The organism is Pseudodesulfovibrio aespoeensis Aspo-2, from assembly GCF_000176915.2.
GTDB lineage: Bacteria > Desulfobacterota > Desulfovibrionia > Desulfovibrionales > Desulfovibrionaceae > Pseudodesulfovibrio > Pseudodesulfovibrio aespoeensis.
The window spans coordinates 57,672-171,558 of sequence record NC_014844.1; the positions used below are offsets into that span (position 1 = coordinate 57,672).

The 113,887-nt window shown below is 62.2% G+C and carries 104 protein-coding genes and 2 pseudogenes (1 of these 106 running past the window's edge); 65 read left to right on the forward strand and 41 right to left on the reverse strand.

Annotated features, from left to right (window positions below; genetic code table 11):
* The 5 genes from DAES_RS00250 to DAES_RS00270 all read right to left on the reverse strand — a co-directional run.
* Window positions 1–141, reverse strand: the 5' portion of a protein-coding gene (locus DAES_RS00250; RefSeq protein ID WP_041271288.1) for a TPM domain-containing protein. 648 nt of this gene lie to the left of the window's left edge; 141 of the gene's 789 nt are visible here — the first part of the coding sequence; the start codon lies at window positions 139–141; its stop codon lies beyond the left edge, outside the window.
* Between the two features lie 7 nt (window positions 142–148).
* Window positions 149–748 carry a LemA family protein gene (locus DAES_RS00255; protein WP_013513017.1) on the reverse strand — a complete coding sequence of 200 codons (600 nt, stop codon included), beginning with the start codon at window positions 746–748 and terminating at the stop codon, window positions 149–151.
* Window positions 749–830: 82 nt separating this feature from the next.
* Complete coding sequence (locus tag DAES_RS00260) at window positions 831–1,283, reverse strand: hypothetical protein (RefSeq protein WP_013513018.1); 453 nt, start codon at window positions 1,281–1,283, stop codon at window positions 831–833.
* A 113-nt stretch (window positions 1,284–1,396) separates the two neighbouring features.
* Window positions 1,397–1,858 (reverse strand): cereblon family protein, encoded by a 462-nt coding sequence (locus tag DAES_RS00265; RefSeq protein WP_013513019.1) that lies wholly within the window; start codon window positions 1,856–1,858, stop codon window positions 1,397–1,399.
* 177 nt (window positions 1,859–2,035) lie between these two features.
* Window positions 2,036–2,644, reverse strand: a complete 609-nt coding sequence (locus DAES_RS00270) for a LysE/ArgO family amino acid transporter (protein WP_013513020.1) — start codon at window positions 2,642–2,644, stop codon at window positions 2,036–2,038.
* A 100-nt stretch (window positions 2,645–2,744) separates the two neighbouring features.
* On the opposite strand from DAES_RS00270, the gene DAES_RS00275 reads away from it, so the two are divergent.
* Window positions 2,745–3,674, forward strand: a complete 930-nt coding sequence (locus DAES_RS00275) for a LysR family transcriptional regulator ArgP (protein WP_013513021.1) — start codon at window positions 2,745–2,747, stop codon at window positions 3,672–3,674.
* Window positions 3,675–3,759: 85 nt separating this feature from the next.
* On the opposite strand, the gene DAES_RS00280 is transcribed toward DAES_RS00275, so the two are convergent.
* Window positions 3,760–5,124, reverse strand: a complete 1,365-nt coding sequence (locus DAES_RS00280; protein ID WP_013513022.1) for an aminotransferase-like domain-containing protein — start codon at window positions 5,122–5,124, stop codon at window positions 3,760–3,762.
* A gap of 114 nt (window positions 5,125–5,238) precedes the next feature.
* Here DAES_RS00280 and DAES_RS00285 point away from each other — a divergent pair, with 114 nt between their 5' ends.
* Complete coding sequence (locus DAES_RS00285) at window positions 5,239–5,832, forward strand: LysE family translocator (RefSeq protein WP_013513023.1); 594 nt, start codon at window positions 5,239–5,241, stop codon at window positions 5,830–5,832.
* Here DAES_RS00285 and DAES_RS00290 read toward each other — a convergent pair.
* The 12 genes from DAES_RS00290 to DAES_RS00335 form a co-directional block, all read right to left on the reverse strand.
* Window positions 5,829–7,226: a class II fumarate hydratase gene (locus DAES_RS00290; protein ID WP_013513024.1), complete on the reverse strand. Its 1,398-nt coding sequence runs from the start codon at window positions 7,224–7,226 to the stop codon at window positions 5,829–5,831. The two genes, DAES_RS00285 and DAES_RS00290, sit on opposite strands and share 4 nt — an antisense overlap.
* Before the next feature lie 53 nt (window positions 7,227–7,279).
* Window positions 7,280–7,765 carry an RHS repeat-associated core domain-containing protein gene (locus DAES_RS17865; RefSeq protein ID WP_236608433.1) on the reverse strand — a complete coding sequence of 162 codons (486 nt, stop codon included), beginning with the start codon at window positions 7,763–7,765 and terminating at the stop codon, window positions 7,280–7,282.
* Window positions 7,734–8,147 (reverse strand): RHS repeat domain-containing protein, encoded by a 414-nt coding sequence (locus DAES_RS17870; RefSeq protein ID WP_013513025.1) that lies wholly within the window; start codon window positions 8,145–8,147, stop codon window positions 7,734–7,736. Before DAES_RS17870 ends, DAES_RS17865 begins: the two co-directional genes overlap by 32 nt.
* 54 nt (window positions 8,148–8,201) lie before the next feature.
* Entirely contained in the window at window positions 8,202–8,738 is a 537-nt protein-coding gene (locus DAES_RS17130) for a hypothetical protein (RefSeq protein WP_013513026.1), read from the reverse strand.
* Between the two features lie 55 nt (window positions 8,739–8,793).
* Window positions 8,794–10,056, reverse strand: a complete 1,263-nt coding sequence (locus tag DAES_RS00300; RefSeq protein WP_013513027.1) for an RHS repeat domain-containing protein — start codon at window positions 10,054–10,056, stop codon at window positions 8,794–8,796.
* Between the two features lie 320 nt (window positions 10,057–10,376).
* Complete coding sequence (locus tag DAES_RS00305) at window positions 10,377–10,805, reverse strand: response regulator (RefSeq protein WP_013513028.1); 429 nt, start codon at window positions 10,803–10,805, stop codon at window positions 10,377–10,379.
* A gap of 53 nt (window positions 10,806–10,858) precedes the next feature.
* Complete coding sequence (locus tag DAES_RS00310; RefSeq protein WP_013513029.1) at window positions 10,859–11,509, reverse strand: ATP-binding protein; 651 nt, start codon at window positions 11,507–11,509, stop codon at window positions 10,859–10,861.
* Window positions 11,506–11,871, reverse strand: coding sequence for a response regulator transcription factor (locus DAES_RS00315; protein ID WP_013513030.1), 366 nt, complete (start codon window positions 11,869–11,871; stop codon window positions 11,506–11,508). Before DAES_RS00315 ends, DAES_RS00310 begins: the two co-directional genes overlap by 4 nt.
* Window positions 11,868–13,622, reverse strand: coding sequence for a sensor histidine kinase (locus DAES_RS00320; RefSeq protein ID WP_013513031.1), 1,755 nt, complete (start codon window positions 13,620–13,622; stop codon window positions 11,868–11,870). Before DAES_RS00320 ends, DAES_RS00315 begins: the two co-directional genes overlap by 4 nt.
* Window positions 13,623–13,626: 4 nt before the next feature.
* Window positions 13,627–14,844, reverse strand: a complete 1,218-nt coding sequence (locus DAES_RS00325) for a response regulator (RefSeq protein WP_013513032.1) — start codon at window positions 14,842–14,844, stop codon at window positions 13,627–13,629.
* Between the two features lie 25 nt (window positions 14,845–14,869).
* Window positions 14,870–16,993: a SulP family inorganic anion transporter gene (locus DAES_RS00330; protein WP_013513033.1), complete on the reverse strand. Its 2,124-nt coding sequence runs from the start codon at window positions 16,991–16,993 to the stop codon at window positions 14,870–14,872.
* A gap of 13 nt (window positions 16,994–17,006) precedes the next feature.
* Window positions 17,007–17,591: a TetR/AcrR family transcriptional regulator gene (locus DAES_RS00335; RefSeq protein ID WP_013513034.1), complete on the reverse strand. Its 585-nt coding sequence runs from the start codon at window positions 17,589–17,591 to the stop codon at window positions 17,007–17,009.
* Between the two features lie 310 nt (window positions 17,592–17,901).
* Here DAES_RS00335 and DAES_RS00340 point away from each other — a divergent pair, with 310 nt between their 5' ends.
* The 15 genes from DAES_RS00340 to DAES_RS00410 all read left to right on the forward strand — a co-directional run bounded on the left by DAES_RS00340 (window position 17,902) and on the right by DAES_RS00410 (window position 33,101).
* Entirely contained in the window at window positions 17,902–19,305 is a 1,404-nt protein-coding gene (locus DAES_RS00340) for a KAP family P-loop NTPase fold protein (protein ID WP_013513035.1), read from the forward strand.
* 142 nt (window positions 19,306–19,447) lie between these two features.
* Window positions 19,448–19,936, forward strand: coding sequence for a hypothetical protein (locus DAES_RS00345; RefSeq protein ID WP_013513036.1), 489 nt, complete (start codon window positions 19,448–19,450; stop codon window positions 19,934–19,936).
* A 57-nt stretch (window positions 19,937–19,993) separates the two neighbouring features.
* Entirely contained in the window at window positions 19,994–21,346 is a 1,353-nt protein-coding gene (locus DAES_RS00350) for a deoxyribodipyrimidine photo-lyase (RefSeq protein WP_013513037.1), read from the forward strand.
* The gene (locus DAES_RS00355; protein ID WP_013513038.1) at window positions 21,343–21,732 is read left to right on the forward strand and encodes a DUF2784 domain-containing protein; all 390 of its coding nucleotides are present in this window, start codon (window positions 21,343–21,345) and stop codon (window positions 21,730–21,732) included. The genes DAES_RS00350 and DAES_RS00355 overlap by 4 nt, the downstream gene beginning before the upstream one ends.
* A 310-nt stretch (window positions 21,733–22,042) precedes the next feature.
* On the forward strand, window positions 22,043–22,981 hold the full coding sequence (locus tag DAES_RS00360) for an NAD-dependent epimerase/dehydratase family protein (protein ID WP_013513039.1): 939 nt from the start codon (window positions 22,043–22,045) through the stop codon (window positions 22,979–22,981).
* A gap of 1 nt (window position 22,982) precedes the next feature.
* On the forward strand, window positions 22,983–23,720 hold the full coding sequence (locus DAES_RS00365) for a sugar phosphate nucleotidyltransferase (protein ID WP_013513040.1): 738 nt from the start codon (window positions 22,983–22,985) through the stop codon (window positions 23,718–23,720).
* Window positions 23,717–24,781 carry a GHMP family kinase ATP-binding protein gene (locus DAES_RS00370; RefSeq protein WP_013513041.1) on the forward strand — a complete coding sequence of 355 codons (1,065 nt, stop codon included), beginning with the start codon at window positions 23,717–23,719 and terminating at the stop codon, window positions 24,779–24,781. The genes DAES_RS00365 and DAES_RS00370 overlap by 4 nt, the downstream gene beginning before the upstream one ends.
* A gap of 10 nt (window positions 24,782–24,791) precedes the next feature.
* Window positions 24,792–25,613, forward strand: a complete 822-nt coding sequence (locus tag DAES_RS00375; RefSeq protein ID WP_013513042.1) for a transketolase — start codon at window positions 24,792–24,794, stop codon at window positions 25,611–25,613.
* Complete coding sequence (locus tag DAES_RS00380; RefSeq protein ID WP_013513043.1) at window positions 25,610–26,548, forward strand: transketolase family protein; 939 nt, start codon at window positions 25,610–25,612, stop codon at window positions 26,546–26,548. The genes DAES_RS00375 and DAES_RS00380 overlap by 4 nt, the downstream gene beginning before the upstream one ends.
* Window positions 26,549–26,550: 2 nt before the next feature.
* Window positions 26,551–27,477 carry a GDP-L-fucose synthase family protein gene (locus DAES_RS00385; protein ID WP_013513044.1) on the forward strand — a complete coding sequence of 309 codons (927 nt, stop codon included), beginning with the start codon at window positions 26,551–26,553 and terminating at the stop codon, window positions 27,475–27,477.
* Window positions 27,478–27,483: 6 nt separating this feature from the next.
* Window positions 27,484–28,656 (forward strand): DegT/DnrJ/EryC1/StrS family aminotransferase, encoded by a 1,173-nt coding sequence (locus tag DAES_RS00390; RefSeq protein WP_013513045.1) that lies wholly within the window; start codon window positions 27,484–27,486, stop codon window positions 28,654–28,656.
* A 5-nt stretch (window positions 28,657–28,661) separates the two neighbouring features.
* Window positions 28,662–30,140 (forward strand): B12-binding domain-containing radical SAM protein, encoded by a 1,479-nt coding sequence (locus DAES_RS00395; protein WP_013513046.1) that lies wholly within the window; start codon window positions 28,662–28,664, stop codon window positions 30,138–30,140.
* 28 nt (window positions 30,141–30,168) lie between these two features.
* On the forward strand, window positions 30,169–30,876 hold the full coding sequence (locus DAES_RS00400) for a glycosyltransferase family 2 protein (protein ID WP_013513047.1): 708 nt from the start codon (window positions 30,169–30,171) through the stop codon (window positions 30,874–30,876).
* Window positions 30,877–30,894: 18 nt separating this feature from the next.
* Window positions 30,895–31,638, forward strand: coding sequence for a TVP38/TMEM64 family protein (locus DAES_RS00405; RefSeq protein ID WP_013513048.1), 744 nt, complete (start codon window positions 30,895–30,897; stop codon window positions 31,636–31,638).
* Between the two features lie 8 nt (window positions 31,639–31,646).
* Window positions 31,647–33,101, forward strand: coding sequence for a hypothetical protein (locus tag DAES_RS00410; protein WP_013513049.1), 1,455 nt, complete (start codon window positions 31,647–31,649; stop codon window positions 33,099–33,101).
* 156 nt (window positions 33,102–33,257) lie between these two features.
* Here DAES_RS00410 and DAES_RS17135 read toward each other — a convergent pair whose 3' ends face one another.
* The gene (locus tag DAES_RS17135; RefSeq protein ID WP_013513050.1) at window positions 33,258–33,755 is read right to left on the reverse strand and encodes a DUF1643 domain-containing protein; all 498 of its coding nucleotides are present in this window, start codon (window positions 33,753–33,755) and stop codon (window positions 33,258–33,260) included.
* 25 nt (window positions 33,756–33,780) lie between these two features.
* The gene (locus DAES_RS00420; protein ID WP_013513051.1) at window positions 33,781–34,197 is read right to left on the reverse strand and encodes a bacteriohemerythrin; all 417 of its coding nucleotides are present in this window, start codon (window positions 34,195–34,197) and stop codon (window positions 33,781–33,783) included.
* A gap of 279 nt (window positions 34,198–34,476) precedes the next feature.
* Here DAES_RS00420 and DAES_RS00425 point away from each other — a divergent pair.
* From DAES_RS00425 to DAES_RS00450, 7 genes and pseudogenes are all read left to right on the forward strand, one after another.
* Window positions 34,477–35,594, forward strand: a pseudogene (locus DAES_RS00425) (ISAs1 family transposase).
* A gap of 133 nt (window positions 35,595–35,727) precedes the next feature.
* The gene (locus DAES_RS00430) at window positions 35,728–37,509 is read left to right on the forward strand and encodes a 6-hydroxymethylpterin diphosphokinase MptE-like protein (RefSeq protein ID WP_013513052.1); all 1,782 of its coding nucleotides are present in this window, start codon (window positions 35,728–35,730) and stop codon (window positions 37,507–37,509) included.
* Between the two features lie 420 nt (window positions 37,510–37,929).
* Window positions 37,930–38,790, forward strand: coding sequence for a class I SAM-dependent methyltransferase (locus DAES_RS00435; RefSeq protein ID WP_013513053.1), 861 nt, complete (start codon window positions 37,930–37,932; stop codon window positions 38,788–38,790).
* 140 nt (window positions 38,791–38,930) lie between these two features.
* Complete coding sequence (locus DAES_RS00440; protein WP_157864771.1) at window positions 38,931–39,872, forward strand: glycosyltransferase family 2 protein; 942 nt, start codon at window positions 38,931–38,933, stop codon at window positions 39,870–39,872.
* Between the two features lie 4 nt (window positions 39,873–39,876).
* A pseudogene (locus DAES_RS18080) lies at window positions 39,877–40,302 on the forward strand (glycosyltransferase family 2 protein); the annotation flags it as partial.
* Window positions 40,303–40,887: 585 nt separating this feature from the next.
* On the forward strand, window positions 40,888–42,078 hold the full coding sequence (locus tag DAES_RS17880; protein ID WP_236608435.1) for an SPASM domain-containing protein: 1,191 nt from the start codon (window positions 40,888–40,890) through the stop codon (window positions 42,076–42,078).
* A gap of 19 nt (window positions 42,079–42,097) precedes the next feature.
* Window positions 42,098–43,426, forward strand: a complete 1,329-nt coding sequence (locus DAES_RS00450; protein ID WP_041271290.1) for a tetratricopeptide repeat protein — start codon at window positions 42,098–42,100, stop codon at window positions 43,424–43,426.
* On the opposite strand, the gene DAES_RS00455 is transcribed toward DAES_RS00450, so the two are convergent.
* The 7 genes from DAES_RS00455 to DAES_RS16775 form a co-directional block, all read right to left on the reverse strand.
* Window positions 43,401–44,858 (reverse strand): TIGR04372 family glycosyltransferase, encoded by a 1,458-nt coding sequence (locus DAES_RS00455; protein WP_157864772.1) that lies wholly within the window; start codon window positions 44,856–44,858, stop codon window positions 43,401–43,403. The two genes, DAES_RS00450 and DAES_RS00455, sit on opposite strands and share 26 nt — an antisense overlap.
* A 163-nt stretch (window positions 44,859–45,021) precedes the next feature.
* Window positions 45,022–46,803, reverse strand: coding sequence for a hypothetical protein (locus tag DAES_RS00460; protein ID WP_013513058.1), 1,782 nt, complete (start codon window positions 46,801–46,803; stop codon window positions 45,022–45,024).
* Entirely contained in the window at window positions 46,800–48,515 is a 1,716-nt protein-coding gene (locus DAES_RS00465) for a hypothetical protein (RefSeq protein WP_013513059.1), read from the reverse strand. Before DAES_RS00465 ends, DAES_RS00460 begins: the two co-directional genes overlap by 4 nt.
* 46 nt (window positions 48,516–48,561) lie before the next feature.
* A complete protein-coding gene (locus DAES_RS00470) occupies window positions 48,562–49,092 on the reverse strand; it encodes a class I SAM-dependent methyltransferase (protein WP_041271292.1) in 531 nt (176 codons plus the stop codon).
* Window positions 49,093–49,258: 166 nt separating this feature from the next.
* Complete coding sequence (locus DAES_RS00475) at window positions 49,259–49,948, reverse strand: 6-hydroxymethylpterin diphosphokinase MptE-like protein (RefSeq protein WP_013513061.1); 690 nt, start codon at window positions 49,946–49,948, stop codon at window positions 49,259–49,261.
* A complete protein-coding gene (locus DAES_RS00480) occupies window positions 49,942–52,062 on the reverse strand; it encodes a hypothetical protein (protein ID WP_013513062.1) in 2,121 nt (706 codons plus the stop codon). The genes DAES_RS00475 and DAES_RS00480 overlap by 7 nt, the downstream gene beginning before the upstream one ends.
* 7 nt (window positions 52,063–52,069) lie before the next feature.
* The gene (locus DAES_RS16775; protein ID WP_013513063.1) at window positions 52,070–52,789 is read right to left on the reverse strand and encodes an acylneuraminate cytidylyltransferase family protein; all 720 of its coding nucleotides are present in this window, start codon (window positions 52,787–52,789) and stop codon (window positions 52,070–52,072) included.
* 651 nt (window positions 52,790–53,440) lie between these two features.
* Between DAES_RS16775 and DAES_RS00490 the strand changes: the two genes are divergently transcribed.
* Genes DAES_RS00490 through DAES_RS00535 form a run of 10 tightly spaced genes read left to right on the forward strand, consistent with a single transcriptional unit; the run spans window position 53,441 to window position 62,422 of the window.
* Window positions 53,441–54,460, forward strand: coding sequence for a methyltransferase domain-containing protein (locus DAES_RS00490; RefSeq protein ID WP_013513064.1), 1,020 nt, complete (start codon window positions 53,441–53,443; stop codon window positions 54,458–54,460).
* Window positions 54,461–54,474: 14 nt separating this feature from the next.
* Entirely contained in the window at window positions 54,475–55,545 is a 1,071-nt protein-coding gene (locus DAES_RS16780; RefSeq protein WP_013513065.1) for a glycosyltransferase family 2 protein, read from the forward strand.
* Window positions 55,546–55,575: 30 nt separating this feature from the next.
* Window positions 55,576–56,370 (forward strand): HpcH/HpaI aldolase family protein, encoded by a 795-nt coding sequence (locus tag DAES_RS00500; protein WP_013513066.1) that lies wholly within the window; start codon window positions 55,576–55,578, stop codon window positions 56,368–56,370.
* Window positions 56,370–57,296 carry a phosphoglycerate dehydrogenase gene (locus DAES_RS00505; protein WP_013513067.1) on the forward strand — a complete coding sequence of 309 codons (927 nt, stop codon included), beginning with the start codon at window positions 56,370–56,372 and terminating at the stop codon, window positions 57,294–57,296. The genes DAES_RS00500 and DAES_RS00505 overlap by 1 nt, the downstream gene beginning before the upstream one ends.
* 26 nt (window positions 57,297–57,322) lie before the next feature.
* Entirely contained in the window at window positions 57,323–58,219 is an 897-nt protein-coding gene (locus DAES_RS00510; protein WP_013513068.1) for an NAD-dependent epimerase/dehydratase family protein, read from the forward strand.
* 3 nt (window positions 58,220–58,222) lie between these two features.
* Window positions 58,223–58,876, forward strand: coding sequence for an HAD family hydrolase (locus DAES_RS00515; RefSeq protein WP_013513069.1), 654 nt, complete (start codon window positions 58,223–58,225; stop codon window positions 58,874–58,876).
* Entirely contained in the window at window positions 58,873–59,565 is a 693-nt protein-coding gene (locus tag DAES_RS00520) for an acylneuraminate cytidylyltransferase family protein (RefSeq protein WP_013513070.1), read from the forward strand. Before DAES_RS00515 ends, DAES_RS00520 begins: the two co-directional genes overlap by 4 nt.
* Window positions 59,562–60,374 (forward strand): glycosyltransferase family 2 protein, encoded by an 813-nt coding sequence (locus DAES_RS00525; RefSeq protein ID WP_013513071.1) that lies wholly within the window; start codon window positions 59,562–59,564, stop codon window positions 60,372–60,374. Before DAES_RS00520 ends, DAES_RS00525 begins: the two co-directional genes overlap by 4 nt.
* Window positions 60,375–60,400: 26 nt before the next feature.
* Complete coding sequence (galE, locus tag DAES_RS00530; protein WP_013513072.1) at window positions 60,401–61,372, forward strand: UDP-glucose 4-epimerase GalE; 972 nt, start codon at window positions 60,401–60,403, stop codon at window positions 61,370–61,372.
* Between the two features lie 6 nt (window positions 61,373–61,378).
* Window positions 61,379–62,422, forward strand: coding sequence for an elongator complex protein 3 (locus DAES_RS00535; protein ID WP_013513073.1), 1,044 nt, complete (start codon window positions 61,379–61,381; stop codon window positions 62,420–62,422).
* Window positions 62,423–62,963: 541 nt separating this feature from the next.
* Here DAES_RS00535 and DAES_RS00540 read toward each other — a convergent pair.
* Window positions 62,964–63,833 (reverse strand): radical SAM protein, encoded by an 870-nt coding sequence (locus DAES_RS00540; protein ID WP_013513074.1) that lies wholly within the window; start codon window positions 63,831–63,833, stop codon window positions 62,964–62,966.
* 208 nt (window positions 63,834–64,041) lie between these two features.
* Between DAES_RS00540 and DAES_RS00545 the strand changes: the two genes are divergently transcribed.
* Window positions 64,042–65,643, forward strand: a complete 1,602-nt coding sequence (locus DAES_RS00545) for a PAS domain-containing hybrid sensor histidine kinase/response regulator (RefSeq protein WP_013513075.1) — start codon at window positions 64,042–64,044, stop codon at window positions 65,641–65,643.
* Here the strand turns inward: DAES_RS00545 and DAES_RS00550 are convergent.
* A complete protein-coding gene (locus tag DAES_RS00550; RefSeq protein ID WP_013513076.1) occupies window positions 65,640–66,290 on the reverse strand; it encodes an IS1595 family transposase in 651 nt (216 codons plus the stop codon). The two genes, DAES_RS00545 and DAES_RS00550, sit on opposite strands and share 4 nt — an antisense overlap.
* Between DAES_RS00550 and DAES_RS00555 the strand changes: the two genes are divergently transcribed.
* The gene (locus DAES_RS00555; RefSeq protein WP_236608436.1) at window positions 66,268–67,380 is read left to right on the forward strand and encodes an ISAs1 family transposase; all 1,113 of its coding nucleotides are present in this window, start codon (window positions 66,268–66,270) and stop codon (window positions 67,378–67,380) included. The genes DAES_RS00550 and DAES_RS00555 overlap by 23 nt on opposite strands.
* Window positions 67,381–67,410: 30 nt before the next feature.
* Here the strand turns inward: DAES_RS00555 and DAES_RS00560 are convergent, their stop codons facing one another.
* Window positions 67,411–69,300 carry a HAMP domain-containing methyl-accepting chemotaxis protein gene (locus DAES_RS00560; protein WP_013513077.1) on the reverse strand — a complete coding sequence of 630 codons (1,890 nt, stop codon included), beginning with the start codon at window positions 69,298–69,300 and terminating at the stop codon, window positions 67,411–67,413.
* Window positions 69,301–69,622: 322 nt separating this feature from the next.
* Here DAES_RS00560 and DAES_RS00565 point away from each other — a divergent pair, with 322 nt between their 5' ends.
* The 5 genes from DAES_RS00565 (at window position 69,623) to DAES_RS00585 (ending at window position 74,851) form a co-directional block, all read left to right on the forward strand.
* Window positions 69,623–71,173, forward strand: coding sequence for a PAS domain-containing sensor histidine kinase (locus tag DAES_RS00565; RefSeq protein ID WP_013513078.1), 1,551 nt, complete (start codon window positions 69,623–69,625; stop codon window positions 71,171–71,173).
* A 194-nt stretch (window positions 71,174–71,367) separates the two neighbouring features.
* A complete protein-coding gene (locus DAES_RS00570) occupies window positions 71,368–73,023 on the forward strand; it encodes a sensor histidine kinase (protein ID WP_013513079.1) in 1,656 nt (551 codons plus the stop codon).
* Window positions 73,024–73,040: 17 nt separating this feature from the next.
* Entirely contained in the window at window positions 73,041–73,445 is a 405-nt protein-coding gene (locus DAES_RS00575) for a response regulator (protein WP_013513080.1), read from the forward strand.
* Window positions 73,442–74,443: a sensor histidine kinase gene (locus DAES_RS00580; protein WP_013513081.1), complete on the forward strand. Its 1,002-nt coding sequence runs from the start codon at window positions 73,442–73,444 to the stop codon at window positions 74,441–74,443. Before DAES_RS00575 ends, DAES_RS00580 begins: the two co-directional genes overlap by 4 nt.
* A 12-nt stretch (window positions 74,444–74,455) precedes the next feature.
* Window positions 74,456–74,851 carry a response regulator gene (locus tag DAES_RS00585; RefSeq protein ID WP_013513082.1) on the forward strand — a complete coding sequence of 132 codons (396 nt, stop codon included), beginning with the start codon at window positions 74,456–74,458 and terminating at the stop codon, window positions 74,849–74,851.
* Between the two features lie 13 nt (window positions 74,852–74,864).
* Here DAES_RS00585 and DAES_RS00590 read toward each other — a convergent pair whose 3' ends face one another.
* Window positions 74,865–77,447 (reverse strand): PEP/pyruvate-binding domain-containing protein, encoded by a 2,583-nt coding sequence (locus tag DAES_RS00590; protein ID WP_013513083.1) that lies wholly within the window; start codon window positions 77,445–77,447, stop codon window positions 74,865–74,867.
* A 15-nt stretch (window positions 77,448–77,462) separates the two neighbouring features.
* A complete protein-coding gene (locus DAES_RS00595) occupies window positions 77,463–79,817 on the reverse strand; it encodes a sigma 54-interacting transcriptional regulator (protein ID WP_157864775.1) in 2,355 nt (784 codons plus the stop codon).
* Between the two features lie 406 nt (window positions 79,818–80,223).
* On the opposite strand from DAES_RS00595, the gene DAES_RS00600 reads away from it, so the two are divergent.
* From DAES_RS00600 to DAES_RS00680, 17 genes are all read left to right on the forward strand, one after another.
* Window positions 80,224–80,634, forward strand: a complete 411-nt coding sequence (locus tag DAES_RS00600; RefSeq protein ID WP_013513085.1) for a universal stress protein — start codon at window positions 80,224–80,226, stop codon at window positions 80,632–80,634.
* Between the two features lie 18 nt (window positions 80,635–80,652).
* A complete protein-coding gene (locus DAES_RS00605; protein WP_013513086.1) occupies window positions 80,653–80,949 on the forward strand; it encodes a DVU0150 family protein in 297 nt (98 codons plus the stop codon).
* Window positions 80,950–80,961: 12 nt separating this feature from the next.
* Window positions 80,962–82,005, forward strand: a complete 1,044-nt coding sequence (locus DAES_RS00610; RefSeq protein ID WP_013513087.1) for a sulfite exporter TauE/SafE family protein — start codon at window positions 80,962–80,964, stop codon at window positions 82,003–82,005.
* 30 nt (window positions 82,006–82,035) lie between these two features.
* On the forward strand, window positions 82,036–82,371 hold the full coding sequence (locus DAES_RS00615; protein ID WP_013513088.1) for a hypothetical protein: 336 nt from the start codon (window positions 82,036–82,038) through the stop codon (window positions 82,369–82,371).
* Between the two features lie 81 nt (window positions 82,372–82,452).
* Window positions 82,453–82,692, forward strand: coding sequence for a hypothetical protein (locus DAES_RS00620; RefSeq protein ID WP_013513089.1), 240 nt, complete (start codon window positions 82,453–82,455; stop codon window positions 82,690–82,692).
* 131 nt (window positions 82,693–82,823) lie between these two features.
* Window positions 82,824–83,633 carry a hypothetical protein gene (locus DAES_RS00625; protein WP_013513090.1) on the forward strand — a complete coding sequence of 270 codons (810 nt, stop codon included), beginning with the start codon at window positions 82,824–82,826 and terminating at the stop codon, window positions 83,631–83,633.
* A gap of 19 nt (window positions 83,634–83,652) precedes the next feature.
* Window positions 83,653–84,072, forward strand: a complete 420-nt coding sequence (locus DAES_RS00630; protein ID WP_013513091.1) for a response regulator — start codon at window positions 83,653–83,655, stop codon at window positions 84,070–84,072.
* A 30-nt stretch (window positions 84,073–84,102) separates the two neighbouring features.
* On the forward strand, window positions 84,103–86,709 hold the full coding sequence (locus DAES_RS00635) for a PEP/pyruvate-binding domain-containing protein (RefSeq protein ID WP_013513092.1): 2,607 nt from the start codon (window positions 84,103–84,105) through the stop codon (window positions 86,707–86,709).
* 773 nt (window positions 86,710–87,482) lie between these two features.
* Window positions 87,483–88,133 carry an IS1595 family transposase gene (locus tag DAES_RS00640; protein WP_013513093.1) on the forward strand — a complete coding sequence of 217 codons (651 nt, stop codon included), beginning with the start codon at window positions 87,483–87,485 and terminating at the stop codon, window positions 88,131–88,133.
* A gap of 339 nt (window positions 88,134–88,472) precedes the next feature.
* Window positions 88,473–89,291, forward strand: coding sequence for a bifunctional DNA-formamidopyrimidine glycosylase/DNA-(apurinic or apyrimidinic site) lyase (mutM, locus tag DAES_RS00645; RefSeq protein WP_013513094.1), 819 nt, complete (start codon window positions 88,473–88,475; stop codon window positions 89,289–89,291).
* 347 nt (window positions 89,292–89,638) lie between these two features.
* Window positions 89,639–91,186: a murein biosynthesis integral membrane protein MurJ gene (murJ, locus tag DAES_RS00650; RefSeq protein ID WP_013513095.1), complete on the forward strand. Its 1,548-nt coding sequence runs from the start codon at window positions 89,639–89,641 to the stop codon at window positions 91,184–91,186.
* Window positions 91,183–91,989, forward strand: coding sequence for a tRNA1(Val) (adenine(37)-N6)-methyltransferase (locus DAES_RS00655; RefSeq protein WP_013513096.1), 807 nt, complete (start codon window positions 91,183–91,185; stop codon window positions 91,987–91,989). Before murJ ends, DAES_RS00655 begins: the two co-directional genes overlap by 4 nt.
* Entirely contained in the window at window positions 91,982–92,884 is a 903-nt protein-coding gene (locus tag DAES_RS17140) for a C-GCAxxG-C-C family (seleno)protein (protein ID WP_013513097.1), read from the forward strand. Before DAES_RS00655 ends, DAES_RS17140 begins: the two co-directional genes overlap by 8 nt.
* Before the next feature lie 280 nt (window positions 92,885–93,164).
* Entirely contained in the window at window positions 93,165–94,511 is a 1,347-nt protein-coding gene (locus DAES_RS00665) for an AAA family ATPase (RefSeq protein WP_013513098.1), read from the forward strand.
* A complete protein-coding gene (locus DAES_RS00670) occupies window positions 94,501–95,460 on the forward strand; it encodes a metallophosphoesterase family protein (protein ID WP_013513099.1) in 960 nt (319 codons plus the stop codon). Before DAES_RS00665 ends, DAES_RS00670 begins: the two co-directional genes overlap by 11 nt.
* Window positions 95,450–95,776, forward strand: a complete 327-nt coding sequence (locus tag DAES_RS00675) for a hypothetical protein (protein WP_013513100.1) — start codon at window positions 95,450–95,452, stop codon at window positions 95,774–95,776. Before DAES_RS00670 ends, DAES_RS00675 begins: the two co-directional genes overlap by 11 nt.
* Complete coding sequence (locus DAES_RS00680; protein WP_013513101.1) at window positions 95,776–96,432, forward strand: hypothetical protein; 657 nt, start codon at window positions 95,776–95,778, stop codon at window positions 96,430–96,432. Before DAES_RS00675 ends, DAES_RS00680 begins: the two co-directional genes overlap by 1 nt.
* On the opposite strand, the gene DAES_RS00685 is transcribed toward DAES_RS00680, so the two are convergent.
* The 4 genes from DAES_RS00685 to ftsE form a co-directional block, all read right to left on the reverse strand.
* Entirely contained in the window at window positions 96,420–96,782 is a 363-nt protein-coding gene (locus DAES_RS00685; protein ID WP_013513102.1) for an RHS repeat-associated core domain-containing protein, read from the reverse strand. The two genes, DAES_RS00680 and DAES_RS00685, sit on opposite strands and share 13 nt — an antisense overlap.
* A 266-nt stretch (window positions 96,783–97,048) precedes the next feature.
* On the reverse strand, window positions 97,049–98,359 hold the full coding sequence (locus DAES_RS00690; protein ID WP_013513103.1) for an RHS repeat domain-containing protein: 1,311 nt from the start codon (window positions 98,357–98,359) through the stop codon (window positions 97,049–97,051).
* 150 nt (window positions 98,360–98,509) lie between these two features.
* Window positions 98,510–99,385: a cell division protein FtsX gene (locus DAES_RS00695; RefSeq protein WP_013513104.1), complete on the reverse strand. Its 876-nt coding sequence runs from the start codon at window positions 99,383–99,385 to the stop codon at window positions 98,510–98,512.
* Window positions 99,382–100,143 (reverse strand): cell division ATP-binding protein FtsE, encoded by a 762-nt coding sequence (gene ftsE / locus DAES_RS00700; RefSeq protein ID WP_049776431.1) that lies wholly within the window; start codon window positions 100,141–100,143, stop codon window positions 99,382–99,384. The genes DAES_RS00695 and ftsE overlap by 4 nt, the downstream gene beginning before the upstream one ends.
* Before the next feature lie 150 nt (window positions 100,144–100,293).
* Here ftsE and DAES_RS00705 point away from each other — a divergent pair, with 150 nt between their 5' ends.
* From DAES_RS00705 to DAES_RS00735, 7 genes are all read left to right on the forward strand, one after another.
* Window positions 100,294–102,492: a Tex family protein gene (locus DAES_RS00705; RefSeq protein ID WP_013513106.1), complete on the forward strand. Its 2,199-nt coding sequence runs from the start codon at window positions 100,294–100,296 to the stop codon at window positions 102,490–102,492.
* A 114-nt stretch (window positions 102,493–102,606) separates the two neighbouring features.
* Window positions 102,607–103,071 carry a hypothetical protein gene (locus tag DAES_RS00710; RefSeq protein ID WP_013513107.1) on the forward strand — a complete coding sequence of 155 codons (465 nt, stop codon included), beginning with the start codon at window positions 102,607–102,609 and terminating at the stop codon, window positions 103,069–103,071.
* A gap of 137 nt (window positions 103,072–103,208) precedes the next feature.
* Complete coding sequence (locus DAES_RS00715; RefSeq protein ID WP_013513108.1) at window positions 103,209–103,811, forward strand: DUF4390 domain-containing protein; 603 nt, start codon at window positions 103,209–103,211, stop codon at window positions 103,809–103,811.
* 7 nt (window positions 103,812–103,818) lie between these two features.
* Window positions 103,819–106,011 (forward strand): sensor histidine kinase, encoded by a 2,193-nt coding sequence (locus DAES_RS00720; RefSeq protein WP_013513109.1) that lies wholly within the window; start codon window positions 103,819–103,821, stop codon window positions 106,009–106,011.
* 567 nt (window positions 106,012–106,578) lie between these two features.
* Window positions 106,579–107,481, forward strand: coding sequence for a TIGR01777 family oxidoreductase (locus DAES_RS00725; RefSeq protein ID WP_013513110.1), 903 nt, complete (start codon window positions 106,579–106,581; stop codon window positions 107,479–107,481).
* Window positions 107,482–107,593: 112 nt separating this feature from the next.
* Entirely contained in the window at window positions 107,594–109,021 is a 1,428-nt protein-coding gene (locus DAES_RS00730; RefSeq protein ID WP_013513111.1) for a sigma-54-dependent transcriptional regulator, read from the forward strand.
* 118 nt (window positions 109,022–109,139) lie between these two features.
* Complete coding sequence (locus DAES_RS00735; RefSeq protein WP_013513112.1) at window positions 109,140–109,856, forward strand: class I SAM-dependent methyltransferase; 717 nt, start codon at window positions 109,140–109,142, stop codon at window positions 109,854–109,856.
* 544 nt (window positions 109,857–110,400) lie between these two features.
* Here DAES_RS00735 and DAES_RS00740 read toward each other — a convergent pair.
* From DAES_RS00740 to DAES_RS00760, 5 genes are all read right to left on the reverse strand, one after another.
* Window positions 110,401–111,150 carry an SIR2 family NAD-dependent protein deacylase gene (locus tag DAES_RS00740; RefSeq protein ID WP_013513113.1) on the reverse strand — a complete coding sequence of 250 codons (750 nt, stop codon included), beginning with the start codon at window positions 111,148–111,150 and terminating at the stop codon, window positions 110,401–110,403.
* 82 nt (window positions 111,151–111,232) lie between these two features.
* Entirely contained in the window at window positions 111,233–111,667 is a 435-nt protein-coding gene (locus DAES_RS00745) for a thioredoxin family protein (protein WP_013513114.1), read from the reverse strand.
* A gap of 83 nt (window positions 111,668–111,750) precedes the next feature.
* The gene (locus tag DAES_RS00750; RefSeq protein WP_013513115.1) at window positions 111,751–112,188 is read right to left on the reverse strand and encodes a PaaI family thioesterase; all 438 of its coding nucleotides are present in this window, start codon (window positions 112,186–112,188) and stop codon (window positions 111,751–111,753) included.
* 4 nt (window positions 112,189–112,192) lie between these two features.
* On the reverse strand, window positions 112,193–113,005 hold the full coding sequence (locus DAES_RS00755; protein WP_013513116.1) for a sugar phosphate isomerase/epimerase family protein: 813 nt from the start codon (window positions 113,003–113,005) through the stop codon (window positions 112,193–112,195).
* A gap of 228 nt (window positions 113,006–113,233) precedes the next feature.
* Window positions 113,234–113,629, reverse strand: a complete 396-nt coding sequence (locus tag DAES_RS00760) for a hypothetical protein (protein WP_013513117.1) — start codon at window positions 113,627–113,629, stop codon at window positions 113,234–113,236.
* Window positions 113,630–113,887 lie beyond the last annotated feature (258 nt).

Consider the following 113,887-nt stretch of genomic DNA (forward strand, 5'->3'; position numbering starts at 1 on the left):
CTGCCGGGTGGCCGGGGCCATCATGTTGGCCGTGTCCGTGATCCGCCCGGCAAAGGGCGGCACGTCAAGGGCCGAGGCCCCGGACGCGCAGAGCGTCAGCCATGCCGCGCACAGAATGGTTGCGAGCAGTGAGCGCACCATGCCTCCGTCAGGACTGCGTGCCAAAGCTGACAGCGGGCGCGGCCTTGGCTCCGGGATCGGCCTGGAAGAATTCCTTGCGCTCCAGGTGGAGCAGCAGGGAGTTGGTCAGCGAGTTGGGGAAGCTGCGGATGGAGCCGTTGAAGGCCCGGACTGCGTCGTTGTACCGCTGGCGAGCCACGTTGATGCGGTTTTCCGTGCCTTCGAGCTGGTGCTGGAGGGCGAGATAGTTCTGGTTCGCCTTGAGGTCGGGATACCGCTCCACCACCACCATCAGCCGCGACAGGGCAGAGGATATCTCGCCCTGGGCCGCCTGGAAGTTGGCAAGGGCCTGCTTGTCGGTCAGCATCTCGGGCGAGAGCGTCATCTGGGTGGCCTTGGCCCGGGCGTCGATGACCGCCTGGAGGGTCTCGCGCTCATGGGCAGCGGCTCCCTTGACCGTCTCCACGAGGTTGGGGATCAGGTCGGCGCGGCGTTGCAGGGTGGCCTCCAGGTCGCCCCAGGCGGCAAAGACCGTTTCCTCCTGCTGCTGCAGGGCGTTGTAGCCGCACCCGGCCAGGGACATGACAACAACAAGGGCCGCGAGGGCCGAGAAAAAGCGTTTGAACATGGATGATTCCGTTGTTTTGGGGTTCTCGGGACAGCACAGAGATGCGTACCCGTGCGGAAAAGTCAAGGCCGGGCGGTGTTGTTCACGCCTGCTTCTTCTTTTTTGCCGTCCGTTTGAGGCGTTTGCCCGCAGCCAGAAGCCTGCGCAGCTCGGCAGCGGCCTCGACCGCGTCGTCCGCATGGAGCAGGAGCCGCTCGGCAGAAGTCTGGAAATGCCAGCCCACTGGCCGGGTCAAGAGCTTGGCCCCGCGAGATTCGAGGTATTCCAGGGCCTCGGTCTCGGCAGCCACGCATTCCATCTCGGCCAGGATGGCGCGCCGCTCCCGCATGTCGCGCATGCGCTGGGAAATCTCGTAGGCAGAGCGCAGGATGTCGTCCGGCTGCACGTCGGTGGTCTTCTTGCGACCCGAAAGATGCCGTTGCAGTTCGTTGAGGTCTTCCTTCAGCTCCTTGATTTCGAACAGGGCCTTTTCATTTGAGTCGTCAATCTTGTCGGCAAGTTGCTTGTATATGGCGCGGAGTTTGTGCGTGGACATGTCACCTGCTTTCGAGTTGCGGTTGGGCTCGTGCCTGGCCTGTTCCCGCCAAAACTAGCGCATTTTTGCAGGCCAGCGCAACCGCCTTGGCCCAGGAATTTCCCTTCAGGCCGTCAGGAATGGTCCTCGTCCGCCTCGATCAGCGCGGGCAGGATCAGGCCGAAAAAGGCGTGGCCCTGGCCGGTGTAGCGCCAGCCGAGCAGTCCGGCGCACCCGGCGCAGACCACGGCCTGCCATGCGTATCCGGCGAACCAAGTGAACTCGTCGGTCTTTGGCCCTGTGGGCAGCACATTGCGGGCCGAGGCAAAGCAACCCAGGTCAAAGACAAGACCGTGAGGGTTGAAAAAGACATGGCGATGGGAGCCGTCCACCTCCACAGACAGCTCCGGGCGGGTCACCATGGTGCGGCAGGTGCGGCACACAAGCACAGGACGCGCCGTGCCAGGGTTTGACCCCGGATCAGGCGCGTTGTCGGGAGTGGCCTGGTTAGGATCGCGGTCCTTGCCGGGCGCGTTCTTGAAAATGGACGGGGGATGGGTCGCAGTCCGGGCTGTGTGGTGATGGGGTGCGCGCATGGCGGATTCCTCTCAGGTCTGCGGACGAGCATACGCCAGCCGGGAGGGAAAATGAAGGGTCGCCCGCAACAGGGGCAGCGAGCAAGGCAGAATTTGAATCAGTCGAACAAATTCATTATGTTGCAAATCAAATAGTCGGCTATTCAGGGCCAAAGTGCTGGGCACATAGCCGACTGTTCATGCCAGGGTGGACCGGATGAGCGAGGCGGCGATGGTCCACATGGTCAGGCAGACCAGGGAGTCGAGGACGCGCCAGGTGACCGGGCGGCGGAAGAGCGGGGCGAGCAGTCCTCCGCCCAGGCTCAAGGCCATGAACCAGACCGTGGAGGCTGCCACCGCGCCCAGGCCGAAGACGTACCGGCCCAGGCCCTCGAACCGGCCTGAGAGCGAGCCCATGAGGACCACGGTGTCAAGGTAGACATGAGGGTTGAGCAGGGTCACGGCCAGGGTCAGGGCCAGGGTGCGCTCAAGGCTCATGCCCGACTCCGTGTCCGCAGCCAGGGTGTTGCCCCGGATGGCTGCGCGCAGTGCGCCCAGACCGTACCACGCCAGGAAGGCGGCCCCGGCCCAGGCCGCTGCCGCGCCCAAGGACGGACTGGCCGCCACCAGCGCGCCCACGCCGGACACGCCCAGGCCGATGAGCAGTCCGTCGCAGACAATGCACACCCCGGCCACGGCCAGATGGTGGTTGCGCCGTACCCCCTGGGTGAGCACAAAGGCGTTTTGCGCGCCAATGGCCACGATGAGCCCGCCGCCCATGGCAAATCCCTGAAAAAACGGTGTCATGCGATCATTCCCCCTGCTGATTTCCTCTCCTCTATGCCGCATTGGCGCGTAAGGGAAACTCATTGTTTTCATCATGCATGAATTTTGCTAATGATCGGGCATGCTGGACTACAAACTTGTGGAAGCCCTGGCCGTGGTGGTGGCTGAAGGCGGGTTCGAGAAGGCGGGGCGCGTCCTGGGGCTGACCCAGTCCGCCGTGTCCCAGCGCATCCGCCTGCTGGAGGAGCTGGCCGGGTGCGTCCTGCTGGTGCGCGCGTCGCCGCCCAGGCCGACCGATGCCGGGCGCGGGATGCTCACCCTGTACCGGCAGGTGCACCACCTGGAGGAGGGCTTGTCCGCCCGGCTGGGGCTGGAATCCTCCGGGTTCGCCACCCTGGCCGTGGGCATCAATGCAGACAGTCTGGCCACCTGGTTTTTCCCGGTGGTGGACGGATTCCTGGATTCCGAGCCAGTGCTGCTGGACCTGCGCGTTGACGATCAGGCCCAGACCCACGCCCTGCTGCGCAACGGCGAGGTGCTGGGCTGCATCAGCGACCGGGCCGAGCCCATGCAGGGGTGCTCGGTCCATGTGTTGGGCGAGATGCACTACAGATTGTATGGCACTCCGGCTTACCAATCGCGCTGGTTCGCGTCCGGCGTGACCCGCGAGGGTGTGGAGCGCGCGCCCATGCTCATCTTCAACCGCAAGGACGTGATGCACGCCGCCCTGCTGGCCCAGGCCCTGGGGAGCGAGCCGTCCGGCTACACGCCCTTTTACCTGCCCTCGTCCGAGCAATTTGCCCCGGCCATCGGGTCGGGCCGGGTCTGCGGCATGCTGCCGGACGAGCAGGCACACGGGCCGGTGGGGCGCGGCGAACTGGTGGACCTCCTGCCCGGTCACGCCTTCACCGTGTCCTTGCACTGGCATTGCTGGAACCTGGAAACATCCGTCCTGACCCGGTTCACCCGCGCCCTGGTGGCCGGGGCGCGCCGTGTCCTGGCTGAGCCGCACCGCGTTCTGGTCGGGTCGAAGGCGCAGGCTTCAGGCTGATCCCGGTCGCGCGTCCCGATTCCCCTGACAGGGTGTTCCAAAAAAAGAATGATTGAAGACAGGCTATTGCAGATTGAATAGCTCGCTATGCGTCCGGCAGGAGCAAATCTCTGATCACGGTCAGGCCGTGGGTCAGGTCGGCCATGCGCTCGGTGCCGGTCAGGGAGATGCGGGCCGCTGCCGGGGGTGCGCTCTCGCCCACCACGAAGCGCTGGGCGCCGAACACGCTGACCCCGGCCTTGGCGGCCTCGGCCTCGAACCGGGCGCCGGTCCAGGGCGCGGGCAGGTCGAGCCAGAGGTAGAAGCCGCTCGGCTTGCCCCGGAAGCGCAGCCCCTCCAGCAGGTCGCACGCCTCCATGTAGCGGCGCGCGGCCTCGGCGCGCTTGGCGGCCAGGACCGCGTCCGCCGTGCCGTCGCCGATCCACATGGCGGCCAGTTCCACATTCAGGGGCGGGGTCATCCAGACAGTGTTGAGCACGGCCTGGGCCAGGGGCTTGAGCAGCTTTCTGGGGGCCACGATGAAGGCCACGCGCAGCCCGGCGGCCAGGGCCTTGGACATGCCCGCCACATAGACCGACCGCTCGCGGTCGCGGCTGCCCACCGGGGCGGCTTCGCCCGGATGGGTCAGGTCATAGGCGTCGTCCTCGATGATGAGCAGGTCGTGGGCCGCAGCCACGGCGGCAATGGCGTCGCGCCGCGCATTGGACATGCTGGCCGTGGTCGGGTTGTGCACGCCGGGCATGAGGTACACGGCCCGGATGGCGTCGCGCCGACAGGCCGTGTCCAGCCCGGCAGGGGTCATGCCTTCCTCGTCCATGGGGATGGGCACTAGCCGGATGCCGAGCATGGCGGCCAGGGTCTTGAGACCGGGATAGGTCAGCGCGTCCGTGGCGATTCGGTCGCCGCTGCGCAAGAGCCCGGCCAGGATGCAGGTCAGGGCGTGCTGCGCCCCGGCGCAGACGATGATCTCTTCGGGTCCGGCCTCCATGCCGTAGCGGGCGGCCCAGCGCGCACCTGCTGCCCGGTGCTCGGGCAGGCCGCGCGGCTCGGAGTAGCGCATGAACGCGCGCGGGTCCATGCGCCGGGCAATGCGCCGGAATCCCTCGCTCACGTCCGGGTCAAGAAAGTGCAGCGGGGTGATCAGCCCCATTTCGAGCATGCCGGGCGCGCTTGGCTCAAAGGCGACCATGGACGTGGCCGTGGCCGCGTCCGAGGCCACAAAGGTGCCCCGGCCCACCGTGGCCGAGAGCAGCCCGCGCCGCTCGGCCTCGCGGTAGCCGCGCGTCACCGTGGAGACATTGATGCCCAGCGCGTCGGCCAGCTCGCGGTGGGGCGGCAGCCGTTGGCCCGGACGCAGGACGCCGCCGGTCACGTCGCGCTCGATGGCGTCTGCCAGCTCAAGGAAGAGCGACCCGGTGTCGCGGGCCAGGGCAGGGGTCCAGGTTGTCATGCATACAATGTATTCATTGACGCCATACAATGTCAACCATACAAGCGTGAGTCAGTCCCTTCACCGATAGCAGGGGGATGGCGCGCCCGCGCCCGTCCCCACGGAGCGTACGCCATGACCCTTGAGACCTATGCCGCCTTTGTCCTGTTCGTGATCGTGATGACCGGCACTCCCGGCATCGGCAACCTGACCATGATGGCCATCGGTCAGGCCACCGGATTCCGCTCCGCGCTGCCATTTCTGGCAGGCACCACCGTGGGCATGCTCTGCCTGAACACGCTGGTGGGATTCGGCCTGGGCGGGCTGTTCATGGCCTCGCCAAGGGCGGCCTGGGCCATGAAGATCGTGGGTCTGGCCTACATCTTCTACCTGGCCTGGAAGCTCCTGCGCATGCAACTGGCCGAGGGCAGGGAGGCGCGCCGGTTCACCTTTGTGGAAGGGGTGTTCATCCACCCGCTCAACCCCAAGAGCTGGGCCATGTCCGTGGTCGGCTTCAGCCAGTTGGCCGACCCGTCCGTGGGGCTGCTCTCCCAACTGGCGGTGTTCATCCCCACCTTTTTCGTCTTCCAGGTGTCGTTTCACAGCCTGTGGGGCTGGGCCGGGTCCGTGCTCATGCGCACCCTGCGCTCCGGCTCCATGCTCGTCTGCGTCAACATCGCCCTGGTGGCCGTCATGGTCGGGGCCACGGTCTTTGCCCTTTTTGCCTAGTCGGCCTGGGGCGCGATCATGCGGGCCGGGTCAATGAGGCGGTCGAAATCCGCCTCGTCGATCAGTTTGAGGGCCAGGGCGGCCTCGCGCAGGGTGATGTTCTCGGCATGAGCGTGATGGGCGATGCGGGCCGCGTTCTCGTAGCCGATCTGCGGGCTGAGGGCCGTGACCAGCATCAGGGAGCGCTCCACATGTTCGGCGATGCGCGTATGGTCAGCCGTGAGCCCGTCGAGCAGGTGGGTGCGAAAGCTCTCCATGGCGTCGGCCAGCAACCGGATGGAGGTCATGATGTTGTGGATGATCAGGGGCTTGCTGGCGTTCATCTCCAGGGTTCCGGCCATGCCGCCCAGAGTCACGGCAGCGTCGTTGGCCACCACCTGCATGCAGACCATGGTCAGGGCCTCGCACTGGGTGGGGTTGACCTTGCCGGGCATGATGGACGAGCCGGGCTCGTTGGCCGGGAGGATCAGCTCGCCCAGCCCGGCGCGCGGGCCCGATCCGAGCAGCCGGATGTCGCAGGCGATCTTGTGCAGCGATCCGGCCAGGGCCTTGAACGCGCCCGAGAGGTGGACCAGCGCGTCGTGGCTGCCCTGGGCCGCGAACTTGTTGGGCGCGGGTGTGAAGGCCAGACCGGTCAGTCCGGCCAGGAGAGCCGTGGTCTCGACGTCAAAGCCGGGATGGGCGTTGACGCCCGTGCCCACGGCAGTGCCGCCCAGGGGCAGGCGCAGCACCTCTGCCAGGGCCGTCTCGATGCGGGCCGCGCCCTGATCGATCATGGCCGCGTAGCCGGAGAATTCCTGGCCCAGGGTCAGGGGGGTGGCGTCCTGCATATGGGTGCGCCCGATCTTGACCACCTGCGTCCACTCCCGCGCCCTGGCGGCCAAGGTGTCGCGGAAACGGCGGGCAACGGGCAGCAGGGAGCGGGTCGCGGCCAGGGCCGAGGCCACATGCATGGCCGTTGGAAACACGTCGTTGGTGGACTGGCTCATGTTGGCGTGGTCGTTGGGGTGGACCGGATCGTTTGAGCCGAGCGGCCTGTCCGAGAGTTGCGAAGCGCGGTTGGCGATGACCTCGTTGACGTTCATGTTGTACTGGGTGCCGCTCCCAGAGATCCAGACTGGCAGAGGGAACATGTCCCGGTGCTTGCCGTCCAGGATCTCGTCGCAGACCCGGACAATGAGCGCGGCAAGGTCCGGGGCAAGGTGGCCAGCCAGCGCATTGGCCTGGGCGCACACCTTCTTGACCAGGGCAAAGGATTCGACCATCTCCGGGGGCATGGGCTCGCGGCCAATGGCGAAGAGGATTAGGGCGCGCTGGGTCTGCGCCCCCCAGAGGCGGTCTGCCGGCACTTCGACCGGGCCGAGGCTGTCCGATTCCATTCTGATGTCGCTCATGGTCGGCTCCGTGGCTGCGGGTTGCCTGACAGGGTCAGTCTGCCTTTTCTGGTTCAAGCGGCAAGGGATGTCAATGAACTCCCAGGGCTGACGCATCTGATTCCCAGGCATCCCCTTGATCGGGAGGGAATGTGGGCCCGGACAAGGCTGTGACCGCTTGTAGCGGTGGACATGCAACCCCAGTCACCTATGCGGAGGCAAGGGGATAGCCACGTATTATCATCAAACCGCAAAACATCCTCAAAGAGCCCCACAGTGTCGCCAAACGCGCCTTCATGGAAACCGCGCCCAGGCTTTAGTTTGTAGTTCCCCTTATCGGTTGTCGAGCCATCCGTCCTGATCCAGTGCCAGCTATCCGGCAGAAAATTCAATGGCCTTTTTCCAAATCGGAACAGACCCAGCGGATCAACCCCGTTCACCGGGTCATCCAGACAATACCCGTACAAGTCCGGGTCGCCGCCTGCATCGCCCAAAGGATCGGGTGCGGTCCACCTGCCAGTGAAGGTATCATAGTGATTCGGGCCGTCCCTGGCCCTCACCCCTTCGGGGCGTTGCGGAAGACCGCAACGTCCAAATCCGCTGTCCTGCGGATTTGTCCCTCCACCCGAAGCGGACAAAGCCCAAGTCCCGGTCGTGCAAGGCGCCCGCGAAGCCCAGCGGGATGCGCAGGGCCGGATTGGTGGACTCGATGATGCCGCCAAAGGGGTCGTACAGGGTTTCCTGTATCACGTTGCCGCGATGGTCGGCAACCGCGCGCAGGGAGGCGATCTGGTCGTAGTGGAGAGTGAAGACCTGGCCGTCGTCGTGGTGGGCGAACTCGAAGACCGTGCCGTCCCATTCGCGGGTGGCCCGGAGCAGGCGGTGGTCCGGGGTGTACTCATAGCGCTTGTAGTTGCCGCCGCTGTTCCAGAGGATGCGCATCCCCTGCTTGTCGTGGGTGTAGCTGTTGTTTCCGGCGGCCTGGAGGCGGTTGTTCTAATGCACTATTCGTGTCGATTCACCGTGGCATTTGCCAAGTTTGGCGTCATAGCTCGGGCTGACTTTACAGTGTATCTTGCCGGAAAATGGCTCCAAGAACCTCATGGGTTCAATGACTTCAAGATCCAAGGTTAAACTATCGCCTTCACTATTAAATGGGAGATCGAAAACCAAGATTATTATAGATGTAATTCCACGATACAGTGCCATGTGAAGACTGTTTGGAGGATAAGTCAGTCCTTCGGCAATCACCCGGCCATTGGATACAAAGCTGTATTTCAAAAGGCCGTTGCCAGGCTCACTGTTGTGAAACAAGTCTTTATCTGGAACGGCTATCTCAAGTGCATAACATGTTTTATACTTGTATTTCAATGGGATTGAAATGGACTCTCCATTTTTTGTCACATCGAATGGTGCGTTGAAAATGTCCTTATAAAAACGCTCTGGCAGAAAAATGGATTGAAACCAATTCGAGTTATAAAACAGCATCCCTCCAAGAACCAATAACAAAAGAAAAATCTTCAAATTCCGCATAGAGTTGCCTTTCATCCGGGGGGGGGTAGTCTACTCCCCCGGCTGTAGTCTACAATCAGTGTTTATCCGCTGTTCGCAAGAAACGGTATCGCTCTCGTAACCGGTCTGCGTAATCCTGGCAATTGTTCGACTTTCCGCCCCCCTTGCATGCTTTGTATTCTCCAGGATCGAGGCTTTCCTGAGCCCGTCGCATGCCCTCGTCGTCAAAGCGAGTCTCATCCAATTTGAACTTTGTGATATCTTCATCCTTCGTCATGCCTTTGCTGGAAAACCCGACATTATGCCCGCTTCCGTCTTCATAAAACCCTTGCTCGTGTTTTAACTCGTAGTTGCCCTTGTCGGCGGTGGAGCCATCGGTTCCAATCCAGTGCCAGTTGTCAGGCAGAAAATTCAATGGCCTTTTTCCAAATCGGAACAGACCCAGCGGATCAACCCCGTTCACCGGGTCATCCAGACAATACCCATACCAATCCGGGTCGCCGCCCGCATCGCCAAGGGGGTCGGGCGCGGTCCAGCGACTCGTGAAGGTATCAAAATCCCTCCACCCGAAGCGGACAAAGCCCAGGTCGCGGTCGTGCAGGCCGCCTGCAAAGCCGAGGGGGATTCTCAAGCCGGGGTTGGTGTCCTCAATGATTCCCCCGAACGGATCATACAGAATCTCCTGTATCACGTTGCCGCGATGGTCGGCAACCGCGCGCAGGGAGCCGATCTGATCGTAGTGGAGAGTGAAGACCTGGCCGTCGTCGCGGCGCATGGCGTGGGGGGTGCGCTCATCGCTGCGATAGGTGAAGACGAACTCGTGTGTGCCATCGTGGAAGGCGGCCAGGCGGATGAAATCGAGCCAGTGGTAAGCCTCGATCAGCTTGCCGTTTTTAAACTTGGCCGCGCGCTGGCCGTTGTCATGGTGGGCGAACTCGAAGACCGTGTCGTCCCATTCGCGGGTGGCCCGGAGCAGGCGGTGGTCCGGGGCGTACTCGTAGCGCGTGTACTTGCCGCCGCTGTTCCAGAGGATGCGCATCCCCTGCCTGTCGTGGGTGTAGCCGTTGTTTCCGGCGGCCTGGAGGCGGTTTTCCATGGTGTAGCGGAAGGCGCGGATCTGGTTGCCGTGGGTGCGTGGAAACCAGTCAAAGCTGCGCCGCCCATGCTTGTCATACCGGCACTGGCAGACGAGTCGGCCATCGAGTTTGGCCTCGGCCAAACGCCCGGCGTGGTCGTAGGCATAGGCCCAGCGGATGGGAGTGCCTTTGACGGTCTCGATCTTCTCGGTGATGCGTCCCTGCGTATCGTGCTGCAACGTGCAGCAATAGATGGAATGCATGCTTGCTCCTTGGTTTTGTTCCCGAAAGTCGTATCCGGGAATCCTGGGAAGCGTAGCATGGGGTTTTCGGCCTGATGGAAAGCGGGCGAAACGGGGTGGAAAAGAGGTCTTGCAGGGGCAAAAGGGAGGGTTGACAGGGGGCGGGGCGGGTTTGGATGCCAAAGGAGATTTCTTCTCTCACTGGGCATGAACGCTCGGTGCTGCGGCAGGGCAGACGCGATCCCAAGATGCGCTTGCCCCGAAAGAACCCCCGGCCCGCCGACGCAAAAGGGCTCCGACCAAAGCCGGAGCCCTTTGGAGCGTGGCGGTTTGTAGGCGGATTACCAGCTCTTGCCGGAGAGGATGTCCTTGACCCGGCTCTCGGCCTTTTTCTCCACCAGGAGCATCTTCTTGGCCTGGGCCTTCTTGATCTTCTCGGTCAGGGAGTTGATGTCCGCAGGCTTTTCCATGAAGTCCATGGCGCCGAGCTTCATGGCCTCGATGCCCGCCTCCAGGGTGGCCTGGCCGGTGAGCAGGATGACCTGCATGTCCGGGTGGCGCTCCTTGATCACCTTGAGCATTTCGATGCCGTTCATGCCGGGCATCTGGAGATCAAGGACAATGGCGTCGTATTCGGCTTCCTCGACCGCGTTGATGGCGTTGTCCGTGGTCTGGGCCGTGCTCACGTCCATGCCGCGAACGCGCATCCTCTCGGACAGGTTTTCCAGGAACTCCACTTCGTCGTCGATGAGCAGCACTTTTTCAGTCATTGGTTTTCTCCTTGGCGTGTCGGGCGTTGAAAATACGTGTATGGACATCTGGATCAGCGCCTGATGGCGAGGACCAGGGAACCTGTGTCGTCCAGGGCCGCCACGGTGTCGAGCCGGGCGGCCAGGGCGTTGAAGCCGGGATCGTCGGGCAGGGCCAGGGGCGCGCCAGACGGGGACAGGACAAGGCGCGTGCCCTCGGAGGCCGGGGCCAGGGACACGGTCAGGGTGTCGCCCCGGCCCATGGTGCCAAAGGCGGCGAGCATGGCGCTGTGCAAGAGCCGGATCAGGTCAAAGGGGTTGGCTTGCGACATGGCCGGGGCGCAGTCGCCCAGGCGCAGGGAGACCTGACGCATGTCGGCCATGCGGGTGAACAGGCTTGCGGCCAGATTCAGGATGGCGGCCAGGTCGGTCCCGGCATGGGTCGCGTCTTCCGGCTCATCGGGCAGGTGGGCAAAGCCGTTCATGGCCCGGACAATGGTGTCGCCCCGGCGGACCTGGCCCAGGATGGTCGTGGCCGCGCGCGCCAGCCGCTCCGGGTCGAGCGGGGTGCCGCGTCCGGCCATGAGGGCGAGATCCTCAAGCAGGCCTGCCGCCTCGTTGATCACGGCCAGGACGTTCTTGAGCTCGTGGGAGACCGAGGCGCTGACCGTGCCGAAAAAGCGCAGGTCTTCCCTTGATTCCTGCCGGGAGTCCTGGGGGGTCATTGGTCACCTCCATGGGTTGCGTCCTCTTCGATCCTGGCCACGAGGTCTTCTATCCTGATGGGCTTGATCAGGTAGCATACGCCCCCGGCGCATCCCTCCTTGAAATCCGACTCCGAGCCCTGGCCCGAAAGGAAGATGAACTTCATGGAGGGGCACAGCTCGAAAAGCCGCCGCTTCAGCTCAAGGCCGCTGATTTTCGGCATCCGGATGTCGAGCACGGCCAGATCATAGGAACAGGTCCGGGCCATGACCAGGGCGTCGTCGCCGCTGTCGGTCCAGTCGGCATCATAGCCGCGCAACTGGAGCCTCTCGGCCATGGCCGAGACCAGCTCCACCTCGTCGTCTACCAGAAGAATCTTCATTTTTTACGGGCCTCTGTCACAGGAGCCTTGAGCGGCAGGGTGATGGTGAAGGCAGTGCCCTTGCCCACCTCGCTCTCCACGGCCATGGACCCGCCCAGCTCCTGGACCAGCCCGTAGGTGATGGAGAGGCCAAGCCCGGTGCCCCCGGTTTTTTTCTTTGTCGAGAAGAAGGGTTCGAATATCCGTTTGCGGTCCGCCTCTGGAATGCCGCAGCCGTTGTCGCGCACGGTGAAGTCCAGGGTGTCGCCCTCGCCCCTGGCGGCGCTGATGGACAGGCGGCCCCCGTCGTTCATGGCCTGGAAGGCGTTGTTGACCAGATTGAGGAAGATCTGCTGGAGTTTGCCCCGGTCCGAGACGAATTCGGGCATGTTCTCCGGGATGCTCATGACAATGGCGATGTTGCGGTATTCCGCCTCCTTGTGCAGGAAGCTCAGGACCTCTTCGGCCACGTCCTTGAAGCGCAGGACCTCCACGTTCACGTCTATGTGCCGGGCAAAGCTGAGAAGCCTCTTGGTGATCCTGCCGCACCGCTCCACCGAGGCGAGGATGGAATCGATGTTGGCCAGCAGCCGCCTGTCGTGGGCGTACTGCTCCTTGAAGCTGAAGAGATCCTTGATCAGGCCCGCCTTCTCGTTGATGATGGCCAGGGGGTTGTTGATCTCGTGGGCCACGCCCGCGGCCAGCCGTCCGATGGACGCCATGCGGTTGGTGTGCTCCATCTGGTGCAGGGCGTTGGCCCTGGTCTGGTCGGCTACGTAGATCTTGTCCACCATGTAGGTGGACACGCCGACGATGACCACAAGGATCACGACCACGCTGGTCACCAGCAGCCAGAGCAGGTCCATGCGCACGGTTTCCCAAGGCTTCATCAGCTCCGCGGTCTTCTTGACCACCAGCAGGATGAAGGGCGTATCCTCGATGTAGGCGAAGCCCACGGTGTAGTCGGTGCCGTCCTTGCCCATGACCGGGAGCACGCTCGTGGTCTCGGAATAGGGCGGGATGGGAAGGTCTATCACCGAGAAGAGGGAGCCCATATACCGGGACGGGGTCTGCATGACCCCCCTGGAGTTGATGATGAAGGCATCGCCCTGGCCGGGCAGGTCGAGGGAGGAGAGAGCGGCGTTGAACTGCTCGGTGTCCAGAGTGGCGCGCAGCACATAGTCCTCGCCCGTGGCCGGGTCCTTGGTGTGGCGGGCGATGATCAGGTGCGGCACGTCGCGGTAGCCCAGGAACACGTCGCTGGTGTATTTGCCCAGCGACAGGGCGCTGGCAAACCATTCCTGTGTGCTGTAGTCGCGGCCCAGCAGGCTGTAGGGGCCGTTGTAGGCCACCTGACGGCCCGTGTTGTCGATCAGGCCGAGATCCACGAACCCGCCGAAGCTCTGCTTGAGCGATCCGAGAATGCCCGCAAGCAGTTCCGGTTCGCGCAGGCTCTCCACCCCGTAGCGCGTGGCCACGAATTCCAGGGCCTTGTGCCGGGCGTCCAGGAAGTAGGCCAGGGTGCGCCGGGTGTTGGAGGTGGTCCGGGCCGTGCGCAGGAGGTTCTCGGATTCGAGCGAGTGCCGGGTGACGTTGTAGTCGATGACCGTCAGCACCAGCAGCGGGGCCAGCGTCACCACCGTCAGCAGGAGGATGGCCAGCCGCCAGATGCGGGTGTAGTTGAACAGCCCCCTGCCCGGACCAGCGGGACTGCCCGCCGTCCAGAACTGCGGCTTGAACCTGTCGGTCATTTCCATGTCGTCACCCAGCATCCCGTTACTTTCCGGCGCGGATCTTTTCGTTGGCGGCCTTGAGGGTGCGGCTCAATATCTCGATGTCCACGGGCTTGTGCAGGTAGGCGAAGGCGCCCAGCTCCATGCAGGTTTCGCGGTCCTTCTCCGAGCCGTGGCCGGTGAGGATGATGACCTCGACCATGGGATGCTCCTTCTTGACCCGGCGCAGCACCTCGATGCCGTCGATGCCGGGCATCTTGAGGTCCAGGATCATGACCTCGGGCTCGTCCTCGCGGACCATGTCGAGGGCCGACTCGCCGTCGTAGACTACGGCAGAGCCCATGTCGCGCATCATCAGCCGCTCGGACAGGGTCTGGACGAACTCGCGCTCGTCATCCACCAGCAGCACCTTGGACGGGATCTCGAAGTCCACCCGGCGGTAGATGTCCGTCTGATGATATCCCTTGCCCACGGCAGTGGTCACGGACTTGACGCCGTCCACGGGCGAGACGATGTCGGCCAGTTCGTGCTCCAGGCGTTCGAGCATGAGCACGTGCTTGTTGATGGTCAGGGTGACCGCGCCCGCGTCGGCCAGCACCTGGACGTTGTGGCCCTCGGCGGCGAGCACGGTCTCGACCTTGGCCGCGAGCAGGAAGTCCGCGACCTTGGCGCGCGAGGCCGGGGTGGCCGCGATGGCGTCGTTGTTCAGATGCTCAAGGATCAGGCTGGCGCTCTGGTCCACGCCCGTGGCGCCCACGGGGATGACCATGTCGTAAAGGGCTTTGGCCCAGGGGTCGTCGGTGTCGGTCAGGAGCTTGACCCAGGCGGCCCGGTCCTCGTCATCCTTGCGGATGATCTTGGCGGCGTGCTTTTCGGCATAGCCCTCTTCGCGGGCGGCCACGGCCAGCCTGTCCTTGACCCCGGAGATGAGGCATATCCGCAGGATGTGCCCGATGTCGGCGGGCGGCAGCTGGGAGGCGAAGCCGGAGAAGAGCAGCCCATCGCCGTCCATGAGCTTGTTGGCCATGGCCAGGCGCAGCCAGGCCACGGCCCGCTCTTTTTCATGGTTGAAGGAGTTGAAGACCGAGGCCTTGGCCTGAAAGGCGCGGGCGATCTTGCTCTCGGCCATGCCGGACAGGTTGGCCGCGTCGGCCACGATCTCTTGGTCCGTGATCAGCCGGTAGCCTGAGCTGTCGAGCACGCGCTTGACCACCAGGCCGGCTTCGCTGAACATGCCGTTGAATACTGTAATCACTGACATTGTATACTCCCTGATTCTCGTCCCGCTAGGCGAGACGGCAGACGGTGGTAAGCGGGCAGGCCTTTTCTTCGGCACCCTGGTGCGCCTGCTCAAGGACTTCGTGCAGGGCGGCTTCCATGGTGGTGTAGAGGTGGTCTTTGCCGATTTTTTCGAGCAGGTGGGTGCGCACCAGTACGGCCATGACCGATTCGTTCACGCCGGACAGGGAGATGTCCACCCCTGCGCTGCGCACCCGGTCGATGAGCAGGGACAGGGCTTCCTCGCCCGAGGCGTCCATGTCGTTGATGCCGTTGGCCACGAGAATGATATGCCTGAGTTTGTCGTTTTTCGCCATCCTCTCGGTGATCTTGTCCTCAAGGAAACTGGCGTTGGCAAAGAAGAGCGGGCCGTCGAAACGGACCACGGCCACATGCTCGCACTCGGCCAGGCCATGCTCCTCGGCACAGCGCAGGGCCTCGTCCTCGCTGCGCGACAGGCTGGCCACGCGCGGACGCATGCTCTTGTAAAGGAACACGGCCAGGGACAGGCCCACGCCCACCATGATGCCCTTGTCCAGGTGCGGGGCAAAGGCCAGGGTGCAGGCAAAGGAGATGATGGAGATGGCGCCGTCGTACCACTGGGCCTTCCAGGCGTGGACAAAACCGGCGGCGTTGATCAGCCCGATGACGGCCATCATGATGACCGCGGCCAGCACGGCCTGGGGCAGGTGATAGAGCAGGGGGGTGAAGAAGAGCAGCACGATCACCACCATCAGCGAGGTGAACACGCTGGACAAACCGGTCATGGCCCCGGCCTGGAGGTTGACCGCCGAGCGGGAGAACGAGCCGGACGCCGGGTAGCTCTTGCCGCATGCGCCGAGCATGTTGGCCAGCCCCTGGCCGATGAGCTCCTGGTTGGGGTCGAGCCGCTGGCCGGTCTTGGCGGCCATGGCCTTGGCGATGGAGATGGCCTCCATGAAGCCCAGCAGCGAGATGATGGCCGCAAAGGGCAGCAGCTGGAGCATGACCTTGAGGTCGAGGGAGGGCGCGGAAATGGCCGGAATGCCCGAAGGCACGGAGCCGACCACCTCGCCGCCGCCCATCAAGGTCAGCCCGGCATCGTTGAGCCGGGAGTTGCCCACCTTGATGCGCCAGGTGCGGCCATCGGTGGTCGCGCCGTCCGGGGTCTGTCCCTGGAGATAGTAGACGAGGCCGTTGCCGGTCTCCACGCCGTCGAACAGGGCATTGCGCAGGCCGCTACGCAGGGTCTCGGCCTCGTGCTTGAGCCGGGCGATGCGGACGTTGATCACGTTCAGGTCGTGCTCCACGTCAAGGACGCCGATGGTGTTGCCTGCGGTCTTGGCCTCGTCCAGGGCGGTGTTCAGCCCGGCGCGTTCCACGTTCAGGGTTTCGATCTCGGCCAGCACGGTGTTGAACCGGGCCGCCTCCTGACGCACTTCAGGCGCCCTGACCGCGTCGATCGGGGTCTTGGCGTCGTGGTTGAAGCCAAGGCCCCAGGACAGGAGCGTGGTCACGGCCACGGCCACCAGCACGTTGGGAATCTTGGGGTTGATCCGCTTGAGCGAGATCATGATGCCAAAGGCGAGCGCGCCCATGAGCAGCGTGGGCCAGTGGGTGTAGTGGACCGCGCTCTCAACCACGCGGACGATGGTCTCGTAGTGGTGCTCGGCCTTGTCCACCGATACGCCGAACATCTTGGAGAGCTGCGACGAGGCGATGATGATGGCCGCTGCGTTGGTGAAGCCGTTGACCACCGGGTGGGACAGGAAGTTGACCACCAGGCCGAGCCGGAGCACGCCCAGCAGAAACTGGAACATGCCCACCATCAGGGCCAGCAGGATGGCGTAGGCGATGTAGCCCTCGCTGCCCGCCGTGGCCAGGGGTTCGAGCGAGGCCGCGGTCATCAGGGAGACCACGGCCACCGGCCCGGTGGCAAGCTGGCGGCTGGAGCCGAACAGGGCCGCCACCATGGGCGGCAGAAAAGCCGCGTACAGCCCGTAGTAGGCGGGCATGCCCGCCAACTGCGCATAGGCCATGGATTGGGGGATGAGCACCAGGGCGACCGTCAGTCCGGCGATGGCGTCCGCCCGGAGTGCTGTCACGCTGTAGCCTTTGAACCAGTCGATGAAAGGGAAAATTTTCGTTACCATGCAGCCTCTTCCTCTAGTGGACCTGCAGCATCCTGCGGCAAGAATTCAACAACTCGTTGAACAGCGCGCCGGCGTCGTACAGATTGTCGTTTTTGAACCGAACCAGGCCATCAACCATCGTGAACAAAATGAGCGCGGTTTTTCTGGGTTGGATGTCCGGGGCGATGGAGCCGTCGGCCTGCCCCGCCAGGATCGCCTTTTCGAAGAAGTGGAACAGGCAGTTGTAAATGGCCTCCAGGTGGCTCCTGAACTCCGGGTTGCTCTCCGAGAACCGGTACAGGAACCGCCTGTGCAGCAGGAGGAACTGGTCTTCCATCAGCCCGGCAAGGTAGAGATAAAAGGATATGGTCTCCTCGGCCATCTCCAGCCCCGACGCAAACGGCCTGTTCTCGAAAAACTGGTCGAACTGGGTCACGATGTCGTCGCGCGTCCGTTCGAGAATGGCCAGCAGCAGGTTTTCCTTGCTCTTGTAATGGTAGAAGATCGTCCCTTCGGCCGCCCCCGTGAGCCTGGACAACTCCTGCACCGACGTGTCCTTGAACCCGTGGTTCGCGAACAGCACCGTGGCAACCTTGAGTATGGCGTCCTTCTTCTTCATGCAGTTCCCATCGCTCCTTCCAAAAACCGAGTAGTCACTCAGTTCCTGATTGATATCTCCTAGTCACCTGCAATGTCAAAATAAACGACAAAACTGAGTGTACGCTCAGTTTTGTCCAAGATCAAGCGAAGATCATTGAATTTCTTTTGCGGCCAGTGTCACCCGGCGGAAACTTTTTTGAGAAATTTTTCACTTTCCGGGGTGGTGGGAACGGAAAGGGGGGAGATATCTCAGGGATTGGATTATTTCTTGCGCTGATTGCGTGGTATTTATATTGGTTGTCAGGATGCATAAGAAGAAGGAGAGCCAGATGATTAAGCGCAACGCCGAGCTTCAATTTTCACAGGACGATCTTGTTGTGAAAAAGGATGAAGAGAAGTGGTTTGACGCAGACCTTCTTGACAGGGGGCCGCATATCAAGGCTGTTTCCGAGCTGTTGCTGATGACACAAGGCAACTTTGTCATGACTGTGAGCTCTCCATGGGGAACGGGCAAGACGACATTTGTGCGGATGTGGAAGGCATATCTTGAAAGCAGGGGCTGCCCCTGTGTGCTATTCAATGCGTGGGAGCACGATTTTGCCGAAAACCCATTTTTGACGTTCGTCGCGGAAATGCACTCCCAGCTATGCACTCTCAAGAGCGCGGGCAAGGAGACATGCGATATGGCTTTCACCGCCTTGAAAGAGGCGGCGAAGAAGCTTTTTCCTCGCCTGATTTCCTTGGGAGCCAGAGGCTTGCTTGGCGTTTCGTTGGATGTTGAGGGGGTGTTGGGCAAGGATATTGGAAAGGGCTTGTGCGAGGCGCTGGGTGGTTCTTTGGAGGCGTATGCTTCCGATGTAATGGAAAAGCATGGCGATACCAAGAGATTGGTCGAGGATTTTAAGGCGGAACTGTCGAAGGTCGTTGCCAGCTTTAGCGACAGGCCGCTGTTCTTTTTTGTGGATGAACTGGACCGGTGCAAGCCGACCTATTCGGTGGAGTTGCTCGAAGCGGTCAAGCACCTCTTTGAGGTCGATGGGGTCATATTTATATTGGCCCTTGATCGTGAACAACTCGGACACTCGGTCAAGGCGGCATATGGGGAAGGCATTGATGCAGACGGCTATCTGCGCCGCTTCATCGACTTGGAGTACCGGATTCCTGAGCCGTCAAAAGAGGCGTTCATCCGGCATCTTTCCGAATTTTATGGGGTGAGCGGGTACCCACTCTTCAAGGCTGAAAATGCCCAAAGAGCCTGTGGTGAATTTGAAGATGAATTTATCAAAATCACTAAGAACTGGCCGCTACGAACGATAGAAAAAGCGTTTCTTCGTGGGACGATCCTGTTGCGTGGAATCAAGCCAATCGGATGGGCTGCGGCAAAAGGGTTTGCCCACTATATCTGCCTTCGAGAATTGGATCATGAAGCCTTGTCATTGATTTGTGGTGGCGAAGAGTCCAAGGCTGTGGTTACGTTGCGCGAGAAAGAACTGGCTGGTTCAATAGATATTGAATTTATTGTGTCCTGGACTTTTGCGAAAAACAATAGTGCGAGGTATAGTTCGGTAAACAGAACGACGAGTTTTCGTGAACCAAGAGAGAGGGATGAATACTCCCTGGCTGTCCGTTATGCACAGGCCTATCGAGAGAAGTATGGAACTCACCTTCATGACGAGGTAGTCAAGTTCCTCGAACTCTCGGAGTCTCTCGTCCAACAATCCACGGAGGAATAAGGGCGCGGAGTCAGGCGTCCGAACGCAACTTGATGTTGGCAGCGACCGGGGTTTGGGCTATGCGGTCTGATCTGGCGCGCCCGCCCTGAGGCGGGGGTGCGCCCATGGTTCGCAACCGTCATACCGCGAGGTCTATTGCGTCATGAAGCGTCTGCTAAGGTATCTGCTCTCCCGCCGTGGTCTGGTCTGCGTCAACTACGCCATCGTCGCCTTCATCGTCATCGTGGGCGTCGAGTCATGGGAGCTGCTGCGCGATGCCGTGCACAACGCGGGCGAGATCGGGGAGATCATCGACACCGTGGCCGTGGTTCTGGTGGCCTGGGGCGTGGCCCTGGAGGAGCGCGGCACCATGATGGACGCCTTTGGCGCCTATGCGGCAGGCTGTCCGGAGGTGGAGGCCAGGGCCGACCGCGAATGCCATATCTACGGCATGGCCGCCCTGCTGCTTGGCCTGTTCATGGAAGTGGCCGTGGAGGTGGTCAAGGTGCCGGACAGCGTGGTCAACACCGTGGGTATCGAATCCCTGCTCTTTGGCGTGGGCATCGTCCTCATGCTCGTGGCCGCCATCCTGTTGGTGCGCATGAATCTTGAACTTCGCCGGATTGCAAGGACTCCCTGCCCGGCAGCGTGAACCAGGCCCGGACGCGAAGGATTTCCGATAACTGTCCGGAAATCGAGATAGTGAATCATGCTGGTAAATAACAAGCGCCTCTATCGCCTTAACCAGGCCCCGCTGGCCGCTGGCCCGATCCTCTACTGGATGAGCCGCGAGCAGCGGGTGCGCGACAACTGGGGACTGCTCCACGCGCGGGAAATGGCCGGGCAGGAGCATGCGCTGGTGGTCGTCTTTTGTCTGGCCCCGGCCTTTCTCGGCGCAACCCTGCGCCAGTATGACTTCATGCTCTCCGGTCTGGCCCAGGTGGAGGGTGATCTCGCTGCGCTGGGCATCCCCTTTGTCCTGCTCCAGGGCGATCCGGGCCAGGAGATTCCCCGGCTGGCCGCCGAACTCGGGGCTGGCGGTGTGGTCACGGACTTCGACCCCTTGCGAGTCAAGCAGGGTTGGCAGGGGGCCGCGGCCCACGCCTTGCCCGTGTCGTTCATCGAGGTGGACGGCCACAACGTGGTTCCGGCCCGGCAGGTGTCGCCCAAGCAGGAATATGCGGCCCGGACCATCAGGCCGAAAATCCACCGGCTCATCGGCGAGTATCTGGAGGAGTTTCCGCCCCTTGAGCCGCAGGTTGCGCCAGCCCCGCCCTGTGCGGCCACGGCCAGGGCCGCCCATTGGGGCGAGGTGCGCGCCGGGCTGGCTGTGGACGGGGCGGTGGGGCCGGTGTCCCTTGTGCCGGGCGAGGATGCGGCGCACGACGCCCTGGACCGGTTCGTGGCTGACCGGCTGCATGTCTATGCCGGGCAACGCAACGATCCCAATGCGGACGGCACGTCCCGGCTCTCGGCCTATTTCCACTTTGGCCAGCTCGCGCCCCAGCGGGCGGCCCTGGCTGCGGCGGCCTCGGGCCGGGGCGAGGGGCAGGCGGCCTATCTGGAGGAGCTGGTGGTGCGGCGCGAGCTGGCTGACAACTTCTGCCTGCACAACCCGCAGTATGATTCCCTGGCCGGAGCTCCGGCCTGGGCGCTCAAAACCCTGGGCGAGCATCGGGCCGATCCGCGCGCCCATTGTTACACCCGCGAAACGTTCGAGCAGGCGCGGACCGGTTCGCGCCTCTGGAACGCGGCCCAGAACGAGCTGCGCCAGACCGGCTTCATGCACGGCTACATGCGCATGTTCTGGGCCAAGAAGATTCTGGAATGGTCGGCCACGCCCGAGGAGGCCCATGCCACGGCCCTGGCTCTCAACGACCGTTACCAGCTTGATGGCCGCGACCCCAACGGGTATGTCGGCATTCTCTGGTCTTTGGCCGGACTTCACGATCGCCCCTGGCAGACCCGTCCGGTCTTCGGCTCTGTCCGCTTCATGAACGAGAACGGTTGCCGCAGGAAATTCGACGTGGACAAATACATCGAGCGCTGGGGCGGGTCATGAGTCCGCTTTTGGCTGATCTGGTCCTGGCCGCGCATGTGCTCATTGCAGCCTACAATGTGCTCGGGCTGGCCGTGGTCTGGATCGGGGCCATGGCCCGCTGGCGGTTTGTGGGCAACCGCTGGTTCCGGGGCACGCACCTGGCGGGCATGGGCATCGTGGTCGTCGAGGCCCTGCTGGGCCTGACCTGCCCGCTGACAGTCTGGGAAAACCAGCTGCGGGTCGAGGCTGGCCAGGGGCCATACGCCGAATCCTTCCTCAGTCACTGGGCCGAGCGGTTCTTCTATTTCGACGGACCGCCAGAGCTTTTCACCGCCATCTATCTGACCTTCTTCGGGCTCATGGTACTGAGCGTCTGGCTGGTGCCCGTGCGCTGGCGGGAGCGCTGACACCCGCAGACCCGCGCGGTCTTCGGCTCTGTCCGTTTCATGAACGAGAACGGCAGCCCCCGCGAATTCGACGCGGGAAGGCATGCCAAGCGATGGGCGGAAAGATTGCTGGCGTCGTTTGGGGTGGCGGGGTCGGTTGTTCTTGAAAACCGAAACGCTTTGACAGGGCAGAGTTTGCCGCCGCGTCGGGCTGGCGAGCCGCCCAGATCAGGTTGGACAAATTCTTGCCGATGGGATAGAAGCGGGTGGTTTGACGGGTATGTATTCTCCCCCCTCCACATAATCGAAACTGCAAACAAAGAGTAGGGCCATGAGCAGCAAAGTTCTTGTCACCGGCGGCGCCGGTTATCTCGGTTCGACACTGGTTCCGCAACTCCTTGCCAATGGGTATGAAGTCACGGCGCTCGACAACCTGATGTTCAGTCAGGCCCCGCTTCTGGATTGTTGCCATTATCCGGGATTCGAGTTCGTCAAGGGCGACATCTGCGATTACGCCCTCATGGACAAGCTCATCGCCAAGCACGACATCATCATTCCCCTGGCCGCCATTGTCGGCGCGCCCGCCTGCAAGATGAACCCCACGCTGACGGACCTGGTCAACAAGCAGGCCCACATGCACATCGTCAAGCAGACCTCCAAGGACCAGATCGTCATCTTCCCCACCACCAACTCCGGCTATGGAATCGGTGAAAAAGACGCGTACTGCACCGAAGAGAGCCCGTTGCGCCCGATCTCCGAGTACGGCGTGTGCAAGGTGGCGGTGGAAAAGGCGTTTCTGGACAAGGGGTCCGCAGTCACCTTCCGGCTGGCCACTGTTTTCGGCATGAGCCCGCGCATGCGCATGGACCTGCTGGTGAACGACTTCACCTATCAGGCCTTCAAGACCCGGTCGGTCATCCTTTTCGAGGACCACTTCAGGCGCAACTACATCCATGTCAGGGACGTGACTAAGGCGTTCATCTGGGGCATCGAGCACTACGAGACGATGCAGGGCCAGGCGTTCAACGTCGGCCTGTCCACGGCCAACCTCACCAAGCGCCAGCTGGCCGAGAAGATCGGCGAGCATGTCGAGGGCTTTTACATCCACTCCGCCGCCATCGGCGAAGACCCGGACAAGCGGGACTATCTCGTGTCCAACGACAAGATCGAGGGGCTGGGCTGGCGTCCGGACCACGACCTTGATATGGGTATCAGGGAACTGCTCAAGGGCTACCGCATCCTCAAGCCGAACCTCTACGCGAACGTCTAGTGTGTTGATTACCGAGACACCGGCAATCATCCTGGCGGGCGGCAGGGGAACGCGCCTGCAAAGCGTGGTGTCGGACCGGCCCAAGGTGCTGGCCGATGTCGCGGGGCGTCCCTACCTCGCCCTTGTCCTGGACCGCCTCCAGCGGTTGGGCGTGCCGCTGGCCGTCCTCTCCACCGGCTACATGGCCGGGGCGGTGGAGGAGGCCATCGGGAGCAGCCATGCGGGCATGCCTGTGCGGTACGCCCGCGAGGACAGCCCGCTGGGCACGGGCGGCGGCGCGGCCCTGGCCGCATCCCTGGTCAGTGCGCCCTGGTATCTCGTGCTCAACGGCGATTCCTGGTGCGAGACCGACCTGGCCCGGTTCGTGGCCGCTGTTCCCGAGGACTGCGATGCGGGCATGCTGCTCACGCGGGTGCCTGATGTTTCCAGGTACGGGGCGGTGCAGGTCGGTCCGGGCAGCCGGATCGAGTCCTTCCGGGAGAAAGGGGCCGGCCCGGACTCCAAGGCCGGGCTCGACAGGGCCGGACTCATTAACGCCGGGGTCTACCTGCTCTCCAGGCGGTGCCTGGATGGCATGGGCGGCGCGGCGCCCCGCTCGCTTGAGCGGGACGTGTTCCCTTTTCTTGCCGTGCAGGGGCGGATTTACGGACACATGGTCGAGGCCCCTTTCATTGACATAGGCACCCCCGAATCCTATGCGCGGGTGCTCCCATTTTTCAAGGAAGCCCAGAACAGATGATCATTACCCGGACACCATTTCGTATCTCGTTCTTCGGCGGCGGAACCGACTATCCCGGCTGGTACCTGAAGCACGGCGGCGCGGTTCTGTCCACGTCCATCGACAAGTATTGCTATATCACGCTGCGCCACCTGCCGCCGTTTTTCGAGCACAACCTGCGGGTGGTCTATTCCGTGGTGGAGACCTGCCGGACCATCGACGAGATTCAGCACCCGGCTGTGCGTGAAGCCCTCAGGTTCCTGAAGTGCGACAAGAGCCTTGAGATTCATCATGACGGAGACCTGCCGGCCCGCAGCGGCATGGGGTCGAGCTCCTCGTTCACGGTCGGCCTGCTCAATGCCCTGTACGCCCTGCAGGGGCGCATGGTGTCCCAGCGCAGGCTGCTCGCCGAGAGCATCCACATAGAGCAGAACCTCATCGGCGAAACCGTGGGGTCGCAGGATCAGGCCGCCGCAGCCTATGGCGGGCTCAACCACATCCTCTTCAAGCAGGACGGGCATATCTCGGTGCGGCCCGTGATCATCTCGCCAGGCCGCAGGCAGCTGCTCTCCGACCATCTGATGCTCTTTTACACCGGTATCCGGCGCTATGCCTCCGAGGTGGCCTCCACCTATGTGCCGACCATCTGCGACAGGGAGAAACAGCTCTTCAGGATGGCGGAGATGGTCAACGAAGGGCTTGAAATCCTCGCGGACGGGGATCTCGACGACTTCGGTCACCTGCTGCATCAGGCGTGGGAGCAGAAGCGCGCCCTGTCGAAAAGCATCAGCAACACCACGGTGGATGCGCTCTACGACAAGGCCCGCAAGGCCGGTGCCCTTGGCGGCAAGCTGACCGGCGCGGGCGGGGGCGGGTTCCTCCTTCTTTTCGTGCTGCCTGACAGGCAGCTGGATGTCCGCAAGGCGCTGCAGAACCTGCTGCACATTCCTTTTTCTTTCGAGTCCGACGGCTCCCAGATAATCCTGTATGATCCGCGAATCTGCGATTACCGGGAGCTGGAGGCGGACAACAATCCCAGCGAAATAGCGTGTTTTCGCGAACTCAACCCCGGCGACAGCTGAGAGACCGCCCATGCAGATGACCAACGAGCAGATGGAACGCCAGGCCCGGCAGGTTTGGGAACAGACCCTGCGGGTGCACGCCCTGTGTCAGGAGACGCGGATCGCCTCGTCCATCTCCTGCATCGAAATATTTGTCGCCCTGTTCTACGGGGGGGAATTCCGCTTTGATCCCAAGGAGCCTCTGGCCGAGGGGCGGGACCGGCTGGTCATTTCCAAGGGGCACGGGTCCATCTCCTTGTATCCCATCCTGGCGGACCTGGGCTTCATCGACCCCCTTGAGCTTGAGAGGCCGGGACAGCCCGGCGCGTTGCTCAAGGCGATCCCGGACCCGCACATCCCCGGTTATGAGACCGTCAACGGCTCCCTCGGGCATGGCATCGGCGTGGGCGCGGGCATGGCCCTGGGCCTCCGGGCAAAGTGGTCCGGCAGCCGGGTCGTGGTCCTGTGCGGCGATGGCGAGCTGCACGAGGGCGCCATGTGGGAGGGGGTGATGCTGGCCGCCCGGCATCAACTCGCCAACCTGACCCTGATCGTGGACAACAACAGGCAGTGCATGCTCGACTTCAGCCAGGAAGTCCTTGGCCTCGCGCCCCTGGCCGACAAGTTTCGCGCCTTTGGCTGGGACACGGCAGAGGTGGACGGCCACGATGTCGCGGCGGTGCGCGCCGTGCTGCAACAGGCCCTGGTCCGGACCTCGGGCGGGCCCATGGCGGTGGTGGCCAACACCATCAAGGGGCGGGGCGTCAAGGGGCTTGAGGGCGAGCCCCTGTGCCATATCTTCAACGTCAAGCCTGAAAAGGTGGAAGCCATGCTTGGCGGGGAGCCGTCATGAACACCATGCGCGATGTCCTCATCTCCGCCCTGTGCGACAGGATGCGGGTGGACGATTCCATATTCTTCCTGTCCGCAGACCTCGGCGCGCCCGCGCTGGATCGTCTCCGGCGCGAGTTCCCGGCCCGCTTCATCAATGTCGGCATTGCCGAGCAGAGCTGCATCAACACGGCGGCAGGGCTGGCCCTCGAAGGCTTCAATGTTTTCGCCTACGGCATCGCCCCGTTCATCTCCATGCGCTGTTTCGAGCAGTGCCGGGTGAACCTCTCCCTGACAAACGTGGTCCGGCGGGTCAACCTGACCATACTGGGCCTTGGCGCGGGGCTGTCCTACGACATCTCCGGGCCGTCGCACCATTGTCTTGAGGATATCTCGATATTCCGCACCCTGCCGGGCATTGCCGTGTATTCGCCAAGTTCATTGGACCATGCCCGCAGCCTGGTGGATCAGGTCCTTGGCCACGGCGGGCCGGGCTATGTCCGTCTGGAGGGCAAGCCGGCCATCGAAAGCCACGGGGTGTCGCCCGATTTTGCCGCCGGGTTTTCCGTGGTCAGGCCGGGATCGGATGCGACCATCGTCGCCACCGGGTTCATGGTCAACAACGCCCTTGACGCGGCCAGGGAGCTGGAAAGTGTCCGCTCGGTGCAGGTCATCGACGCCCACCGGCTCGACCGGCTCGACCAGGAAACGTTTGGCGCCAGCGTTGCCGGGCACGCCTTTGTCCTGACCCTGGAGGAGGCGTTCATCGGCTGCGGCGGGCTCGACGCACTCGTTGCCTACACCCTGGAGCTTGCCGGGCAGGACATGCGGCTGCGCCGGATGGGCATGCCGCGCAGCTACAACTACTCCAATGGCGACCGGGCCTACCTGCACGCGGTCAACGGCATCGACGCGCAGTCCGTGGCCCGGGCCGCCCTGGGATTCTTCGGAGAGTGATGATGGGCAGGGAAACATCGGTTCTGGTGGCGGGTGCGTCCAAGGCGTTGGGCCGGGCCATTGTCGAGGCCCTGGAGGATCACGAGCGGTTCGCGCCCATGACGGCCCCGCAGCCGGAGTGGAGCGACCAGGGGGAAACCGAGCGGTTCTTCGCCGAACACGCCCCGGAGCATGTGATCATCGCCGCTGGCCGGTCCGGGGGCATCAGCTTCAACCGGCAAAGGCCCGCCACCCTGATCCGCGACAACCTCATGGTGGCCGCCAACATCATCCATGCTGCGCACAGGCACGGGGTGCAGCGGCTCCTCTTCCTTGCCAGCTCATGCATCTACCCCCGCATGAGCGAGCAGCCCATCCAGGAGCAGGCCCTGCTGACCGGTCCGCTTGAGCCGACCAATCAGGCCTATGCCGTGGCCAAGATCGCCGGGGTGGAGCTGTGCCGGGCCTACCGGACCGAGTACGGCCACGATTTCATCCCTGTGGCGCCTACCAACTATTTCGGCCCTGGCGACGACTTCAGCCCGGAAAACTCCCATGTGGTCGGGGCGCTCATCCGCCGGATGCACGAGGCCAGGGAGCAGGCGCTCCCGTTCATCGAGATATGGGGGACGGGCCAGGCGCGCCGGGAGTTCATGTACACCCGCGACCTGGGCCGGGCGTGCGTGTTCGTGCTCGACAAGTACCAGGGCCACGACCTGATCAACATCGGCACCGGGTTCTCCCTGTCCATCGGCGAGCTGGCAGAGATCATCCGCGACATTGTCGGATACCGGGGCGAGCTGCGCTACGATGCCTCCAAGCCGGACGGGATGCCGGTCAAGGAGCTTGACGGCAGCGTGCTGCGGGGGCTGGGGTTTGCCGAGGCGACGCCCTTTCGCGACGCCCTGGCCGCCACCTACCAATGGTTCATCCAAAACAAGGCAAAGTGACACACCATGGCATACGCATTTCCTCTCATGGACGATAACATCACCAAGCAGGACCTCGACACCCTGATCGAGTTCCTGCAAGGGCTTCCCCGCCTGACCCAGTCGGCCAACGTGGCCGCCTTTGAAGAGGAGTGGTCGCGCTGGGTCGGGGTGAAGCATTCGGTGTTCGTCAACTCCGGGGCTTCGGCCAACCTGGCCACCATCACGGCCCTCAAGCACCTATACGGCGACGGCGAGGTCATCGTCCCGTCCCTGACCTGGGTGTCGGACATCTCCTCGGTGCTCTGGAACAATCTGACGCCTGTGTTCGTGGACATCAATCCCCGCAACCTGTGCATGGACGAGGACCAGATCCTGGACAGGATCACGGACAGGACGCGGGCCGTGTTCATGACCTATGTGCAGGGATTCAACGGGTTGTCCGACCGCCTGCTGGACGGCCTTGCGGCCCGGAACATCCCCCTGATCGAGGATGTCTGCGAATCCCACGGGGCGACCTTCATGGGGCGTCGGCTGGGCTCCTTTGGTCTGGCGTCCAACTTCTCCTTTTATTTCGCCCACCACATGTCCACGGTCGAGGGCGGCATGATCTGCACCGACGACGAGGACATGTTCAACGCCGTCAGGATGCTGCGCTCCCACGGCATGGTGCGCGAGGCCCCGTCCGCAGCTGTCAGGAAGCGCTACGAGGAGGAGAATCCGGACCTGTCCCCGGACTTCATCTTTGCCTTCCCGGCCTTCAATATCCGCTCCACCGAGATCAACGCCGTGCTCGGCCGCAGCCAGCTGAAAAGGCTGGACGCCAACAACGCCGTGCGCACCCGCAACTTCAGGCTTTTCCTTGAGCGGCTCGACCCGGCGAAGTACAGGACGGAATTCGATCTGGAAGGCAGCTGCAACTACGCCTTCAACGTGGTCTTCCGCAAGCCGGACACCGAATTCCGCGCGCGCTTCGAGGCCGCCCTGCACGCGGCGGGCGTGGAGTTCCGGCGCGGCAGCGCGGGCGGCGGCAACCAGCTGCGGCAGCACTACCTCAAGGGCATCGTGCCCCAAGACGCCTGGAAGGACTTCCCGGAAGTGGAGCACATCCACCACTTCGGTTATTACATCGGCAACTATCCGATGCTGGAAGAGGCGCGCGTCGTCGAGCTGTGTGACATCCTCAACTCCATAGAGTAGGCCCCATGACCAGGCATGACATCGTTTTTTTGAAGCCGGGCAGTCAGAAGGCGCTCTACGGCGAGTTGTCGGATTTCAAGCTGACCGGGCTGGAGCCTCCCCTGTGGGGGGCCATCCTGGCCGGGTTCATGCGCGCCAAGGGCTATGCCACGGCCCTGTTCGACGCGGAGATAGAGGGCTGGTCCTGGCAGGAGGCCGCTGCCAGGGTGGTTGAGGCCGGGCCGACCCTGGCCGTCATCTCGGTCTCGGGCTCCAACCCCTCGGCCTCCACCATGAACATGGTCGGAGCCAGCGCCATCGCCCGGCACATCAAGGAGATCGCGCCGACCATGCCCGTGGCCATCTGCGGGTTGCACCCGAGCGCGCTGCCCGGACGGACCTGCGAGGAGGAGCATGTCGATTTCGTGGTCAGGGGCGAAGGGTTTGAAACCCTGCCGCAACTGGTCGAGGCGCTCAAGGCGGGTGCGGATCTCGCCGCCATCGCCGGCATTCAGGGCCTTGCCTTCCGGGATGGCGACCGGACAGTCGAGACCGCCATGCCCGCGCTCCTGGACGACCTCGACACCCTGCCCCGGCCCGCCTGGGACCTGCTGCCCATGGAGCGGTACCGGGCGCACAACTGGCACTGCTTTGACGACATCACCCGGCGGCAGCCCTATGCCGTGCTCTACACGAGCCTCGGCTGCCCCTTCAAATGCTCGTTCTGCTGCATCAACGCCCTGTTCGGCAGGAACACCATCCGCTACCGCGGGGTGGATTCGGTCATTGACGAAATCGACTATCTGGTGAACACCTACGGCATCCGCAACATCAAGATCATGGACGAGATGTTCGCCATGAACGAGAAGCGGGTGGCGGCCCTGTGCGACAGGATCATCGAGCGCGGGTACGACCTCAACTTCTGGGCCTATGCCAGGGTCAACACCGTCTCTCCGGGAATGCTCGCCAAGATGAAGCGGGCGGGCATCAACTGGGTTTCCTACGGGTTCGAGTCCGGCAGCAAGCGGGTCATCAACGACGTGACCAAGGGGTATGACACCAGCAAGGTCATGGAGGTTGTCCGCCAGACCTATGACGAGGGGCTGCACATCTGCGCCAACTACATCTTCGGGCTGCCCGAGGACGATTTCGAGTCCATGAACGAGACCCTGCAGATGATGTTCGAGATCAACGCCGAATGGGCGAACATCTATGCGGCCATGGCCCTGCCCGGCTCCCAGCTCTATACCCTGGCGCTGGAGAACCGCTGGCCCCTGCCGGAATCCTGGCAGGCGTACTCGCAATACGCGCCCAACTCGCTGCCGCTGCCGACCAAATACCTCTCCGGAGGACAGGTGCTGGCGTTTCGCGACTACGCCTTTGACGCCTATTACAAGAATCCCGGCTATCTGAACATGGTGCGCGAGAAGTTTGGCACGCAGACCATGGAATATGTCATCGCAATGTCGCACAAGAAACTGGAAAGACAGCACGCCGTCATCTAGACGCGGCTGTAAAATAGGCGGACCCACAATGAAGATCACCCTCGTGGTTCTCACGCTTAACGAGTACGAGAGCATGCAAGAGATAATGCCGCAGATCGACAGATCCTGCGTGGATCAGATCCTGGTGGTGGACGGCGGCTCCACGGACGGGACCATCGAGTATTGCCAGGAGCACGGATACGAATACTACATCCAGAAGAAGAAGGGGATTCGTCACGCCTACACCGAGGCCCTGGAGCACATCCGGGGCGACGCCATCCTGTCGTTCAGCCCGGACGGCAATTGCCGCGTGGAGGACATGGCCCCCCTGATCGCCAAATTCCGCGAGGGCGCCTATGATCTGGTCATTGCCTCCCGGTACTTCGACGGCGCGAAAAGCGAGGATGACGACTTGATCACCTCCTTTGGCAACTGGCTGTTCACCGGAACGGTCAATCTCCTGTTCGGCGCCCACTACACCGACGCCATGACCATCTACCGTCTCTACCGCAAGCAGATCGTGTACGACCTGGAGCTTGATCAGGACAAGCCCTACGAAACCTTCGAGAAATGGTACCGGACCACCCTGAGCTGGGAGCCGATGATGTCGGCGCGCGCGGCCAAACGCAAGCTCAGGATAGGCGAGACCCTGGGGTATGAGCCTGCCCGCATCGCGGGCGTGCGCAAGCTCCAGATCATCCGGTGGGGGCTTGGGTATTACAGCCAGTTCATCAGGGACTGGCTCTTCTGGAAATGATCCGGTGGAGGATGACAGTTGGCGTTTCTTGAAGGCAAGACCGGGGTCCGTCGCTGGATAGGACCCAAGCGGGTGATACTGCTTGCGCTGTTCGCGTCGCTGTGCTTTGCAGCGTGGCACTTCTGGCGGCAGGGGCTGCTTTCGCCCGCGACCGTGTTTGTCTATGTCGAGACCAACCCGGTCCTGGCTCCGATCATTTTCGTGCTGCTGTACTCCCTGTGCATCCTGTTCGTGGTGCCAAGCCTGCCCTTCAATCTGGCTGCCGGGTTCCTCTGGGGGCCGTATGTGGGCAGCGTGGTCGCCCTGGGCGGGAGCGTGCTGGGATCGGTCGCTGCCTTTGTCTTTGCGCGCACGGCACTGGGGCAACCCTTTGCCCGCAAGTTCGACAACCAGCTCGTCTCTTGGATGCAGAAGGAGCTGGAAGAGAAGGGGTGGGGGGTTGTCGGCTTCATTTGCGTCAACCCCGCGATCCCGCTGGGGCCGCAAAACTTCGTCTTTGGCCTGACTTCCATGCGGCTGTGGACCCTGACCTGGGCCACCACCGTCTTTCTCTATCCCCCCGTGCTGGCGGTCAGTTTTCTCGGCGAGGCGACAGGCTCCATGATCCTTGAGGGGGAGAGCCTCGACATTGTCCGCTGGGCCATGCTCGTGTCCGCCGCCACCGTTGTCCTCGTGGGCTTCCGGGTGCTGATGAAGTTCTATTTTTCGGTCAGGAGAAACCGCCGGGAGAAAGCTCCCTCGTCCTCGAAATCCGCCAAGTGAAGGATCGCATGAACAAGACCGCCACCCTGACCATTGCGTTTGTCGCCCTTGTGGCGCTTTTCCCCCTGCTGCTGCCCCAGTGGTACCTGTTCGACAGCGAGGGGCACGCGATGTTCTTCCACACTCAGGACAAGGATTACCTTGAGGACATCGTGCTCCACGGCTGGCACGTCATGTACGGGCTGTTCCTTGCCATCAACGAGTTGTGGGTCGCCACCGGCATCGCCCCGCAGATGTTCTTCAATGCCCTTGGCGTGATCTCTGTTCTCGGCATCTCGCGCGAGGCCTACGTCTACCTTCGCGAACGGTTCGATTTTTCGGAATCCTCGGCCATGATCGGGGCGCTTGGGGTGCTGGTCTTCCCAGTCTGGCATGTGCTCATGTCCGCGGTGTTCACCTCCCATGCCCTGTGCATCTGGCTGTTCATGATCGCCGTCAACCAGTGGCGAAAGCGGCCTCTCCTGGCCCTGCCTCTTTTCCTGGTCTCGCTCAACCTGTTTTCCCTGTTCGCCCTGGCGGTGGGCGTGGCCGGGGTCGAGTTCCTCATGACGGTGCGCAGAGAGACCTTTGCCCGCCAGGCCGTCCGGACCGTGGCCTTTTGCGCCGTCCTGGTGGCCCTCTATCTGGTCGCCACGTCCTTCATCAGCGTCCACGGCCACAGTGGGGACTACAACACCTTCAACACCGACCGGATCGTGTCCTTTGTCAACTTCGGCCTCATGGCCTGCGGCATGCTCGGCGCGTGGTATTTTCTCTTTGGCCGCGCGGGCGACAAGGCCCGGTCCGAGCGCATGCTGCGGCTCGTGCTGGCCTTCCTCTCCCTCTCGTTTTTTGCCGGGCTGGCCTACTGGGCCGTGGGCAGGCCCATGCGCTTTCTCGCCTTTGGCAGCTTCACCGGCAGGCATGCGATGCTCACGGTCATCCCCTTTGCCCTGCTCCTGGCCATGGGTGCGGAGTGCCTGCGCACACGCTGGGGTGCAACCATGATGCGGTACGCCATGGGGGTTGTTCTGGCAGTCTCGGTCGTGGTCCTGTACCAGGGATACGACCACAAGGCCGCTGCGCTGCTCTTCAAGGACATGCTGGTCCATTCGCTCAGGCAGGTGGAGACGCCCCCGTCCGGATACGTCTCCATCGCGGAGTCGGGCTACAAGGCTCCCCGCCATGTCCACCATTTTTCCATCAACATGTGCTTTTTCCGCGCCTATGGGCGCGGGGAGTGGATGGCTAACGGCTTTTGGGCCAGACGCGGCCATGTCTACAGCCATGAGGATCTCGTGAAGATATACGATGGGCCGCAGCGCAGCAAGAAGCTGTCCCTGGCCTTTGAGGCCACGGGCGACGCCTTCACCCGCTATGACTTTGTCCTCGACAACTACCACCAGGAGGGCCGCCCCTGGTATTGGTACAACTACCTGTTCAACGACTATGCGTCCTTCAATCCGAGGCTTGTCAGGCAGTAGTCGACCCTGCCCCGCCATGAACAGAACGGCTGCCCCCGCGAATTCGACGCGGGAAGGCATGCCGGAAGGTACGCCGGAAGCCGGGCCGGGGAGGAGGGATTATGAGCGAAGCATTATGGGCATACCTGTTGAGTAGAAAAGAAGACGAAAGCGTTGCTATTTGGGGAAAGGATACGGCGTGATGTCGCCTTTCAGATAGAGCGGGTGTTTCGGAGCATTGCGGCGAGTTAACCCTAAGACATGAGGGATGATTTCAGCGCGATGCAGAAGGTCCAGCACTGACGCATCGCGCGCATGCAAGGAGCCGTGATTGCCCCACCCCAGCACGACCTTATCGCATTCGCGAGCAGCTTGCAGGATGAAGCGATTGTTATCCGGGCCAACAGGGTCGCCGACTGCTCGGAGTTGTCCAGGGTCGGTGCTTCGGTAAGCAAAGAGGTTCACGACCTGCATGCCGGCATAACCCCAGCGTTGCGCAAAGCGAATACACCGTCTGATGGTCGGGTCATCAACTTGCGCGTCGGCAGTGCTGGGGTTCAAAAGAATCCAGCAAAGATGACCATTCCCAGATGACCATGATCGTTCAAGAAAATATCGGTATTTATTACACATTGAAAAGCAGGTGATTGTCATTGTTGCGTTAGGGGGGCGCATCAGATACCAGCCCTCCCGGGCGGCCTCAGCGAACGCCGCGCGAGGAGAGGAAGAGGGCGTATTCCTTGTCGGTCCTGGAGAGGTGGTCGTTCATCCAGTCGCGCAGGAAGTCGTAGACCTCAAGGTCGATGAGATCGTTGTCCAGGCGGGCCTTTTGAATGAAATCATGCACCTGGGCGGTCAGAGCCTGGTGTTCCGCGAGATGCTGCTTAAGCTTGTCACTGGGGAAGCCGTGTTCCTTCAGCAGGTTTTCCTCATACGCGAAGTGCTGCTCCGCGTACCGGGCCATCTCGTCAAGAATTTCAAAAATGGATTCAACGCCCGTGTCCCTGACGATTTCCCGGAACAGACGGTTGGCGATTTCCACAATCTGCTTGTGCTGCTCGTCGATGGACTCCACGCCCACCGAGCTGGTTTCGGTCCAAAGCAATTGCTCGGTCATCGTGTTGCCTCCCCCCGCTCACACATCCCGCCTTGGCGGACACGCGCCGTTCAGCGATGCTTCTGCTTGTACCTCTATGCATAAAGCCTCTTCGGGGCCGTGGCAACCATTGACGGCCAGAATGCAGGGCTGACGCATCTCAGGATCGCGTCTGACGCGTTTTTGTCGGTTAAGTGCCTCCTGACTTCATTTATTCGTTTGACTCAAATGCCATGTGTCAAAGCATTCATAATGATTTAGTCTGATATAGTGTATGGTGCACTCCAAAAGGGAGTGCAGATGCCAAATTGCGACAAGTCGTTGATCACCCATCTGTCCATTGTCAAAGACCCGCGAATTGACAGGACAAAAAAACATAACCTTATTGACATACTGGTCATTGCCGTTTGCGCAGTTATTGCCAATGCTGAGGGGTGGGAGGATATAGAATGCTTTGGAATAACGAGGGAAAAATGGCTGAAAACATTTCTTGAGCTTCCAAATGGCATTCCATCCCACGACACGTTTGCGCGCGTCTTTGCCAGACTGGAGCCCATCGAATTGCAACAAGCGCTGTCGAGTTGGCTTTCGGCCCTACAGATCGAAATGCGCGGCAAAGTTGTGGCGTTTGATGGAAAGACGGTGCGGCGATCGTTCGATAGGGCAACGCAAAAAAACTCTCTTCATTTGGTCAACGCATGGCTTTCACAGGACAACCTTATCCTTGGCCAAGTGAAAGTGGATGACAAGTCGAATGAAATTACTGCAATCCCCAAGCTGCTTGAAATGCTGCATCTTGAAGGTGCAATTGTCACCATTGATGCCATGGGGTGCCAAAAAGCCATAGCCAAGCAGATCGGATCAAAAAAAGCCGACTATGTGCTTGCCGTAAAACAGAACCAGCCAGAACTTTATGAATATATTGATCTTTTGTTTAACGAGTCCAAGGTCAATACATCTTTGCTACATCAGACGCGCCGGACAATCGATTCCGGCCATGGCCGAATCGAAACCCGTGAATACAGCACCATTGTGGGTGACGATCTTCTGGCAGGAATAACAGGGTGGGACAATCTCAATGCCATCGGCATGGTTGAATCAAAACGCGAAGTTGGCAACACCATATCGAATGAAAAAGATATTTCATCATGAGTATCAACGGGCACGCTCAACGTTTCGGCGATGCCGTCCGTGAGCACTGGGGGATAGAAAACACAGTCCATTGGGTGCTTGATGTCAGTTTCGGCGAGGACCAAAGTCGTATACGAAAGGATAATTCGCCGGAAAACCTCTCAATGTTGAGGAAAATAGCGCTCAATTGTGTGAAACAAGAGTCTACGAAAACCAGCATGAAGAGAAAGCGCAAAATGGCTGGCTGGGACAACTCGTTTCTTATCAAGGTGCTGACTGGAAATTAGATGCGGTTGCCCTGGGGTTCGGCAGGGTTCCTTGACAAGGGCGCGGCCCAAAGCCATGTAGTGACAGCGTCCGCAGCCGCGCGGCACCGGCCAGGGCGCGGACACCCCACTCACGTAAGCAACTGGCGGGAACATGACGAGCGGCAAGATTTCGGCCCTGATCAAACTGGGGGTTCTCTGCCTGGGAGAACCCAGCCCCGGCCCTGACGCCGCCCCGGACCCCGGCCCGCACGCGCTTTCAACCCGCGCCCCCCTGTCGCGGTTCGAGAACCCCGCCTACCAGTACCCCTTTGAAGATCCGTCCATCCCGGCCTTTGTCCGCTACCCGCCCGACGCATCCCTGGAAAGCCTGTTGGGCGCGACCCGCACCATGGTCTTCCTGGGCGCAGCCGACACGCCGCAGCTTCGGCTGTGCCTGTCCCGGCCCGATGTGGTGGCCCTGATTTTCGAGCCGGATCTGGCCGTGTTCGAGACGTTTGCCGATGCGGTCGGCCCGGCCCGGCTCCACGCGGGCGGGGCGTTTTGCTTTGTGGGCAGGGCGCGCACCTTTGATCCCGCGCTCCAGGACCAGCTGCCGGGCGCGCTCTTCCGGCAGGGCACGCCCGCCATCCTGTCCACCGGGCGTATCGAGCGCGACCATCCGGCCTGGGGGGCCGAGGTGGCGGACTCCCTGGAGACCCTGCACTACCGGCACTGCCTCTATCCGCTCTCAAGCCAGCACCGGGTCCGCTCCCACCCCCTGCGCCCCATCACCCGCGATCTGCTCTACGACCAGCAGCTCCACGCCTATCAGAATCTCGACGCCTTCCTGACCTGCCCGGACATCGCTCCCCTGGCGGGCGGGCTGTCGGGCCACACGGCCATTGTGGCGGCTGCCGGGCCCGACTTGGGCGAGCAACTCGACTTCCTGCGCCGCAACCGGGACCGGGCCGTGATCCTCTGCGTGAACAATGCCCTCAAGCCCCTGGCCGAGGCAACCATCTCCCCGCATTTCGTGGTCATCAACGACACCTCCATCGCCTCGGGCCGGGTGTTCAGCCACATCCCGGCCATGGCCGACACCGCCCTGGTGGCCCATTGCCTCTCGAACCTGGGCGGCGACCGCTTTGGCGCGACCTATCTGTTCGGCGAGTTCATGCCGGAGTTGTTCGGAACCAGGCCGGAGCTTGACGCGCACGGCTCGGTCATCACCGCCGCCTTTTCCCTGGCCGCGCACCTGGGGTGCGCCCGCTGTGTCTTTGTGGGCGGACAACTGGCCTCGCCCGACCCCTGGCGGCTGGGCTACGCCAAAGGCTCCCTCAACCACGGCCAGGCCGCTCCGGTCCGCCCCCTCATGGACCGCCACCCGCAGCTCTGCCCGGTCAAGATCCCCTCTGGCGACACCCTGTACACCACCCTCAACTTCAAGGACGCCGCCCTGTGGCTGGCCGAGACCATACGCCTGTCAGGCATGGAATGCGTCAACACCTCGCGCGCGAGCATCCTCTATGGCCAGGGCATCCGCCACGATCCGGACCCGGCCTTGCCCGATCTGCCCGCCGGGCGCAACGTGGCCAGCCTCATCCGGCGTACCCGGATACGGCCCGATGCGCTGCGGCCCGACCCGGCCAGGGTGCGTGAATTTGTCCATGGAGAGGTCGCCCGCTGGAGCGCGGTCCGCGACACGGCCCAGACCCTGCTGGCCCTGGACGGCCCCCCCCTGCTGGCCGCAGGCATGGCCGCCCTGGCCCGCTTCGACGCAGACAACACCACCTTTCTCGTGGAACGTTTCGAGGATTTCGACACCCGCCGCTTCCACGGGCTGGTGTTCGGCGCGGACCCAATCGGGCGGGCGGCAGGACTCAGGGATTATTTTGCCCACCTGCGCGACATGGCCGGGGAACTGCTGGCCGCGCTGGAACAGGCCGGAGGGTAGCTGGAGCGCCCCCGAGGCGTGCATTGACGCTCTGAAATCGTTCACTCATAAAGTAAACGGCTGAAGAGGCCGATAGTCATGGTATGGAACGGGAGCGTGTGTGTGGCTGCGGATCAAGGCGGGCAAGGCGTTGTATAGGCTCCGGGGGGGGAGTCATTCCTCTGGAAGAAGGCGCCTCTTTGTCAAAAGAAAGGGCTACATCCACGATTGCAAGTTGTTATGCGTAGAAGAGACCGGGGAGCTCCCTGCGAACGTTTGTTGGGTGAATGGTCTGGAAATTGCTTAAGTCTTGAACCAATGTCGAAAGGTTGACTTTTTCCCGTTTTCATGTGGGGGCCAGGGAGAGGAACATGAGTGAAGCTCATCTCCAGAGAGAACAGGTTGTCCAGGATGGTATAGCCAAAGGAGCATGGTGACCCAATGAGCATGTCCCGCACCGATCTCATTTCCATATTCAGGATGGAGTTGTTGTCTCGGCGATCGGATCTCAAGCAGGAGGTTTTGGACGCTGTCAGGCGTTTTGATGTCAGCATCGGGTGGCATTATATTCTCGATTTTATCTGGCTGCTCGAAGGGGTGGAAACCCTTCCCCCCGGCAGCACCATTCTGGACGCTGGCGCGGGGCACGGTTTGATGCAGATGCTGCTCGCAGCAAGAGGGCACAAGGTGCTTTCCATCGACTATTCGCCGCGAATCCCTTTTGATTCATATCGGGCGAAGGCCTCCATCCGGGTATTGTCCCGGTCGGGTTTTGACGAAGCCTACCTCGAGCGAGTGCGCGCCCGCGGCATGGATGCGGGCGTGTCGGACGAGCCGCTGGCCGTACTGGCTGAAAAAGGGGTGGATATCGTCTATTGGCGTGCTGACATCTCCGATTTGTCACCCTTGCCCAACGAGTGCGTCGATGCTGTGGTTTCAGTGTCAGCGCTGGAGCATAACTCGAAGGAAAAACTGTTGACCTGCTGCAGCGAACTGGAGCGGGTACTCAAGCCCGGTGGGACCATGCACGTGACTGTGTGTGGTTCTGACCGGGAGGAATGGTTTCATGAGCCGTCCAAAGGTTGGTGCTACCCGGAGAAGAGCCTCATCGAGTATTTTGGTTTGCGCAACCCTGAGTCGAATTTCAGCGAGGCGGAGGCTGCATTTGCCGAGCTCAAGCAGGGCGACGGCCTTAAAGAACATCTGTCGGAGTCCTACTTCGTCTCTGGCGACAATGGAATGCCCTGGGGCAAGTGGAACCCCGAGTACCTGGCCCTTGGCGTGAGAAAGAACAAAAACTGAGGGCTGTTCCGCGTGTTGAACAGGTCTTCTTCCCGCGCGACATAGGGCAGCCTGTGTGGCGTCAGGGATGATACAAGATGTTGTGGTGGGTTATGGTGAGTAAACAGGAGCCGCTCGAGTCCACAGTCCCCAGGATATCCGTGGTGGTTTGCACCTCGGGTATCCGCGCCACCATAGGGCATGCCTTGGAGGCCTTGCTCGGGCAGACGCTGCCCGCGCAGGACTATGAGGTGGTGCTGGTCGTCAACACGGCAGAGCTGTCGGACTATGCCCAGGCGAAGGCTCGCTTGAGCACGGGTCTCCGAAAGGAGCATGTTCAGGTTCGTTTTGCGCATGAGCCGTGCCTGGGGCTGTCTGTTGCCAGAAACACGGGCATCAGGGTGGCGGAAGGCAGATATGTGGCCTTCATAGACGACGATGGCCTAGCCGACCCCCGGTGGCTTGAGCAGATCGTTACCCGTTTTGAAGCGGACGAGCGGGTGGCCAGCGTGGGGGGCAATATCTTTCCGCTTTTTGAGGTGGAGCCGCCTTCTTGGGTCACCCCGCACTTGTATCCGTATTTTTCCTGCAAGACGTTCAGCAAGGATGAGGAGTATCTTGGGCCAGGGCTCTATTTTTTTGGAACCAACATGGCGTTCAGGAAAGACGTGCTGGTGGCCTCGGGCGGGTTCGATGCCTGTCTTGGCCGCAAAGGAAACAACCTGCTTTCCAACGAGGAATGGACGGTTTTTCATTACATTGATCAACAAGGGCTGCTGAAACTTTCCTCACCCCAGGTCAATGTCCGGCATATGATTCCCCCCTCTCGGCTCATGCGGTGGTTTTTTGTCCGCAGACTTTGGTGGCAGGGGGTTTCGGACACGGTGTTTCATCTATGTGTCTCGGGTCGCGGCAAGGGGTGGGTGTTGCGTAAGGCGTGGAATGATTTCATCGGATACTACGGAAACTTGAGTCAGAAAATTCGCTCCGGCGCTTCCACGCCGCACATGGCTTTTTTCAACTTCTTCAGATGGGGGGGCATCCTTTACGCCCTGTGCGCGACAGGCAAGGTCTCCCCGTGCGAAACGAACATCAAGGACTAGCATCATGACCAAGGTATCAGTGCTTGTGACGAATTACAATTACGAACGATTCATCGACGAGGCTGTCGAATCCGTGATGACCCAGACCGTGCAGCCTCAGGAAATCATCATCGTGGACGACGGCTCCACGGACGGTTCGCGTCGACGCATAGAAGCCCTGGCCCGCAAGTATCCCATCATTGAGGCCGTGTTTAACGAGAATCAGGGCCAGGGGGCGGCCCTGAATGCTGCATTTGTCCGGTGTTCCGGGGACATTGTCTATCTGTTGGACAGTGACGACACCTGGTTGCCCGACAAAATCGCCACCACTCTCCCGCTCTTTGACAAGGCAGGGTTCGTCCAGCACAATCTGCATCTGTTGCAGGGTGTCTACCGGTCATTCTTGGTCCAGGCGGAGCCTCTGCGTTACATGCAGGAATTGGGGTATGTCGATTTTTTTGCACCCACTTCTGCCCTAGGTTTTCGCCGGGAGGTGCTGGAGCAGGTCTTTCCGTTGCCGGACACGGAGTCGCTTCGCATTTGCGCCGACGCGGTCCTCACTCGGCTAGCCCTTCATTACGGCGAACTTGAAACCCTTGATGTGCCCTTGGGATGCTACCGTGTGCATGGAGATAACGGTTGGTATTCCAGCCGCTTTCAAGGTCAACATTATGTTATGAGTCTTATCGGTATATTGAACCGTTGCTTGGTGGAGCGGGGTTTTGCCCGTATTCCTGTTGAGCGCAACTGCCTTCTGCCCAGACCGCAGGGGCAGCCCGTTGAAGAGGTTGAACGGTCTCTGGCCGTGCTGCGGGAAATGCGGGAAGACCCCATACATCGGGCTGCGTGCCTGGTTCTTGAAGGGCAGTTGCTGCTGCACCAGGGGCGGGAAAAAGAGGCATTGGAAGCATTCAGTCGGGCAGCCGGGGAGGGTAGTTCTGTGCCTGAGGAAGTGCGGGTCTTTCTCAAGCTTGGAAACGGCCCTGCGCCGGGGGAGGCCGAAGCCGGAATGCTGTCAACGGAGGCTGCGGCAAATATGTTTTTCGAAATGGCCGTCTGCCTTGTGCGCCTGCGGCGATACGAGGAGGCGCTGGCGGCCTTCGTCTCGGTGCTGCATCATGCGCCGGACAGGCTTGAAATATATCTCAACCGTAGCGACAGTTTGCGCTATCTCGGACGTTTTGACGAGGCCCTGGCCGAAGTGGACGAGGCAGAGAAGAGGAATCCGGCCCTGCCTGGGCTGGCGGAGACCAGGGACAAGGTGTGCCGGGCTATGGAAGCCGCAGGGCTCTCCTGCCCGGCTCGCAACAAGGTTGACGCACAGAAGGGCATGAGCGTGCAGATTCAGACCACCTCGGTCTGCAATGGCAAATGCATCATGTGTCCATATCTCGACAGTTGGCACAAGGACAATCCTGGGGTCATGACGGACGATGTCTATGACCGGATTCTCCGCGAGTTGCAAACCGTCGATGTCGACAAGATATGCCTGTATCTTGAGAACGAGCCCCTGGTGGACCCGAAGCTGATCCCTCGAATGCAGCAATTCATCCGGGAGGTGCCTTTTCGACTCATGGAGATTTCCACCAATGCCGCGCTGCTTTCCGCCCAGAGGAGCGAGCAGCTCGCACAGACCCTGGCCAATGTTCCGCACCAGATATGGATCAGTTTCCACGGCCTTGACGAACGTACCTATAACGGCATCATGGGACTTGATTTCAACAAGAGTCTCTCCCAGGTCATCCGTTTGCTTCGGCTGGCCGAAACCGTGCCTCTCAACGTCATCATCCGCGGGTCTGGAGAGCCGCAGCATGAATCCCTGCGCCACGAGTTCGCCTTCTCGGAGTCCGACTACCGAGCTTTCTGGGCGGCCAAATTCGCTGAACACGGTATCACAAGGCCTCCCAAGATCAATTACTTCCGATACCATGATCGGTGCGGCACCATCAGGCGCAACTCCATCCGGCTTCATGAGAATGTCCGCGACACCCTGAAAGGGTTCCACTGCCCGCGGGTGGATTCGTGGCTCCACTTCCTCTATACGGGCGAATTGTGCATCTGCTGCATGGACTACCACAGGGAGCAGATTTTCGGCGACATCACCAAGCAGTCGCTTAAGGAAATCCGGGAGAGCGAGGCATATACGACGATGCGCGACAAGGCATTCGGGCGGAGGGAATCGCCCGCCGACTTCATTTGTAAGCGATGCGTGAGCCCCAACGGCTGAGGCGGGTCCGGGGCTGAGGATGAGCATGGAGACAAAAGCGAGGGAAATGGTCCACAGCGTGACCGTTGCGACCGAGACGGACAGGGATGTGCTTCTGTCGCGAGCCCAGGACGCCGTGCAGGCCGCACGCTGGGAGAAAGCCCTGGATTGCTACGGGCAGTTGCTCGCTGGATACCCTGGGGAGGTCGCGGCCTACCTGGGGTACGGGAACTGCCTGTTGCATCTGCACAGGAGTCTTGACGACGCGGAGCGCGTTTTTCGCGATGCCATGGAACGGTTCCCGGAGAATCGCCAGGCGACCGAACGCGTTGCCCATGTCGCCGTCCGCAAGGGAGAGCATGGGACCGCGTTGCAGCTGTATGACGCTTTGCGTCGGCGTTTTCCCGGATATTCGGGAGCTGTCCTGGGCTATTGTGACTCCATGATCGGGCTGGGACGTGCCCAGGAGGCGGAGCCTGCTCTGCGGGCGTTCCTGGAAACGCAGCCCGGATTCTATGGCGTGCATGCAAAGCTCATCCAAATTCTTTCCCTTCAGGGGCGGCACGAGGAGATGCTGGAAGCGGCTGTCAAGGCCCGCGAGTGTCTGCCCGACGACCCCTCGGCTCATGCCGCCGTTGCCCGAGCGCTGGTCTGCCTGTGGCGCTACGAGGAGGCCCACGATGTGTATGTCGGGATCAATGCCCGGTTTTCATCCTCGTCGGTGGGGCTGGCCGGTATGTTGTGGATTTCGTCGCTTCGTCAGATATTTCCGCTCATGGAGCGGTACTATGGAGAAATCAGACAGCGTTTTCCGACCAACCTCGACGGGCCGATGTTCGTGGCCAACAGACTCTACAAGTTGGAATTGCTTGAGCGGGCGGATGAGGTGCTCGCTGAGTTGGTCGAGGCCTTTCCCGACCAGGTCGAGCCGTTGCTGCTCCACGCCCAAGTCGCTGTGCGGGCAGATGATTTCGAAACGGCGCTCGCACGGTTTGAACGGATCACGTCGCGTTTTCCCGGAAACTACGAGGGGCAGTCAAACTATGGAAAGATGCTCTTGAGACTAGACAAAACCGAGCTGGCTGAGGTCCATTTCCGAGAGATGCTCGACCTGTTTCCCTCACGGCCCGGCCCAACGTTGCACTGCGCCCGTCTGGCCTGCAAGAACGGGCGTCATGAAGAGGGCCTCGCTCTGATGCAGGCATTGCAAACGCGCTTTGTTGGCGGATATCCCGGTCAGGTTCTATCTGGGCCGTTCTCTCCGACCCGCCTCGACTTCGATCATGAGGAGACGTTATTTACTGTCCTGGCCGACCAATTTCCGAACAGGGTGGATATTCACCTCAGTTATGCTCGAATGATGATGTAGTCATTGCGCCCGGCCCGAAGAGGGCCGGGTTGTCCTTGAGGAAACGGCTTCCGACGAGTGAGCGCATCGGGGTTCCGCTCTCCCAGAAGGGGATGCCGTTGGGGCTTTTTTTCCCTCTTACCGAGGATTCAAGCTGTTGCCTGACGCGTGTTTGGCGGAGCCTGTCCTCTTCGGTTTCGGTCCATACGCCGGACAGGCGGTCATCCATTTCCAGACAGGCGTGGAGCATTTCTTCGGGTGTGTTGGAGACAAAGGTTACTCCGTAGTTTTCCCAGCGGTCTCCAGGGGGCTGGTCCAGGAGGGCATACTCAGCAAGGCTTAGGTGGGTTTGGGTGTTCTTGTTGTAAAGGTGCGGGAGCAGGAACAGGATATTTTCCAGCCAGTGCTGGGTAAATTTTGTGTAGAAATAGTTGGAAAAAACAATGGGGCGCCTGAAGATGGATGCGATACTGGTCACACCTGATGGAGGTGCTGCAAAAAAACGGCAGGTGGCTCCGAGATACAGGTCCATGAACTCGGAGCGGTATTTGCTGGCGTAGTCGATTATCCGGGGATGGGAGGAACACAAATCCAAGTCCGAGGCGGCTCCCATCCTCAGAACAAAGTAGCCTCGATCAGCCAATGCCATGGCGGCGAGACTGAACTGGTCGAACCCCGCGTCCCTAGAGTTGCTTGTCTGTTTGAACTTGTTGGCGTTCAGGATCGTTTTCCTGTAGGCCGATGTCCTTTCCCCGATGCACACATATTCGCTCTCCGGCTGAATTCCCATGCGTTCAAGCTCACTGCGGGCATAGCGAAGCTCCTCTTCCGAGAAGCAGAGGTGCGGTTCGGTCTTTCTCCATATCTGGGCCGAGTCAGCTCCCTGGTTGGCGAAGACCTCCTTAGTGATCGAATGGGGACTGTCCCAAGGCATCATGGAGGCGAACACGGTCGCAGTCTGGGAGGTATTGAGCACCTCGTCCCATTTTCGTTTGAGTTGTCTGTTGATCACGAATTGTCCGTACCCAAAAATATCGTATGAATCCGTGAAACCTATGCCGACGTCGCGTCGGCTCAAGTAGTTTTCCGTATTCATTGACATGTGTCCGAAGTACGAGCTCTGCATTGCTCCGAAGCGCACGAGCAGCCAGGGGCGGAGTTCTAGGGCCAGGGCCATGAGCAGCGACAACTCGTCTTGGGCGCGAACATCCAGCCTCACGTCCTTCAGGTACTCGTTCATGGTCGAGTAGCAGTCGAACCGTGAATGTTTTCCTTCCTGACTGGCTGCGTGTTCCGGCCAGGGGGCTATGTGGCGCTCCAAAGAATCCATATACTTTTTGACCAGGGATTTCCCCAGCCTTTGTATGTCCGTCTTGCTTGGCTCCAGACTCTGGCCGCAACCGGCGCAGGCAGTCGTTTCCCCGGGTGCGAGTTCGTCGAGCGCAAGGGACATGGACGCGCCGCACTCGGAACAGAGGCCAGAGGCGTGCAAGGTGAGCTTGGCTCTGCCGAAATCCATGCTCGGCGTCAGCCACTGGACATGGAGCCGGGGCCGAGTTTCTTGCATTGATTGTGAGGGCATGACTATTTTATTCGTCTCTCTTTGCGGAGATGGTTTATTGAGGATGACCGGGTGTCATTGGCATGAGTTCAAGGACCTTTCCAGCTTCGGGCAACAGGAGGTTGTCCGACCTGTATGCTGCGCAGGTCGGGCATGCCAGTTTGCTGGCCACTTCGAAAAAGGGCGCGTATCCGGCAAGCTCCCCGTTGGTCGGGATGATGGCTAGGTCGTAGCGAGTGCGGAGGGATTCTGCCGAAAAAGTCGAAAAGAAACTCTCTGCCGAGAACCGGGCGGGTTCGACATAGAGCCTTTCGGCAAAAGGGAATCCGTGATCCAACGTGCTTCCCTTCTGGATGACGACATCTGCCTGGACGCCCGGCCAAGTGCGAAAGAGGTGTGCGAACAGGTCGATGCAGACCATGGGCGGGGCAGACCGAAACACGAGAACCCGGGCGGGTCGGGGCTGTTGAGCAAAGGGGGCTTCGGGCGGCAGCACCGTGTTTTCCCGGGCCGTATCCGTGCGCAGGGCGGGCGGGCAGTGGGCCAGATACAGGGCCAGGGTGTCCGGGTTTTGCAGTGCATGAGTCTGGAAAAGATGGTCGCGCAGTTCCTTCCGGTTTTCGACGTTGGGTATGCCCGCAAACAGGACCTTGGCCGCACTTGGTTTGCCCTGGGCCGACAAGCCCAAGGCGAGCAGAGCGGTTCCCGCGTCCCGCAAGGTGGCAGCATGGGCCTCGGCCTTGCGTATGGTTTCCTTGTCCCTGTTGGTTATTCTGCCGACATGGTTCCATTGTTCATTCCATATCTGACCGGTGATCTCCATGGCCTTTTCCACTGTCAAGTCCGGCAATTCGGCGCTGTTGTCGGCAGGAGCCGGATCCAGGAAAAGCCGACCATCCTGTCGGCCGAGGAATGTCCTGGCCACATAGGCATTGCTGGCTTCGAAGCGCTGAAGGAATTCCCTGGCTCCCCTGGTGGAGGTCTTATAGTGGGTGGTCGGCGGAATCGAGTTGTGCATCATCCTGCCCAGATGAAGAAATGCCGGATTCAACTCTCCGCGCACATGGCTGGGCAAATGGCGGAGCATGTGGCGCAGGAATTCCATCTGGAAGCGGTCGATGGATTTGTTTTTGTCGGGTATCGGGTCGAAGTCTTCTTTATCAAGTCCGAAAATCGAGAGAAAATCGGAAACGATATCGGCATTGACAAGTTGTTGTTTTTCAAAAGGGCGGACAAGGACGTTCTCGGCTCCGAAAACGTCCGCCCATGTTTTGGTCAGCCCTGCATAATCAAACCAGCGCATATTCGAGCCCGATTCGCCGAAGCCAAAAGCCCCTTCCGCGGATTCGTAGGAAAAGGGGGCGTCCGGATCGTTGAAAAAGCGGCCCTGGTAAATGAGTTCCCCGTAGAGGCTTGCGTAGAGGGAGTCCTGGCGCCGCAGATAGATGACAATCTGAATTTTATCGCAAACGGTGCCGAGCTGGTCGGCGAGGCGTTCCACATCTTCTTTTTCGGGGAAAAACAGGGGCAGCCCTTCCCAGGAAAGAATGCAGGCGTCTTCACGCAGATTGTTAAAGGTTTTCTGGAGCGCTTTCTGCGCCTCCTCCGCAGAGGGCAGCGTGGCTCCCTTTGCTATATGCGTTTGGGACTGTTTGTGGAATTCGACAACTTGGGGGTTGCCCACGGCGGTTGAGAACCTGATGGGCATGAGCGCGTTTCCCATGAGGGAGGGGATGGCGACCCCCCGCTCGGAGAGTTCTTTCGCATTGTGCAGCAAAAAATGCTGCAGGGTCGTGGATCCGGTCTTGAAAGTGCCAATATGCAAGTGCAGTTTCATGAATTTCCGCCTTCATGAGAGGAGGGTTCCATACCGTGCGCGTCTAGCATGTGCAGTCGTTTGTCACAGTGTGAGACCATGATGTTTGCCGAGGGGTAGAGGGAAATGCGCCGTGCGTCGAGCCGTTTTGCCGCATGGATGAATTCGATATACCCGGAGCGCTTGCCGTTGGTCGGGATCAGGGCGAGGTCATACTGTCCGGAGAGTTTTCTGTCTTGGTGGCGGGCCAGAAAAACTGTTGATGAAAATGGGCCCGGATTCATTTCGACGCGAGTCAAGGTGCGCCAACTGTATGAAACGGGGTAGTCTTTTTGAACGACCGCAACGAGTTCGCACCCCGGATTCAACTCGTAAAGCTGCGCCAGGAGGTCGTCGCAAACGGCTTTAGGCGCCGAACGGAAAAGCAGTATTCGCCGGGGGAGTTGAAGCCGGTCCACAGGCACGCTCACCGTCGCGGCACGAAGCCATCGGGACAGTGGGCGTCCATCCGTATGACCGAGGTAAAGCCTTGTGAAGGCTCTGGCGGCCTCTTGCCCGCCCGCCGCAAATTTGCATAAAAGATGCTCCCAGATATCATCGTTGTCGGCAAGGCTGCGCGGAATAGGCATAGCGTCATCCGTTCTGTGCAGGCTGACATGATATAAAAAATCGACAACCTGCTGGTTCAAAAGCGCTTCTTTTTGGAGTTCGGTGACGGTGGATCGCGCCGCATCAAGCTTGGCGGTCACCGCCTTGTTCTGTTCCATTTGGAGCATCCAGACGTCCTGTAACAGCCTTGATGACTGGGGCGTTGCGGCAGAGTCGAACGCGCTGGAGCCGTTCCCGTTGAGAGTGAGGTCGGGATGGATTTCGTCAACGCTTTCGTTTCTGTTGAATCGGTTCCAAGCGTCAATCCGTTTGCACTCCGCGTCCTGAATTGCCTCGGAGTGACGCGTGGTGATTTCAAGGGAGGCGAGCAGGCTCCGGTGGTACATGTATTGCGCCGCCGTATCCCTTATGCCCTCGATCTGCTCGTCAAAGTCCGACTCAGTGAGGGTTCCCGCACATGCCTGATCAAAGACACTAACGAGCAGGCCCAGGTTGTAGAGATGCATGGGCATTCCGTGTTTGACAAAAGGCACTCGCAGTCTCACGAGCCGTTCGTGTTTGATGCGGTCAACGTGCATTCTGTCCGGGCGATAATAGGGATCATAGGAAACATATATCCGCTTGGCGCTAGCCGATTCAACCGCTCCGTCGACGAATTCGCCTGTCCAGTCGAAACTTTTGCGCAAGGGAATTTCCCAGGGCGTGAGGGTGGGGCATGCCGTGGTCTGCGGGTTGTGAGCGATAATGACCGGACTCTCCGCCACAGAGGAAAAAGCCAAGGCGCCGTATCCGCCCATGGAACCGCCATAGAGAACCGTCTGTTTGAATTGCGAAAAGAATTTATCCTCGCGCAGTTGATTCATGAAATCATGAAAATCCTTGCCGCGGAAGTAGTCTGAAACCGCACACTTGACCCCAACGATGGTATACCCGCGACGGTGCAGGAAATTGAATCCCCAGGGCAGGGTTTGCTCAATGTTTATGTGCGGGTCGAAGTATTCCGAACTGCCGAAGCTGACTACGGCCGTTTCGTTGCCAGGAATCAAATCGCAGCAGTAGTTGCCGCCGATGCTTTCCTGGAAGAACACCGTCCCGTTGGAATAAACGCGTTTGTTTGAAAACATCCACCCTCTCTCGACACACATGTGCGGACACGCCAGTGGCGCATTCTTACGATTTGGCAACGACCTTCATTGAGTGGCAAGTGAAAAGTTCCCTGTATCCGTCGGTGGACGACATCATTTCGTCATAGAACTGGATCACGCCGGGCCATGACTGGCAGTAGTCGTGGAAGATGATGATGCCTCCCTGCTGCACGAAAGGAGACCACAGCGAAAAATCTGTTTTGACGCTGTTGTATTCGTGATGGCCGTCGATGAAGAGCAGGCGGATCTGACGGCCATCCCAGGCCTCGGCCGCCGACCGGGAGTCGGTAACTATGGGAGAGACGAAATCCTCCACTCCGAATGTACGGATATGTTCCTTGAAGAAGGGCAGGGTCGATCCGGCTTTGGCAATGGCCTGGTCCATGGGATCTTCGCTGGTAGCCATGAAGGTCATGGGCTTGAAGTAGTCTACCGCGGTGATCGCTTCCCGCCCAGCGGCCTTGGCGCCCAGCGCCAGCCAGCAGGTGGATTTGCCCAGGAAACTGCCGATTTCGACGACCGCGCCCTCGCCGGGGCCATATTCGGCGAGCAGCATGAAGCGCGACGCCTTTTTCGGGAGCCAAGTATCCGCGGATGGTGTCCGGGGTGTGCTGCATGGCCAGAAGCCGCTTGCAGCAGGCGGATGCGAACGAGATTTTGTCGGATAGGTCAGAGAGTTGTTTGTTTTCAAGTGCATGCATGGCTTGCTCCTACGTGTGTTTCTAGCGGACATCCAGATAATTGACTCGCTCGAAGATCGAGAGCTTGCCGCCAACGCCTGCGTTGTATATGCGCCGGCCCCGTCCTTCGATGAACCGCCGGGCCTCGATGTAGGCCTTTCCCACCAAGTCGAGTCGGGGATGGTGCCAGCGTTTGCCGGGGCCGAAATAGTCGGGATGGAAGTGGTTGGGGTCTGCTTCTTGAGAGGTGATCTCCGGGCCGGTGGCGTAGCCGGGCACGGCGTAGTCGAAGTCCACGCCGATGAGGTAGATGGGGTCGCATCCCATGTAGTATGCTAACTGGATGGCGAGATAGGTGACGGTCGAGCCCCAGTAAACCAGTTCTTCGGCATCAGGGGAGAACCGGGGAAATGTCTCGTAACGCCGCAAGAAATCGACCCAGCAGACATTTTCGCCGCCGCCCAGGCAATAGTTCAAATCTTTTGGCAGGAATTTGCAGTAGGGCAGGGCGTTGATTTCTTCCGGCGTGTCCTCGGCGACGAAGTTGTCCTCGACGGTGTAATATTTCGGTGTAAACCCGAACTGGTCGATACCGAGGTAAATTCTGTTCATGCAGAAGTTCACCTTGCCGTCGAGGAACCGGAGGTCCATCTGGTTCAGGCTCGGTCCGTTGCCGACTATCCAGGCGGCCTCGCCAAGGTGGGTGTCTTTGAAGTCTGTGATATTCAGCATGAAAGCTCTCCCGGAATGATGTTGTGTGGCTGAGCCGCCTCATGGCTGAGCGGCAGGATTTGCGAGTCGTGCTCTGTGTCCAGAGTGAGTGTATGCGTGGCTAGGCGGCCTTTGTCCGTGCTTATGAATAGGCGATAGCTGTCGCCGTCCCGTAATACCTGGAAGGTTCTCGCATGGATGGGCAGTTTGCCCACCACATCGGGTATGTGGAGCGAGTGTCCCATGTGATCGGCCGCGAGATCGTAGACGAAGAGGTTTGGCGGGTAGTTGAGAAAAAGCAGGTCGCCGCAGATGGAAAAGCCCCTGATGTTTGAGTTACAGATGGGCAGTTGGACCTGCCCCCACGAGCCGTCCGCCAGGGAATACTTGTTCAGGATCGCGGTTTTGCTAGATGGAAATATCAGTTGATTTCGCCAAAGCGCCCAACCCTCGAAAGGAAAGATGCCGTGGTCCAGATGGAAGAGAGTGTAGGGAAGCCCCTCGGGAGGGATCTGGATGACGACTGTGGCGTCATTTTCGCGAGTCTGGCAGGCGAGAAGGATATGGTCGCCGAGAAGGAGGAAATCGCTTGGCTCAAGGGTGTCGCCATTGGCAATGGCGGAAAGATCAAGGTCGGTTTTTTCGACAAGATCGCCAGCGGTGGAGAGGCGGAACAAGGATTTGGCCGCAGGGTCGAGCAGCCGGATGCCGTCGTCATCGGACCGCATTCGCCCTATGGATTGACAGGAGCTGCTGATTTTCCGCTGCACGAGCCAATCCTTGAGGATGAAGAGCGTGTTGGTTTCGGGCTCGCTGATGCAGTGTCCGCCATCCTGCAAAGAGGCGATGTCACCGGTTCCCTGTAACGGGCCGAAACCGAAAACCGTGCTGCGACTGATGACCAGGCGCGGGCGTCCACTTGTCCTGATGGCCGGAATGCGACGGAAGCGTATGTCCTGCAACAGGTTCCACGCCTGCCGTGTCTCGTTGACAAATGTGGCAAGCACGCTGTCCAGCGGAGTCTGCCTAGGCCCGACAGCTTCCACGAGTTTCTCGCGCAAGAGGATCTGGCCTTCCATGAGTCTTGGCCGCAAGCGTTCTTCGGCGAGTTCCAGACGTTCCTGCAGGACTTCAACTGTTGTGTCAGTGACGGTGTCTGGCGAATGCTCAACCAGGAAAACGGCGCTGTCCACCTCGCGGACGAAATCGCACAACGGCGGATTCTGGGTGGAGTTTTTATTTTTTTCAAACTGCTTGCAAAGCAAAGCGTAGAGCTCTTTGGAAGAATGCTCCCGGGGAGTGTGGCCCGAGTGCACGAACACGGGGGGCTGAGCCTGCCTGCCGTGGCACGAATCGTTTTCAACTCGACCGAAAATAGTTTTTGTATCGCATCCTTCTGATATGTCGTGGCATTCAAACGATACCTGATGGACCCAGCTGGCCGCCCCTGTGCAGGTTTTTTGCAGTAGGATGGCGCCCAGATATGCATTGTCGCAGTCTGGCGCGAGGCCGACAGGGCAGTCTGGATCCATGTGGGCAGGGATGTTGTAGAAGAACTCGTCGCAGGCCCCCGGTGCCGCCAGAGAGGCGCGGTACAGGCAGAGTATGCCCGGCATCGGCGGAGGTTGTATGCGGAGGAATATCTCACCCCGGCCTCGAGCGTTTCTGCGGAATGAGAGAAAGGCCTTGCTCGCCGACTCGTACAGCGGGATGGCCCAGGGTTCTCCCCGAGGGGTATTGTGGAAGTCGTCCGGCTGCAAAAGGCGGCGAGCCGTGTTGTTGGTGGGAGCGTCGTAGCGCAAGGAGCCTATGGCGTACGTCAGGTGCGGGTGCAGGGGGTCAGTGGCCTTTTCGGCAAACGCGCAGTAGCCTTGATAGAACGATTTGCTGAAACCGATGAGGCCGCAGTTGACCACCGGCAACGCCTGAAATTTCCAGTGCTGGGGGAACGGACAGGAAAAAAGAGGATCGTCATCCTTACGCGGGTCGGGCATAGGGGTAAAGAATGCGGCCTGAGTGATGGCAAAGCCCACGTGGATGGAGAGTGGATGCGGGACGCTGAGGGAGCTTCTCTCAAGAGAGTAAAGGGTTCCCTCTTGCCGCTTGGCGCGTTTGAGTGCTGTCGTATGCTGCATGGCTTGTTCAGGATGCAAGAGGGTAAAGATTGTTTTCCAGAATGTACCGGGCAAGCTCAAAGTCGAGTTTCGTATCAATATCCACCCGTTCCGCCGGGTCGTTGATACCGTGGACATAAGTACCCCATGTTGGGCGCAGGGGCGAGATCCAATAGCCGTTGAATACTCCGAGGAAAAAGAGCGAGCCGTGCAGGGAGTTCGGCCAAACCGGTGTCAACGGGCGTTCGTCCTGTCCGTCGCAGATGTAGTAGCGTGTTGCATTGCCTGAGCTGGTGTGGGCTGTTCGTACGCTCTTGTATCCGGCGTCGAGCTTGGAGAGCAGCATTCGCAGCAGATCGGGTGTTCTGAACGGGCTGGTTGGATAGAGTTCCGCGCAGAGGTGAAAGGATTCCCCGCGGTTCTCGAACTCCTTGAAGGCGTGATTGATGGCCCCCGCCAAAAGGGAGTCGTCCCGGGCATGCTCCTTTGGGCGCAGAAACGGCACATCGGCACCAAAGCTGCGGCTCACCTCGGCAATCTCTTCGTCATCCGTAGATACGAACACGCGGTCAAACCCCCCGCAGGCCAAGGCGGCCTGGATGGTGTGGGCAATGAGAGGTTGGCCGCAAAGATCAAGGACATTTTTACGGCGCAAGCCCTTGGAGCCCCCCCGTGCGGGAATGAACGCCAGGCGTTTGACCCGGGGAAACAGGACGGGAGGATCGCTGTTCTTGAGCGTTGCGTTCATCTTTACAGTCCAGGGATGTTCAATTCTAAAAGCATACAGAGCAGGGCTGCTCGAAGCTCATGCTGCCGTGGTCCTCTTCAAACAGTAATGGGAAAGAGCCGCCATGACAGGTCTTGGGAGCGGGTTCCCGCGTTGAGAGAAGCAACATGCATGCCACATGAGTTCCGTTCTTCAGGGGAACTCATCATGACTTGCGATTGGTTCAGGTGTCGATTCTCACGAAACCTCCCGTCGATGGATAGAGAAAGGCAATGAAAACGAGTTGTTGGTCATGACGACTTGGGCTTGCCAAGCCTTGTTCACTTGGTGAATAAACGAAAGATGGAACTTTTTGCAAGCGGCATCGGTTTCGTCCGGTGGTGACAGGAGACGTTGGGTGTGGGAAAAAAGTGCCATTATTCAGTCTTCTCTTTGGAGAAAGCCCGGATGCCCGGTCATCTCGTTCCTTGGCATGGTTCTTTCAAAGGGAGATGCGGGGAGTCAGATTATTGCCTCCGTATTAAGTAATTGAACGAATTATCCGAAGAAACGATGCAGGTAAGAAGGTTGGCACAAACCCACGCGCCTTTGTCGCGCCTCGACAGGCATTGAGCTTGCTGACCGGTTCATGAAGCCAGAAAATTTTTGACGAAGGGGGAGAACGTGAGCATCATGAGAGTATCTGATGAAGAGTGCGAGCTCTGCGAATACGCGACGTTGTTGGCGTCCAAGGGGTTGTTTCTTGAGGCCCGCGCGATTCTGGACGGGCTGCGGCTAGAATATGGGGTGTTGTCTCCCGAGGCGCAAACACTGCGCGCTCAGATTCTGCCCGAGGCCGGGGAGGGGGGGCTGGAGGCATCTGTTGCCCCTCGTCCAGGGGCGGAAGAGTCTGACGTCCCTTGTCCGGCTTGCGGCCTGCCCATGGTCGAGCATGAGCAGGCTTTTGAAAAAGACTGGCTGCTCTGTCCAGCCTGCTCCCTGTTGATGGCCAGGACTCCGCCAGGTTTGGTGCGCGCCCTTGACCGGGGAGAGGCGGCCGGGGCCATGCAGCCCGGCCATGCCCTGGTGCATCGGCGCGAGTACACTTTTTGTCGTCGATTTATTGACGGTATGGGCCTGCGCGAGGTGTTGAACTACGGGGTTGGGTGGAGTCTCGTTCCTGAAGCGTTGCGGGCCCAGGGTGTTGACGCTGTTGGCTGTGATCTTTGGCGGCCGCTCATCGAGCAGCGCAAGCGGGAGCTTGGAGAGGAGTGCTTCTTTCACCGGGATGAATTGCCGGATCGTCGTTTTGCCCTGATTTCCGCCTTTGAAGTGTTCGAACATTTTACCGATCCCATGAAGGACGTTGGTGTGCTTGTCAGACATCTGGCCGAGAGTGGCGCCATCGTCGGCAGCACGGATTTCTGGCATGGCGGGTTGTTGAGCGCTCACCCGAGCCGCGAACCCTGGTATTGGAAGCACGGTGTCCATGTGACGGCCTGGACGTGGCAAAGCATGCGGAACATCGCCGACAGGTTCAACCTTGGGGTGCGTTTTTTCAGAGGCGATTTCGACGAACACAGCTCCAAGTGCTTCTTTGTCTTGTTCAGGGGAGACGCCTTTGCGGCTTATCTGGATGCGTTGCCCAAGGTACTGCCGGAAGTCTACGGGATGAGCCTGCCCCTGTCTGTGGGTGTGGCGCAAGGGAGTTGAAGAGTGCGCGCGTCATGAAAAAGAAAAGCGTCTCCGTCGTCATCCCGACCTACAATTATGCCCGGTATCTGCGCGGTGCCCTGGACAGCGTCCTGGCCCAGGAGGCGGACGTTGCACTGGACATCATCGTGGTGGATGACGGGTCCACCGACGACACCGCGAAGGTGCTGGGTGCCTACCGGGACAGGGTGCGGGTGGTCAGCCAGGCCAATCGCGGGCTTTCGGCGGCCCGCAACCGTGGGATTGCCGAGGCCGGGGGCGATTTTTTCGTGTTTCTCGATTCCGACGACTTGCTGGCTCCAGGCGCCGTGGCCGGGCAGATGGCGTTTCTTGATCGCAACCCGGACTGCGACGTTGCGGTCAGCCCAAGCGCGTTCTTTTCCGAAACCAGGGAGGGCCGCCCGGTGGAGGCGGGTCGGTGGAACCTGTTTGCCGACGACCTGGATATCCATCTCTGTCATTTTAACATCGCGCCGCCCCATGCTTTCATGATCCGGCGCAAGGCCATGGGCGGGCTTTGTTTCGACGAGACGCTGGGGGCGTGTGAGGACCACTGGTTTTGGCTCGGCCTGCTTGCTTCGGGTGCGGTTTTTCGGGCCAACCCCAATGCCCTGGTCCATTACCGCCGTCATGCGCAGAGCATGTCTGCGGACACCCTTCGGCAGCACCGGCATGACGCCCTCATGCATCGCCGGATATTCGACCTGCTCGAACAGCGGCCCGTGGGGTTGCGATCCCGCCTGGGGCTGCGGTATCTGGCCTGTTGCACCGGTGCCTTGTGGACATTGCGCCGCATTTGCTGTCAATGTCCGCAGGAAGCTGGCGATCTGGCGCTTGTGGCGACGGGTTGTCTCGACCGGATGGACGTTCCGGCCAAGCCCTCGGAACTGTCCTGCTGGCTGACCCTGCGGGCCTGGGACGTGCTCAAGGGAATGGACGGCGAACCGCTCGTGCGCGGATTGGGGGACAGCCTCGCCAGGAGAGCGGGACAGGCTCCGCCCCACGGCGATTCCGGCGAGATGGCGCGGCAGAAGCAGATCGGGCTGCATCTGGCGGCAACGGCTGCAACCAGTGTTTCAGACTGAGACGATACGAAAAAAAAAGCGGATGCCATCATGAAAAACACCTTTCGCGCCCGGCTCAAGGCGGGCGAGACCCTGTACGGCTCGTGGCTGACCATCGGCTCCACCACCACGGCGGAGATCGTGGCCGGGGCCGGGTTCGACTGGCTGACCATCGACATGGAGCACAGCGCTATCGGCCTGACCCTGGCCCAGGAGATGATCCGGGCCGTGGAGCATCAGGGCGTCGTGCCCCTGGTGCGCGTGGGCCACAACCAGCCCAACCTCATCAAGCGGGTCATGGATGCCGGGGCCGCGGGCGTCATCGTGCCCATGGTCAACACCGCGGACGAGGCCGAGCAGGCCGTGCAGTCTGTCAAGTATCCGCCGCGCGGGTTCCGGGGCGTGGGGCTGGCCCGCGCCCAGCAGTACGGCTTCGGCTTTGACGAATATCAGGCCTGGAACCGCGACAACAGCGTGGTCATCGTCCAGGTGGAGCATATCAGGGCGGTGGAAAACCTGGAGGCGATCCTGGCCGTGGACGGCGTGGACGGCTTCATGGTCGGCCCCTACGACCTGTCCGGGTCGCTGGGCATGCCGGGGCGGTTCGATCACCCGGACGTGGTGGCTGCCCTGGACCGGGTCGAGGCCGTGGCCGCCACCACGGATGCCGCGCCGGGCTTTCATGTGGTCCGCCCTGATCCGGACGTGCTCGAAGCCAAGCGGGCCAAGGGGTATCGGTTTCTCTCCTACGGCCTGGACACCTTCTTTCTCGGCTCTGCCGCGCGCCGGGCCGTGGCCGAGGCCAGGGGGGCTGCCACCGGTCCGGACAACGGGGACAACGCCTGATGGACACCATCCTGATCACCACCTCATCCTTTGGCGTGATGGACGCCGCACCGCTCGCCGCCCTGCGCCGGGCCGGGTATGAGCCTGTGCTCAATCCCCATGGCCGCAAGCTGACCGAGGCCGAGGGCATGGCTCTGCACCAGGAGCACAGCCCGGTGGGCCTCCTGGCCGGGGTCGAGCCCCTGACGCGCGAGGTCATGCTGGCCGGGGGCAGGCTCAGGGCCATTGCCCGCTGCGGCATAGGCATGGACAGCGTGGACGCCGGGGCGGCCCGCGACCTGGGCATTGCCCTGACCAACACCCCGGACGCGCCCACCCAGGCCGTGGCCGAGATCACCCTGGGCGCGATCCTGTGCATGCTCCGGGGCATCCACAACTCCTGCGCCGGAATCCGGTCCGGCAATTGGGAGCGGCCCATGGGCGTCCTTCTTGCATATCGGACAGTCGGGCTGCTCGGCCTGGGCCGCATCGGCTCCAGGCTGGCGGAACTGCTGCGTCCCTTCGGGTGTCGGATTCTTGGCCACGATCCGTACGCACCCCCGCCGCAGGGGGTGGAGGCGGTCGGGTTTGACCAACTGCTGGCCGAGGCGGATCTGCTCAGCGTGCATGTGCCCTATTCCGAGGCCACCCGCCACATCTTGGGCGAGGCGGCCATCCGGGCCATGAAGCCCGGCGCCTTTGTGGTCAACTACGCCCGCGGCGGGCTGGTGGACGAGGTTGCGCTCGACGCGGCCCTGGCCGAGGGCAGGCTGGCCGGAGCGGCCATCGACTGTTTCGAGCGCGAGCCGTATGCCGGACCGCTCGTGGACCGGCCAGGCGCAGTGCTGACCGGGCACATCGGCTCCTATGCCCGCGAGGGGCGCATCATTCAGGAAACCCAGGCGGTGGAGAATCTCTTGAATTCCCTTGCCCGCCCAACAGGGTGAATAAGAGGGTGAACACGGGGGTGAGCATGAAAGTTCTGGTGACAGGCGGGTCCGGTTTTCTCGGCAGCCACGTGGCCGACGCCCTGAGCGACGCCGGGCACGAGGTGACCATCTTCGACGCCGTGGCCTCGCCCTGGCTGCGCGCCGATCAGGCGATGATCCTTGGCGACCTGCTCGACCGCGACGGGCTGGCCAAAGCCGTGCAGGGCATGGACGCGGTCTACCATTTCGCGGGCATCGCGGACATCGAGGACTGCGCCAAGTCGCCGATGACCACGGCCAGCGTCAACATCCTGGGCACGGTGGGGCTGCTCGACTGCTGCGTGGCGGCACAAGTGGGCCGGTTCGTCTTTGCCAGCTCGGCCTATGTCTTCAGCGAGGCCGGGTCCTTCTACCGCACCAGCAAGCGGGCCTGCGAATCCTTTATCGAGGACTATGCCAAGCGCTACGGGCTCAAATACACCTGCCTGCGCTACGGCTCCCTGTACGGCCCCCGCGCCGACCAGCGCAACAGCATCCACTCCCTGCTCAGGCAGGCTGTGGAGACCGGCGCCATCACCTACCACGGCAACGGCGACGAGCTGCGCGAGTTCATCCACGTCTTTGACGCGGCCAGGAGCAGCGTGGAGATTCTGGCCCCGGAGTTCGAAAACCAGAACGTCATCCTGACCGGGGTGGAAAAGATGACCTACCGCGAACTGCTGGAGATGATCCGCGAGATATTCGGCGGTCGGGTGGAGCTGAACATCCTGCCCTCGGACCGCGCGGCCCACTACCGCATCACCCCGTATTCCTTTGCCCCCAAGCTGGGGCGCAAGCTGGTCAGCAACCTGTTCGTGGATTTCGGCCAGGGGCTTTTGCACTGCATCGACGCCCTGCACGGCGAACAGGTGGCGCGCCAGCAGCGCGAGGATGGGGAATAGCCCATGCAGGCGGTCTTCTTTGATTTCGACGGTGTGATCCTCGACTCGGTGGCGGTCAAGACCGCGGCCTTTGCCGAGATGTATGCCGACCATGGGGAAGCGGTGCGCCGCGCCGTGGTGGACTACCACCTGAGCCACGGCGGGGTGTCGCGCCACGAGAAGTTCCGCCATTTTCACGAGCAGTTGCTCGGCCTGCCCATGACCGAGGCGCTCATGGCCCGGTTGTGCGCCGCCTTCAGCGATCTGACCCTGGCCAAGGTCATGGCCGCGCCCTTCATCCCCGGCGCGCGCGAGACCCTGGCCGCGCTGGCCGACCGGAGCGTCTCGGCCTTTGTGGCCTCGGGCACGCCCCAGGCCGAGTTGGAGGCCATTGTCCTGGCCCGGCTGGGCCACGGGGTCTTTGCCGAGGTCCACGGCTCGCCCCGGACCAAGGTGGAGATCGTGCGCGATGTGCTCGCCCGCCATGGGTTTGCGCCTGCCCGGTGCGTGTTTGTGGGCGATGCCATGACCGACTGGCGCGCGGCCCGCGAGTGCGCGGTGCCCTTTGTGGGCGTGTCCGGGCCGTCGGGTCATCCCTTTCCAGACAATACCGCCGTAGTGCGCGCCCTGAGCCTCGTTGCCCTGGAAAACCCCTCACCAGTCACGGAGCCTGCATGAACGTCATCGCCCTGTTGCCCATGAAGGGCCACTCCGAGCGGGTGCCGGGCAAGAACCTGCGCCCCATGTGCGGGGAGCCGCTCTTTTTCCACGTGGCCGCCGCGCTTGAGGCGTGCGACCGGGTTCAGTCCATTGTCATCAACACCGACAGCCCGGCCATTGCCGAGGCCGCGCAGCAGCGGTTTTCCAAGGTGGTCATCCACTGGCGGCCCGAGGCCATCCAGGGCGACATGGTCTCCATGAACCGGATCATCGCCGACGACATGGCCCGCTGCCAGGGCGACCACTTCCTCCAGACCCACGCCACCAATCCGCTGCTCTCTCCACAGACCGTGGCCCGGGCCGTGGACGCCTATTGCAGCGGCCTTGGCCGGTACGACTCGCTCTTTTCGGTCACCCGGCTCCAGACCCGGCTCTACTGGGAGTCGGGCGAGGCCGTGAACCACGACCCGGCAGTGCTCCTGCGCACCCAGGATCTGCCGCCCGTGTTCGAGGAGAATTCGCTCCTCTATCTTTTCAACCGGGACTCCTTTGCCCGGTCCGGCGGCAACCGCATCGGGCGCGCGCCGCAGATGTTCGCCACGCCCCCGTCCGAGTCCGTGGACATCGACGAGGAGCATGATTTCATCCTGGCCGAGACCCTGATGGGCCGGCGCAACCAGACCGTGCAAAAGGCGGAGCTGCCATGAAGAAAGTCTCCATCGTCATCCCCTGCTACAATCAGGAGAAATATTTGGGCGTGTGCCTCGACGCGGCCTGGTTCCAGGAATACGCGTCCCTTGAGATCGTGGTGGTCGACGACGGCTCCACCGATGGCACGGCCCAGGTCATCGAGGCCTTCCAGGCCGCCATCGGCACAGAAACCGTGTCCCACGCCGCCCATCTCGACGAGGCCACAGGCGCGGTGGAGCGCGTGGTCCACCCCCGCTACCGGCCCGAAGGGCGCGAGCTCAAGGTCATCCACCACGAGCGGAACAAGGGGCTGTCCGAGGCGCTCAACACCGGCTTTCGCGCCTGCACCGGCGAATACTGCACCTTCATCGCCTCGGACGACGCGCTGCTGCCCTCCATGGTGGCAGAGCTGACCGCAGCCCTGGACGGCAGCGGGGCGGACATGGCCTATGCCGACATGCATGTGGTGGACGATGCGGGCCGCATCCTGCGCCGTTTCTCCCTGCCGGACTACACATTCGAGGCCGCCTTCTGCCACTGGTACCTGTGCGGGGTGTGCAAGCTCTACAAGCGCTCCCTGCACGACCGGTTCGGCTACTACAACCCGGCCATCTATCCTCAGGACCACGACATGTTTCTGCGCTTCGCCATGGGCGGGGCCGACATGGTCCACGTGCCGAAAGTGCTGGCCAATGTCCGCCACCACGGCCCGGAGCGCGAGGTCTACAACCATTCCAGCGACAACTGGCGGCGGCTCTTCGAGCAGTCGAGCGAGCTGGTGCGCACGGCGCGCCGCCATCTGGCCGACCACGCGAGGAAAGCATGAGCGCTGGCCGACCACGCGAGGAAAGCATGAGCGCGCGGAACATCCTGGTCACCGGCGGGGCCGGATACATCGGCAGCCACACCTGCAAGGCCCTGGCCGCGCGCGGCTACACGCCCGTCACCCTGGACACCCTGGTCAACGGGCATGAGTGGGCTGTCAAATGGGGGCCGCTGGTGGTCGGCGATATCGCGGACCGCGCCCTGCTCGACGAGGTGTTCGCCACCTACCGGCCAGAGGGGGTCATCCACTTCGCGGCCTACTGCTATGTGGGCGAATCCGTGGAGGATCCCGGCAAGTACTACGCCAACAACGTGGCTGGCACTTTGACCCTGCTCGAGGCCATGCGCGACCACAAGGTGGTGCCCATCGTCTTTTCCTCGTCCTGCGCGGTCTACGGCGCTGCCAGGATCGTGCCCATCACCGAGGACCATCCCCAGTGGCCGGTCAACCCCTACGGGTGGAGCAAGTTCATGGTCGAGCGCATGCTTGAGGACTTTGGCCGCGCCCACGGCACGCGCCACTGCGCCCTGCGCTATTTCAACGCCGCCGGAGCCGACCCGGACGGCCAGATCGGCGAGGCCCACGATCCCGAATCCCACCTCATCCCCCTGGTGCTCCAGGCCGCCCGCGAGCCGGACAGCCCGGTCACCGTATTCGGCACCGACTATGACACACCCGACGGCACCTGCATCCGCGACTACATCCATGTCTGCGACCTGGCCGAGGCCCATATCCTCGCCCTGGGCCATCTGGCCGGCAACCCGTCCCTGGCCGTGAACCTGGGCACCGGCACCGGCAACTCGGTGCGCGAGATCATCGAGGCCGCCTGCGCCGTGACCGGCAAGCCCATTGAGCCGAAGATCGGCCCGCGCCGACCCGGCGACCCGCCCCGGCTGGTGGCCGACCGCACCCTGGCAGGTAAAATCCTCGGCTGGCAGCCGAAATACACGGACATCCGCGAAACCATCAGGCACGCCTGGACCTGGATGAACCGGTAGCCGCCCGTGGTCCGGCAGATCGAATTCACGCACCCGGAACCGCCACCCCTGACAGGCCGCGTCTGGCCGGTCTTCCTGCCCTTTGCCGGATGCCCGCACCGTTGTCTGTTTTGCGCCCAGGACAAGCAGACCGGCCACGCTCCTGCCAGTCGAGATCAGGCCGATCTCCAGGCCGTTTTCGACACCCTGGCCCAAGACCTCGAATCCGCCCTGGACGCCGGACGCGCCCCCTGCGAGCTGGCCTTCTACGGCGGCACCTTCTCCGCCCTGCCCGCGCCGTGGCCCGAAACCTTCCTGGCCCTGGCCGCGCGCTATCGCGAGCGGGGATTGATCACCCGCGTCCGCTGCTCCACCCGGCCCGATTGCGTGGCCCCGGAAACCCTGGCCGCCCTGCGCGCTCTGGGTCTCGACATGGTGGAGCTTGGCATCCAGTCCTTTGATGACCGCGCCCTGGCCGCCTCAGGCCGGGGCTACACCGGCAAAACCGCCCTGCGCGGCTGCGAGTCTGTGCGCGAGGCCGGGCTGGCCCTGGGCATCCAACTGCTGCCCGGATTGCCCGGCGACCATCCCGGACTCTTCCAACACGATGCCGCCCTGGCCGCCGACCTCGCCCCGGAGATCGCCCGGCTCTATCCCTGTCTCGTGGTGCGCTCCACCCCCCTGGCAACCCTGTGGGAGCGCGGCCAATACACCCCGTGGTCCCTGGATCAGGCCAAAGCCGAACTCGCCGCCGCCCTGACCCTGCTCTGGGCGCGCTCCGTGCGCGTCATCCGCCTCGGCCTCGCCCCGGAAGACACCCTGGAAGCCAACATCCTGGCCGGTCCCTGGCACCCGGCCCTGGGCCAGTCCGTGCGCGGCCTCGCCCTCCTGTCCCTGGTCCGGGACGCCGTCCGTCGCCTGGGCCGGTCCCCCTCACGCCTCGACGTCCCCCGCCGCCACCAGGGAGAACTGCTCGGCCACAGTCGCGAACTCGCCGCGCACTACCAAGCTCTCGGCCTGGACCGCGCCACCATCCGCTACGTCGATACCCCCTATTTCGTCCTGACCTGACCCACGCCCCTAATGCCTCCGGCGGCCAGGGCGCTGCCCTGGACCCGCCAAGGGCCTAAGGCCCCTGGACCCCAAGCGAGCCTCCGGCGGTAAGAGCCGCATGCAATGGAACCGGCTCGTCCATCCCGTAAGGGTGGGCGAGCCGGTTCCATTGCATGCAGCAGGGGTTTAATTCAAAAGAAGACCCCGATCTTTTCTTATGTCCTGCCCAGCCACGCCATCTCCGCCCTCCCTTCGACAGCCCCGCAATGGGCGGGAGCGTCGTGGCACCAGTTGCATCGGCCTGCGGCAGGGCGAAACCCGGCGGAGGCGGAGTCTTCGACGCCGACAACTGTTTCGCCAGCAGGTCGATGATACTGGTGTCCGACGCGGGAGACCCGATCACACGTCTTCAAAAGCGGTTTTTGCTTACTTTTGGCCGCTTTGGCCCAAAAGTAAGTCGCGACGGAGGAGCGAAATCCTCACCCAACTCCCCATTCCGCCGAAGGCGGCTTCCTTGTCTCTCCCCTCTCTCCCCTTCCTTCCAACGCCGCTCCGCCCCTTACAACCGCCTGACCCCCTCACCCCGCAACCGCCGCATCCCGGCCAGAGCGGCGTCAATCTCTCCCAACGCCGCGTCTTTCCCTGACGGCAGCCGCACCTTGAGCGGCAGATAATTGGACGCATGGTTGGCCAGAAACAACCCCCGCGTCAGGTGCAACCCGGCCAGCATCTCGCGAATCTCGGCCAGCATGCCGTGCGCATCGGGCAGGACGAACTCCCCCCTGGCGTGCCGGGCGTGCAGCGGCGTGCCGGGTACGAGCATCAGGCTCAGCGCGCCGATCTGATCCGGGTCCATGGCGTTCAGGGCCGTGGCCGTGGCACGGGCATGGGCCAGCGAGCCCTCCACCCCGCCCAGTCCGTTGATGACCGTGACGTTGAGCTTGAACCCGGCCTGGCGGGCGCGCCTGCCCTGCTCCACGATGGTTGCGCTGTTGCCGTTCTTGCCCATGGCCGCCAGCACCATGTCGTCGCCCGACTCAAGGCCCATGTAGACGATGCCAAGGCCCATGGCCCGCAGCTCGGCCAGCTGGGCATCGCTCTTGGAGCGCAGGCTCTTGGCGCTGGCATAGGTGCCGACGCGCGTGACCCAGGGCAGCTCGCGCCGGATGTCGGCCAGGATTTCGAGCAGACGCGGCTGCGGGAGGATCATGGCGTCGCCGTCGCACAGGAAGACGCGGCGCTGGCGGCGGCAGTGGCGTGCGGCAAAGGCGATGTCGCGGACCACGGTCTCCCGGTCCTTGATGCCGAACCGCTTGCCCTGATAGGCCCCGCAAAAGGCGCACTTGCCGTGGGAGCAGCCCAGCGTCACCTGGAGCAGGATGCTGTCCGCCTCGCTGGGCGGTCGGATGATGGTTCCCTGATAGTCCATGGTGTTTTCTACCATTCCCGGCCAGGATTGCAAACGGGCCAGGGCCAGGATTGCAAACCGGGCCGGGGAGGGCAAAGCCGCCGCACAAAACAGAAAATACCATTGACCAAGGCCCTGCCGTTCTCTACGGTTGCAGGGTGGACTGTTCCCTGTCGGCCCTGCCGCCGGGGCAATGTCCGGATGAAGACAAGACGGATACGGGAAGATCATGGCATTCACGCTCCGGCCCGCAAGGCCCACCTCATATGTCTCCATGGACGAGACCTCCAGGGCGCTCCTTGACTCCTCCATGGAGTCGTCGCTGGTCATCGATGTGAGCGGCTACGTGCTGGCCGCCAATCTCATGGCCGCCAATCTCTACGGCATGGAGTCGGTCAGGGAGCTTGAGCAGGCGAACATCTACGACCTGCTGCCCCGCGACTCGGCGGACTCGCGCCGCGAGCGGTTCAGGGAGGCCATAGACAGCGTCAGGGCGCTGCGTTTCGAGGAGGAGGTCAACGGCAAGTCTCTGGTCCATTCCATCGTGCCGGTGACCAACCCGTGGGGCGAGGTGTCGCGGCTGGCCATCAACACCCTGGACCTGACCGAGCTGCGGCGCACGGACGAGGATCTGCGCCGCGAGCAGCAGCGGCAGATATTCTTCATGGAGTCCCTGCCGGGCATTGTCTACCACCTCTATCCGGACCGGACCATCCGCTACGCCAACCGATATTTCCGCAAGTATTTCGGCAGCCCCAGGGGCAAGCTGTGCGCCGACGCCCTCAACTGCGCCAACACCTCCTGTATCGGGTGCCCGCCCATGGAGTCCATGGAGACCGACCGGACCGTGGAATGGGACTGGACCGACGCCAGGGGCCGCACCTTCCACCTGCAATGCAGCCCCATGACCGATTCGTCGGGCGAGCGCATGATCATGGTCCTTGGCATCGACATCACGGACCGCAAGCGGGCCGAGGACGCCCTCAAACTGGCCCACGACAAGTCCGAGGACAAGGTGCGCCGCCGCACCCGCGAGCTGGAGCGGGCCAACGAGGAGCTGACCAGCAAATCGGCCCGACTGGTGGCGGCCATGAAAAAGGCCGACGCGGCCACCAGGGCCAAGTCCGCCTTTCTGGCCAACATGAGCCACGAGATCCGCACGCCCCTCAACGCGGTGCTGGGCATGGCCGAGCTGGCTCTGCGCGTTCAGGACGAGGCGCGCAAGAACGAGTGCCTTGAGCGGGTGCTGGAGGCGGGCACCTCGCTGCTCACGGTCATCAACGACATCCTGGATTTCTCCAAGATCGAGGCGCGCAAGCTCACCCTTGAGCGCATTGATTTCGACCTGCGCGACATTCTGCGCACAGCCCTGGACATGCACCGGCTCCACGCCACGGACAAGGGGTTGGGCCTGACCGCCGAGGTGGGCGACGATGTGCCCGAGGCAGTGCTGGGCGATCCCGGCAGGCTGCGTCAGGTGCTGGTCAACCTGGTGGCCAACGCGGTCAAGTTCACCGATGCGGGCGGCGTCACCGTGCGCATCGGACTGGCCCCGGATCAGCCCGCAGACCTGTCCGGCCTCGCGCCCGGCCAGCCGCTCAGGCTCCGGTTCGAGGTGGCGGACACGGGCATCGGCATCCCCAAGCGAAAGCGGCGCGCCATCTTCAAGTCGTTTCTCCAGGCCGACGACTCCATCACCCGCAAGCATGGCGGCACGGGCCTGGGGCTTGCCATCTGCAAGCTGCTGGTGGAGCTGATGCACGGCAGCCTTGATGTCGAGAGCGTGGAGGGCGAGGGGAGCACATTCTTTGGGGCTGTGCCAGATAACTAGCCCATATACCTTCTAACCCACTGTTTCAGCTGTTTAAACTGACTTCGCGGATTGCTGTTATTAAAACGCCACTCGCATTCCTTTAAAAACAGAGAAAAATGCTTGGTTGGAATGCCGTTGAATTTCCTCATATGGCGTTTGGCCTGGTTCCAAAAATTCTCGATTCCATTGATGTGGTTGTGGCTATCTGCAAACAGCTTCGAGTGGTTGATTCGGAAGTGTTTGAATGCTGACACATCGAGGACATTGTAGCCATACCAGCAGTCCGAGTAAACCACACTGTCTGGCTGGATTCTTTCCTGAATAATGGGAAGCAAGGTTTTACCTTTTGCATCAGGAATCACCTGTGTATATACCTTCCCACCCCTTTTAAGGATTCCAAAAACAGGAACCTTACCAGCCGCCCCACGTCCTCTTTTGCCCTTTCGCTTGCCACCGAAGTAGCTTTCATCGACCTCAAATTCGCCAAAATCCATCCCTTCACAGGACTCTTCTTCCGCTATGATTTCCCGGAGCCGGTGAAAGTAATAGGCGGCTGTTTTGACGTTCACACCAACCAGATCAGCAGCACAACGAGCTGTCGTGCCGGCAACAAAATGTTCGATTAAACGAAGCTGCTTGTCCTTGCTCAAACGACTTTTTCGCATTGCCATACTGATAACCCAGAGGAGTTATCTGGTACAGCCCCAAAAACATAACCTTATTGACATACTGGTCATTGCCGTTTGCGCAGTTATTGCCAATGCTGAGGGGTGGGAGGATATAGAATGCTTTGGAATAACGAGGGAAAAATGGCTGAAAACATTTCTTGAGCTTCCAAATGGCATTCCATCCCACGACACGTTTGCGCGCGTCTTTGCCAGACTGGAGCCCATCGAATTGCAACAAGCGCTGTCGAGTTGGCTTTCGGCCCTACAGATCGAAATGCGCGGCAAAGTTGTGGCGTTTGATGGAAAGACGGTGCGGCGATCGTTCGATAGGGCAACGCAAAAAAACTCTCTTCATTTGGTCAACGCATGGCTTTCACAGGACAACCTTATCCTTGGCCAAGTGAAAGTGGATGACAAGTCGAATGAAATTACTGCAATCCCCAAGCTGCTTGAAATGCTGCATCTTGAAGGTGCAATTGTCACCATTGATGCCATGGGGTGCCAAAAAGCCATAGCCAAGCAGATCGGATCAAAAAAAGCCGACTATGTGCTTGCCGTAAAACAGAACCAGCCAGAACTTTATGAATATATTGATCTTTTGTTTAACGAGTCCAAGGTCAATACATCTTTGCTACATCAGACGCGCCGGACAATCGATTCCGGCCATGGCCGAATCGAAACCCGTGAATACAGCACCATTGTGGGTGACGATCTTCTGGCAGGAATAACAGGGTGGGACAATCTCAATGCCATCGGCATGGTTGAATCAAAACGCGAAGTTGGCAACACCATATCGAATGAAAAAAGATATTTCATCATGAGTATCAACGGGCACGCTCAACGTTTCGGCGATGCCGTCCGTGAGCACTGGGGGATAGAAAACACAGTCCATTGGGTGCTCGATGTCAGTTTCGGCGAGGACCAAAGTCGTATACGAAAGGATAATTCGCCGGAAAACCTCTCAATGTTGAGGAAAATAGCGCTCAATTGTGTGAAACAAGAGTCTACGAAAACCAGCATGAAGAGAAAGCGCAAAATGGCTGGCTGGGACAACTCGTTTCTTATCAAGGTGCTGACTGGAAATTAGATGCGGTTGCCCTGCCCGGAGGCCCAAGCCCTAGAAGCGTTCAAATCCGCTGTCAGCATCCATTTCCAGGGCGATCCCGGTTGTGGCTCCGGGCAGTTGCCTTGCACTGCCAGTGCGCCGGGGGGCGGTCATTGGTCCCTGAGGCCTGGCTGGCGTCTGCCGCGCCTTGGCCTGTTGGGCGGCCTCATGCGTTTCAACCATGAAGAAGGACATGGCCTGCTGGAGCTGCTGCCCTTGGCCGGACAATTCCTCGGAAGTCGAGGCCATCTGCTCCGAGGCCGAGGCATTGAGCTGGATGACCTGATCCAGCTGCTGCACGGCTCTGTTGATCTGGTCGGCGCCCGTGTTCATCTCGGTGCTGGAGGTGGTGATCTCCTGTACCAGTTCGGCGGTGCGCCTGATATCCGGCACCAGTTGCTGGAGCATTGCGCCCGCCCTGTCTGCCACCGAGACTGTGGAGGAGGAGAGCTCGCTGATTTCGCTGGCGGCCACGCCGCTGCGCTCGGCCAGCTTGCGCACCTCGGCGGCCACCACGGCGAATCCCTTGCCGTGCTCGCCTGCGCGCGCGGCCTCGATAGCCGCGTTCAGGGCGAGCAGGTTGGTCTGGCGGGCGATCTCCTCAATGACGGTGATCTTCTCGGCGATGTGCTTCATGGCGGCCATGGCCTGATTCACGGCCACGCCACTGGCTTCGGCATCGCTGTAGACCTTCTCGGCCAAGGTCTCCGTCTCCCGTGCGTTGTCTGCGTTTTGCCGGATATTGCCCGACATTTGTTCCATGGTCGCAGAGACCTCTTCCACGCTGGCCGCCTGCTCGGTAGCACCCTGGGAAAGGGAAAATGCCGTGGCGGAAAGCTCCTCAGACCCGGAGGCCACATTGTCCGTGGCCGCCTGCACCTGATGCACAACTCCGCGCAGCTTGGTGACCATGTCGTTGAGCGCCCTGGCCAACATGCCGATCTCGTCCTTCTGGTCGATGTCGAGCATCCGGGTGAAGTCACCCTGGCTCATGGTCTGGGCAAAGGCCACGCCAAGGAGTACCGGGCGGGTGATGGCCCTGGTGATGGTCATGGCGGCGATCAGCCCCAAGAGCAGGCTCAAACAAGAGATGGCAAGGAGCAGCATGTTGGAAAAATTCATTTCGTCGAGCATCAGCGTCTTCTGGTCCGCCCGCGCGACAGCGCAGACCTCCATGGCCTTTCTGGCAGCGTCGACCATTTGCCCGTCCGCCTGGATTTCCGCAGCCAGGGCGAGGCTATAGCTGTCGAGCACGGCTCTGAACCGCTCTACTGCGGCGGCAACGGGCGCGTGGCCCAGTGTCCCTGCCAGGGCAAGTGCTTCGTCCAGATGGCCTGTTGCCAGGGCGAGATCCTCCTTGCCGCGGGAGAGGAAATACGCCCGTGCCTCCATCTGGGCCCGGTCCACCAGCCCCATGAAGGAGAGGATGGACCGAAGGGATGCATCGTCGCTGTCGGCGATGAGCCCGTCAGCCAGGGCGATCAGGTCGTGCCCGGCCTGGGTGGTCTCGCTGCGGATGCGCGTCTGGTTGCCGATGGCTGTTACCAGCGCATCAAAAGCCTGCTGGTATGCCGCGACCGAGGCGGCGACTTCGTCCATCTGGGCCTGGTTCGCAGGGTTCACGAACTTGTCCTTGGTGGTCTGCGCCTGATTGATCAATGTCGTGACGGTGTCGTGTACTCGATTGGCGTATTTCATATCGCCACGGATGATGTAGTTCTTTTCATCGCGCCTGCACTCCAGGATGAGCCGGACGAGTTCGCTGACATCGTCGGCCTTGTCCACACGGTCGACAACGGAAAGCATCCCGCGCCAGCCGACAAAGGCGACAACCGCAGCCAGAATGAGAACCGTACCGAAACTGAAACCGAGCTTCATCGCCAAACGAAGATTTTTCAACATGGGAACTCCCTTGTCTGTAGCATTCATCACGCAAGAACAGGGACTGCACAAGGTGTGCCACATATCGCGCAAAAATCGCCAGACGACCCCCTGCAATCATTGGAATAAAATATCAAATCGCGCAAGCCGCCATGGCGGACAGAGACCGCGGGCCAGTACTCCCACCCCAGGAGCGGCCCGCCTGTTCCCCAGACATCGCGTCGACCGGCTCCTGTTTGAACATCGCGCCAGGGCACATCGGCATGGCACCCAAATTGCTTCGACAGCGAAACGTGCAGGGCCATCTGACCTTGCGACAACAGGTAAAAAACAGGTGCAGACGATGAAGGCAGGCAAGGCGACAATAGAGGCGCTTTTGAACGCGACCGAGGATTCGGGAATCCTCATAGATCTGGATGGCCGCTTCATCGCGCTGAACAATGAGGCTGCGCGCCGCAGGAACACGACCGTTGAGGCGTTGATCGGCAAGAGCCTCTATGCATACCTGGATCAGACGGTGGCCGAGCAGCGGAGGGCCTGCATCCGGGAGGTCGTCATGACCAAGACGCCCAATTGCGCCGAGGAGTGGATCGGCGACCGGTGCTACCGCGTCAGTTTCTACCCGGTGATCGACGATACCGGGGATGTGGTGCAGGTGGCGAGCTATTCGCGCGATCGCACCGAGACCAAGCACCATGAAGCCGAGCTGATCCGCGCCAAGGAGATGGCGGAGTCCGCCAGCATGGCCAAAACGCAATTCCTCTCAAACATGAGCCACGAACTCAGAACGCCGCTCAACGGTATCCTGGGGATTTCCCAGGTCGCCTTGGGCGAACCCCTGGATATGGAAACCAGAAACAACTTCGAGATGATACATGAAAGCGGGCTGAGGCTGCTCAACGTGCTGAACAACCTCTTGGATCTGGCGGCCATCGAAAGGCGTTCCATCGAGCCGGTGGTCAGGGAGTTCGATCTGTCCGGGCTGCTCTCCTCCACACGCAAATCCTTCTCGCTTCAGGCCAACCTGAACCGTGTCGAGTTGCTCTTCGCCGTGGACCCCGACCTGCCGTGCTGCTGGTTCGGCGACGAGCACCGGCTGGGGCAAATCCTTTCCAATCTCATCTCCAACTCGCTGCAATGCACGCGCGAGGGCGTTGTCAGAGTGACTGTGACCGGGGAAGGGCGCAGGCGGAGCGGCAGACCGGACTGCGCCGGTTGGCAGGATGTGCGCTTCGTCGTGGAGGACACCGGTCCGGGAATAGACGAACAGTTCCTCTCCACCATATTCGACAGTTTCAGCATCGCCGAGCAGGTCATGACCAAGCGATACAGCGGGGCGGGTGTGGGCCTGAGCATCGTCAGGGCTCTGGTCGAGATGATGGGCGGGTCCATCCGGGTGCAGTCCTGTCGTGGTCAGGGTACCGAGGTGGCTTTCTTCATACCTCTGGCAGAGTCGGGCAATGACTGCGGGGAATCCGGGAGGCTGTCGCCCTGTCTGATTATTCCCGGTATGAAGCTGGCCAATATCCTGGTGGTCGATGACGACCCTATCAACCTGTTCACGACCACGAGGATGCTTGTCCGCAGCGGCTTCAGCGTCCGCGAGGCGGCCAACGGGGCCGAGGCTTTGGATATCCTGCGCAGCCACGCCATCGACCTGATCCTCATGGATATCCAGATGCCGGTCATGGACGGGTTCCAGGCCGCGAGCCACATCCGCAATGGCGAGGTGCCTGGCGTGGATCGACATATCCCCATCATCGCCCTGACAGCCTACGGCGCGCATGGCGACTGCGACCGCTTTGCCCGGCACGGGATCAACGACTTCATCACCAAACCGATCTCCCCATCCGGGCTCGACAGCATCCTTGCTCGCCACCTGGCTTCGGCCTGACCCTCCCCTCGACACCCAATCTCGCAAGGACTGGCTGGCAGCCGCCAGGTCTTGCGAGATTTTTTGCGCGTATTTAAACAAGTAATTCAGCTGTTTATCGCGCCAATGGCCGGGGTGGAATTTGGAATGGATGTTGCTCATCTCCAGACATGGCCCTGGTGCCGCAACTGTATCGTGCTCAGGGGGCGCGCAACATGATCGACAAGAAATACTCGGGGCTTCGCTGGAAGATAATCGGCGGAACCATGGCTTTCTCCCTCATTCCCCTTTTTGCGATCGGGCTGTTCGTCCACAACGACTTCCAGAGTGCCTACCACGCCAAGATCACCAAGAACCTCTCCACCATGGTCGAGGACAAGCAGCGCGCGCTGGACATGTTCCTGAACGAGCGCGCCGCCCAGTTGCGGACCATTCTCTATTCCCACTCCCCTGACAGTCTGGCCGACAAGACCTATCTCCAGAATCTGTTCAACGCCACGCAAACCAGCGCGCAATCCTTTGTGGACATGGGGTTCATCGACCAGCAGGGGGCGCATCTGGCTTATGTCGGCCCCTTTGCGCTTGGCGAGGTCAACTACCGTGAGGCGGAATGGTTCCAGAAGACCCTGCTCAAGGGCATCAACATCAGCGACGTGTTCATGGGGTTTCGGAAGTATCCCCATTTTGTCATTGCCGTGTCCCGAAATGAGAATGGAAAGACCTGGGTGCTGCGGGCCACCATCGACTCGGATGTTTTCGACCGGCTGGTCCAGGCCGTCCAGGTGGGCCGCCGCGGCGACGCCTTTGTCGTCAACGAGAACAACCTGCTGCAAACCCATTCCCGCTTTCTGGGGCCGATCCTGGAGACTTCCCCGTTGCCGACCCAGCCGCGCTTCAAGGGAGTGCGGGTGGAGCATATAACCCTTGCGGGCCGGAACATGTTCCTTGGCACCACCTGGCTCGACAGCCTGCGCTGGCGGCTGGTCATTCTGGAGGATCCTGCCGAGGAGCTCTCGTCCCTGTGGCGGACCACATGGCTCCTGGTCGGTGTCTGTCTGATCGGGGTGCTCGTCATCTTCCTGGGCGCAACGCTCATGGCCCAGGCCATCGTGCGCAAGGTCATGCTGGCAGACCGGGAAAAGGCGATTCTTGACGCGTCCCTGATGCAGTCGAGCAAGATGGCCGCCCTGGGCAAGCTCGCGGCGGGTGTGGCCCATGAGGTCAACAATCCGCTGACCCTCATCCGCGAGGGCGCGGGCTGGCTCAAGGACATGCTCGCCGATGAAGATCCGCAGACCATGAAGAACCATGCCGAATTCGCTCGCAGCCTGGACATGATCGAGCTCCACGTAGACCGGGCTCGCGAGGTCACCCACCGCATGCTCGGCTTCGGGCGGCGCATGGAACCCCTGCAGGAGAACGTGGACCTCAATGTCCTGGCTGAGCAGACCATCCGTTTTCTGCGTCAGGAGGCCCTGCACCGCAATATCGCCATCACCACTGACATGTCCGGGAACCTGCCCAGGGTGACCACGGACGGCAATCAGTTGCAGCAGGTGATCCTGAACATCCTGGACAATGCGCTGGATGCCGTGGGCCAGCAGGGAGAGATATGGGTGGGCACCGGAACCGACGATGAGCGGGACGAGGTGTTCCTGAGCATCCGGGACACCGGGCCGGGCATGCCCTGCGAGACCATGGAACACATCTTCGAACCATTCTACACCACCAAGGCCGTGGGTGAGGGAACCGGACTCGGCCTCTCCATCTGCTTCAGCATCATTGAGAAGCTCGGCGGCCATATCGAGGTCCAAAGCGCGCAAGGCGAGGGATCGACATTCACCATCCGCCTGCCCAGACAGCGGGCGTGAACAGGGAGGTCGCGGCAATGGAAGACAAGATAACGGTCCTGGCCGTCGATGACGAGCCCTACTTTCTCGAACTGTTCGCCAACCGGTTCAGGCGGCGCGGCATCGAGGTGCTCACGGCACAAAACGGCAAGGACGCCCTTGAGATTCTCGCCGCGCATTCTGTGGACGTGGTCGTGCTCGACGTGCTCATGCCGGGCATGGACGGCATCGAGACCCTCAAGGAGATCAAGAAGCGCCACCCGCTCATGGAGGTCATCATGCTCACCGGGCACAGCTCGGCGGACATGGGGCTCAAGGGCATGCGCCACGGGGCATACGATTACGTCATGAAGCCGTTTCGCATCGACGACCTGCTGGGCCGCATCCAGCGTGCCCACGAACGCCGTCGGCTCAATCTGACCTGCGCCGGGGAACAGGCATGAGCCCCCTGCGGTCACTAGCGTCTGCGGCCCGCCCGTCGGCCCGCCTGTCGACCATGTCGGCCCGCATGGGCCTGGCGGCCCTGGCCTGCGGCCTGGCCCTGGCAGCCGCCGGGCTTGACGGCCCGTTCGCGCTCGTCGCGGCCCTGGGCGCTGCCGCATCGTCCATCCTAGCTGTCGCATGCCCGTGCCCCATGGGTCCCGATGCCGGGAGGCAGCCGGACACGGACATGGACACGGACACGGACATGGACGACCTCCTGATCCATTCCCAGAAAATGTCCGTGCTCGGAGAGCTTTCCTCGGGCATCGCCCACGAGATCAACACCCCGCTGGGGATCATCGGACAGGAGACCGAACTCCTGCACATGCTGGCTGGCCGGTCCGAATACGCCGCGCTGCAAAGCCGCCCGGAACTTTGGGATCGCATCGACCAGATCTCGACCCAGGTGGAGCGGTGCGGCGAGATCACCCACCAGTTGCTCGACTTCGCGCGCAAGACCAGGGCCGTGCTCCAGACGGTCAATCTGGGCGAACTGGTGGAGGACATGATCCGGCTCGTGGAGCGGGAGGCAGGATACCAGAATATACAGATCAAGCGGCACTTCCATGACCAGGGTCGGATCATCTCGACCGATCCGGCCCTGGTGCGCCAAGTGGTGCTCAACCTGTTGCAAAACGGTGTGCAGGCTGTGGGGCACGACGGCACGGTCACCGCCAGTACGCGGGTATCGCCGGAGCGCGCCGAGATTCAGGTGTCCGATACCGGGTGCGGCATAGCCCCGGAGAATCTGCAACGGATATTCGATCCATTTTTCACCACCAAGCCGCCGGGCCAGGGCACAGGTCTCGGGTTGTCCATCTGCCTGAAGATCGTGCACCGGCTGGGCGGCCATATCCGGGTCAGAAGCAAGCCGGGCCAGGGGGCCGAGTTTACCCTGCTCCTGCCGGTCGGTGAGCCTGATTCGACATGTGCAACCGACAACCGCCCGAGCACCTAAAAGGAGAAGGTCATGAGTGAAAAGACAACGGTTCTGGTCGTGGACGACGAAGAGCGTTTTGCGAGTAACATGGTCACGCTGCTCCAGGAGCACGATCTGGCCGCCAGGGCGGTCCACTCCGGCGAGGAGGCCTTGGACATGCTCCAGCGCGAGGACTTCGACGTGATCCTGCTGGATGTCAAGATGCCCGGCCTCTCCGGCATCGGCACCCTTGAAAAGCTGAACAGGATGGGCGTGGACAGCAAGGTGATCGTGCTCACCGGTCACGCTTCGGTGGACGACGCCGTGACCCTGCTCGACCTGGGCGCGGTGGATTATCTGCTCAAGCCCTCCAAGACCCACAAGGTGCTGGAGATGATCCGGCTGGCCAAGGAGGGCAGGGACCTGCAAAAGCAGGCCGGCAAGTGACCGGTCCTGGCCGTCAATCGGCGGTCACAGTGCCGCCGGTTGACGGCTGGCCGTTGTGGCTGAAGTCGCCATTGAGGAAACTTCGTGCCAGCCGGTCAACGCTCCCTTCGTCCTTCATGAGCATGTCCATCTGCCGGGTGTAGATCAGGAGCCTGCCCACCCCTTCCAGGCGTGATGCGATCTCTTCGCACGGATACTTGGCGAAGCGGGCTTTGATCGTGTCCTTCTCGACCTCCACCCGGAAGCCGAGCCCCTCCAGCATGATGCCAATGGCCCGCGCGCGCCTGTTGCGCCGGATGTCGTCGGCGGCCCCGCCCTTGAACTGGAAATTGATGTAGTTGCTGTTCACGGTCTGGCCGCAATAGGCGTCGAGCACCCCGTAGTGATAGCCCACCCGCGAGCTGAAATTGAGGTATTTGTCGGTGATGATGGCGTAGCTCTTCTCGCCGAAGCGCTCTCTCTCGGTGGAGAACATCTGCCGGGTCATGACCGACATGAATCCGCCCATGTCCACGGGCCGGGGCTCCTGCGACCGGAGTCGCTCATCCAGCATGCCCCGGAGCAGCGCTGCAAAGGGAGCGGACACGACCTGGTCCACCCTGATGTTGCGGGAAAGGGCAGCAGCGTCCAGCCCGCCGCCAAGGTCGATGACGTGGAGATCAAGGGGCAACGGGGCCTCAAGCTTGCGGGCCATCTCGCCCTGGTCGCTGGCCAGATCGCTGATAGCGAACATGGCCTCATAGCATCGTTCATGCACGTAGCGCATCACATCATGCACGGTACGGCAGTTCCCCGGCTCAAATCCTGGAGCCTTGGGGTCTGTCAGGTTCAGGGGCAGCACCAGATCGGCCAGGGAGCGCAGGGCCGTATGCACCGGCGTCCCCTCCATAAGTCCCCTGGCCTGCTCCGGGGCCAGGGTCAGGAGCGGCTCCACCCGGCCATCCAGAACCCGCCCCAGCCAGGCGTCCACAGTCACCACTTGGCCGTTCCGCAGCGCGGTCATCGCGCCTGCGGCTCCAAGCAACGCGGGCAGACGGTACTCCCTGGCCAGGGAGGCCATGTGCCCGGTCACGCTGCCGTGCTCTGTGACCACTGCCGCCGCCCGGGTCATGACCAGCGAATAGAGGGGGGAGGAATGCTCGGCCACCAGCACCGCGCCAAGCGGGAACCCGGCCAGATCGGCCTCGTCGCGGACCATGTGGATCGGCCCGGAGCCCACGCCAGGGCAGGCCACCGCCGCACCCTCAAGGAGAGCGGGGGCGTCCACGGCAGGCAGATCAGGCGGCACAAAGGCCCCGCCGGCCATATGCAGGGGGCGGCATTGCAGGAAGAGCAGCCCGCCCGAGTGGTCCAGAGCCCACTCCACGTCCTGGGGCGAACCGAAGTGCTCCTCAAGCCGCAGCAGACATGCGTTCAGGGACCGAAGCTGATTCGGGGTCAGACAGGGCTGACCTTGGTCCTCTTCTGGAACCGGACGTTCCTCCACACCGCCGCCGGGCCGCAGGGAAAGCATGACCGTCTTGACCGGTGAGGACGACGAGATAATTTCCGGCGGATCGCTCCGGGAGAGGCGGTATGTGTCCGGGTCCACCCGTCCATCCACCGCGTATGGACCCAGCCCCCAGACCGCGTTGATCACGGTCTCGGCCTTGCCCGGAGCCATGGGGTCGCGGGAATAAGCCACGCCGCTGGCCAGGGGGTCCACCATTTCAAGGCAGGCCACGCCCATGGCCGTTTCCTCGGACAACACGCCGTTGGCCAGCCGGTAGGCGATGGCTCTGGGCGAAAAGAGGCTGGCCAGGATGAGTTTGTAGCTCTCCACCAGCCGGGACGGTGTCAGGCCGAGAATGGTCTTGTACTGTCCGGCAAAGGACAACTCGCCGTCCTCGCCGATGGCGCTGGAGCGCAGGGCCAGCCGCAGGTCATCGCCCAAGCCGAAGACTTCCAAAGAGGTGGCCCGGATGGCTCGATCGAGCTCCGGGGGCACCTCCCCATGCAGAAACAGGGTCTGGATGATCTGACTGGCCTCCATCAGGCTTTCGGGCCTTTCGGGGTCTACGGCCCGGTGGGCCTTGTCGATCTCCGGCCCCAACTGGTTGTGGTCCAGAAAGGCCTGGTAGGCCGCCGTGGTCAGGGCGAACCCGCGCGGCACAGGCAGGCCCACGGCCCCGGCCATCTCGCCCAGGTTGGCGTTCTTGCCGCCCACGCTGTCGATCATCTGCCGCCCAACGCGGACATGCGGCACCGTCAGCTCGGCCACGGACGGACGATGGCCAATATCGCCCAGCAGGGGGGCCATCCCGCCGCGCAGGGTTTCCAGCGCCAGATGGAGTCCCGGCTGTGCGCGGCCGGACAAGCGCTCGTAGGCCTGCACCATCCGGGCTGCGTAGAACAGCGCCCGCGCCCCTTGGGAGCGCACATGGGCCATGCCGAACAGGGTTTTGCCCTCAAGCATGCGATCCATGGAGGAGAGCAGCCGCAGCAGCTCCGAGTTGGCGTCAAGGATTGCCTTGAAGTTGGTGTAGCGGTCCTTGAACAGGACATCCACCCCGGTGTCACGTCGGCGGGTGAAGAGGCGTCCGAAAAAGCCGAACATGATTTTCCCCTCGCTTCAGTTTCGTGACGGCTTGCGTGCCATTTTCAATTCATACCGGGTGGCCGGGCCGCTCCCGACCTTGACCAGACAGCCCTTCTTGACCAGATCGTTCAGATCGTAGATGGCGGTTCTGGAGGGAAGTCCGTCGCCCACGAAATCCTGGTATTCGCTCCGGGTGATGCCCCCCCTGGCGACGAGCAGGGGATAGACCTTGCTCTGGCGTTCGTTGAGCCTGATTCCGGATGGGTGGAGTGCCGGGTCGGGGCCGCTGGCCGGTTTGGCGCTCGGCGTGGCTGCAGCAGCAAAGGGCGGGTCTGCCGACACGTCGCCTCCCCATGCCGCCGCCGGGGCGGCCACAGGGACAGAAGACAGTGTCAGGGGATGCCAGTCGGCCAGACGCTCCTCCTCAAGCTGGATGTCGTTGGCCTGGATCACCTCGTTCTCGACCATGACCGCTGCCCTGGTGATGCAGTTGACCAGCTCGCGGATGTTGCCCGGCCAGCCATAGGCGTTCATCTTCTCGATGGCCCCGCGCGACAGCGCCAGCCCCACCTTGCCCACGAGCGCCTCGGCCTGACGCAGATAGTACAGGGCGAGGCTCGGAATGGACTCCCGGTGCTCGCGCAGGGGCGGGACGTTGATGGTCAGCACCCTGAGTCGGTAATAGAGATCCTCACGGAAGGTTCTGTCCTCGATCATGGCCGTCAGGTCCACATTGGTCGCGGCGATGAGGCGCACGTTCACGTCCACCTCCCGGTCACTGCCAAGCGGCTTGATCTTGCGCATGGCGATGGCCCGGAGCAGCGCCTGCTGCCCCATGGGCGAGGTGGCCTGGATCTCGTCCAGGAACAGGGTGCCGCCGTCCGCCTCGAGAAAAGCGCCCTTGCGCTCTCCCTTGGCCTCTGTATAGGCCCCCTTGGTGTGGCCGAACAGGGTGTCCAGCAACAGGTTCTCATCAAGTGCTCCGCAGTTGATCGAAATGAAGGGCCTGCCTGACCGCGCGCTGTGATTGTGGATGGCCTCGGCGGCCAGTTGCTTGCCCGTGCCGGTTTCGCCGACCACCAGCACGTCCACATCGACCCGCGCCGCCTTGAGTATGTCGGATTTCATCTGAGCAATTTTCACGCCAGACCCGATGATCTCGGGCAGTGGCGAGATGGCTCCGCCGTCCGTATGGCTCTCGTCGATGCTTGCCCGTTCCTGCATGCTGACCAGGAGCAATTCCTGATCCTTGCGCCAGGTCTGCTCCATCTGGTCCCGGAGCCGGGCCACGAGGCTGTTCACTGCGGCCTTGAGGTTGTTGGTTTCAAAGCCTGCGGCTGGCAGTTCCACCTCTTCGGGCCGGGTCAGATCCATGTCGCGCACAGCCCTTGCCAGTTGGAAGATGGGCAGGGTGATGTACCGGGAGAGCAGGTAGACCAGCAGGGTCATGATCCCGATGGTGGTGATGGTGATGATGAACATGACGTCCAGATGCCGGTATCCGGCCACCAGGGTCAACTGGCTCCTGTCCACAAAGGCGATGCCGCCGACGACCTGCGCCTGCCCGCCTCCGCCGCCATAGAACCTGACAGGTGCATAGGCCAGAAAATGCGAGTTGACCTGATTCAGGCTCTTATCCTGATCCTTGAGTATCAGGCAATTCTGCTGCCCGGCCCGGATGTCCGTGATCATGTCCCAATAGGCCGCATCAGCCTTGTCCGGGAGAAATGCCGTAGCCAGGCCGGGCTTGCCCAGGGTTCCCTCGTGGCCGCCGCGGGCCAGCATGGTCGATATTTCGGCCCCGGACTGCTCGATGGACTCCGACTGGAAGAGCATCCAGCCATCGGTGTCGATCATATAGGAGAAGCGCAGTTCGTTGCTGCGCGAAAAGGCGTGCAGCGGGGAACGGGTCGAGTTGAATATGGACAGGATGTTGCGCAATTCCCTGGCCTCAAACCCCAGGAACAGATACCCGCGCTGGCCGCTGTCGCCCACAGGAACCACGGTCGCCATCCGAATGACCGGTGAAAAAACCCTGTTGTTGGCATTGGTTTCCAAGGGGAAGGGATACTCGGCCTCCTCCACCGGGAACAGCATCACCTCGCCGGGCGCTAGGCGGGAGAGGGCCTCGAAATGCAGGAAATGGCTCGGCTTGACGGCATGGAGCATGGGCTCCGGCACCTCGAACGCGGCGCTGCCGCAGGCGACCATGAAAATATGGCCCGTCAGCTCGGGCGAAAAAAAAGCCAGCTCCCGGACAGGCAATCCGCCCGAGGCGTCCTTCCTGGCGAGATGGTCGCGCAAGCTTTGCGCGTCCAGCTGGCCATGGGCGATGAACAGGAGCTCCTGGCGGTATGCGCCAAGGCGTATCTCCACCTCGTGGGCCATGGCCAGCGCCTGGAGCCTGGCCGTACGTTCAAGTCCTATCTCTGTGTATCTGTTTGATATTTGGTAGTTCAGATATCCTGTGATCAGCAGGATTCCCATCAGTGTTGGCAGCAGTGTGAAGAGGAGCTTTCTTCTCAGGCTTAAGGAAAGGAACCATCTGAAAATACCGTGCCCTGATGCCTGTCCGTCCTGTCTCATGCCGCGCCTCCGCTCGCTAAATGTCTATGCTCTTGCACAATCTCACAATCGCGCAAAGATGGTCAACGAAAATATTTCCATTATTTTCAAAGTGTTGACAAAATTGATTGCGCGATAGTCGTGGCATGTGCCTTGCTTTGGTGACAAAAAGGACAGTTCCCATGCGGGGCGATGAAAGAATGACAATTCTAACAGCGAGGCAATGAACATGGTCATTTTGGTAGCTCTGGACGAATCAAGTTTCGCCAAGGCTGCGCTGGAGAAGGCGTTGGAACTCGCCTCTCCTGGCAAGGCCGAGGTGGTGGCGCTCAGCGTGATTCCCCACCTTGGGGTGGTGGAAGGGGTGCAGGACAAACTGATCGCCCGTTTCGAACGGGAGGCCAAGAGCCTCATGGACGAGGCAAAAGCCGTGGCCGCCAGGCACGGCGTGTCGCTCAAGACCAGGGTGGAAAGCGGCATCTCCCCGGCGGACACGATCCTGGATGTGGCCAAGGAAGTCCGGGCGGACCTCATAGTGGTAGGGCATCGTGGCAAGAGCAACCTGGAGAAATTTCTCATCGGCAGCGTGGCAAGCGCACTGGTGACCTACTCTCCCTGCTCGGTGCTCGTGGTCAAGTAAACACAACGGAGGAATTCAATGCACAGAATGTGGAAATTCGCAACGCTGCTTGCGGGCCTGCTGACTCTGATGCCCCAACTGGCTCTCGCGGCAGGGGAAAAGGCGGCTGAACTGATAGTGGTGGCGGACACCAGAGTCCTGGACAGCGGCATCATGCTGTACTTCGCCGACCTGTACAACACCAACCTCCTGCTCTTCGCCGTGTGGGCGGTGGCACTGACCGCAGGCTACGGCGTCTTTCTTGGCCTGCTCATGGATGTGATCATGGCCAGGACCGGGCTGGATCTCAAGTCACGCAAGATTATCGAGCACTAGGAGGAATCTGTTATGGAATTCTTAGGCGACACCAGTTGGATGTATATGTACATGCCCATTGCGGGCGTCACGATCCTCTGGCCCGGCCTGGTGCTCATCGGTTTCTCCGTGGGTGTCATCGGCGGGTTCTTCGGCATGGGCGGCGCCTGGATGGTCACGCCCGGCCTCAACATTCTCGGTTTTCCCATGGCCTTTGCCATCGGCACCGACATTGCCCACATCGCGGGCAAGTCCATGGTTTCCACCATGCGCCACTCCAAGTTCGGCAACGTGGACTACAAACTGGGCTTTGTCATGGTCGTCGGTACCATGGTCGGCATCGAGATTGGCGCGCAGCTGATCATGTACCTAGAACGCCTCGGCAAGGTCGGCGACGTTGTTCGCTGGGTCTACGTGGGCTTCCTGGGGCTGATCGCCCTCATGGTCTTCTATGACTACTTCAAGGCCGTTTCCAAGAAGAAGCACGGGCAGGTGGACGGCGAGCACGGCACCGAGGGCATCACCTGGTACAAGACCCTGCACAAGATCCGCATTCCCCCCATGATGCACTTCGAGAAGGCCGGCTTCACCTGTTCGGCCTGGCTGCCCATTCTCGTCAGCCTGCTGACCGGCATCCTGGCCGGCTTCCTGGGCATCGGCGGCGGCTTGCTGCGCATGCCCGCCCTGGTCTACCTCATCGGCTGCCCGACCCACATCGCCGTGGGCACCGACCTCTTTGAGGTCATGATCTCCGGCCTGTATGGCGCCTTCACCTACACCCTGAAGGGACGCATCGAGCTGGTGGCCGTGTTCGTCATGCTCACCGGCGCGGCCATCGGCGCCCAGATAGGCACTGTTGCCACCAAGTACGCCAAGGGCTACGGCATCCGCGTAGCGTTCGGCATCGCCGTGCTCTGCTGCATGATCTCCATCATCCTCAAGCAATATGGTTACCCGGTTGCATCGGCTGTCCTCATCCTGGGCACCATCTCGCTGATCTGCATCTACATCATGAAGATCATGTTCGTTGGCGCGGCGCAGGAACTGCGCGAGAAGAAGCTGCGGGAACAGGGCTAACCACAACGGCATCTGTAAAGGAATAATGACATGCGAAATACCAAGATCATCCTCCTGAACGCGGCGCTGCTGGTTCTCCTGGCATGCGCCACGGCCTGGGCGGCGAATGTGGCCCAGGGGGCCTGCGTCTCCTACGACGCCGACAAAAAAATCCTCGTCATCGAGGAATACGATCTGAACTTCACCCCGGAGCACAAATACGGACAGCCCACCGGCACCATGATCGAATTCGACACGACCACGGCCAAGATAGGCATACTGCCCGAACCGGGCGATGTGCTGCGCCTCTCCTATGTGCCGTCGGAAAAGAAGAACACCGCCCTCAAGGTGATGAACGTGTCCAAGCAAGACCTCATGAAGAAGTAACCACCCTACCCCCCCCTCCGGCGGTCCGCCCGTGGTCACCCCATTGGCGCGGGCGGGCCAGCCGGAGGAACAGGAACGACAATGAGAACCAAGCAACCCCTGAAGACATCCCAGCGCGTGGTGGTGATCATCATGGACGTTCTCCTGATGACCGAACTGTGCCTGGCCATGTACTGGTGCAACCGGGACCCGGAGACCATGGTGGCGACCTTTCTCAAGACCTACCTGCCCGCCGCGATGATCACCCTTGGCGGCGCGTGGATGACCATCAGGCGGCTGTCGCCGCCCGAGCCAGAGCCGGTACTCCAAAAGGGAGCGTGATCATGAACCAGCTGATACTGCTTTTTCTTTCTCTGGGTCTCGGATTGATTGTTGGTGTGGCCCTGGCCGCATGCGCGAGGAAATTCCGCAGGTTCTGGGCCGACCAGTCAACCAGAGGCAAGGCGTAATCCATGAGCAGCAAGACATTCAACCGCATCGCCCTGATCATCTTCGCCGTGGTCCTGTTGTCGGTGATCGATTCCTGCAGCGCGGCCTTTGGCCCGCCCAGGGTGTTTCGGTTGACGCCGGGCGAGACCATCCCCATCAGCGGGGATCTGGACGACGCCCCGATGATCCCCAACCGCTGGCTCGAAGAGCCGGACATGGAAACGATCCGGGGCCATCTCGGCTACACCACGAACGCGGCTGGCCTGACGATCCGTTTTGTCGAACTCAGGGGACGCCTGTGGCGCGGCGAGCTTGATCTCTCCAATGCAGACCCCGGCGACTACACGCTCCAGGTCTTCAACGCGGCGTCCAAGACCAAGGACATGGAACCGGTCTACACGGTCCGTTTGTTCCCGGATCTGGCGTCGCTGCGCGCCGATCTGCCGTCCTTTTCGGAACGCCACCTGGACATCAAGCCCATCATGATATTCTTCATGGCCCTGCCCCTGGCTCTGGTCATGCTGTTTCTCTCGCATCTGCGCTCCGGCAGGGATGAGGCGGCGCTTCAGGCGCGCGGCATCGGCTCGGTCTACAAGCTGGCCAAGAGCAAGGCAGGGTGGGAGATCATGGTCGGGCTGGGCAGCGCGCACGGCGTGCATCCAGGCGACCGGCTGCGCATCCTCGACAAAAACATGCGGGACGTGGGCGAACTCCAGGTCAGCAGGGTGGGGCGCGAGGGCAGCAACGGCGTCCTGCCTCTGGATGCAAACATCCGGTCCGGTTATTTCGTGGCCCTGGCGGATTCCGTGCCCCACGGGGCGAACCGTTCCTGACGAAACAAGGAAGCAAGGCATGGCTGATCCCATTTCCGTATTGTTGGTGGACGACGAGCCTGATCTGCTGGACTTTCTCTCCAAGCGGCTGAACCGCCGCGGATTCATCGTCCAGACGGCTTCCAATGGCCGACAGGCGCTGGCCGCGATTGGCGTTCTCCCGCCGGATGTCGTCATTCTGGACATGCTCATGCCCGGCGGCATGGACGGGCTGGCGACCCTCAGGGAAATCCGCCGTCTCTTCCCGCTGGTGGAAGTGCTGCTGCTCACGGCCCACGCATCCACCGAGGCTGCTTTGCGCGGCATGGAGCTTGGCGCATACGACTATTTGATCAAACCGGTGGCCATCGGCGAGCTGGTGCTCAAGATTGAAGAGGCCTCGGGCAAGCGTGGCGTCATGGCCAGCCCCCTGGACCCGGACGTGAATCACGACGCCTGACTCTCCAACCCCGCCTTGCGAGGTATGCCCATGACCACGTTCTGGACCAGGATTTCAAGGCTTGTCGGCTTGGCCGACCCCGAGGAAATCGAAACGCTGGAGCGTTCTCTGCGCCTCGATTTTCGCAAACGCTGCTCCCTGTTCCGGCAGCTTGTCGGCTCCAACAACCTCGCTCTTGAGGTCATGAGCGAAATCGAGGAGCTGTTGCGCGGCGCCACCCCGTTCGGCGTGCCGCAGATACGCGGCATGTGTGCACTGACTACGGCCAACGTCTTCAAGATGATCCGCTGCCTTAATGGCATGACCAATGGCCGCTACAACGCGCTCTTTGGCCGTTTGCGCGCCATTCAGGAGGAGATGGGCCGTCATGTGGAAGGTGGCCGCGAGCCTCTGGCCGGACCGCTGGTGCTCCCGCTTGGGCAGATCGGCGCTGCGGATTCGGGCGAGGTCGGCCCCAAGATGGCGAATCTTGGCGAGCTGGGCCGGATCGGACTGGCCGTGCCCCGCGGATTCGTGATCACGGCCAGTGCGTTCCGACGTTTTTTTGAACATGCCGGGCTGACTGCGGAGATCGAGGGCCTCATTCGGGAGCGGCAGGTGGACCGGTTGGACGAACGCTACGCCCTGTCCTCGACCATACAGGAAATGATCGTGGCCGCGCCGCTGCCTGACGACTTGCTCCAGGACATCGAGGGGCACTGTCAGGCACTCGCCCGCGACCATGGCGACGAGGTCCGGCTGGCGATCCGCTCCTCGGCTCTTGGCGAGGATCTGCCGGATGCCTCCTTTGCAGGACAGTACCGCACCGAGCTGGGCGTACGGCTGGAGCAGGTAGCCCGCTCATACAAGGAGGTCGTTGCCAGCAAATACGGCGTCGCGGCCATGACCTACCGCTGGAACCGGGGCATACCCGACGAGGGCATGGCCGTGTGCGTCGGGTGCCTGCTGATGGTCGATGCGGCGGCAGGCGGCGTGGTCTACACCCTTGACCCAGTCAACCCGGTCGATCACAGGCTGGTCATCCACGCCGCGCCGGGTCTGCCCACGGCGGTGGTGGACGGCAACATCCAGGCGGACCGATACCTGGTCTCGCGTGACGATCCGCCAAGGATCGTGCAATCCCATGTCCCACGGAAGGATTCCATGGCCCAGCTGGACGCGCAAGAGGGTATCGCCCACATACAGCTGCAAGGCCGGGACGCCCTGGCCCAGGCCATAGACACCCCGGTGATCCTTGACCTGTGCCGAAAGGCGTTGGCCGTGGAGCGCCACTTTGGCCAGCCCCAGGATGTGGAGTGGGTGCTCGACCGCCAGGGAGCCCTGGTCTTTCTCCAAGCACGGCCCATGACCAGCCACGCCTCCATTGTTCTGGAAAATGAGGACACTCCCGGGCTGCCCCTGCTGCTCTCCGACGGCGAGCCCGCCTCGCCCGGCGCGGCCTGCGGCAAGGTTTTCGTGGTCCGCAAGAACGCCGATGCCTTTTCCTTTCCCGAAGGGGCAGTGCTGGTGACGGCCCAGGCCCTGCCGCGCTGGGCGCCTCTGCTCTCCAAAGCGGTCGCAGTGGTCGCCGAGACCGGTAGCGCAGCCGGGCATCTGGCAAACGTGGCCAGGGAGTTCGACGTGCCCGCAGTCTTTGGGCTTGAAAACGCGGTTTCGCTCCTGGAAGGCAGTGAGATGGTCACTGTGGACGGAACCCATGGCCGGGTGTATTCCGGCTGTGCCGAGAGCCTGCTGGCCGATCAGGCAGAGAAGAGGCCGGGATTCATGCTCGGCAGCCCGGTCATGAACACCCTCGCCAGCGTGGCGCGGCACATAGTGCCCCTGACCCTGCTCGACCCCGAATCGCCCGATTTCACCCCGGAATACTGCCGCACCCTGCACGATATCACCCGCTTCTGCCACGAGAAGTCCGTTGGCGAGCTGTTCGCCGCCGACAGCGGGCCGGTGCGCAATCGGCTGGCCAAACAACTCCGGTACAGGGGCAGGCCGCTCAAATACTGGCTCATCGACCTGGGCAACGGATTCAGGAATCCGCCCCAGGATCGTTTCATCGATTTCGAGAACATCGCCTCCCGGCCCCTGCATGTGCTCTGGGAAGGCATGACCGCCAAGGATTGGAGCGGTCCGCCGATGCTCGATGTCAGGGGATTCGCCGCCATCATCAGTCAGGCGGCCACCAATCGGGACATCGAGCCGGCCATGGCCTCCAGCTTTGAGGTCAAGAACTACTTCATGATCACCGACACCTTCCTCTCGCTCCAATCCCGGTTCGGGTTCCACTTCTGCACACTTGAAGCCCTGCTGGGTGACGTTGCGGAAGAGAACTACGTCAGTTTCCGCTTCAAGGGCGGTGCGGCGGATCTGGATCGGCGCATCCTGCGGGCCGAGCTGGTGGCCGACATCCTGGAGGAATACGGCTTTCGCACCGAACTGCGTCAGGACGCCCTGCTGGCCAGGGCCGAGGGCCTGCCCCGTCCCGAGCTTGAGGAAAAGCTCAGAATTCTGGGATTCGTCATGATTCACACCAAGCAACTGGACATGGTCATGAAGAACCGAAGAATGGCAGTCGCCTACGAACAAAGGCTGCGGCGCGACCTGGAAATCATGATCGGAAGCCACCAAGGTACAGTCGGCTAGGAGCTGAAGACGCCGCTGCCGCGGAATTAAGGTCTCTTCAGCCCGTTTCATCACTCAGCTTGACAAGCAACTGAAATCACACAATGGGCGTTTCAATATGGGAAGCGGACAACTAGGCCCAAGGCCTACGGGGAGGAACGCTGGGCCAAGACTTGCTCGAACTGTGTCAAGACGGCAAGGAATCCGGAATCGAAAAAGCCGTGTAGTCATCCCGTCTCGAATGCCTTTGGCCGGTAGAACGCTAAGTGGCCTCGGTCAGCTGCCCACGACCTCAAATGCAAGACAGCCCTTCCCTTCCTGAAGCCGGGGCAAAGTGCTAGGTCATTCCTCATGCAGGAGGGACACGCCGAAGCAGAATAGACAAATAAAATCAAAGCATTGCCGCGATGCCGAAAAGCAAGACGTTCCGAGTCTTCCCTTCGGCACTTGAGGTTTGGGCCCTCGCTTTTCATGGGCACACGAAGTATTGTAGCTATTGTCGTTATCCGCATGTTGACGAGGTTTAGTTTCTTGGCTGTGATTGCTTGAAATACGTAGACTATTTGTGTTGAGCCTGTGTGAAAGTATGTGTTGATTCTGTTCCAAAGTCACCAGGAATAGTCTGCAATCGCTGAGAATCGCCAAAAGTAAGTCCCCGCCATGTTGGGAAAACACGGCGGGGACTCGCTTCTCGAATACGCGGTGGGTCTTTTTGGAAAAGTTTTCCCCCCGGACCCCCCTTTCAAAACTTTTGGGGCTGTACCAGATAACTCCTCTGGGTTATCGGTATGGCAATGCGAAAAAGTCGTTTGAGTCAGAAAAAGCAGCTCCGATTGATTGAGCATTTTGTAGCTGGCACCACTGCCCGCTGTGCAGCTGATCTGGTTGGAGTGAACGTCAAAACAGCCGCCTTTTACTTTCATCGGCTCCGGGAAATCATAGCTGAAGAAGAGGCCGGTGAAGGGATGGATTTTGGCGAATTTGAAGTCGATGAAAGTTACTTCGGAGGAAAGCGGAAGGGCAAACGGGGCCGAGGGGCCGCAGGCAAGGTGCCTGTTTTTGGAATTCTTAAAAGAGGCGGGAAGGTATACACACAGGTGATTCCTGACGCCAAGAGCAAGACGTTGCTGCCTATTATTCGTGGGAAAGTGCAACCAGACAGTATCGTGTACTCAGATGCTCTTTACAGCTACAATGTCCTCGACGTTTCCGAGTTCAAACACTTCAGGATCAACCATTCGAGGTTGTTTGCCGACAAGCAAAACCACATCAATGGGATTGAAAATTTTTGGAACCAGGCCAAGCGCCACATGAGGAAATTCAACGGCATTCCGACCAAGAACTTTCCTCTATTCTTGAAGGAGTGTGAGTGGCGTTTTAACAACACCAATCCACAAAGACAGTTTAAGCAACTGAAACAGTGGGTTAAGAAACATATGGGCTAGTTATCTGGTACAGCCCCAAACTTTTTGGGTCTACGCCGCCAGGAAGGGCGAAGGGCAAGCAAGGGCTTGATGGCGGCGTAGGGGGCTGCGCGTCCGCACGAGGCAGGCTTCTTTTTGTTCATACTTTCTGTAAAAGCTCTGCCTTTCCGCTCATCCACGCCCTCTCCGCCGCTCTCCGCCGCTCTGTTCCCCCAGTCTCGCCTTGCGGCGGAGCGCCACAAAGTTCTGGAAGGGGGGTCCAGGGGGGGAAACCTCTTCCAAGAGGTTTCCCCCCTGGCCGCCGGAGGCATCCCTCCTCCGCGCTTTTCTCCGTATTGGAAATCGGGTACGTAGGGTGCCATGCCGGAGTTGCCAGAGGTTGAAGTCATTGCCCGTGGGCTGCACGCCGTTTTGGTGGGGCGGGTCATTGCGGCTGTGGAGCCGGTCGATCCCACGCGGTTGAGTGAGGACGGGGCTGCGTTGGCGGCCAAGGTGGTCGGGGCCGGGGTGGTTCGGGTGAGCCGCCGGGCCAAGGTGCTGCTGATCGGGCTTGGCAACGGCGCGACCCTGGCCTTTCATCTGAAGATGACCGGGCGCGTGGTCCATGGACCCATGCGGCCTGTGGAGCGCCATGACCGGACCCGGTTCATATTGGACGACGGGTCGCTCCTTTGCTTTGCCGACATGCGCCGATTCGGGTATGTGCGCGCCTTTGCGCCGGGCGGGTTGGAGACGTGGGATTTTCTGTGCCGGGTCGGGCCTGAACCGTTGGACACCCCCCCTGCGGCCCTGGCCGGGCGGGTTTTGTCGAGATCGGGGCGGATCAAGGCGCTCCTGCTCGACCAGGCGGTGGTGGCAGGCGTGGGCAACATCTATGCAGACGAATCCCTGCACCGGGCGGGCATCCATCCGCAGACGCGCGGCAACCGGCTGGGCCGGGCCGGGGCAGAGCGATTGTTCGCCCATCTTCAGGACGTGCTGCGCCAGGCCATTGCGGAGAACGGCAGCTCCATCCGCGACTATGTCAACGCCAGCGGCGATGCCGGGGCCTTTCAGAACAGCTTTGCCGTGTACGGCAGAAAGGGCAGTCCCTGCGCGGTCTGCGGGGCGATCCTGTTTGCCGTCAAGGTGGCCGGGCGCACCTCCACCTTTTGCCCGCGCTGCCAGCCGGAGCCATGACGGCAGACCGCAACCGTCTGCGAAAGTCCGTTGTGGTCTAAAGGGGCTGCACAGACCGCGACCGGTGGGGAGAGGCCGCTGTCGTCGAGCAGGGCAGGGGCTGGGCAGGCTGGCTGGGAGGTTTCTTCGAGATTGGCCGACGATGCTGGCATGATGTATGATTCTAAATGTTTATGATGTATTCTGACAGAATCGGTACACAGGGCTCCAAGCGGGCGATGCCCGAGCCAGATCAGAAGAAGAGCGAACGAAATCGAAATATTAAAGTTTCTCTAGTAAAAGACTAGAGAATGTGGTCAACGTGATTTCAACCAGTTAGCGCGACGCCTTTGCGGCGGAGAAAAACAGTGAGCAGGCACGGCAGGGACATAGCCAGAAACGCCGCCGTGGTGGCGGGCGCGACCCTGGTTTCCAGGGTGTTGGGGTTTGTTAGGGATATGATCATGGCCTTTGCCTTGGGGGCCGGGATCTTTGCCGATGCCTTTTTCGTGGCCTTCCGCATCCCGAACCTGCTGCGGCGGCTGTTCGGCGAGGGGTCGCTGACCATGGCCTTCATCCCGGTCTACTCCCGGCTGCGCGAGGAGGAGGGCGAGGAGGTGGCCCAGGCCATGGCCCGTTCGGCCATGATCTGGCTGGCGGTCATTCTCTGCGGAATCACCCTTGCCGCCGAGTTGCTGGCCGGGCCGCTGACCCTTGCCATTGCGCCGGGGTTCACCCGCAATGCCGAGCTGTTCGACGTCACGGTCGATCTGGTGCGCATCTGTTTCCCGTATGTGGTCTTTATCTGCGGGGTAGCCCTGTGCATGGGCGTGCTCAATGCGGAGGGCCGTTTTCTGGCCCCGGCCATGGCTCCTTCGGTGCTCAATGTGGTCATGATCGGCTCGGCCCTGTTCGGCTACTGGACCGGGCTCAACGTGGCCTATTCCATGGCCTACGGCGTACTCATCGGCGGGTTCGGCCAATGGCTGTCCCAGCAGTCCGCCCTGCGCGCGATCGGGTTTTCCTGGCGCGGCCCCTGGTCGTGGCGCAACAAGGGCGTGGCCCGCATGGGGCTGCTCATGCTGCCTACCGTGTTCGGCGCGGCGGTCTACCAGCTCAACATCCTGCTCGGCACCCTGCTCGCCTCGTTCCTGCCCGTGGGCTCGGTCTCCTACCTCTATTATGCGGACCGGCTGGTCCAGTTCCCGCTCGGGGTGTTCGGCCTCGCCATCAGCACCGCGGCCCTGCCCAGCCTCGCCCGGCTGGCCGCGCGGGGCGAGATGGACGAGTACGACTCGGCCATGTCCCTCTCCCTGGGGCTGACCCTGTTCATCGCCCTGCCGTCCGCCGCCGGGCTCATCGCCCTGGCCGCGCCCATGATCTCCCTGCTCTTCGAGCGCGGGGCGTTCACCATCGAGGCTGTGACCGCCACCTCCCGCGCCCTGATCGCTTATTCCGTGGGCCTGCCCTTCATCGCCCTGGCGCGCCCGCTGGTGGCCGGATTCTATGCCCTGGAGGACACCCGCACCCCGGTCCGGATCGCCGTGCTCTGCCTTGCGGCCAACATCGGCCTTGGGCTGCTGCTCATGCGCCCCCTGGCCCATGTGGGGCTGGCCCTGGCCGTCAGTCTCTCCTCGATGCTCAATTTTGTCCTGCTCCACGTCTATCTGTCGCGCAAGCGCAAGGCGTCCCTGGTCCCGCTGGTTGCGTCGGTCAAGACTCTGCTCCTCAGCCTCGGCGTGGGCGTGGGCGCGTATTTCTCTGCCTCGTGGGGCCTGTGGTGGCTGGCGCTTCTGCCCGTATGGGCGGCGGCCTACCTGTTCATGGCCCTGGTCCTGGACATGGACGAGGCGCGCCTGTTCGTGGACATGGTCCGCTCGCGCGCCCGGCGCGGTCTGAAAAGGAAAAAAGGATGACCGCGCCTGCCGCGCCCCGAATCGACACCCAGGCCATCCTCGCCCGGCGCGACGCCTTCCCCAGAGGCATGATCCAGCCCGAAGAAGGCTACCGTTTCTCCCTTGATTCGCTGTTGCTGGCCTGTTTTGCCCGGCCCGGACGCGAGCAGGTCGGCATCGACCTCGGCTGCGGCTGCGGCGTGGTCGGCCTGGCCCTGCTCCTGCGCCAGCCTGATCTGCGTCTGACCGGGGTGGATATCGATCCCGAAAGCGTGCGCGTGGCCGGGCTCAACGCGGTCAATCTTCACTACGCCGACCGCTACGCCGCCACCCTGGCCGATGTGGCCCAGTGGCGGTCCGAGCGGGTGGTGGATTTCGTGGTCGCCAACCCGCCGTACCGGCCTCTTGGCTGTGGACGCGTCAGCCAGGGCGAGAGCCGGGCTGTTGCCCGGTTTGAGAGCCGGGGGGATTTCGCCCTGTTTGCCCAATGCGCTGCCGTGGCCCTGCGGACGCGGGGCCGGTTCACCTTTGTCCATCTGCCCGAGCGGCTGTCCGAGATCATGGACGGGCTCTCCAAGGCCGGACTCGCGCCCAAGCGGCTGCGCCTCGTCTACGGCAGGTCGGACCAGGAGGCGCGCATGGCCCTGGTGGAGGCGGTCAAGGCGGGCAAACCCGGCCTGCGCGTGGAGCCCCCGCTCATCCTGCACTCTGGATCAGGCAGGCAGACGCGGCTGACCGACGAGGCCATCGGGTTTTGTGCGTTTCTTTGTTCCCAGGGCGAACCCGACACTCATCACACTCCAAGCGAGGATTCCCATGCTTGATCATCAGAAATCCGTTGTCGCAGACCTTTTCGGCAGCGGCGCGCTCTATTGCGCCGAGATCGCCCTCAAGCTCATCGCCGAGGCGGGGGGCCGCGATCCCGGCCCCCTGACGCCCATGGCCACCGGCTTTTGCAGCGGCATGGCGCGCTCCTGCGGCCAGTGCGGCGCGGTGTCCGGCGCGGTCATGGGCATCGGCCTCTTTGCCGGGCGGCCCGCGCCGGGCGGCGAGCACGACCCGGCCTACGCCCTGACGCAGGAATTCCAGGACCGGTTCAGAACGGCCTTCGGCTCCATCAACTGCCATGACCTGACCGGCTGCGACTTTGCCACCCCCGAGGGACAGGCACAATTCAGGGAGCAGAACGTCAAGTCACGCTGCATCGAGTTCGTGGTCCTGGCCGTAGACACCGCCCTGGATCTGCTGCGCGACTCCGGCCACCTGCCTGCCGAAGCCGACTTTGTCCGCTCGCGGCTTGCGCCCTGCGGCCTGCTCTGTTCCTCCTGCCTCGCCTTTGACGGCGGACCCATCCAGCAGAACGCCCGCGCCCTGCAAGCCGCCCTGGGCGACAACTTCGCCGCCTACGCCGAGCGGTTCGCGGCCATGAATCCGGTCTTTGGCGACTATCCCGCCTTTCGCAGGCTCCTCGACTATCTCGCTTCCGGTTCCTGCACCGGCTGCCGCGAGGCCGGGTGTCTCTTCAAGTCCTGCGGCGTGACCGCCTGCGTGCGCGAGCGCAGCCTCGACTACTGTTTCCAGTGCGCCGACTTCCCTTGCGACCATCACGGGATGCCCGGCCCCCTGGCCGAGCGCTGGCAGGCCAATAACGAGGCCATGCGTGCTCTCGGCCCCGCCCCCTGGTTCTTTACACGCCACCCCAAACCGCGCTACCCCTGAAGGGGGTTGAAAAACGCGCGATTGCGTCGTCGCTGCGATCCAGGCAGACCCTCGCGTACCAGGAGTAAGCGTCGGCCCTGCCTGAATCTTGCTCCTAGCACTCACACATTTTTGAACCCCCTTCGGGATGGTGTAAATGGCCCGATTGCGTCGTTGCTTCGGAAGATGCAGATCCTCGCGTCTGGCACTCGAACCATTGCCACCGCCTGCTCGCCAGGCTTGTGAGACAGAGAGCTTTTATCAAATATTTTGATGAGTTGAGCGATTTGACCTGGACACTATGATACGCACCATCATTCTTGAAAATTTCATGGCCCACGAGCGGACCGAGCTTGAACTCGGGCCGGGGATCACGGCGTTGACCGGGGCCAACAACACCGGCAAGTCCGCCATTGTCGAGGCGCTTCGCTGCGTGGCCACCAATCCCGCGCCCAATCACTGCATCCGCCACGGCGCCAAAGAGGCGCGGGTCACGCTCACGATGGACGACGGGGCCAAGGTCGTCTGGATTCGCAAGAAGCGCAGCGCGGGCTACGAGATCACCCTGCCCGGCAACAGCGAACCCGAGGAGCCCTTTTGGAAGCTCCAGGGCAAGGTGCCCGACGAGGTGCGCGCCCTGCTGCGGCTCGATCTGGTGGAGCTGGAAACCGGCGAGCCCATCGACGTGCACGTGGGCAACCAGCGCGAGCCGGTCTTTTTGCTCAACCGGCCTGACTCCAATGTGGCCGCTTTTTTTGCCGCGTCCACCGAAAGCGCCCACCTGCTGGCCATGCAGAACGTCCTCAAGGCGCGGACCACCGAGGCCAAACGGCGCGAGCGCGAGCTTGAGGCCCGAACCCGCCGCATCGAGGCGGAGCTGGACACCCTGGCCGCGTTGCCGGATATCACCCTGCGCATGGGCGAAACCCGCCAACTGGAAGCCACCGCAAAGCAACTTCAAGGGGCCATGCCTATCCTTGAACAGCACATGAAGGATATTCGCCGCACAGAGGCCGGGCGCGATGCCCTGGGCCGGTCCGCAACCATCCTCAAGACTCTTGGGAGCGTGCCGGAACTCAGCCCGGTTGCGGGTTTGCGCGCCCTTGTCGCGGACATGGACCGTGCCAGCGACCGCCTTGCAGCTGCTGGACGGACACGCGCAACCCTGGCCCCGCTGGCTGCGCCACCTCTCTCCGAAGATACCGGGCGGCTGGCCGAGCTCTGCGAGCGTCTGCAAAAAACGGCGGCTGGCTTGCGGAAGGCTGAGGTCAGGAACCGGGCCATGGCTGATCTGCTCACGCCAACGGCCATGGAAAACTCTGCTTATCTCGTTGCCCTTGTTGATGAAATGCTCGCGGCCCGCTACAGGTTGAAGCGGGTGGCCCGGCGGGAGGCCGTGTTGCGGACCATTGCGGAGCCGCCCCGGCTGGAGCAGGACGCGCGGCTGGGATCGCTCTTGGCCGACCTGCGCCGCCTGACCGGGTTGCGACAGGCCGCAGAGGGTGAACTGGCCGAGTTGGAGACCCGGTTGCAGACTGTCAGGGACACCCTGGGAGCACGGCTGGCCGAGCTGGGCGGCTGCCCCACCTGCGGGGCGCGCATCGACGCTGATTCCTTCCTTGATCGGGGGCATGTCCATGGCCGTTGAGACCATCCGCGCCAACGGGCTCTTCCTGGTTGCCGACCCGCATCTGGCGGACACTCCGCCGGGCCAGCGGCTCGACGGCTATCTTGAGCAGATCATGAGCAAGCTGACCGCCTGCCTGGACCGGGCGCGCGAGCTCGGCATGGTCCCGGTGCTGCTGGGCGACCTCTTCCATCGGCCCCGCGACAACTCCAACAGGATGCTTGTGGAGCTGATCCGCCTTTTCGGCTCGCGCACCGGGCCGGGCAGGGTCTGGGCGCTGGTGGGCAACCACGACAAGTACCAGTCGCGCCTTACCGAGGACGTGACCATTGCGGTCTTGGAGGCCGCCGGAGTGCTCCGGCTGATGAAGGAGGAGGGGCCGCAGTTCATTCTCGAAACCGACGCCGGCAGCGCCCTGGTCTGCGCCAGCCCGGACGGCGCGCCCCTGCCCAAAGGGTTTGAGCGCTCGCCCGACGATCCGCAAACCGTGGTCTGGCTCACCCACCACAACATCCGGTTCCCGGAGTTCGACGACCGCGCCTACGCCATCCGCGAGCTGCCCGGCATCGACTGGATCATCAACGGCCACATCCACCGGCCCCAGCCCACGGTGCGCCAGGGGCAGACCACCTGGGCCAATCCCGGCAACATCACCCGGCTGACCTTCACCCGCCGCTCCATGGTCCGGCAACCCGCGGCCGCCATCTGGAGGCCGGGCTGCGTCGAGCTGGAGCGGTGGGAAGTGCCGTACCTGCCCTTTGACGCGGTCTTTCCGGATCAGGAGCTGCCGCCGGAAGTCCAGGAGACCGAGGGGCAGTCCAATTTCATCAAAGGGCTGGAGCGGCTGGCCTGGAAGCGCACCTTTGAGGGCATGGGGTTGCGCCAGTTTCTGCAGGAAAATTTGTCCAGGGAGACCCCGGAAGGGGCGCTCATCTGGGAACTCTACGAGGAGGTCACCCATGGCGAATAGCAACCCCAACAAGACTGGCACAACGCGGGATGTCGAACTGGAACAGGAGCTTGCCGAGCTTCGCAACGACTACGAGCGGCTGCGCGACACGCGGGTGCGCACCGAGCAGGACATCGCCCATCTGACCAGCCAGCTCGAAGCGCTCAAGGCCCAGGCCCAGGCCGAATACGGCACCAGCGACCCTGAGGCACTGCAAGGACTCCTTGAGAAAAAACGCGAGGAAAACGAGCGGGTTGTCGCGGCCTACCGCGAGCATGTCCAACAGATTCAGGCTGACCTTGCCGCAGTGGAAAACCGTGTGGAGCAGGACGGCTGATGCTCTTCGGGGCTGAATCCATGCCCGACCTTGGCGAGGCTCGGCAGCGGCTGGCCCGGCTCTCGGCCCTGGCTGAAACCGGGCATGCCGAGCATGGCCGGGTGCGCGCCGAGCTGGCCGGGGTACGCGATTTTCTGGCCCTGGCCCCGCGCGCCCGCGACACCCTGGAGGAGCTGTCCACGGCCCTGTTCGGCCAGGTGCTCGACGAGGTGGAACTGAACCTGACCCATGCGGTGCGTGAGATTCTCGGCCAGGACCGGGTGGTGGCCACCCGGCGCGAGGTGCGCAACAACCGGCTCCAGATCCATTTCGAGATCCACAACCAGGGCGACGGCGAGCGGGTGGAGGACATCATGACCGGCCAGGGCGGCTCGGTCTGCAACATCCTGTCCGTGGGCCTTCGGCTCATCGCACTGTCCCAGCTCCAGCCCGAGGCCCACCGGCCCTTCCTGGTGCTCGACGAGCAGGACTGCTGGATACGCCCCGCCCTGATCCCCAGATTCATGCAACTCATCAGCGAGATCGCGGCCCGCCTCGGCCTCCAGATCCTGGTCATCAGCCACCATCCGCTTGATCTCTTTGCCGACGCGGCCCGGCACATCTTTGAACTGCGGCCCGACCGCGAACACGGCGCGTCCATCCGTCAGGTGAAGTAGGGGGTTCCTCGCGCGAGCGGCGGGTCCACCCCGTTTACGGGGTCACCCAGACAACACCCATACCAATCAGGATCGCCGTCCGCATCGCCCAGGGGATCGGGCGCGGTCCATCTGCCGGTGAAGGTATCGTAATCCCGCCAGCCGAAGCGGACGAAGCCGAGATATCGGTCGTGCAGCCCGCCCGCGAAGCCCAGCGGGATGCGCAGGGCCGGATTGGTGGACTCGATGATCCCGCCAAATGGGTCGTACAGGGTTTCCTGTATCACGTTGCCGCGCTGGTCGGCAACAGCGCGCAGGGAGCCGATTTGGTCGTAGTGCAGGGTGAAGGTTTGGCCGTCGTCGCGCTGCATGGCGCGGAAGTATGCAAGACTAAAACCGCCCCGGAGTTCGAAATCTGCCGGGGCGGTTGGTCATTTGTCTTTCTTCTCGGTGCGTGAGGGTGATCGCAAGAGCCAAGCCGATAACGGCGTAGCTACTCCAACAGAAATAAGAACCCATGCAAAGACTCGCGGGAAAAGGATTGGAACCCCATAATGATGCATATCCCCATTTAGCAGGCCAAACACTCCTCCCACGATGAACGCCACGCTGATTCCAAGTTCCGAAAGTTTTACCCTCATCTTTTCTGTCCCCAGTCTTCTATCTCGTCGTAAGCTTTTCGTACACCACTTCCCCAGTATCCCGCCGGAGAGGACTCGGGCGGACCTTCAACAAGAGCGCTTGAGGCAAAATCCGCCGCCGCCTTCGACCCCGCTGCCAGCTTCTCCGGATGCTGCATCGCTGCCGCCGCTGCCGCAGGAGCCGCCTTTGCCGTACCTGCTGCGCCGACAATGCCGGAATTGATCCCGATTACCTTGCCCATGGCATCATGGACGCCCTCGGTGGCCGTGGGCTTATCCTTCCCGTGGTTCTTGCCAGCCTTTTCTCCAAGCCAATCGGCCACCTTTGCAGCACTGTATGCCCCCGTCGCCCCGATGGCTGTGGCACCGGCCATGCCCGCCACAAAGGGCAGGAACCAGACTAGCAACCCCAGCGGGTCCACCCCGTTCACGGGATCATCCAGACAATACCCGTACCAGTCAGGGTCTCCGCCCTTATCGCCCAGAGGGTCGGGTGCGGTCCAGCGACCGGTGAAGGTGTCATAATCACGCCAGCCGAAGCGGACAAAGCCGAGATCCCGGTCGTGCAGGCCGCCTGCGAAGCCGATGGGGATTCTCAAGCCAGGGCAGGTGTCCTCAATGATTCCTCCGAACGGATCATACAGAACTTCCTGTATCACGTTGCCGCGCTGGTCGGCAACCACGCGCAGGGAGCCGACTTGGTCGTAGTGCAGGGTGAAGACCGCGCCGTCGTCGCGGCGCATGGCGTGGGGCGTGCGTTCATCGCTACGGTAGACGAAGACGAATTCGTGTGTGCCGTCGTGGAAGGCGGCCAGACGGATGAAGTCGCGCCAGTGGTACGCTTCGATCAGCGTGCCGTCCCGGAACTTGGCCGCGCGCTGGCCGTTGTCGTCGTGGGCGAACTCGAAGACCGTGCCGTCCCATTCGCGGGTGGCCCGGAGCAACCGATGGTCCGTGGCGTACTCGTAGCGTGTATAGTTGCCGCCGTGGTTCCAGAGGAGGCGCATCCCCTGCTTGTCATGGGTGTAGCCGTTGTTGCCGGCGGACTGGAGGCGGTTTGCCATGGTGTAGCTGAAATTGCGGATCTGGCTGCCATGGGTGCGCGGAAACCAGTCGTGGCTGCGGCACCCCTGTTTGTCGTACCGGCACTGGCAGACGAAGCGGCCATTGAGTTTGGCCTCGGCCAGCCGTCCGGCATGGTCGTAGGCATAGGTCCAGACAGCGGGCGCTCCCTGGACGGTCTCGGTTTTCTCGATGATGCGCCCCTGCGCATCATGTCGCAATGTATAGGAATAGGTGGAATGCATGCTCCCTCCGGGGTTTTGTTCCCGAAAGTCGTTTCCGGGAATCCGGGGAAGCGTAGCATGGGGTTTTCGGCCTGATGGAAAGCGGGCGAAACGGGGTGGAAAAGGGGGCTTGCAGGGGCAAAAGGGAGGGTTGACGGGGGCGGGGCGGCGTTACTTGACGGCCACCCAGCTGCTGGTCATGGCGACCAGGGTCACGCCTGCGGCCAGCATGAGCATCTGCTCAAGGGGCAGGAAGGGGATCTGGATCAGGAACGGCGGGAAGTTGAGGGCGTCGGCGGCCAGGACGTGGACCCCGGCCAGCAGCCCAAGGCCTGCGGCTGCACCGGTCAGCCCCTGGAGAAATCCGCTGGTGAGCAGCGGCCAGCGCACATAGGCCGGGCTTGCGCCCACCAGGGAGAGGATTTCGATCTCGTCCATGCGCGTGAGCAGGGAGAGCTTGATGGTGTTGTGGACCACCAGCGAGATGACCAGGGCGAGAAAGGCGAGGATGGGCCAGATGAAGAGCTGTGAGACGGTCATCCATCCCTGGGCCAGATCGGTCTGGAACGGGGTGTAGTTGACCTTGTCCACGCCGGGCAGGGACTTGAGGGTCGTCAGCAGCCGGGCGGCCCACCCTTCGTCCTGGGCCTCGGGCGGCACAGAGAATCGGACCAGCCCGGAGTGGGGCAGGGGGTTCTCCTCGGCCAGCCAGGAGAAATCGCCGGACTCGCCCAGGGATGAGGCCAGCTCGGTCAGGGCGTCCTCAGGGGTGAAGCTGGTGAATTCGGCCACATGCTCCATGGCCGCGATGGCGTCCCAGTCCGCGCTCACGGTGTCGGACGGCTCGCCCTGCTTCCAGTAGAGCTGGAATTCCACCTCGCCCCGGCTCTTGACCAGTTCGAGGTTAACCGTGTTCAGCCCCATGAGGATCAGGCCGGTGAGCAGCGTGACCATGGCCACGGCCACCATGGTCAGGAGCTGGGCCACGGGATGGAGCCGGAAATCGGCCACCCCGCGCAGGGTCAGGCGCAGGAAGCGGCTGATCATGGCCGCCCCCCGGCAGGGGAGAACAGGTCGTCCGGGCTGGCGTCTCCGGCCTCGGACACGGCGTCGCCGCAGGCGCAGGACTCGTCGGGCTGCGGCTGCTCCCCCTGGCCCATGATGCGCCCGTCGTGCAGGTGGAGGATGCGCGCCTCGGGCACGCAGTCGAGCACCTCGCGGCTGTGGGTGGCCATGATGATGGAGGTGCCGTAGGTGTGGAACTGCTTGAAGATGTCCATGAGGTGCATGGTCAGGTCGAAATCGAGGTTGCCCGTGGGTTCGTCGGCCAGGATCAGCTCCGGGTTGGCGACCATGGACCGGGCGATGGCCACCCGCTGCTGCTCGCCGCCCGAGAGCCGCTCGCACGGCGAATAGCTCTTGGCCTCAAGGCCCAGAGCGCGGACCACGGCCCGCACGCGCCGCTCCAGATGGGCGCGCTGCATGCCGCGCACCTCCAGGGCCATGGCCACGTTGTCGAAGACAGTGCGGTTGGGCAGGATCTTGAAGTCCTGAAAGACCACGCCCACCTTGCGCCGCAGTTTCGGGATGTGCCGTTTCTTCAGGGTGTTGAGAGACATCCCGGCCACTGAGACCCGGCCCCGGAGCACGGGCAGCGCGCCGTAGAGGAGCTTGAGCAGGGTGGATTTGCCCGCCCCGGAGTGGCCGGTCAGGAACAGGAACTCCCCCCGCTCCAGGGTGAAGGAGATGTCCTTGAGCGCCCAGTACGGGCCGAAATTGTGCGACAATCGCTCCACGTTGACCATCATGAGCGGCAATGTACCCGTCTGTGCGCCAATTGTACAGGGTGGCCGGAACCCGGTGAAAAGGGAGTTTCCTTGACGCCGGGGCCGCGAGGGGTCACACCTGCCTGCATGACACACACAGACCCCGCATCGACCGGCAAGGATTCCGCCTTGAACGACGCTGTCGGCCCGCGTCCGGAACATGTGCAGGCCATCGCGGCCGAGCTGTCCATCCCGCCCGCGCGGGTGGCTGCCGTGGCCCGGCTCCTGGACGAGGGCGGCACGGTCCCATTCATCGCCCGCTACCGCAAGGAGGCCACCGGCTCCCTGGACGAGGTGGCCGTGGCCGCGGTGCGCGACCGGCTGGAGGAGCTGGCCGCGCTGGACAAGCGGCGCGAGGCCATCCTCGCCTCCCTGGCCGAGCGCGACCTGCTCACCGACGCCCTGCGCCGCGAGCTGGAGGCGGCCACGGACAAGGCGCGGCTCGAAGACATCTACCTGCCCCACCGGCCCAAGCGTCGCACCCGGGGAGCCATGGCCCTGGAGCGCGGGCTGGCCCTGCTGGCCGACGCCCTTATGGCCCAGCGCGGCATTGATCCCGTGGCCGAGGCGCGGAAGTTCGTCACCCCGCCCGACCTTGTCCATGACGCTGCGCCTGAAAAGCTCGTGCCCGACGTGGTCGCCGCCCTGGCCGGGGCGCGCGACATCATCGCCGAGCGTGTCAGCGAGAATCCCAAGGCGCGTCAGGCCATGCGCGCCCTGTTCGCCAAGCGTGGTCGGTTCGGCTCGCGCGGGGTCAAGGGAAAGGAAGAGGCCGGGGCCACCTATCGCGACTGGTTTGACTGGGATGAGCCGCTCAGCGCCGTGCCGAGCCACCGCGCCCTGGCCATGTTCCGGGGTGAGCGCGAGGGCATGCTCAAGCTCTCCCTGCGCCCGCCCGAGGACGAGGCCCTGGGGCTGATGCGCCGCTCGCTCCTGCGCGGCGCACACCCTGACGTCCGCCCGGACGCCCGCGAGGTGGGCGCGGCGCTCGACGATTGCTACAAGCGGCTGCTCGGCCCGTCCATCGAGAACGAGGTGCGCGCCGAGGTCAAGGCGCGGGCCGATGGCGAGGCCATCCGCGTGTTCGCCGCAAACCTGCGCGAGCTGCTGCTGGCCGCGCCCCTTGGCCAGAAACGGGTGCTGGCCCTGGACCCTGGCTATCGCACCGGGGCCAAGCTGGCCGTGCTCGACGCCCAGGGCGCGCTCAAGGAGCACACCACCATTTTTGTGGTCGGCTCGAAAAAGCAGCAGGACGAGGCCGGGGCCACCCTGCGCACCCTGTGCGCCCGGTACGAAATCGAGGCCGTGGCCGTGGGCAACGGCACTGCGGGCCGCGAGACCGAGGCCTTTGTGCGCGGTCTTGGCCTTGGCATGCCTGTGGCCCTGGTCAATGAGTCGGGCGCGTCCATCTATTCCGCGTCCGAAGTCGCCCGGCGGGAGTTCCCGGACCTGGACCTGACCGTGCGCGGCGCGGTCTCCATCGGGCGCAGGCTGATGGACCCCCTGGCCGAGCTGGTCAAGATCGACCCCAAGTCCATCGGCGTGGGCCAGTACCAGCATGACGTGGACCAGGCGGCGCTCAGGCGCGCCCTGGACGACGTGGTGGCCAGTTGCGTCAACTCCATTGGCGTGGACCTGAACACGGCCAGCGTGGAGCTGCTCTCCCATGTCTCGGGCCTTGGCCCGGTCCTGGCCGCCAACATCGTGGCCCACCGCGACGAGCACGGGCCGTTTCCTTCGCGCCGGGCGCTGCTCAAGGTCAAGCGGCTCGGACCCAAGGCGTTCGAGCAGGCCGCAGGATTCCTGCGTGTGCGAGGTTCCGATCCCCTCGACGCCAGCGCGGTCCACCCCGAACGGTACGAACTGGTCAAGCGCATGGCCCGCGACGCTGGACAAACAGTGGCCGATCTGCTCGGCGACGAGGCGGCCCGGCAGCGCATCATCCCGGAAAAATACGTGTCCGAGGACGTGGGCCTGCCCACCCTGCGGGATATCCTGGCCGAGCTGGCCCGGCCAGGCCGCGACCCTCGCGCCGGGTTCAGCGTCTTTGCCTTTGACGAGAACGTCAGCGACATCAAGGATCTGCGTGAGGGCATGCGGTTGCCGGGCATTGTCACCAACGTGACCAAGTTCGGCGCGTTTGTGGACGTGGGCGTACACCGCGACGGACTGGTCCATGTCAGCCAGCTGGCGGACCGGTTCGTGCGCGACCCCTCCGAGGTGGTGGCCGCCGGACGCGAGGTGATGGTCACGGTCATCGGCCTGGACCAGAAGCGCGGGCGGATCAACCTGAGCATGAAGCGCGACCCGGTCATCGGGGGAGACTAATGTCCCGGTGCCCTGGCGGGCGTATTTTCGTCCAACCGAGGTTGTCAACGTCCGGCGGTTGGGCTAGCATGCCCTTCAATTTGCCATCAACCTGAGAACAACATATTTGGATTCATGAATTTTTTTGTAAAAAATTGGTTTTTTGCGCTGGTTGCGGGCCTGCTCCTGAGCGCGGGGCCGGGCCGGGCCGGGGACACGGCGTATCTGGACCGCATGGCCCGCGAGTCGGAGATCAAGAGCATAGCGGTGGTGACCAGTGTCCAGCGCATGGGGGCCAACGCGGACGGCACCTTCCTGCGCGTGACCTTCAGGAACGAGTACGCGGTCACGCCCTTTACGCCGGATTCCTTTGTGGGCGGCTGCAAGGCCATGGAAAACAACTGGCAGACGCGCTCGCCGGGCACGGTCTACTTCTCTCCCAAGCGGGGGCAGAAGGTGTTCGTGACCATCTCGACCAACGGCGGGGCCATCACCAGCTTCACGCCCCTGACCCCGCAGCTCGACGCCGCAGTGCGCAACGACCCCTGGCGGATCGTCTTCAGCCGGGGCCGAGCCGAGGCACCTCTCCCTGACGACTAGGTGGCGACGGCCCGGAGGCCATAGGCGTGCCGTGGGGCGGAGTTCGGCATTCCGTGGCAGGCGTTGCGGACCGGGCGTTTGTGCGGTCATGGAGCCGCTTGTTCTTTGCTGTCGCTGCTGATACATACCGGCCATATATGAAAAACACCGCCTTCATACCGGCGCGGGCAGCGGGCCTGCCCAGCCATGCGCTCCTGCTTGGAGCCGTGGCCGCCCTGGTCCTGCTCCTGGCCCCCCTGGCGGCCCGCGCCCAGACCATCAACCTGATGGCACCCTCCATCGCCAATGTCTCCGGCATGCTCACGGCCCGGTTCGGCGTGACCGTGGTGGAAAAGGTGATGCTCAAGGGCGAGCTGCAGGACGGGGCGCAACTCGCCCTGCGCTGCGCGGTCAGCCTCTACAAGGCCCGGGACTACTGGCTGGACGGCCATCTGGCCTCGTCATCCTTCGAGAGCGTGCTTTCGAGCGATCCCCTGACCGGCGAGTTTCTTATGACCCTGCCGGGCCGGTCCACCCCCCTGCGCGCCAAGGACATCGAGACCCTGCTCCGCGAGGGGTGGGGGACCATCGAGGTCTCGCTTGGCCCGTGGGACATGCTTGAGCGCGGGCAAAAATACAGCCTCATCCTCAACACCTCCATGAATGAGGCGGACGCGCCGGACGGGGTGTCGCGGTTCATCTATTTCTGGTCCTGGGATGCCGGGGCCGACGCGTCCTTCCAGCTGGATTTCACCTACTAGGCGCGCCATGACTCCCGATCCCATCCGCATCAATCCGACCACCCGAAGCGATAGGAAACGGCACAAGCGGGAATACGTCATCGCCCTGGTCTTTCTGCTGGTCATCGTCGGCCTGACCTGGGCCGAGCTCAAGTACCTGAGCGGCGACTACTACCTCATCCTCAACCTGCTCATCCTCAACGTGGTCCTGCTGCTGGCCATGCTCTTCTACGTGGCGCGCAACGCCGTGCGCCTGATGCTGGAGCGCCGCCGCAAGGTGCTCGGCTCCAAGCTGCGCACGCGGCTTGTCCTGGCCTTCATCTCCCTCTCGATCATCCCCACCGCGCTCATCTACCTCGTCTCGGTCAAGTTCGTGCAGACCTCGGTGGACTACTGGTTCAAGGGGCAGGTGGAGGAGTCCATGGAGCAGGCGCTCGAACTGGGCCGGGCCTTTTACGGATCGGCCCAGGAGCGGCTCGAGCGGCGCGGGGCCAACATGATCGCCGAGATCAAGCGCAACGGATTCGCCTGGGGCGGCAAGGCCATGGACAACTACCTGAGCGAGAAGTTTGGCGAATACGACCTGAGCCTCGTGGGCGTCATCAACCCGGAGGGCGCGGAGCAGAACACCCACGCCACGGCCCAGTGGACCCAGGCCTGGCCGGAGATCAAGGAGAAGATCGACTGGCAGAGTCTCAAGGCCGACCCGCGGTCGTGGACCACCATCCTGCCCACGCCGGGCAGTGATCTGGTGCTGGGCGTCACGCCTGTTGACGAGGGCCGCTCGGGCTATCTGATCATCGGCGAGACCGTGGGCCACGGGCTGATGCACCGGCTCGACCAGATCGTGCGCGGCCTGGACGAATACAAGAAGCTCAAGACCCGCAAATATCCCTGGAAGATGAACCTGTACCTGACCATGGGCGTCATGGCCATGCTCATCATCCTTGGCGCCATCTGGTTCGGCTTTCGGCTGGCCAAGGAGCTGTCCGCCCCGGTCCAGGCCCTGGCCGCAGGCACCGAGCGCATCGCGCGCGGCGACCTGTCCGTGCGCCTGGAAGACCGCTCCGACGACGAACTGGGGTTCCTGGTCCAGTCCTTCAACCGCATGGCCGAGGACCTGGAGCAGAGCCAGAAGTCCGTGCAGCAGGCCAATGTGCGCCTGGCCCAGCAGAACCAGGAGCTTGAGCGGCGCGGCCAGTACATCGAGGCCGTGCTCAACAACATCACCTCGGGTGTCATCTCCATGAACGCCGAAGGACGCATCGGCACGGTCAACACCGCTGCCGAGCACATCCTGGGCGTGCCCGGCTCCATGCTCATCGGCAGAAAACCGCAGTCGCTCCTGTCCGGCGAGTTTGCGGACATGATGAACGAGGCGCTCTCCTCGGTCAGCGCCAACCCCGGCACCCTCTGGGCGCGCCAAATAGACCTGCCCGTGCGCGGGCGCAATATCAAGGCCCTGGTCAACGTGGTTTCCCTGCACAACGTGGGCGGGCGCGAGGCCGGGCATGTGGTCGTGCTTGAAGACATCACCGAGCTGGAGAAGATCCAGCGTCTTGCGGCCTGGCGCGAGGTGGCCCGGCGCATCGCCCACGAGATCAAGAACCCGCTCACGCCCATCAAGCTCTCGGCCCAGCGGCTCCAGCGCAAATACGGCGAAGAGGTGAACGAAAAGGTCTTTGACGACTGCACCGAGCTCATCGTCAAGCAGGTGGAACGGCTCCAGAACATGGTCACCGAATTCTCCACCTATGCCAAGCTCCCGGAGGTCCAGCCCAGGCCGGACACTCTGACCCCGGTCCTTGAAGAGGTGGCGGCCATGTTTGAGAACACCCACCGCAAGATCGACTGGAGTCTGGAATTCATCACGCCCATTGACGCATTTCCCTTTGATCGCGAGGCGATCCGCAAGGTGCTCATCAACCTCTTCACCAATGCAGCAGAGGCCCTGCGCGGCCAGCGCGGCGGGCAGGTGAAGGTCAAGGCCGCCCATGACAAGGGTGCGGGGTTGGTCTCCATCACCGTGGCTGACAACGGGCCGGGATTGCCCAAGGATTCCTCGCGCATGTTTGAGCCGTATTACACCGAGAAGAAGGGCGGCACCGGGCTGGGGCTGACCATTGTCCGGTCCATAGTGGCTGATCATCGGGGGCAGGTGCGGGCCAAGCCGAATTCGCCCAAGGGGACGGTGTTTATTGTCGAGCTGCCGGATGCGTAGCTGGTTGGGGATGGGGAAAGAGGGAAGAGGGAAGAGGATAGGGAAGCCGCCTTCGGCGGGATGGGGAATGCCAGAGGATTTCGCTCCTCCGTCGCGACTTACTTTTGGGCCAAAGCGGCCAAAAGTAAGCAAAAACCGCTTTTTAAGAGTCTGTGATCGGGTCTCCCGCGTCGGGCACCAGTAGCATCGGGCCGCTGGCGAAACAGTTGGGAGCGGTCGAAGACTCCGCTCCCGCCGGGTTTCGCCCTGTCGCGGTCCGACGCAACTGGTGCCTCGACGCTCCCGCCCATTGCGGGGCTGGCGAAGGGAGGTTGGGGTTGGTGTGGCTGGGCAGGACATAAGACAAGATCAGGATACTCTTTTAAAATAACCCCTGCCGCGTGAAACAGCGATGGCTTGTCCATCCCGAAAGGGTGGGCAGGCCATCGCTGTTTCACGCGGCTCTTGCCGCCGGAGGCATTTTGGCGGGGCGACATGATAAATGGGTCAACGCGGTGGCGGGTGTGGGGAAGGCGTGGTATCATGGCTGCGGAGTCTGGAGAGTGGACAGGAAAGGGGGACTGAGCGATGCGGGCAATCATTGCCGGGGGGACCGGCTTCATCGGGCAGGCGCTGGTGGGCGAGTTGCGGGGCGCGGGGTGGGAGATCGTGGTCTTGTCGCGTTCGCCGGGCAAGGTGGCCGAGGTGTTCGGGGCGGGGGTCATCGGCATGCGCTGGGAGGGCGGCGACTGGGCGAGCCTGCTTGGGCCGGACACGGTTATCGTCAATCTGGCGGGCGAGAACATTGCTGCCGGGCGTTGGACCGGGGAGGTCAAGGCGCGCATTGTTTCGAGCCGGGTCAATGCTGGGCGGGCGCTGGTCCAGGCGGTGCAGGAGGCCGGGGTTCTGCCTGGGGCCTTTGTGCAGGCGTCCGCCGTGGGCTATTATGGGCCGCGCGACAACAATCCGATCGATGAGACAGCCGAGTCCGGCTCTGGGTTTCTGGCCGAGGTCTGCCGGGCCTGGGAGGCGTCCTCTGTCGCGCTTGAGGCCATGGGCGTGCGCCGGGTGATCGTGCGCACGGGCATGGTCCTGGGACATGGCGGCGCGCTGGCCCGGATGCTGCCGCCGTTTCGATATTACATGGGCGGGCCGCCCGGCACGGGTTTTCAGGGCGCGTCGTGGATTCATCTGGCCGACGAGGCGGGCGCGATCCGTTTTCTCATGGAAACCCTGCAAGCGCAGGGTCCGTATAATCTCACTGCGCCGAACCCGGTCCGGTTCAGGCGGTTCGCCCGCGTTCTTGGTCAGACCCTGAACCGGCCATATCGGCTCAATGTCCCGGCCTTTGCCCTGCGTCTGCTTTTTGGCGAGATGGCCGACGAGGTGTTGCTCTCCGGCCAGCTGGCCCTGCCGGGGAGGCTTGTTGAGGCCGGGTACGTCTTCCGGTTCCCCGAGCTGGAGGGCGCGCTCAAGGACCTGCTGGGGTAGGGCCGTGACTGTGGCGCATGGTAGTCATGCGCCTTGAATCAAATCGCGCAGTGGCTTATGGTGCGCAATCGGCGGGTCGTTTGGCCGGGCCATTTCACCCCAAGGAGCATCGATGGGCGGGCAGATACTGATCATTGACGACGAGGAGGGCATCCGCTTTTCCCTGCGCGGCATCCTTGAAGACGACGGGCATGACGTGATGGAGGCCGAATCCGGCGAGCAGGGCTTGGAACTGCTCGGCGCCCATGTGCCGGACATGATCTTTCTCGACATCTGGCTGCCCGGCATGGACGGCCTTGCCGTGCTCGACACCCTCTCGCGCGACCACGAGGGGCTGCCCGTCATCATGATCTCCGGCCACGGGACCATCGAGACCGCGGTCAAGGCCCTCAAGAAGGGAGCCTTTGATTTCATCGAGAAGCCCCTGTCCCTGGAAAAGGTCGTGGTGGCCACGCGAAACGCCCTGGAATTCTCGCGCCTGCGTCAGGAAAACCTCGCCCTCAAGACCCGCATCACCTCGGAGCAGCCCGTGGTCCTCACCGGTAGGTCCGAGGCCATCATGTCCCTCAACGGCGTCATCTCGCGGGTGGCCCCCACCGATGCCTGGGTGCTCATCACCGGCGAAAACGGCACCGGCAAGGAGATCGTGGCCCGGTCCATTCACAATCAGTCGAGCCGCCGCGACAAGCCCCTGGTGGCCGTCAACTGTGCGGCCATCCCCGAGGAACTCATCGAGAGCGAACTCTTCGGCCATGAGAAGGGCGCGTTCACCGGCGCGGACAAGGCCCAGGCAGGCAAGTTCGAGCTGGCCGACGGCGGCATCCTCTTTCTCGACGAAATTGGCGACATGAGCCTGAAGACCCAGGCCAAGATCCTGCGCATTCTTCAGGAGCAGTCCTTCGAGCATGTGGGCGGGCGCAAGACCATCACCGTGGACGTGCGCGTCATCGCCGCCACCAACAAGGATCTGCTGCGTGAGATGGAGTCCGGGAACTTCCGCGACGACCTCTACTACCGGCTCAAGGTCTTTCCCCTCGAACTGCCGCCCCTGCGCGAACGCACCGAAGACGTCTCCCTGCTCATCAGCGATTTCATCGACATGCTCGTGCGCCAGCACGGGTTCAAGCCCATCGCCTTTGACCCGGCGGCCATGGACGCCCTCAGGGTCTACCCCTGGCCCGGCAACGTGCGCGAGCTCAAGAATTTCGTCGAGCGCATGTTCATCATGTATGCCGGGGAAACCGTGACCCCGGACAGGCTGCCGCCGGAATTCAAGCCCGCCCAGTCGGCCCGGCCCGCCCTTGTCCTCCACGATGTGAACCCCAACGACCACGATGGGGTCGGGGCAATCGGCCTCGACACCCTCATCGCTGAAGGGCCGAGCGACCTCAAGGAGGCGCGCGCCCAGTTCGAGGCCCGTTTCCTCGAGGCCAAGCTCCGGGAGTTCGACGGCAACATCACCCAGCTCGCCAAGGCCGTGGGCCTGGAACGCAGCTCCCTCTACCGCAAGCTCAAGGCCTACCGCATCCAGATCGACTGACGCCGGGCCGATTCGCGCGGCCCACTGTTTACACCGCCCCGCAAGAAGGTCATACTCGCACAGGGAGTGACCCTGGCTCTGTTTTCAGGCCCGGACGCCACGACACCCGGAGGGAAGCATGGATTGGGACCCGGAACGTTACGAGCAATGGTTCGACACGGCCGAAGGACGGTTCGCCCTTGATTGCGAGACGCGGCTGCTCCAGTCCGTGCTCGCGGGCTGGCCCCGGCGCGGACACAAGTTGCTCGAACTGGGCTGCGGCACCGGCCTGATCCTCGAAATGCTCTACCAGATGGGCTTTGATGTCACCGGCCTGGATAACAGCCCGGAAATGATCATGGCCGCGCGAAGAAGACTCGGCAACCGCGCCGAACTCCACCTGGGCAACGGCGAACTGACCCCCTACGCCGATAACGAGTTCGACTATGCGCTCATCTGGGCCACGCTCGAATTCTCCGACGACCCCGCCGCCATGCTGACCGAGGCCGCCCGAGTGGCCGAAAAAGGCGTCCTCGTCGGATTCCTCAACAAGCACTCCCTCTACTATGCCATGAACGTGCGCAACACCGGCTCCACCCTGGACGCCGGCACCTGGCACACCTGGTGCGAAATCCAGGACATGATCAAACGCGCCACCGGATTCCGACCCACCACCGCCCAATCTGTCCTGCCCGGCCCCCTGCAAACCTGGAAGGCCGGACGGCTCGCCCAATGCGTCAACTGCGGCCTCTACCCACCCTTTGTAGGAGCCTTCGGAGCCGCACGAGTCGATTTTGTCAACATGAAACCCCTCAACCCCCTCTTCGCTTGGCGCACCGAACCCGAAATGGGCTGACAACCCGCCAGCAGCGCAGAATAAATGCCTCCGGCGGCCAGGGCGCTGCCCTGGACCCGCCAAGGGCCTAAGGCCCCTGGACCCCAAGCGAGCCTCCGGCGGTAAGAGCCGCGTGAAACAGCGAGGGCCTGCCCACCCTCCGGGATGGACAGGCCCTCGCTGTTTCACGCGGCAGGGTTAAATTCAGAAGAATCTTTTGATCTTTTCTTTATGTCCTGCCCATCCCCGCCCTCCCCGCCCTCCCTTCGACAGCCCTGCAATGGGCGGGAGCGTCGTGGCACCAGTTGCATCGGCCTGCGGCCCGGCGAAACCCGGCGGAGGCGGAGTCTTCGACGCCGACAACTGTTTCGCCAGCAGGTCGATGTTACTGGTACCCGACGCGGGAGACCCGATCACACGTCTTCAAAAGCGGTTTTTGCTTACTTTTGGCCGCTTTGGCCCAAAAGTAAGTCGCGACGGAGGAGCGAAATCCTCACCCAACGCCCCAGTCCGCCGAAGGCGGCTTCCTTATCCCTCCCCCTCTTCTCTTCCTCCCCCTCCCTGCTCACCCCCTCCCCATCACCATCCCCACCAGCTCCGGCACCAGCACCCCTGCCCTGCCCTGCAAAAAAACATCACTGAACCCATACGAATACCGTGTCTCATACAAATTGATCTCCACCACCTTGCCCCCGGCGTTCCTGACCTCATGCGGTATCCGCCCGGCTGGCATGACCTCCCCGCCCGTGCCCACGATGAGGCAGACATCGCTCTGCCGGGCCAAATTCGTGGCCGCCTGGTGGACCTCAAAGGGGATGGGTTCGGAGAAGAACACGAAGTCCGGCTTGAGCAGCCCGCCGCAGGCGGGGCAGGGCGGCGGCAGCCGGTCGAGCGGGATGGAGGCGGAGTCAAAGAACGCCCCGCAGTCGAGGCACTCCATCCGCCGGGTGGAGCCGTGGTATTCGTAGACGGTTTTGCTGCCTGCTGCCTGATGCAGACCGTCGATATTCTGGGTGATGATTGCGGCCAGTCTGCCCGCCTCTTCCAGTTTGGCCAGGGCGAGATGGGCCGGATTGGGCCGGGCGCGGCCCAAGGTGTCGAAGAAAATTTCCTTGAGCAGGGGCCAGACTTCCTGCGGATGGCGTTGGAAATACGTCTTTTCGAATTTGTCCGGGTCGTGTTTGGACCACACGCCGCCCGGCCCGCGAAAGGGCGGGATGCCGGATTCCACGGAGATGCCTGCGCCGGTGAAGGCGATGGCGCAGCGGGCGTTTTTCAGGATGGTGGCGGCGTTCTCCATCGCGTGGTTGGACACGGGCTCCTCCTTGGTCGACCCATAGCACGAGGCGCGGCCAAAGAGAAACCCGGCGCTGACACGGCTGGGGAAGCAGGGGTGCCTAGAGGTTCTGCCGCACCCAGGCCTCGATGTCGCGGGCGTTCATGGCTCCGGGCTGGCGGGCGATCTCGCGTCCGGCGCGGAACAGGATCAGGGTGGGCACGGCATGGATGCCGAAGCGCGCGGCCACTCCTTGCTCCTGCGAGGTGTCGATCTTGGCCAGCCGCACGGCGGGGTGGAGCGCCTTGGCTGCGGCCTCGAACTGCGGGACCATCATCAGGCACGGGCCGCAGGTTGGGGAGTAGAAATCCACGAGCACGGGCCCGTCGTTCTTGGCGATGTGCCGGTCAAAGGTCGCGCCCACCAGTTCCAGGGGGTGGGTGTCGAACACGGTGGTCTTGCATTTGCCGCAGGTGGCCTGGGATTCGCGCCCGGCCTGGACGCGGTTGAGCGCGCCGCAGCCGGGGCAGACAAGGATTCGCGTGGTCTGGGTCATGGGATTCCCTCCGGGGTGTGTTCCCTGAGAATAAGCATGTCCGGGCCGTTGGCAACCGGGCGGCGGGACTTTTGCGCGGGGGATCAGACCATCAGGAAGGTGGCCGTGGCCCTGGCCGCCTCCTGTCCGGGGCCAGCCTGGTTTTCGAGGTTTGATCCCAGGTCGCGGATCACGGCCTCGGCAAAGGCGACGCGCTTGCCGCGTTTGATCACGCGGGCCTCGCAGATCAGGACGGTATCGACGGCCACCGGGCGCAGGTAGCTGACGTTCATGTCCACGGTGGTGGTCTTTTCGCGCGGGGCGTTGCCTGCCAGCACGGCATGGGCCATGGCCTCGTCGAGCAGGGTGGCCAGGACTCCCCCGGCGACCATCCCGGCCCCCTGGATCATATCGGGCTTGGCGTGCAGGCGCAGCCTGGCCCGTTCGGGCTGGAGCGCCTCGACCTCGATGCCGAGGAAGGCGAAGAGCGGGTTTACTTTCTGGTCCGGGCAGCAGACCTTTTCGAGATAGTTGCGCGGCATGCGTTCACTCCGGGGTGCTGGCCAGGTGGCGTTCCATGTCCTGGCGGAGGGTGGCGAGCAGGGCGACCGTACCGTCGATGTCGTCGGGAAAGGCCGCTGGTTCGAGTTCCAAAGTCACATAGCGCGAGTAGCCCCGGCTGCCAAGATGGCGCAGAAAGTCGGCAAGGGGCAGACACCCCTTGCCCGGCGTCAGGTGCTCGGTGTGGCCCCTGGCGTCCGAGTAGTGGACGTTGTAGAGCATGTCCATTGGAACTTTTGCGATGGAATCCATGACGTTGCGTCCAGAAACGCCCATGTGGCAGACATCGAAGGTCAACCCGACGTTGCGGTCGCGGCACTGGTCCAGGAGCTTGTCCAGGGGATCGCGCGAAAAGGGCGAGCCCTCGGCCCAGGGCATGTTCTCAAGGGAGAAGCGGATGCGGCCCCTGGCGTCGAGGAGCAGGGGCAGATCGCACGCCTTTTCGAACCAGCGGTTGGTGATCATGTTGGCCAGCTTTGAGCCGGGCGGGTGCATGGTGATGTGGTCGGCGTGGGGCAGGGAGTTGGCCAGGGCCGTGGTCGCCTTCCACGAGCCGAGGTGGCCGCCCCAGGCCGCCCAGTCGCGAAACGGCGCGTGCAGGCTCATGATGGGCAGCACCTCGCTGATACGTTCGAGCTCCGGGCCGGGCACGAGCTTGGGCGAGTTCATGATCAGCTCCATGCCCACGAATCCTGCGTCCCGCCCGATGCTCGCGATGCGCTTGAGCGGGAGGTGGAAGAGGCAGCCTGCCGAGAGCAGGATGGTGGGGCCGGGCCCGGAGCCGGATGGCGCGTTCATGCTCCACCAATACGGCAGACCGGGCCCTGGCGCGACAGGAATTTCGGGGAAGGGTGCAATCCGGCTGGTAAACGGCAGGCCCAAGGCTCGGAACACGGCCAGGGCGTGAAGGCCCGCCTGGGCAGGCACCGCGGGCCGCCGCCGGGCAGACATCCGAATGCGGCAGGGAACGCCGCAATAATCGGCAGCGTAAAAAACAATGAATTAAGCTAATTGCCTGTTCAGCAGTTATCGACGCGCTTTGGTCGGTGATTTCTCGATGAGGTCGATGATGACCAGTGCCCAGGCCATGTCGCGCTTGTTGTCCTCGGTCATGGCGTCCAGGAGCCACTGCTTGACGGGCCGGAGGGTGGCCTTGAGCTGGTCCGGGCCGTGGGTGTCGATGGCATAGGCGGCCTCGAGGCCGTCCAGGCACAGGGTGTCAAACAGCGGGTCGAACCCGGCCATGTGGTGGGCGGCCAGATTGCGCACCGTGAGCAGGCCGTAAACGATGGCCTCCACCTCGCGGTAGTCACGGCCCCAGATTTCGGCCCCGGAAATATTTGGCCGCGCGGGCCTCTCCGGCTGGCTGCGGGTCTTTGCCACGGACTCCCTGAAGGCGTCCAGGGCCACGATGCTTCCCATATTGGCTCCTTGTGCTGTGCTGGTCTCCCCTCTCATCGGTCAACTCGGTTCGTAGCTTAAGAGGTCGGCCCGTATCTTCAGAGGCCGACCCGGAACCGACGAGGCTGCCGCGCGGCTCGACGACGGGCGCATCCCCTGGCCGCACTGGCCGGCGGCGTGGGTAGCTCCTAAGTGTTAGCCTTGAGCCCACCGCTGTCGTCATTTGTTAATTGAATTAAATTAGATTTTTATAAGTTCGCAAGGTTATCGGTAAGCAAG

Bases quoted from the DNA above. Each gene is read 5' to 3' on its own strand.
- DAES_RS00255 (WP_013513017.1), bottom strand. From the start codon at position 748: ATGTTCAAACGCTTTTTCTCGGCCCTCGCGGCCCTTGTTGTTGTCATG.
- DAES_RS00260 (WP_013513018.1), bottom strand. From the start codon at position 1,283: ATGTCCACGCACAAACTCCGCGCCATATACAAGCAACTTGCCGACAAG.
- DAES_RS00265 (WP_013513019.1), bottom strand. From the start codon at position 1,858: ATGCGCGCACCCCATCACCACACAGCCCGGACTGCGACCCATCCCCCG.
- DAES_RS00270 (WP_013513020.1), bottom strand. From the start codon at position 2,644: ATGACACCGTTTTTTCAGGGATTTGCCATGGGCGGCGGGCTCATCGTG.
- DAES_RS00275 (WP_013513021.1), top strand. From the start codon at position 2,745: ATGCTGGACTACAAACTTGTGGAAGCCCTGGCCGTGGTGGTGGCTGAA.
- DAES_RS00280 (WP_013513022.1), bottom strand. From the start codon at position 5,124: ATGACAACCTGGACCCCTGCCCTGGCCCGCGACACCGGGTCGCTCTTC.
- DAES_RS00285 (WP_013513023.1), top strand. From the start codon at position 5,239: ATGACCCTTGAGACCTATGCCGCCTTTGTCCTGTTCGTGATCGTGATG.
- DAES_RS00290 (WP_013513024.1), bottom strand. From the start codon at position 7,226: ATGAGCGACATCAGAATGGAATCGGACAGCCTCGGCCCGGTCGAAGTG.
- DAES_RS17870 (WP_013513025.1), bottom strand. From the start codon at position 8,147: ATGCGCATCCTCTGGAACAGCGGCGGCAACTACAAGCGCTATGAGTAC.
- DAES_RS17130 (WP_013513026.1), bottom strand. From the start codon at position 8,738: ATGCGGAATTTGAAGATTTTTCTTTTGTTATTGGTTCTTGGAGGGATG.
- DAES_RS00300 (WP_013513027.1), bottom strand. From the start codon at position 10,056: ATGCATTCCATCTATTGCTGCACGTTGCAGCACGATACGCAGGGACGC.
- DAES_RS00305 (WP_013513028.1), bottom strand. From the start codon at position 10,805: ATGACTGAAAAAGTGCTGCTCATCGACGACGAAGTGGAGTTCCTGGAA.
- DAES_RS00310 (WP_013513029.1), bottom strand. From the start codon at position 11,509: ATGACCCCCCAGGACTCCCGGCAGGAATCAAGGGAAGACCTGCGCTTT.
- DAES_RS00315 (WP_013513030.1), bottom strand. From the start codon at position 11,871: ATGAAGATTCTTCTGGTAGACGACGAGGTGGAGCTGGTCTCGGCCATG.
- DAES_RS00320 (WP_013513031.1), bottom strand. From the start codon at position 13,622: ATGCTGGGTGACGACATGGAAATGACCGACAGGTTCAAGCCGCAGTTC.
- DAES_RS00325 (WP_013513032.1), bottom strand. From the start codon at position 14,844: ATGTCAGTGATTACAGTATTCAACGGCATGTTCAGCGAAGCCGGCCTG.
- DAES_RS00330 (WP_013513033.1), bottom strand. From the start codon at position 16,993: ATGGTAACGAAAATTTTCCCTTTCATCGACTGGTTCAAAGGCTACAGC.
- DAES_RS00335 (WP_013513034.1), bottom strand. From the start codon at position 17,591: ATGAAGAAGAAGGACGCCATACTCAAGGTTGCCACGGTGCTGTTCGCG.
- DAES_RS00340 (WP_013513035.1), top strand. From the start codon at position 17,902: ATGATTAAGCGCAACGCCGAGCTTCAATTTTCACAGGACGATCTTGTT.
- DAES_RS00345 (WP_013513036.1), top strand. From the start codon at position 19,448: ATGAAGCGTCTGCTAAGGTATCTGCTCTCCCGCCGTGGTCTGGTCTGC.
- DAES_RS00350 (WP_013513037.1), top strand. From the start codon at position 19,994: ATGCTGGTAAATAACAAGCGCCTCTATCGCCTTAACCAGGCCCCGCTG.
- DAES_RS00355 (WP_013513038.1), top strand. From the start codon at position 21,343: ATGAGTCCGCTTTTGGCTGATCTGGTCCTGGCCGCGCATGTGCTCATT.
- DAES_RS00360 (WP_013513039.1), top strand. From the start codon at position 22,043: ATGAGCAGCAAAGTTCTTGTCACCGGCGGCGCCGGTTATCTCGGTTCG.
- DAES_RS00370 (WP_013513041.1), top strand. From the start codon at position 23,717: ATGATCATTACCCGGACACCATTTCGTATCTCGTTCTTCGGCGGCGGA.
- DAES_RS00375 (WP_013513042.1), top strand. From the start codon at position 24,792: ATGCAGATGACCAACGAGCAGATGGAACGCCAGGCCCGGCAGGTTTGG.
- DAES_RS00380 (WP_013513043.1), top strand. From the start codon at position 25,610: ATGAACACCATGCGCGATGTCCTCATCTCCGCCCTGTGCGACAGGATG.
- DAES_RS00385 (WP_013513044.1), top strand. From the start codon at position 26,551: ATGGGCAGGGAAACATCGGTTCTGGTGGCGGGTGCGTCCAAGGCGTTG.
- DAES_RS00390 (WP_013513045.1), top strand. From the start codon at position 27,484: ATGGCATACGCATTTCCTCTCATGGACGATAACATCACCAAGCAGGAC.
- DAES_RS00395 (WP_013513046.1), top strand. From the start codon at position 28,662: ATGACCAGGCATGACATCGTTTTTTTGAAGCCGGGCAGTCAGAAGGCG.
- DAES_RS00400 (WP_013513047.1), top strand. From the start codon at position 30,169: ATGAAGATCACCCTCGTGGTTCTCACGCTTAACGAGTACGAGAGCATG.
- DAES_RS00410 (WP_013513049.1), top strand. From the start codon at position 31,647: ATGAACAAGACCGCCACCCTGACCATTGCGTTTGTCGCCCTTGTGGCG.
- DAES_RS17135 (WP_013513050.1), bottom strand. From the start codon at position 33,755: ATGCGCCCCCCTAACGCAACAATGACAATCACCTGCTTTTCAATGTGT.
- DAES_RS00420 (WP_013513051.1), bottom strand. From the start codon at position 34,197: ATGACCGAGCAATTGCTTTGGACCGAAACCAGCTCGGTGGGCGTGGAG.
- DAES_RS00430 (WP_013513052.1), top strand. From the start codon at position 35,728: ATGACGAGCGGCAAGATTTCGGCCCTGATCAAACTGGGGGTTCTCTGC.
- DAES_RS00435 (WP_013513053.1), top strand. From the start codon at position 37,930: ATGAGCATGTCCCGCACCGATCTCATTTCCATATTCAGGATGGAGTTG.
- DAES_RS17880 (WP_236608435.1), top strand. From the start codon at position 40,888: ATGTTTTTCGAAATGGCCGTCTGCCTTGTGCGCCTGCGGCGATACGAG.
- DAES_RS00450 (WP_041271290.1), top strand. From the start codon at position 42,098: ATGAGCATGGAGACAAAAGCGAGGGAAATGGTCCACAGCGTGACCGTT.
- DAES_RS00455 (WP_157864772.1), bottom strand. From the start codon at position 44,858: ATGTCCCTTGCGCTCGACGAACTCGCACCCGGGGAAACGACTGCCTGC.
- DAES_RS00460 (WP_013513058.1), bottom strand. From the start codon at position 46,803: ATGAAACTGCACTTGCATATTGGCACTTTCAAGACCGGATCCACGACC.
- DAES_RS00465 (WP_013513059.1), bottom strand. From the start codon at position 48,515: ATGTTTTCAAACAAACGCGTTTATTCCAACGGGACGGTGTTCTTCCAG.
- DAES_RS00470 (WP_041271292.1), bottom strand. From the start codon at position 49,092: ATGCTGCTCGCCGAATATGGCCCCGGCGAGGGCGCGGTCGTCGAAATC.
- DAES_RS00475 (WP_013513061.1), bottom strand. From the start codon at position 49,948: ATGCTGAATATCACAGACTTCAAAGACACCCACCTTGGCGAGGCCGCC.
- DAES_RS00480 (WP_013513062.1), bottom strand. From the start codon at position 52,062: ATGCAGCATACGACAGCACTCAAACGCGCCAAGCGGCAAGAGGGAACC.
- DAES_RS16775 (WP_013513063.1), bottom strand. From the start codon at position 52,789: ATGAACGCAACGCTCAAGAACAGCGATCCTCCCGTCCTGTTTCCCCGG.
- DAES_RS00490 (WP_013513064.1), top strand. From the start codon at position 53,441: ATGAGAGTATCTGATGAAGAGTGCGAGCTCTGCGAATACGCGACGTTG.
- DAES_RS16780 (WP_013513065.1), top strand. From the start codon at position 54,475: ATGAAAAAGAAAAGCGTCTCCGTCGTCATCCCGACCTACAATTATGCC.
- DAES_RS00500 (WP_013513066.1), top strand. From the start codon at position 55,576: ATGAAAAACACCTTTCGCGCCCGGCTCAAGGCGGGCGAGACCCTGTAC.
- DAES_RS00505 (WP_013513067.1), top strand. From the start codon at position 56,370: ATGGACACCATCCTGATCACCACCTCATCCTTTGGCGTGATGGACGCC.
- DAES_RS00510 (WP_013513068.1), top strand. From the start codon at position 57,323: ATGAAAGTTCTGGTGACAGGCGGGTCCGGTTTTCTCGGCAGCCACGTG.
- DAES_RS00515 (WP_013513069.1), top strand. From the start codon at position 58,223: ATGCAGGCGGTCTTCTTTGATTTCGACGGTGTGATCCTCGACTCGGTG.
- DAES_RS00520 (WP_013513070.1), top strand. From the start codon at position 58,873: ATGAACGTCATCGCCCTGTTGCCCATGAAGGGCCACTCCGAGCGGGTG.
- DAES_RS00525 (WP_013513071.1), top strand. From the start codon at position 59,562: ATGAAGAAAGTCTCCATCGTCATCCCCTGCTACAATCAGGAGAAATAT.
- galE (WP_013513072.1), top strand. From the start codon at position 60,401: ATGAGCGCGCGGAACATCCTGGTCACCGGCGGGGCCGGATACATCGGC.
- DAES_RS00540 (WP_013513074.1), bottom strand. From the start codon at position 63,833: ATGGACTATCAGGGAACCATCATCCGACCGCCCAGCGAGGCGGACAGC.
- DAES_RS00545 (WP_013513075.1), top strand. From the start codon at position 64,042: ATGGCATTCACGCTCCGGCCCGCAAGGCCCACCTCATATGTCTCCATG.
- DAES_RS00550 (WP_013513076.1), bottom strand. From the start codon at position 66,290: ATGCGAAAAAGTCGTTTGAGCAAGGACAAGCAGCTTCGTTTAATCGAA.
- DAES_RS00560 (WP_013513077.1), bottom strand. From the start codon at position 69,300: ATGTTGAAAAATCTTCGTTTGGCGATGAAGCTCGGTTTCAGTTTCGGT.
- DAES_RS00565 (WP_013513078.1), top strand. From the start codon at position 69,623: ATGAAGGCAGGCAAGGCGACAATAGAGGCGCTTTTGAACGCGACCGAG.
- DAES_RS00570 (WP_013513079.1), top strand. From the start codon at position 71,368: ATGATCGACAAGAAATACTCGGGGCTTCGCTGGAAGATAATCGGCGGA.
- DAES_RS00575 (WP_013513080.1), top strand. From the start codon at position 73,041: ATGGAAGACAAGATAACGGTCCTGGCCGTCGATGACGAGCCCTACTTT.
- DAES_RS00580 (WP_013513081.1), top strand. From the start codon at position 73,442: ATGAGCCCCCTGCGGTCACTAGCGTCTGCGGCCCGCCCGTCGGCCCGC.
- DAES_RS00585 (WP_013513082.1), top strand. From the start codon at position 74,456: ATGAGTGAAAAGACAACGGTTCTGGTCGTGGACGACGAAGAGCGTTTT.
- DAES_RS00590 (WP_013513083.1), bottom strand. From the start codon at position 77,447: ATGTTCGGCTTTTTCGGACGCCTCTTCACCCGCCGACGTGACACCGGG.
- DAES_RS00595 (WP_157864775.1), bottom strand. From the start codon at position 79,817: ATGGCCCACGAGGTGGAGATACGCCTTGGCGCATACCGCCAGGAGCTC.
- DAES_RS00600 (WP_013513085.1), top strand. From the start codon at position 80,224: ATGGTCATTTTGGTAGCTCTGGACGAATCAAGTTTCGCCAAGGCTGCG.
- DAES_RS00605 (WP_013513086.1), top strand. From the start codon at position 80,653: ATGCACAGAATGTGGAAATTCGCAACGCTGCTTGCGGGCCTGCTGACT.
- DAES_RS00610 (WP_013513087.1), top strand. From the start codon at position 80,962: ATGGAATTCTTAGGCGACACCAGTTGGATGTATATGTACATGCCCATT.
- DAES_RS00615 (WP_013513088.1), top strand. From the start codon at position 82,036: ATGCGAAATACCAAGATCATCCTCCTGAACGCGGCGCTGCTGGTTCTC.
- DAES_RS00620 (WP_013513089.1), top strand. From the start codon at position 82,453: ATGAGAACCAAGCAACCCCTGAAGACATCCCAGCGCGTGGTGGTGATC.
- DAES_RS00625 (WP_013513090.1), top strand. From the start codon at position 82,824: ATGAGCAGCAAGACATTCAACCGCATCGCCCTGATCATCTTCGCCGTG.
- DAES_RS00630 (WP_013513091.1), top strand. From the start codon at position 83,653: ATGGCTGATCCCATTTCCGTATTGTTGGTGGACGACGAGCCTGATCTG.
- DAES_RS00635 (WP_013513092.1), top strand. From the start codon at position 84,103: ATGACCACGTTCTGGACCAGGATTTCAAGGCTTGTCGGCTTGGCCGAC.
- DAES_RS00640 (WP_013513093.1), top strand. From the start codon at position 87,483: ATGCGAAAAAGTCGTTTGAGTCAGAAAAAGCAGCTCCGATTGATTGAG.
- mutM (WP_013513094.1), top strand. From the start codon at position 88,473: ATGCCGGAGTTGCCAGAGGTTGAAGTCATTGCCCGTGGGCTGCACGCC.
- DAES_RS00655 (WP_013513096.1), top strand. From the start codon at position 91,183: ATGACCGCGCCTGCCGCGCCCCGAATCGACACCCAGGCCATCCTCGCC.
- DAES_RS17140 (WP_013513097.1), top strand. From the start codon at position 91,982: ATGCTTGATCATCAGAAATCCGTTGTCGCAGACCTTTTCGGCAGCGGC.
- DAES_RS00665 (WP_013513098.1), top strand. From the start codon at position 93,165: ATGATACGCACCATCATTCTTGAAAATTTCATGGCCCACGAGCGGACC.
- DAES_RS00670 (WP_013513099.1), top strand. From the start codon at position 94,501: ATGGCCGTTGAGACCATCCGCGCCAACGGGCTCTTCCTGGTTGCCGAC.
- DAES_RS00675 (WP_013513100.1), top strand. From the start codon at position 95,450: ATGGCGAATAGCAACCCCAACAAGACTGGCACAACGCGGGATGTCGAA.
- DAES_RS00680 (WP_013513101.1), top strand. From the start codon at position 95,776: ATGCTCTTCGGGGCTGAATCCATGCCCGACCTTGGCGAGGCTCGGCAG.
- DAES_RS00685 (WP_013513102.1), bottom strand. From the start codon at position 96,782: ATGCAGCGCGACGACGGCCAAACCTTCACCCTGCACTACGACCAAATC.
- DAES_RS00690 (WP_013513103.1), bottom strand. From the start codon at position 98,359: ATGCATTCCACCTATTCCTATACATTGCGACATGATGCGCAGGGGCGC.
- DAES_RS00695 (WP_013513104.1), bottom strand. From the start codon at position 99,385: ATGATCAGCCGCTTCCTGCGCCTGACCCTGCGCGGGGTGGCCGATTTC.
- ftsE (WP_049776431.1), bottom strand. From the start codon at position 100,143: ATGGTCAACGTGGAGCGATTGTCGCACAATTTCGGCCCGTACTGGGCG.
- DAES_RS00710 (WP_013513107.1), top strand. From the start codon at position 102,607: ATGAATTTTTTTGTAAAAAATTGGTTTTTTGCGCTGGTTGCGGGCCTG.
- DAES_RS00715 (WP_013513108.1), top strand. From the start codon at position 103,209: ATGAAAAACACCGCCTTCATACCGGCGCGGGCAGCGGGCCTGCCCAGC.
- DAES_RS00720 (WP_013513109.1), top strand. From the start codon at position 103,819: ATGACTCCCGATCCCATCCGCATCAATCCGACCACCCGAAGCGATAGG.
- DAES_RS00725 (WP_013513110.1), top strand. From the start codon at position 106,579: ATGCGGGCAATCATTGCCGGGGGGACCGGCTTCATCGGGCAGGCGCTG.
- DAES_RS00730 (WP_013513111.1), top strand. From the start codon at position 107,594: ATGGGCGGGCAGATACTGATCATTGACGACGAGGAGGGCATCCGCTTT.
- DAES_RS00735 (WP_013513112.1), top strand. From the start codon at position 109,140: ATGGATTGGGACCCGGAACGTTACGAGCAATGGTTCGACACGGCCGAA.
- DAES_RS00745 (WP_013513114.1), bottom strand. From the start codon at position 111,667: ATGACCCAGACCACGCGAATCCTTGTCTGCCCCGGCTGCGGCGCGCTC.
- DAES_RS00750 (WP_013513115.1), bottom strand. From the start codon at position 112,188: ATGCCGCGCAACTATCTCGAAAAGGTCTGCTGCCCGGACCAGAAAGTA.
- DAES_RS00755 (WP_013513116.1), bottom strand. From the start codon at position 113,005: ATGAACGCGCCATCCGGCTCCGGGCCCGGCCCCACCATCCTGCTCTCG.
- DAES_RS00760 (WP_013513117.1), bottom strand. From the start codon at position 113,629: ATGGGAAGCATCGTGGCCCTGGACGCCTTCAGGGAGTCCGTGGCAAAG.